This window comes from Methylobacterium sp. WCS2018Hpa-22 (genome assembly GCF_031843785.1).
GTDB lineage: Bacteria > Pseudomonadota > Alphaproteobacteria > Rhizobiales > Beijerinckiaceae > Methylobacterium.
The window spans coordinates 114738-211803 of record NZ_JAVTJA010000012.1; the positions used below are offsets into that span (position 1 = coordinate 114738).

Here is a 97066-nt window from a genome sequence, read left to right on the forward strand (position 1 = left end):
CGACGAGGACCGCTGTGCCACCCGCCTCGCCTACGAGCATCGGGAGCTCTACGCCTCGCGTGAGGTGGAGGCCGGGACGACCGAGGAACTCGAGACGCTTGTCGCCGCCGTCGACGCCCTCGATCTATGGAAGAAGGAGCGCCCGACCTTCCGGGGCGGCCTCGCCCTGGATGAGATCTTCTGGGACAACGTCGCGACCCTGATCCCGGTGGGCCATCCCTGGCATGACCGCTTCATCAGCGCGCTGCTGCGGGCGGTCTCAGCCCTGTTGCGCGAGGGGGCATCGCCGGCCCGCGTCGAGGCCGAGATCGCCGCGACCCGGCGTCGCCTCGTGGATACGCTCCTGGCCGACGAGCCTCAGGACGACCCGACCCTCACCACCCGCATGCGGATGGCCAGGGCGCTCGCCCGGTCGGATGCCCTGTTCCAGCGACTCTCGGATGGGACGATGCTGTCCTTCGGCCTCGATTCGGGCATGTTCCAGCGCGTGTCCGACCTCGTGATGGAGAGCGGCAGGGCGACCCGCGTCGTCAATGTCCAGCGCACGGGCTCGCTGTCGTTCCGCTCGAACAACGAAACGGCGCTGGACGGTGCGCGCAAGTTCCGTGGCGGTGGCCACAAGGATGCGGCCGGCGGCAAGCTGAATGCCGGATCGGCCTTCTCCCTGGCCGATGCCGTCTCCCAGGTGGAGCCGGTGCTCAACCCGCCCCAGCCCGATCCGGCCTCTAGCCCCTTCGCGGCGCTCAAGGCCTGGAAGGGCTGAACCTCGCTCCTCAGCCGACCTTGCCCGTGGTCAGGACGCCGCGGGCCGCCGCCAGCACCTCCTCGCTGAGCTCATCGTCGTCGATGGCGCGGGCCAGGGCGACGGCTCCGATCATGAGCGACAGGCTCGCCAAGGCCCGCTGGCGCCGCCGCTTCGCCAGGGCCGCGGGAAGCAGGCCGGTCATGCGCTCGATCAGGTCTCGGGCCCCGTGAAGGAACCGCGCCCGCAGCGGAGAACCCGGCGCTTCACGCGACACGTCATTGGCCAGACACGCCAGTGGACAGCCGAGGCCCGGGTTCCGAACGTGGCCGAGAGTCAGGTAACCCGCCATCCATCCGTCGAGATCGTCAGGGCGCCAGTTCTGGTTGGCGGCCAAGTCGAAAGCCTCGACCGCCAGCGCCTCCTTGCTGGCGAACTGGCCATAGAAACCGCCATGCGTCAGGCCCGCCGAGGCCATGATGTCGGCGACGCCGACGCCATGCAGTCCGCGCTCGCGGAACATGGCCGCGGCGACCTCGACCACCCGTTGCCGGTTCAGCTTGGCCTGCGCCTGTGAAACCTTTGGCACGGTGAGATCCTCCTGCTTGACCTCCTAATATATAGATGATCGGCCTCATGCAAAAGGGGGCATCGCGACGGCGATCCGGGGCAGTCGATGCCACCGGGCTTGATCCTTCGTGTCGCGGGCTCACCGCACGCGCGGCAGGATCTCCTTCGCAAAGCGCCGCATCTCGGCCTCGAACGGCTGGAATTGCAGCATGAACAGGTCGATGCCGGCGTCATGAAAGGCGCGGATGCGCGCGGCGACGGTCTCGTAGCTGCCGACGAGCCCGGCCGCCGTGCCGCCATTGGTGCCGACATGATGGGTCGCCGCCGCATCGGTCTTGGCGAACATCACGCTGGCGGCGTCGGTACGGGCCCTCGTGGCATTCCGTAGCCCCTCGTCGCGCCGCGCCAGGACGAGGAGCCGGGCATGCTCGGCCTCAGCCTCGGCATCCGTCTCACGGGCGATCACGAAGGCGGAGAGGCCGTAGCGCAGCGGCCCGTTGGCGGCGGGCCGGCGCGCGACATCCGCGATCAGGGCCCTGACATCGTCGAGCGGCTGTCCGTTGATGAACCAGACATCCGCCCGCTCCGCTGCCAGGGCGCGGGCCGGCTCGGATTCGCCGCCGAGATAGACCGTCGGCCGTGGCCGAAAGGTCCCGACCGGGCGCAACTGGTAATCCTCGACATGGAAATGCCGGCCCGCATGGGTCACGCGTTCGCCCCGCATGAGCCGGTCCACGAGGCCGATCCATTCCCGGCCATAGGCGTAGCGGTCGTCATGGGCCGGGAAGGGCATGCCCGCCCGCTCGAACTCGGCCTTGTTCCAGGCATTCACGAGGTTGAGGGCGAAGCGACCCTCGCTCACATGCTCGATCTGCAGGGCCATCTTGGCGAGCACGACCGGGTGGTAGAGCCCCGGCTTGATCGCCGCGATGATCTCGATGCGGCGGGTCAGGGCGGCCAGCGCAGCGGAGGCGGTCCAGGCCTCCAGCTGGTCGCGCTCGTCGTCATAGGGATTCGCCGTGTGCTGGGCCACCAGGACCGAGTCGAAGCCCAACGCCTCGGCCTCCAGCACCAGGGCCCGGTTACGGGTCCAGCTGGCATCGTCCGGCTCGTCCGGATCGTGGTGGGACGCGCGCGAGCCGTGGACGGCCGCCCAGATCCCGAAGCGGGGCGCATCGCTCATGCGCGTCACCCCGCCCGCGCGGCGGGCGGCTGCCAGATCGCCACCCCGGTGGCGTCGAGCTTGCGGGGGATCAGCTTGGCCTCATAGAACGTATTGGCGATCTCCTGCTGCTCGCCGAGTTCGGCACGGGTCACGGGAGTGACTTCGTAGGTCCGGCGGCGGTTCACCGTCGCGACGATGTCGGGGGACAGGTCGCCCCAGATCGGGGCCAGCAGTGCCACCGCGGCGTCCGGCTCGGCCTTCGCCCACCGGCCGGCTTCCTTCAGGGCCTCGTAGACCGTGGCGACGACCTGCGGGTTCTCGGCCACGAAACGGTCGTTGGCGAGGAAATAGCGGTGATAGCTCGACAGGCCGGTGGCGTCGGCCAGCACGCGCACCGGCCGCTTGGACTGCGCGATGGCAAGAAAGGGGTCCCAGATGACCCAGGCATCGAGACTGCCCTGGTTGAACGCGACGAGCCCCTCGGGCGCCTGGAGATAGGCCGGCTTGATATCGGGGAAGCCGAGACCGGCCTTCTTCAGCGCCGCCGCCAGGATGAAATGGCAGCCCGACCCACGCGATACGCCGACCGTCCGGCCCTTCAGGTCGGCGATGGAGCGGATGGGCGATTCGGCCGGTACGATGATCGCCTCGGCGGAAGGAACACCGATCTCGCGCGCGTAGAAGGTGAGCTGAGCGTTGGCGGCCTGAGTGAAGATCGGGATGGCATCCGCCACGTCCGCGTGCAGATCGACGGCCCCCGCATTCATCGGCTCGATCACGCTGGTGAACAGATGCCAGGACGGCGCGAAGCCAAGGGGCTTCAGACGCTCGTCCAGGGTGCCCTTCGCCTTCAGGATGGTGAGCAGGGTCGAGGAGCGCTGGTAGCTCAGGCGGACGGTGCGCTCGGCGGCGTGCACCGCCGGCGATCCGAGCGACAGGCTCGCTGCCACTCCTAAGCCGGCACGCAGAATCGTCCGGCGCGAGGGGGATGCTCCGCCCGGAGTGTCGTGATTCATCTTCGTCTCCAGGGTGAGGAAAGCACGTCCGGTGCGAGCTTATTACAAGATGAAGCCCACACAGATCCAGGCAGCTCCTGCGGATCTGCGGCTTGACCAAGCATAGGCACCGACCGACCCCGGTGTCTTACCGAGATGCTTTACTTCTCCGCAAGAAAACAGTTTTTTGAATTTCCCCGCCTTTGCGGACGAATATTTCCCATCCCCTCGTCGTTGAGATGCTTATCCTTCAAGATGGCGACAGCGATGCCATTCGTTCTCGAAACGGCACGTTCCATGGCTCAAAGCAGTCGCTTGAGACGCTGCAACGGGTCGAGCGCCGGAGATGCACCAGCAAGGACCGCAGATCGTGGTTCGGTGTGAGGATGCAGAGGCGGCCAGTCCAGGACCAGTCGCCACAGGCACAAGCACGGCGGCAGGATCGAAGCCTGCGAGGCATTCGCGTCTCGAAGGCCTGCGACGCCCATGAGTCGCGACGCTAAGCCAACCGACCTTCCATCCCCGATCCTGCTCGCGGGAAACCAAGCATCTTAAGTACATCATTCTAAAATTGAAGATGACGCGCGATTAAATCTTTAATAATTCCAACAATCCAAATAGAATAATTCCGATTACGATTGTTTCCATGGCCACGCGACAGATCACGACGGCCTGGATGGCCAAATGGTCGGCATAATGAGGACCGGGCTCGGGCAGGTGTCCCTTGTCGAAATGCTGCATCGGAAAAGCGGCCCCCATGATGCGCAAAAATTTAAGATCTTGGATAATTTATAGAAAAATTCGCAACCTTTCAAAAGAGCAGAAGGAGTATCCGTCAGGGTTGTCAAACGCGAATGTGGCAATCGATGAGACATCGATCGCCACCCGGTCGCAAGAAGGCGCCGCCGCCATGGATGCATGATCTCGGCCTGCCTCCCGGGATTGGACACCACTGTCAGCAGGCGCCCAGGCATGGCGTGAAGATTGTCATCGAAGCACGGCCGGCGAACCGGATCCGCCTTCTCCGCGTCGGCGAGCGACCGCTTCCGTCGCGCCCTCGCGCATCCCCACACCGGGAGGCGCCAGGAACACGTCGCCGAAGATGGGCGAAGAGTTCGCAAACAGATGTGGCGTCGGCGCTACGGCGGCGGGCGATAGGCCCGGATCGGCAGATCGGGGGACAGGCGGTCCTCCGTCTCCACGCTCGTGGGGGCAGCGGGTTTCGGCGCGGCAACGGGAGCCGTTGGCGCGAAGGCGGGGGCCGGATCGGTGATGTAGCGCGGGGCGCCCGTGGCGGGACCGGCCGGCAGCGGAACGGCGGTGCCCGCGGCGGGCGGTAACGGGATCGTGGGGGAAGTGCGCTCCACGACCGGAACCGGGGCGCGCCGGCCGTCATCGACTTTCTGGTTTCGTGCGCTCGGCCGTTCCATGGCACCGGGCGGCTGCGCGGCCGCCTTCGCGGGCTCCTTCGAAGCGCGGGCGGACGGTGCCTCGCGCCGGGGCTTGGGCGCCGCGCGGGTGGATACGTGCGGTCGTCCGCCCTCGCGCCCGGCACCGAGGGAGAGGTTCATGCGTTCGACGCCGGAGACGAGATCCGCGAGGGTCGCGGTAGCCGTCCGGCACAGGCTCACCCGGAGGGACGCCGCGCGCTCGGTGCTTCCGCCGAAGAGACTGTCAGGGGCCGATCGCCCGCCGGATCGCGGAGCGAGATCGATCCATTGCCAGGCGTAGAGGCAGTTGCTGCCCACCGCGAGGCCCACGGGGCCATAGGCGTTCCGCTTGGGAACGGTGGAGACGCGCATGCCCTCCCCGGGAAAGCGCGCCAGGAGTTCCGCGGCGATGCCGAGGCGGGTCGGCTTAGCCATGGTCAGGGCGGAGCCGAAGCGCCCCCCCGCATCGGTGCCGTTGCGAACGCTGATCTCGGCGTAGTTGCGCGGGCCACCGGCAAAGGTCACGCGCTGGGCGAAGCCATCGCGAAAGGCGGTCTGCGCCACATCCGAGACGCGGCCCGCGCCGGGGATCTCGACCACGGATTGCGCGAGAGCGGCCCGTGTCGTGAAGGCCCACGGCAGGAGGACCAGGGCAGCGAAAACGCCGGATCGCAGGGAGGAGACCAACCGATGGGAGCGGATCATGGACGTTGCATCGAGCTCGGCGCGGTATCGGGCTGATCGTAGCCGCGATTGACGGCCTGCGAATTGGGCAAGGTGAAGCGGTCGGCCTCCGACGCAGCACGCTCCTGCGGGCCACGGTTCCGCGAGGCCTGCTGCGCCCGCCATAGGGTGCCCTCGCCCGGCTCCGACAGGGTGGAGGGCCGCTCGGAGCCGTCATAGCCCGGCAACAGGTTGAAGCCATAGCTCTCGTAGGGCATCGGCCCCGCTCCCGATACCCGGCGCGCGACGAGCGGCATGGTCTTCGAGGCGGGCGGCTCGGCCAGGAAGGCGCCATCCTGCCGATCCGCGACCACCCGCGCCAGGGAGGGCGGAGCGTAGCGCAGAGGGTTCTCCGCCGACACCGCGAGGGGGAATTCGCTGCGCTGGACCGGCAGGGGCTTGGCTTGGCCGTCCCCCGACGCATCGGGTTTGGGCACACGGCCATAGGCTGCCGTGTTCCGGGCCGGGGCGGGAGCGGCGGAGGCGGCCGGTGCCGGGCGCCCCCCCTGGGACGGGGCTGCGTCCGCTGTCGCGGCGCAGGCCAGGGGTGGTCCGGCCGGCCCCTCGCGGAACAGGAGATCCACTACTTTGGGGAACAGGCCGTCGTAGCGGTTCACGATGGTGAGGTAATCCTGCTTGCGCTTCAGGCGCTGCAGCGACAGGGCATAGCCGGTCACCGCGGACTCGCTCGGAAGCCAAGCGACCGCGTGCTGGAACCATTCCAGCGCGGCCTCGAACTGGCACGAATTGTAGGCGTACCATCCGAGGGCCTCGGCCCCCTCCCCCGACGCCGTGGCCAGGGTCACCTTCGCATAGCGGTTGATCCGCTCCAGATCGATGAAGCTGGGATTGGCCTGCGTCAGCCTGCGGCCCATGAGGTCGATGAACAGGATGCTGTTGCCGACATACTTGTCGCGCCAGGCATAGGCGACCTCCTCGGCCTCCCGCAGCATCCCGAGCTCGCGCAGGGTATGGGCGAGGCCATGGGCGATCATGGCATCGCCGCCACGGCTGATGGCGAGCTTGAACCAGTCGAGGGCCGCGCGGAACTGGCGGTGGTTGTAGGTGTACCAGCCGAGCAATCCGGTCTGGCTCGCATCGCCGGAGGCGCGGGCATAGGCCTGGAACGCGGCCATGTCCGCCGCGCTCGGCTCCTGGGCCGGAGCGCCGTGGAGATCCGCGACGATGCGGGCGCGGGTGATGTCGTTGGCGATCGCCTTGAACTCGGAGCCTCCCTCGGCATCCGTGCGCCCGATGGCGATGAGCTTCTCCGCCAGGGCCATCGGCAGCGTCGACATCGCCTTCTGGATCGTAGCCAACCGCACGCTGGTGTCGTTGCTCGTGTCGAGCACGGTCTTGTAGAGGGCCAGGGCCTCGTCCGATCCGGCCGCTCCCCCTTCGGAGGCCAGGGCTTCCGCCGTGGTCCAGTAGCTTTCCACGTCGCTCGGATCGAGGGCGCTCGGGTCGGCCCGGTAGAGGGTAACGATATCCGCCGTCTTGCGCGCGGTGGTCAGGGCTTTCAGGCGGCTGCGGAAACTGGCCCGCAGGAGCTTGCGCGACAATTCGTCGGAGGGGCGCCAGTTCGGGTCGGCGGCGCGGCGGGCCGCGATCGCCGCATCGAGGTCGTCGAAACGCCCGGCAGTGAACAGGTCCCAGAGCGGCGCCTCCTCAGGCGGGCTCGGCTGCAGGGTGTCGAGGTCGGTGGGTTCGACCCAGCCGGGATAGAGCTGCTTCAGCCGCGCCGCCTCGGCCTTCATCCGCGCCGTCTGCTTCTGCGACGCGTAGTAGCGCAGGGCGCTCTCATCGACCATGCCGGCGGCGGCGGAACTGCCGGGCACCGCAATGATCGCGGGCGCACGCGCCGCGTCGTCCGGGCTCTCGGTCTGCGCCGCCAACGGAGCGACGAGGCAGAACCCGGCGAGGGAGACGCCGCAGAGCAAGGCGAAACCCCGCGCCGCTCCCGTGGCGCGAGCGGTCGCCGGCCTCCCCCATCCGCGGATCACCGTGCCGGACATGACAGGTTCCTCATCTGCAGCGCCACCATCGACAGGAGGTGCAGCGTGGTCGGATAGTAGTTCTCGTTCCCCTGCGGCCGTCCGAACCCGTCGGGCAGCGGCATGCCCTTCCGGTCGCACAGGAGCAGCCCCGAGAGGGCGGTATAGCCGCTCTCGCTCAGGGACTCGACCGTCCGGCCGTCGGAGGTGTCGACGATGGGCAGGCGCTCCCGGTCGGGGCCGGACCAGAGCGCGACGAAGGGGTCGTAATCGCTCGGGCGCCCGACACCCGCCCAGACCATGTAGAGGGGAATGCGAATGGCGTTGTAGGAGAAGAGCGGCGGGAATCCATCCGCCGGACGCGGCTCCTCGCCCTTCAGGGAGATCCATTCGGTCGGCAGCTTCGCCGTCCCGAAGCGGGAGCGGCGGATCAGGTTGAGCCCGCTGGCGGTCAGGGCCGCCCAGTCGAATTCGGGGGCCACGATGGGGAGCCGGGCGAAGGCCGGGAACACCCAGTAGGAGAGGTTGATCAGCGGACCGTCCGCGCGTTCGGCTGCGGAGAAGCCGGAGACCGCCGGCAGCAGCAGCGCCCCGTTCTTGTCCTTGAACAGGATGGTCTTGCGCGCGACCTCCACGGCGATGCGCCGCGCGGCCACCCGGTACGAGGCCTCGTCCCAGGCCTCGGCCGCTTCGGTGAGGGCCCAGGCCACGAGGATGTCGCCGTCGGACGCGTCGTTGAGGTCGGCCACCGCCGGTCGTTTGCCGGGCTCCCAGCGCCAGGCCAGCAGCTCGTCCGAGCGGACCATCAGGTTGGCGCGGGTCCATCCCCATAGCCGTTCGAAGGTGGTCCGGTCATTGGCGGCGACCGCGAGGAGCATGCCGTAGCCCTGCCCTTCGCTGTGGCTGATCATACCGTTGGCGGTGTCCACCACGCGGCCCGCCTCGGTGATGAAGCGGGACCGGTAGGAGCGCCAGGCATCGGGATTCTTCAGGGAATCGGCGAGAACCGCCGGCTTCGAGGCTCCCGGCATGGCTTCGCCTTTCGCGGTGGGGGCGCCGGGGATCGCGGTGGCGGGTGGAACCGGCGAGGCGCCGTCCTGCGCCCTCGCGGGAACGATCCAGGGGCTCGCGACGGCCAGTGCCGCGCCGAAAACCAGGCCGAGAATGGGATGCACGGTGCGGGTCATCCGTTTTTCCGGCCGATATTGCGGACAAGGGACGTCGTCGTCAGGCCGAGGAGCAAGGCGAGCCCAAGGGTCAGCGCCACATAGATCGCCGGGTTCATCGAGAGCCAGCCGGCGGTGACGAGGCGAATGTTGGAGAGTGAGCGCGTCTTCGTCTCGACGAGCTCCACGTTCCGGGGAGCCACTGTCTCGAGGGATCCGTCCGAGGCATCGAGGAAGGCGAAGCGCCCATCGATCCGCGACCAGACCTCGGGATCGATGAGGCAGGCCGCCGAAGCCTTGAGCAGCAAGGCATTGGGGGCGGTGATCACGGTCACCGACCCGTCGAAGCCGTTCTGCGCCGCCGCCGCCGTCGGAAAGCCCTGGGCCATGATCAGGCTGGCGCCGGGGGGAACGGCGACCGTGGCGGGCGTCGATGGCGCCGCGCTGAACAAGGCGCGGGGGTCACCCACGACGGAGTTGAGCAAGGCCCTCCCCCGCTCGACGACGCCGTCCGCAGCTTCGAGGACGGGATGGCGCGCACGAAGGGTCTCGTCCCATTTCGTGACGAGATCACCGTCCGACAGCCTGGCCTGGGGCGAACGTCGCGCCTCGGCGGGCGCGGCGGAGGCAATGGTCGGGCTGGGGGCCGGCGCGCGCAAGGTCAGTTCGGGCAGGCTGCAGCGCGGCGGCAGATTGCGGCGAAGCCGGTCCAGGGTCGGGGCCGGCACCGAGCCGGACTGGCCGGGCGCCCGCGCCGTTTCCGCGCGCGCCTGCCAGATCGTCCTGATCTGGTCCGGGTCGAGGCCCAGCCCCGACAGCGTCGAGGGAGACAGGGACCGCACCGGGGCGACGACGAGGGTCGGCCCGGGAGAGCCGCTCTGCATGTCGCCGGCGAGCTCGAAATCGATCATCCGCCCGGCGGCGCCCGCCAGTCTGGCGGCGAGGGTCGCGGCGGCCGCCACCGTGTCCTTGTCGAGGGTGGGCAGGACCAGACGCGGACGGCGTTCGGACTTGACGAAGGCCAGGGCCCCGCTCGTCGTCGCGGCGAGATCGGGAATCCTGGCCGCGTGCGCCAGGGTGGGAATCGACAGGCTCGCGCGGTCGAGGATGAGGAAGCGCTCCCGCTTCGAATCCGTGGCGTTGAGGCCGCAGGTCTCGTCCGCCGGGGCGGGAACTTGGGCCATGATCGCGACGCGGTTGAGGCCCGGACGCCACTTCGCCAGGGGCAGCGGGATCGTGTTATTCTCGAACACTTCGCCGCGGGTCTGGGCCAGCGGCACGCTGGCAGCGTTGCTGCCGTTGAGATCCACGAGGATGCGGGCGTCCGAGGTCAGGCCGGACGCGTAGGCGCCCGCCAGGTTCAGCATGACCTTACCGTAGTCCGCAGGCAGGAAATCCGCCGGCAGGTAGACGTCGAAGGCGGTGCGCAGCAGCCGCCCCGAGAATTCGCGGGTCGAGACGCCGAGGCTCTGCAGCGAGACCGTCTCGTCACCGTCCAGGATGGTGCCGCGTGCGAGGGACGCCGCCTTCAGGCCGGCGGGAGTGCCGTAGACCTCTCCTCCCCGCGCCAGGGCGGCGATGGCCTCCTCGATCTCGGCATAGCTGGTGCCCGTGACGACCAGGGTCGGCACCCGGTCCGGGCGCGGCGGGAGGACAACCAGCCTCGGCCCGCCGGTGGCGCCGATCGATTCGAGATCGGGCATCTCCCGCAATTCCGCCGCCGTCCCGACGATGAGGTTGAGACCCGACCGGCCCGACATGGGCGGGCCGAACTCCACCACCGGCCGGGCGATGCGACCGATCAGGCCCACCGCCTCCACCGCGTGGATCATGCGCTCGAGCCGGGGCAGGTTCGGCTTGTCGTTGGCGACCACCCGCACCGGCAGGGCGCCGCTATGGTCGGGCTCGAGGGCGGGAAGATCCTTGAGTTCGAGGCTGGCGGCAGCGACCGGCGCGACCACGAGCCCGGAGCGCGACGGATCGATCTGCGTCCAGAGTTCGTAGGTGGCGTTGAGCGAGCAATCGACCCGGTGGCGCTGGCTGGCCTGCAGGGAGACGGCGTTGTAGCCGAGCTTGAGGCTTCCCTCCGGAATCTCGAATTCCACCACCTTCACCGCGCCCGGCGCCTGGATGTTGGTGCGTCCGACCACCGCGCCATTGACGCTCACGGTCAGTTCCGAGGCTTCAGGCGCGACAGAGATGGCCGAGAGGTAGGAAATGCGCAGGCGCGGGCGGCCCCGCGTCTGTGCTTCCGTCAGATAGACCGGGAAGCGCAGCGTCGCCTCCTCCCCCTCCATCCGGAACCCGTCGGTGGTGGCCGCGAGGCGACGCGCCGGGGCGATCCTGCCGACAGGCTCGCGCTGGGCCTCCTCGGGGGGCGCGGCGGGGCGGGTTGCGGGCGGCGGGGCGTCCGGGCGGCGCATGGCATCGCCCACGGGCGGCACCGAGAAGCGCTCGGTCGGCCCCGATCCGAGGAAGCTCTGGGCTTGGCCGGCCGGCGTCTGCAGGATCAGGCCGAGGGCGCCAAGACAGGCGAGGACGCGAAAGGTCGACATGGTGATCTCCCTCACGTCCGCACGAGCGGGTCGTGCGACCCACGGCTCGCTTGCTTGCCCGAGCTTTCGAGAAGGCGGTCGTTCTCGAATTCGAGCATCAGCCGGACCCAGTCCGTCGCGGCCTCGCTGCCGGGAATGCGGCTCGATCCCTGGCGGACGACGAGGGGATTGTCGGACGGGCCGGGCGGTGTGAGCTGCGTGTCGGCGGGTGCGGTGAAAGGGGCCGGCTGCTGCACCAGGAGGGGGGCTTGCGCGCTTTGTTTCGGCAGGACCGGGCCTGCCTTGGCCACGGTCTCCGCCGTGGAGGCATGTCCGCTCTTGAAGGCGTAGCTCGCCGCGCGGAACGGCTCGACCAGGCCCCACCAGATGAGCTGCAGCGTGCCGGAAAGGATGTTCTTGTGCCGGCGGCGGCTCTGCTGGAAGCGCAGGAGCGCACCGGCATCGCCGTACATCAGGCCCGCCAGCGCCCCGTATCCCTTGGGGTCGAGGGGCTGGAATTGGAGGTTGAGCACCATCTCGTCGCCCGATTGGGTCATTTCGCCGATCTCCACCGGCAGCGGCACCTGCACCGGAGCACCGTCGATGGGGACGACGGAGAGCTGGCCGGTGCGGTGCGTACTCCCAGCTCCCGGCGGCAGCGCCTCGGCGCCGAAACGGATCGTGCAGCCCAAAGCAGAGGCGCGTTCGATGGCGACATCGAGAGCGCGCCCCCCGAAGACGAGGCGGCCATGCCGGTTGATCGCCAGCGAGGGGCTCGCTTCGGTGGTCCTGCGCTCCGCCGCCACGCCGAGGGCCACGCCGGCGGTGAGGAGGTTGAAGAAGTTCCAGAGGCCCACGACCAGCATCAGGTTGGTGACGCCGGGCTCGAACAGGTAGCGGTAGAGGGCCGTGCCGCAGCCGATGAGCAGGATGAAGTAGACCGCGAAATAGGGCCACGCCATGGGCGAGAGGTGGTCCTGATCGAGGGCGGCTCCCTTGGCGGTGACGTTGAAGGTCGGCTTGCGCGGCGAAACGATCACCGAAATGATGGCCCGGAAGAGATACAGGCCCTGGACGTATTCGTAGAGCTCCGAGACGAACGGCCAGCGAAACTTACCGTAGACGTAGTTCTGCATCATCAGGTTGATGACGATATAGGTCGCCGTATAGGCGATCGACTCATCGACGCTGGCGACGAAGATCTTCAGGTCGAAGAAGATGTGCAGCATGGGCGCGAACATGAAGATCATGCGCGGCACCGGAAAGAACCAGAACGTCATGCTCGACAGGTAGGCGAGCTTCTGGATCGGGTGGAGCCCGCGCTTGAACAGCGGGTTCTTGAGCATCAGGATCTGGAACATGCCCTGGCACCAGCGCGAGCGCTGGCCGATGAAGGCCACCAGCGTGTCGGGCTGCAGGCCGGCGATGAGCGGCGTGTCCACGTAGATGCTGTTCCAGCCGCGCGAATGCAGCTCGAAGGCGGTCTCGCAATCCTCGGTGATCGTGACGCCGGAGAAACCGCCGGCCTCGTCCAGCGCGCGCCGGCGCAGGAGAGCGGCCGACCCGCAGAAGAACGACCCGTTCCACTTGTCGAGGCCGCGCTGCGTCACCGAGTAGAACATCTCGTTCTCGGAGGGCATGCGGTCGAAGGTGCGCAGGTTCCGCTCGATCGGGTCCGGATTGAGGAAGGCGTGCGGGGTCTGAACCAGAAACAGGCGCGGGTCGGCCGCGAAATGGCCGATCGTCTCCCGCAGGAAGGAGCGGAACGGCACGTGGTCGGCATCGAGGACGACGATGATCTCGCCCTGCGAATGCTTGAGACCGTTATTGAGGTTGCCGGCCTTGGCGTGCTGGTTGCGCGGCCGGGTCAGATAGGTGACGCCGAGCGCCTTGCACAGGGATTGAAGCTCGCTGCGCCGCTGTATCGCCTCCTGCGCTTTCGCGGGGTCGGGATCGGCGCATTTCTGGTCGGTGCCGCCGTCATCGAGCAACCAGACATGGAGCTTGTGGGCCGGGTAGTCGATGAGCTTGGCGGCGGACAGGGTCGTGGAGAGAATCCCCGCATCCTCGTTGTAGCTCGGAACGAAGATGTCGACGGTGGGCAGGTCCTCGGGCGGGCCCAGGGGCGGCGTGGCGCGGCGCAGCGGATCGGCGTTGATGATGAGGCTGATGAAGAGGATGAAGACGCAGTAGAGTTCGCCCAGCAGCAGGACGAGGCCGAACCCGAAGCTCACCGGATCGGACGGGGACGGCAACGTGTTCGTGACGCGCCAGAACATGTAACGAAGGACCACGAGGCTCCCGAGAGCCAGGAAGACGAACCGCGCCGGCGGATTGTCGAAGAAAATCCATAGGATGCTCATCGCCACCATGGCGCACAGGCTCATCGCGAGCTGATCCTGCGTGCTGATCGGCTGACTCAGCAGAGCGAGAACGGCGACCGCGGACACCATCCACACGATCCAGCGCAATGCAGATCTCAAAACGAGTATCCCTCTGGGGGCGGGCAATCGGTCGGCACAAGCAATTATCGCGCGGGTGCATGAAGCTGTCGTGAGGAAGAATGCTTAACTTCCAGCATCCGACATCCACGGCAGCGTCAGGCATCGGACTCGGCCATTTTGCGGCCAACCGGTTGCGATTGTCTTGCTACGCTGAAAATCGAGAAATCTCGGTCTTAATATGTCGTTTAGGATGCAATTGGGCGGTTGCTACGCCGAAAAGGCGCGGAATGGTGTGACGCGTCGAAACGAAGCACGGCAGGCACGGCCTCAGAACGCGGCCCGGGCCTCCACACTGGAATAGTAGCCGCTGCCCTGGATCCGGTCCTTCACGTAGCCGACGCCAACGGCCATCTTGATCGGGCCGATGGAGAAGCCGGTGACATGGGCGCCGATGCGGTACTGGCTGAAGAAATTGTCGCCCAGGACCATGGCCTCGGGCCCGATATAGATTCCGTCGGCGACCATGTAGCCGGCGCGGAAGCGCGTGTAATAGGCGCTGAACTGCGTCGAGTAGGAGCCATAGGCCGAGACCATGGTGTTCTCGGTGGGCCGAGCGTAGAAATTCGCGGCGAGCTTGGCCCCGACTCCGGTTCCGATCACGGGGTTGTCCGGGTCGAGAATCGAGAGCTGGTTGCTTCTCACGTTGAAGCCGACGAAGCCGGCCAAGGCCGCGTCGCGCCAGATCCACTCGTAGCCGGCGCTGAGCGCGCCTTCCTGCTGGTAGCCGTTGACCCGCTGGGCGACGCCCTGGCCGGGATAGCTGTAGGTTCCGGCGACCGCCTCGACGCGAATACGCGGGCCGCTCTGAAGCAGAGTGCCTTCCGTAGCAAAGGTCCCCGTCACCGAACCGAAGGCCGAACTGTTCGAGGTGACAGCCGCCGAGGCATCCACGGCCGTGGTCCAGGCGTCGTCCCGCGCCACGGGCTCGGCGCCCGTGTACCAATCCGCCGCCTGAGCCGACATCCCGACGAGCAAAGCGGGGACGAGGACAGTAGCGAGAGTTGCAAAGCACTTCATGGGGGCACGACCCTGTTGTCCCGGCGCGCCCGGATGCATCCCTCAACGGGTACCGTTATCATCGACGCGTTTTCTTTTATGTTCCGTCAACGTTAACTGAGAGCTAACGGCGGGCGGGAAGCCACCATTCTTCGTAAGCTTGCTGGAAACTTACTCGGAGACGCGCGATCTTGTGTCGCAACGGGACGAGAACGCTCAAGCCAATACGTCCGTGACAGGCCGGCTCATCCGGCGACGGGGGCGCGGCGACAGCCGAGGCGGATGCCGCGATCATCGATCGCGATCCAGGATCGTCGGCCGGCGGGACGTGCGTCCCACGCCAGTCCAGCCACGAAGCCGCGATTGTCGGTCCGAGCTCGCGGGACGAGGCGTCCCGCGCCTTCTCAGGCCGCGACCGCCGCGTTCTTGCGGGCGGCCTCGCGCATGACCGCCGCCAGGGCCGGATAGCGGAATGGCTTCTCGATATGCAGGAACGCGCGGGCGCTCGCTGGCAACTGCCCCCCCGGGCTCGCGAGAATGACGCGGATCTGGGGATGGCGGTTGGTCATGGTCACGGCCAATTGGAGACCGCTCACTACGGGCATGGCCCAATCGGCGATCATGACATCGAAGGTCGCCGCTTCGTCGACGAGGGCCAGGGCATGCTCGGCCGAGCCCGCCTGGACGACGTCGTGACCGAGATCGGTGAGCGCATCGGCGAAGCTCTGGCGCACGAGGCTGTCGCTGTCGACGAGGAGCACCCGGAGGGCGGGCATCTGCGCGCCGGCTTCCTGCGCCTCGGTTTCGGAGGGCGCATCCCCGGCGCGGAGCCAGACTTCCGCGAGGAAGCCGGTGGCACTGCTGCCATCCGCCAGAAGCCTGAAACCACCTCCGACCTGGGTGAGGAGAGCCGCCACCGCCTTGGTCGCCTCGCTGTCGCTGGAGGGTATGGTCGTGGCATGGCGACCAGGCGTGCCGCTGGCCAGGATGATCCGCACGTAACGGCCGGAGGCGAGTGCGATCCCCTCGTCGTCGGAGAGCACCTTCTCGTCGGCACCGATGGCGAACCCTTCCGAGCCGATGTCGCGGACATGGAAGGCGAGGTTGAGAAGGACGGCCTCCAGAACCTTCTCGCTGCACAGGACCTTGGCGAGGCCCGGACGGATCCGGGTCTCCACCGAGGTCTGGTGCAGCACGTTGGCGCCCAGGAACGGGACGAAGGCGGTCAGCGTCACGGCCACGTCGGTTTCCTGCAGGCCGGAATCGTCGCGGCGCACGAAGTTGACGAGGCGCCGGGTCAGGCTCGATCCGCGTTGGGCGCCCGCCAGGGCGGCATCGATCAGGCGTGCCTGGTTCGAGGGAAGATCATGACGCCGTTGAAGGGTCGCCAGATTGGCGATGACCACGGTGAGCACGTTGTTGAAGTCGTGGATCACCCCATCCACCACCTTGCGCAGGACGGTACCGGTCCGGGATTCCACGGGACCATCGGTCTCCCGGCGACGCCGCTCGACCGGAGACGCGCTGCCCTCCGCCTCCGCGCCACCGACGAAATTCGGGTCTTTGACGGTCTCGCCGACGAATTCGCGGCTCAGCGCATGCAGGATCGTGGGCTTGGCCGACTGCGTCTCGTCCTCGGCACGGATGAAACGGACGAAGAGGCGCCGCTGGCCATTTTCCGCCAGACTTCCGGTGGTGCGCAGGACGACGTCATGCGGGCCGGGCTGGTCCAGCGCCGACCGCATCGTGAAATCCATCAGATCGCGATCGTCCGGGGCGATTCCGCTCTTGAGATCGGTGAGGGCGACGGCGCGGTCCGGAACCGCATGGTTCGCGTGCGTGGCGGGGTCGCTCCAGGTGACGCTGCCGGTCTCGGTGTCGATCTCCCAATAGGTCCAGCCCGACATGGATTCGAAGGTGCGGAAGCGCTCCCGGATGCGCGAGAGGGCCGAGCGCGTCTCCTGGAGTGCGCGGACACCGCTGCGCTCCCGTGCCACGAGGCGCTCTTCGTGTTCCGACAATTCCGCGATGCGCGAGGGCGACGAGACGCCTTGCTCGCTCTCGCCGATCAGCTTGAGCCGCCGCACGATGCGATCGCCGACGATCCAGCCGCCGCAGGCCGTCAGAAGACAGACGGCCAGCCATAGCACCACGCTCCCGTTATCGGGAAGGGAGGCCTCGATGCTCCGCGGCGCTCCGGCATTCGTCACGCGTGCGACAGCGAGCCAGCCCGACGGGGCGAGATCACGAAATCCTGCGCTCGGCGTCGCCTGTTCCACGACCTCCCGGGCACCAGAAGCCTGTTGGGCCATGAGGCCCGAACTCGGCCGCGCATCGGGAGCGAGAATGGACAGGCCCATGACGCCGTTCGTCACGGGGCCGCTCGCCGTGGCAGAGGCGGCCAGCACCCTGTCCTGAATCTCGCCGATCCACGCCTCGTTTAGGCGGGCGACGAGAATGCCCTCTCCGCTGGCCGCAGGGCCCGGAACCGGGAGCGCGATGTCGAACACCGTCCGTCCGTTCGCCCCCGGAGACGGCACGGCGACGATGGCCTGGGAGGCCCTGGCACGCAGGAACCAGGACCGGCCGGATACGTCCCGGCCGAAACCGAGATCGTTGCCGGCGACCTTCACGCGGCCATTCGGGCCCACCAGGTTGAGCTCGGCATAATCGGGACGCAACCTGAGCCATGCGCTCAGCACCGGCTGAAGCTCATCCGCATCGAGGCGCTGGGACGTCTGCTTCAGGGTGACGGCGAGCGTCTTGAGATCCTGGACGACGTCGTAGACCCCGCGATCGAGGGCGGCGGCGAAGCGCTGGGAGGCTTGGGCGGCCTCCAGCGGCTTGCGCGCCTCATCACGGCTCAGGTTGGAGACCGCGAGACTGCCCGAAACGACGAGGATGCCCACGAGCGCCGATGCTCCGGCCACCACGGCATAGAGCGATTTCAGCGACATCAGGCTCAGGCTGAGCTTCTTCATCTCATCTCACGCTGATCGTTCTCGGCGTCACGCCGGGACCGCGTTCCTGACCGTCGGGGAGACATCAGACAGACAGATCAGCATTAAAAACTCTTTAAGCGCGGCAGTTAGCGGGTTGCAATCGTTCAGTGTTCCCAAGCGGAACCGGGCCGTTCCCCGCCCGCACGCGCCACGTCCCCCATCCGGCCCGGCCGTCGGCCGCGGTCCGACGGTCCGCCGCTTATCTAACGCCCCTTGGGGTGTCACCGTCAGGTGGCGACAGGGCGCACCTCATGAGCGGACGGCGTTCCGCAGGCCCGGCAGAAGCGCTCGAAGGTGCTCTTGCGGTGGTCGCAGGTCGGGCAGCGTTCGAAGGCGCCGAGGCCGCAATGAGGGCAGAAGTTCAGGTTCGGGTCGTCGAGGGCGATCGGTCGTTCGCAGCCCGGGCAGGACTTCTTGGCGAGCCGCTCCAACGCCTGATCCGTGGCGATTTCGCCCCGGCGCTCCTCGGTCGGTCGCGTTTCCGCCAGCTTCTGCCGCTCGTTATAGGATTGCAGGGCACCGATCGCCGCACGGCCGGCGACGAGGGTCACGAGGACACCGACGCCGTATTGCACGTAGCCGCCATAGCTCGGCAGATACGGAACGAGCTCGACGAAGAACGCGAAGGTCGCCGCAAAGGCGAAGCCCCAGACGAAGGGCCAGTTGCGGCCCCGCCGCCGCTTCAGCAACAGCCACCCGGCCAGCCCCAGGAGCGGCAGGGTCAAGGCGAGGCGATATCCGAAGACGCGCAGCTCCTGCTCCCGCTCGACGGCGTCGAGCTTGACCTGAGCCGCCGCGCGCAGGTCGCTCTCCGCTTGCGTCAGCGGTTCTTCCTGCTCGGAAAGGGCGAGCCGCGCCTTCGCCAGCCCTTCCAGCCGCTCCTCGATGGTCCGTTCCGCCCCCTTCAGCGCATCGAGCGCCTGCGTGCGCGCGATGAGGTCCGGATCCTGGTCGACGCGCTGCGTGGCGTCGCGGGTCTTCAGCCAATTGGCGAAGGTCTCGCGCGCAGCCTCCGAGGCCGAACGCGCGGCATTGAGGGCGAGCTGCTCCTGCTCCGTCCGGCGCCGGATGTCGTCCTGCTCCCGCCGGATCCGCTTGAGGGACTCGGCCGCCGCGCCATCGGCCGGTCCGTCGAGGAACTGTTCGAGGGTATAGCGGTGCTCGACCTGGGGCAGGTCACCGACGATGAGGGCGCCAAGGCCGATCAGGAACCAGCCGAAGAGGAGGGCGATGAGCCAAAGCCCGAGCGTCAACCAGCGTTCGGACAATCTTCGGCTGGACCGCATATCGTGACCCCTGTCGATGGCCCCGCCCCCGCCTCTGATTCACGAGGTCGAGGCCGTCTCGCGCAACCCCCGAAGGGGCCGATATCGCGAGCTGGGCCATAAAGCTGACGGGTGTACCCGCCTTCGCTCCGCGCGAACAGGTGCGTGCCGGCCATCTGCGGATGAGAGAACAGGGCGAGGCGTAAAACTAGAAACCGCGAGGATGGGCAAAGCCATTACCTCTCCAGACGGCGAGTGAAGGCAGCTTCAATGACCCTAAGCTGTTCTTCGTGTTATGATCCGCTTTCTCAACTGGGTTTTTATGAAGGCTTCAGCTCGATCAGTTTCCGGCCAATATTGTACAGCCTCTTGTCGTCCTCCTGGGCACACCGCGCTAGGTTTGCAAGCTTATGGCTGTCGCGCTGGCCCATTTTAAACGCTTCGATCACGTGACCTATTTCTTTTGCATCGCCCTTGCTGAAGGCCTCCCTCAACTCAGCGCGACCTTTTACATCCTGTCCTTGGTTCAGGCTCCAGTTCAGGTCGTCTTTAACTGATTTCCAGTTTGCAGACATTATTTCCTCCCTTGCCCCGTGCGGGACGAGAAAGAGGATACGCTTCTTTTTATCATCGTCGAGCAAATCCGCATGGGCGGCCTTGCTCGCGGGATCGCGGTCAAGCTGCCTCCTGCTAGGGAGGCTGGATGACGTATCGCCGGTTATCGCTAGTCCTCCATACTGCATTCACACGCTCGTCCGCGCATGGAAGGCAAACGGATGGGCTACGACAGCCCGCGACACGGCGAGTGGTCGTAACCCATCCGTGACGGCGGCCACGCGGTGGTATGGCCGACGCCACGGATCTGGTTGCGGGAAATCTTTCTCAGGAGAACGAGCCGAAACTCTCAAAAACCGACGGAGACACAGCTCTGACATATGGAGCCGGAGGTGCCGACGTAGGCTGGATCGTCCCGCTATTAGTGGTTGGCTCTCTACGCCCAATGTCGGTCAAGGAGTTAGAGCCGCGCACCACTGGTTCCAAGGTTGCAGGCGTAGCAAGACGATCACGTTCAATGTGATTGTACATTTGTCAGGCCCATCTGGACGCGTTGAATTGGGAGAAGTGAGCTTAGAATGCGCTGCGAGCGGGCGTGTTCCGGCTGGTATGCCTGGGTCTGGTGTCGCACCGTCACATGGTCAAGCTTCAATCTACTGCCCGCTAAGAGATGGTCCGCCCGAAGTCCCACCGGTGCCGGGCGGGCTGCTGGTGAGCGTGCCGCCGATATTCACGTCCGGCGTGCTGCCAGGAACGGAAGCCGGGCTCGGATTGCCCGGAATAGCATCGGCAGGACGGCCCCTCGCACCGCTTGCCCGCGGCACCGGACCCGGCTCCATGGATGGCGTCATGACGCCAGTGTTCCCAGCCCCGCCGGTGGGAGCCAGCTGCTCGGCGAAAGCCGGCGCGGTCAACAGGACAGCCAGCGTAGTCGTGAGAGCGAGTTTCGTGAGGGTCATGTGTCCGTCCGTGCGGCTGAAGTCGATCAGCAACGGCCGGCGGTTCGGAAGGTTCGGCGCCGCTTCGACGAGAGAGCCGTAGGCTGCCCTCGCCGCGGACACCGACAATTCAATGTCGAGCGCCGTGTGCTTCTCATCGCCGGCACCGACGCGGCCGGCAGCGCCGGTGCGGAGCGCCGCTGCCGCGAAGCCGAGGGCGCCGCCTTTGGCGGCTTTGGCGGAACACGACGTTGTCGTTGCGCGCGAGCGGCCCGGCGTGATGGGCATCCTTCTCAACGACGGCAAGGAATGCACGGAACAGGTCGGCATCCGTCCCGCCATCCGGGCGAGCGACGTCGCGACGACGCTTCGACTGCCCCTGGCCAGCGCGGGCACCGGGCACCGGGCACCTCCCGAGCCTCATCGCCGCCCGTGACGTCGAAGGGGGCCTGCTCGTCCGGGTTCGCGGACCGTGGGCCACCACGGGCGGGACATCGAGGACGGTGAGCCTGGCGGGACGGGAGTTGCCGGCACGCGTACACCTGTTCCGCGAACATGTGCGCACCGAAATCTCGAAGCGGTTTTTCGTGGAATCCACGCAGCGATAGACGATCCGGGCAGCGAGTTTCTCACGGAAGCCTCTCGTCGCCCTCGCGTGCGGACGAGCCCCCGACTCCTATGCGGGGAATGAGACGCGCCCATACGTGGAAACCCGACGCTCGGTACCAGCTTCGAAGCTTCTTATTGGTCGGAAGAGGGACCGTCCGTTCAGAGGAGAAGTATCGAGGAGAACCGTTCATCCAGAAGCGATGAGTTCGAGGTCTCATCGCTCATGTCACATCTGCCGACCCAGTCTCGTCCCTGTGGCATGACGCGCGTTTCTTGATCCTAACGAGCCAGATGCAAGCGCGTCCCACGAAAGGGATGACGATGACGACTGTAGTAACAACCAATACCGGACGAACCGATCCGGGATATACTGGCGCTCCACCTGTGGGGGCTGAGGAGTTGGTGCCCTCGCGCTACGCAGTGCGGATCGGTGAGATCGACGTGCTGGTCGTCAGCGACGGAGTGCTGCCGCTCCCGACCAAGATGTTGGGACACAACGTCGAGGCGGCCGAGAGGGCGACTTGGCTGAACGACATGTTCCTGCCGCCGGACGCGTTCGACTGGTCGCTGAACGTGGTGGTTGTCCGCAGTGGCGGCCAGACCATTCTCATCGACGCCGGATTGGGGCTGGACCCGAACCTCAACCTGCCGCGGGCCGGGCAACTGGTCAGGCGATTGGAGGCCGCCGGTATTGATCTCGCGTCCGTGACCGACGTGGTGCTGACCCACATGCACATGGACCATGTCGGCGGGCTCCTCGTCGAGGGAGTGAAGGAGCGGCTGCGCCCGGACCTGCGGATCCATGTGGCGGCCGCCGAGGTCAAATTCTGGGAAGCGCCCGACTTTACTCATGTCGACATGCCACAGGGGTTCCCGGACGCGCTTCGGGCGGCCGCCAAGCGGTTCGCGCAGGAGTACCGCAGCCAGTTGCGGCTGTTCGATGAAGAGCACGAGGTCGCGCCGGGGGTGGTCGTCCATCGCACCGGTGGCCACACTCCCGGGCACAGCGTGGTCCGCCTGGCATCCGGCGGCGACCGGCTGACATTCGCCGGCGACGCCGTGTTCACGGTCGGGTTCGAGCACCCAGACTGGCACAATGGCTTCGAACACGATCCCGAGGAGGCGGCTCGCGTTCGCGTCAGGCTTCTGCGGGAACTGGCGGCGACCGGTGAGCAGTTGATCGCCACGCACCTGCCGTTCCCGTCCGTCGGTCGAGTCGCGGTCGATGGCAACGCCTTTCGGTGGGTTCCCGTGTTCTGGGACTACTGAGGGTTTGTGGTCAGTGCCGACCCGGTCGTCCGTTCGAACCGGGGTTCGCGCACGCATGATTCATCGGCAATCGCTGTTCCTCGGGATTCGTCCCGGGGAACCGTCTCCATAGGATAGCGCCCCGGCCCGGCAGGTCCGAACCGGGACGCTTTTTCTCCGAGGCCGCGCCCGTCGCGAGCATCCCACATGGCGAGCCCTCGCCGGTCCCGAGTCGGACGCATCGATCGTCCGCGCCGATGTCACACCGCGAGGGGCATTCCTCGTCATGACGGCGACCGGTCCCGATGGGACTGGAGACAAGATGGAGCGTCACATGAAGATCGTCGTCATCGGCGGCACGGGGCTGATCGGCTCGCAGGTCGTCACCATTCTCAGAACCGCCGGCCATCAGGTCCTTGCGGCCTCGCCGAATACGGGTGTCAACGCCGTCACGGGCGAAGGCCTCGCGGATGCGTTGCGGGGCGCCGGCGTGGTGGTCGATGTCGCCAACTCACCGTCCTTCGCCGACGACGCGGCGATGGACTTCTTCGTTCGTGCCGGACGGAACCTCGCGGAGGCCGAGAAGAATGCCGGCGTCTCCCACCATGTCGCGCTCTCGGTCGTCGGGACCGAACTCCTGCTCGACAGCGGCTACTTCCGAGCCAAGCTCGCCCAGGAAGAGCTGATCGCCTCGGCGGGCGTGCCGTGGACGCTTGTCCGTGCCACGCAGTTCTTCGAATTCGTCGCGGCGATTGCGGAGGCGGCCATCGTCGACGGCGTTGCGCGCGTCACCTCCGCGTCGATCCAGCCGATCGCATCTGCCGACGTGGCCGCGAAGGTCGCCGAGTTTGCCCTGGCGCCACCCCGGAACGGCATGATCGAGATCGCCGGCCCTGACCGGCTGCCGATGGCCGAGTTGGTGAAGCACCACTTCGACGGCATCGGCGAGACACGCGACGTCATCACGGACGACACGGCCGCGTATTTCGGGGTGGTCCTTGGAGGGCCTTGGCTGACGCCCACCGGGGACGCGTGGCTCTCGCAGCGGCGCTACGGCGACTGGCTGGCGGCGCAGCCGAAACGCGTGGCCTGAGGGGCTCCCCGCCGGTGGATGCGGCCTATGTCTCGGCGTTGTCCGCGCTTGCGGGGTCGGCCATCGGCGCGATGGCCTCCTTCGCGACCACATGGTTGACGCAGCACAGCCAGGAGCGCGCGACGCTCCTGGTGCAGGACCGCGCGCGACGGGAGGCACTCTACGGCGAGTTCATCCGCGAGGCGTCGACCCTGTTCGGCGACGCCTTCGAGCATGACCTCGACGACCCGGCCAAGCTGGTCAACCTCTATACCATCGTGAACAAGATCCGGCTCTTCGGAGAGCCGGAGACACTCGAAGAGGCCGAGCGTGTCATGCAGCGCATCGGCGAGACCTATTTCGCTCCCAACAAGGATCTCGCCGCCTTCTCGGATATCCGCCATGCCCGGGACCTCGACCCGCTCTGCGCGTTCTCGATCGCCTGCCGCAAGGAACTGGCAATCGCCCGCCGTTGAGGCTCAGTGAGACACCGGCGCTCCCGGCATCCCTCCGAACCGCATGGCCATCCGCTGGAGCTTGTCCGGATTGCGGGTGAAGTAGATGCCGACGATCAGTCCGGCCTGAATATCCAAGGCGACGGTCTGGAGCATTCCGCCCGGCTCCAGGCTGACATAGCCCGGCAGGCCATCGATCCAGAGGTCCTGCAGCTTTTGGGCATGCTGGATCCACGATTTTCGCGCAGCGCCCTCGAACATGCGCGTGACCTTGTCGATGCCGACGATGGGCCGCGGGAATGCATGCACCTTTCCGCCGCCGTCCGAGTGCACGACGACGGCATCGGCGAGCATGCTGCGCAGGGCCGCGACGTCGCCTGTCGCCGATGCCTCGAAGAAAGCTTTCGCGATCCGCGTACCCTCCTCCCTCTCGACCGGAAAGCGCGGGCGGGCGGACTGCACGTGCTTCCTGGCCCTCGCGGCGAGTTGACGAACCGCCGGCGGCTCACGCCGGAGCGTGACCGCGACGTCCGCGAGCGGGACTGCGAAGACATCGTGCAGGAGAAACGCGGCCCGCTCCAGCGGCGAGAGCCGCTCCAGGGCCAACATCAGCGTGAGTGTCAGGTCGTCGCCCGGGTCTTCGTCCGGGGCCATGGCGACGGGCTCGGGCAACCAGGTCCCGAAATAGGTCTCGCGCCGTACCCGCGCGGACTTCATGACGTCCAGGCAGAGCCGCGTGACCGTGCGTGACAGGAAGGCACCGGCCGAGCCGACCTCGGCATGGTCGACGCGCCGCCAGCGGAGCCAGGCGTCCTGTACGACATCCTCGGCCTCGCCGATGGACCCGAGCATGCGGTAGGCGAGCCGGACGAGCCGCACCCGCTCCTGCTCGAAGACGAGGGTCGGATCGTCAATGGTCGGCATGGCGGAACGACCAGATGCTGAGGGCGACCGCAATAAGCGCAGGAAGTGTCACCGCGGGGAAGTCGCGAGGCAGAACCTCCGGTCCGCAAATGCCGACGGCCACCTCCCAAACATGGAACAGCGCATGGCCCGAGAGCCAGGTCGCACCCATGGTCCAGAGCAGGACACGCGAGCCGGGTCTCACGACACCGTACACAAATCCCGACCCGATCAGCACGAAGATCAGGCCGATATCTCGCAGGAAGTGCTGATTGAACGGGCCTGTCGAGGTCACGCCCGGCACCGCGAAATACCAAGCCTCGGGTGCGGCGAGCATGGAGAGGCCGTTGCCGATCAATCCTGCGCCAAGAAGGCCAGCCAGCAGCCGAATAGCTTTGGTCATCGCACTCTCCCCACGTGATTGGTCCGTGTGGGTGACGACGCGCCAAGGCCGGATGTGACATGGGATGGGTCTTATCTCGACGCTTTCATCGGCGCCTTCGGTCTTGCACGGCCGCCTCAATGAATTCGAGTCGGCTGCGCTGATGTTCGAGTGTCAGGAAGCTTGAGCGTGCCGCGAAGAGATTCGGCCGCTGTAGCGCGGGCATGATCGCGTTGGCTTCGACCAGTGATTTCGATCGTTCCTGCGATGTCGGCAGGGGCAATGCGGCATCGAAGCAGTGTCAGGCATCCGGTTGCAAGGACGCCTCACCGCAGCCTGTTTCGACGTACAACGAAAGGACAATGGTGTTGGGCGGGACGGAGGATCTGCCTCCGAGAAGTGAGCGCAGGAGGTAAGGCGATGCGTCACTGTATGACATCACTCGGGGGCACACGGAGTAATTACCGCAAATCCATTTGCGCTCCGTACAATGAGCCTCATCGGTGAGACGATCGAGGAGCGCATCGATGTCGTAGCTGCGTACGCTACCCGTATGGCGGCGGATTGATTATTTAATTGTATCAATTCTAATATTGATCACATCACTGCTCTGTGTGAATTGCCTCTTGTGTGTGTATCGGAATTTTGCAATCCGATCCTTTACGCGCATCTGTTCCAGGATGCTTTAACTCGGCACTCGAAATGCTCCGCGTTTCCCGAACGCAGTCCGAACAGGAGTCCCGACTAGGCATACTTTATCGCACCCATCGCGAGGCACTTTTGCGGTTTCTCGGTCGGAAGGTGGGTGTTCACGAAGCCTCCGATCTCGCGCACGAGACGTTTCTTCGGGTGGCCCATGTCGCCTTGGACGATCCCCCGCTGCAGAACGAACGCGCATTCCTGTTCAAGGTCGCGGCGAACTTGGCGATCGATCACCGGCGAGCCGAGGCACGTCGGGCACGCCTGCTCACCGCAGAGGACATTGCCGCCCATCTTTCGGTGCCGGATGACGCACCGGGACCGGACCGGGATGCCAAGGCACGTGCCGATCTCCGCCGTCTGACACAGGCGCTGTCCGAGTTGCCGCCTCGCCGGGCGACCGCCTTCCGTCTCAGCCGGATCGAGGGCATGAGCCATGCGGCCATCGCCACGCATCTCGGTGTTTCGCTCCGCACGGTTGAATCGGAGGTTCGGATGGCACTGGACCATTGCGCCGAGCGCCTACGGATCGATCACCATGGACGCTGATTGCGGGGCGGCACGGGCGGAGGCGTCTTCCATCGTAACGGCCCGCAACCGAGGGGCTGTGTTGCAGAGTCATACCAATAACCGGCGAAGGCTCCGAGCATGCGGCGGGATAGGCTGTCTAAGCCGTCGCTCCGGGAGAGTAGCCCTTGCACGCCGCAGTCTGGGAATGCTCTTGCGGCGTGTCCACGAGGAGAAGGCACGAAGGCTATGATGGCCGGGGATCACGACCGGGAACTCGTATCCGGCGACGCGGCGGCTGCCGAACGGGAGGCTCGTGCCTGGATCGTGCGGTTGACGTCCGGGACGGCAACGCATGCCGATGCGGAGGCCCTTACCGCGTGGCGCACGCGGCCCGAGCACGATGCCGCTTTCATCGCGGCCTCAAAGCTGTGGCGCCAAGCCGGTATCGCGCTCCCGAAGCAGGTCGCCCCTGCCCTTGTCCGCGAGGCACCACGTGACATCGCCCGTCGCCGGATACTCCGGGGTGCGGGGCTGGGCATCGCCTCGGCCTCCATCGCCGCGAGTGGGGCTGCCTTCCTGGCGAACTGGCCCGAACTGAGCGCGGATTTCCGAACCGGCACCGGAGAGGTGCGGACGATCGATCTGCCAGGAGGGGTCCGGATCGAGCTTGATGCCGAAACCGCCCTCGATTCCGGGACGGCCGAACCCGGCACCCTCGTCCTGCATGCGGGGGCCGTCGCCGTCACGGTCCCCGCCAATGCGCGTCCGATCTCCCTGACGGTCGGTCCGGCGCATGTGGCCACGCGTCCCGGGATGGCGACGGAGTTCGTCGTTCGCTGCCGTCCGGCCGAGGGGCTTACCGGCTGGACCGGCGGGACGGACGCCGAACTCTCCTGCCTCTCGGGCTCTGTCGAAGTGGTGGCGGAACCGGGCGCGCCGCCGACGGTTCTGGCCGCCGGCCAGGGGGTCGGCACGAAGCGTGGGGCGCGGGACATTCATTCCATCGACACGGCGACGACAGCGGCGTGGCGGCGCGGCCTTCTCGTCTTCCGCGACACGCCGTTGTCTCAGGTCGTCAATGATCTCAACCGCTATCGCCCCGGTCGGATCGTGCTGGGCAGTTCGGCGGCCTCCGCCCGGCGGGTGACGGGCATCTTCCACCTGTCCCGTCCGGAGGAGGCACTCACGAACATCCGCACCGCCCTCGCTCTCTCCGAATTCAGGCTCGGCGACCGGCTCGTCATCCTGCGCTGACCCGTCACGGACTTTTCTTGCGGGGTGACGGGCTCCGCAGCGTCTCAGGAATCAGACGGGCGATCACGACCCGTCGCACAGCGGTGGCAAGCCGCCTTGAGACGATGGGGCTGATGACGGTGCGGCGTAGCAGACAAGACCGGGGACGGGACCAGTACCGGATGGCCATTGGATTGAGCGGTCTCGCGACATTGGTCGCCGTCATGCCGGCTCCGGCTTCGGCGGCGATCGAGCATGCCGGCCCGTCTGCAACGATGGGTCGGTTACATCTCGTCCAGGCATCGGCACTCATGCCGGCCCAGGACGCGGCGATCGACTTCGCCCTTCCCGCCATGCCCCTCGACGAAGCGCTCGCGGCCTATGGCGCGGCCAGTGGCGTTCAGTTGATCTATGACAGCAGCGCCACCCGACATCTGCGCTCGATCGCAGTCGTCGGACGCTACGACCGTGCCGAAGGGTTGCGGCGGCTCCTGGCCGGCACGGGACTGACGCCCCAGTTCACCGCCGAGCGATCCGCCACCCTCCTGCGCGTGGTGGCACAGGCCGGTATCGTCGCCCCGGATCAGGCCGGGGCCGTTGCCCTCGACATGCTGGAGGTGTCGGGCGAGAACGCCATCGGTCCCGTCCACGGCTATGTCGCCCGCCGCAGCGCCACCGCGACCAAAACCGGAACGCCGATCCTGGAGACCCCTCAGGCCATCAACGTGGTTGGGCGGAAGGAGATCGAGGACCGTCAGGCCCAGAGCGTCAGTCAGGCCCTGCTCTACACGCCCGGCGTGATGAACCAGTACGGCACGGATGTGCGCTATGATTGGCTCTACGTCCGCGGCTTCGTGCCGGGCCGCTACCTCGATGGATTGCGGTTGCCCTTCGGAGCCCGGGGCTACTCGCAACCGCGTGTCGAATCCTATGGTCTCGAGCGTGTCGAGTTGCTGAAGGGGCCATCGTCGGGACTGTATGGTCAGAATTCCCCAGGGGGCCTGCTCAACCTCGTGAGCAAGCGTCCGACGGCGACACCTCTTCGTGAAATCCAACTCCAGACCGGTAGTTTCGGGCGTGCGCAAGCCGCCTTCGACCTGTCCGGGCCGATCGATCCTGAAGGCAGGATCCTCTATCGGCTGACCGGTCTGGCCCGCACCACGGGAACGCAGCTCGACTATCTCGAGGAAGACCGCGTCTTCATCGCGCCGAGCCTCACTCTGCGGCCGGATGCCGATACGTCCCTGACGATCCTGTCACAATATCTCAACATCGATTCGCCCGGCGGGGGAGCGCCTCAGGGCTTGCCCGCCCTGGGCACACTCTACGCGAACCCGAAGGGCCGCATCCCTACGAAACGCTTCATCGGAGAGCCGAATTACGACCGGTTCAAGCTGCAGCAAGGCTTCATCGGATACGCGTTCGAACATCGCTTCAACGACGTCTGGACCGTCCGGCAGAACCTGCGTTACTCGCATGTCGACGCCAATACCCAGCGTGTGCAGGCAATCGGCCTCGGCGCCGATAACAGCACGCTCTCCCGCTACGCCTGGGCCTTCCCGGAGAGGTCCGACCTGTTCAACATCGACAACCAGGCCGAAGCCCGCTTCTCCACCGGCCCCTTCGCGCATACGCTTCTCCTCGGCGCGGACTACCTGCGCGAGGATGCCCGGTACGATGAGTCCCAGCTCCGGATCGTGCCATCCGTCGACGTGTTCGCCCCGGTCTATGCAGGCACGGTCACACGTCCCCCGCTCGGGACGCGGATCACCCAGGGACGAAACCAGACCGGACTCTACGCGCAGGACGAGATCCGCTTCGGCGGCTTCCGCCTGACCGTCAGCGGGCGTCAGGATTGGGCCGACGCGGTGACCCGCACGACGAATGCCGCGACCGGCGCGCTCACGCGAGTGAAACAGGATGACGCTGCCTTCACGGGCCGCGTCGGGCTGAGCTATCTGCTGGATGGCGGATTGGCGCCTTACATCAGCTACGCCACCTCGTTCCAGCCGACGGCCGGGACGAACCGCGCCGGTCAGCCCTTCGCACCGACGGAGGGTGAGCAGATCGAAGGCGGCATCAAGTTTCAGCCGCCCGGTACGAACCTCCTCATGACGGGAACGGTATTCGATCTGACGCAGAAGAACGTTCTGACACCGGACCCGACGGATTTCCGGTTCAATGCACAGACCGGCGAGGCCCGCGTCCGCGGCGTGGAACTGGAGGTCAAGGCAAGCCTGACCGAGAGTCTCGACCTGATCGCCTCCTACGCCGCCATGAACAGCGAGATCACCAAGGCGAATGCGAACGCGGCCGGGGCAAGCATCATCGGGAACGAACTCCCCTTCGTGCCCCAGCACCAGGCATCGGCTTGGCTCGACTACACGTTCCGAACGGGCGATTGGGCCGGGCTCGGTCTCGGGGCAGGCGTGCGCTACATAGGCGCCTCGGTGGGGGACAACGCCAACCTCTATCATATCCCGGTCGTCACCCTGGTCGACGCGGCCGTTCGGTATGATTTCGGCTACCGCTATCCAGCGCTGAAAGGCGTGGATCTCGCCGTCAACGCGACGAACCTGTTCGATAAGACCTACGTATCGACCTGCATCGCCGCGACCGGCTGCTTCTACGGCAATCGTCAAACCGTGCTGGCGACGCTGCGCTACCGTTGGTGAATGGCTGAAGAGGACCCAGTCCCAAGCAAAACGGCATTGCCGCTTTGCTTGGGACTTATCAAATTTTGCCTGCTGGCTGAATTTGAACATTTTGACGAAAGCGCAAAGATTATCTACTTTGCGCTATTCGTTTGGCAAATCGCGGCAATCTGCGTTGCTGCACGCGATCATATCGGCATCCACGCGGCCGAATATCCCTCGCCATTGTTCAATGATGCCTGAACGTTGCAGTCGTTGGCCTGTATAGGAAACGAAGCGGCGAGGAACCATTTCGCACACGATGCGATCGTCGGCGCAGGCCCCGTTTGCGTAGGCCGGCGGGACGTAGGCGACGCCAGCCTTCCCAGACATCGTAATGCGCTGCCACCAAGACAGCGCGACTTAGAAGTCGGTCCGCTCGGTAGTGAAGTACTGGCCATTTTCGACGGTGCTAGGATGCGCCGCCCAACTTGAATATGGGGGTATCCTCCGTAATCGGCACCATTACGCCACGGCCTGCCCCATCTGGTGGCCCAAGTACAAAGTTAGCGCATCATCGGTCGTGTGACGGTGGCGGGGCGAGTGAACGGCGCTGAGCTGCTTGGCTCTTCTGACCAGATGACGACCTCTGGCGCTGGCGGGTGGCAGCCGACCGACGAGTGTGGACGGATGCTGTTGTAGCGCCTCCGCCATAGCTCGATCACGAGGCTGGCCTCCTTGAGTAATCGGCAGATGAATAAGCTGGCAGAACGAGCCCGGGCCGAATTGGGCTGCTGGATGGTTAGCCCAGTCGTCGCAATCATCCTGGACGTCCGCAAGCGGACGCGTCCCCCATCGGCGGCCCTACCGAGCCCTCGCGCCGCGGCTAGAGCTGCGCCCGACCACGTTGGGTCGGGACACATCTCTAAGCCTCTGTTTGCCGCGCTCTTTTTCGCCGAACCGGCATCCACTTCGGCGGAGAGCGCTCTAGACCGTAACGACGATCTTTCCGATCTGCTCGTTGCTTTCCATGAACCGATGCGCCTCGGCGATGCCATCGAGTTTGAAGGTTTTCGCGATGACTGGCTTGAGTGCCCCTGACGCGAGGCCCTCGACGATATACACTTTGGCCTTCCGAAGACGCTCTGGGTCCTGGGTGATCTCGAAGAGTTGGTAGCCACGCACGGTGAGGTTCTTGCCGAGCAGCGACAGGACCGGGATCGTGATGGGCGTGGTGTCGAGCGCGCCGTACTGAAAGAAGATCCCGAGGGAGCTCAACGCCTCAAGGATCTTACCGACCTCCGGTCCGCCGACCGGGTCGAAGGCGACGCGAGCGCCCTTGCCGTCCGTGATCCGCCTCACCTCGGCGACGAGGTCCTGCTCCTCCGTGGCGATGACATGGGCGGCACCATGGGCCAGGAGTTCGTCGCGCTTGTTGCTGCGCCGGGTCAACGCAACGGGGATGGCGCCAAGCGCCTTTGTGATCTGAATGGCGGCGAGCCCGACGCTGCTGGACGCAGCGCGGATCAGCACCGTCTCGCCGGCCTTCACGTCCGCGATGTCGATCAGCGCGCCGTAGGCGGTCGTGAACATCATCCAGGCGGCGGCCGCCTCCTCCCAGGACAGCGTCTCCGGGTGCTTCACTACACCGGTGGCCGGTGCGTTCACGAGTTCGCCGTGCAGGCCGTACTCCCCCAGCATGAAGCAGGGAATTACACTGACGGCATCGCCCAGCGCGAGGCCATCGACGTCCGGTCCGAGAGCTTCGACGGTGCCGGCGGCCTCGTACCCGAGGATGGCTGGGAAGGTCGGCTCGGTGACGTACTGGCCGGTCCGGAACATCACCTCGGCGCGGTTCAGACCCATCGCCTTGACCCGGATCTGGACCTCGCCGGCCTTCGGCGCCGGTACCGCCACGTCCTCGACCTTGAGGACCTCGGGGCCCCCGATTTCATGGAAGCGTACGATGCGCGTCATGGGTTGTTTCCTGTCGTGGGCGCCATTCCCGCGGATCGCGGATGGGCTGGTGTCTCGAACCTAAGGACGGGCGACTGCTGCGATAACCTGCTAGTTTCTGCGCGCGGTGATGAATGGAAGTGAACAATGCGCGCGAGCGAGCTCGGTGAGATGTCGACCTTCCTGGCCGTTGCCAAGCATCGCAGCTTCCGGAAAGCCGCAACTGAGCGTGGCGTCGCTTCCTCCGCTGTCAGCCATGCAATCCGCAGCCTTGAGGAACGCATCGGCGTTCGGTTGCTACAGCGCACGACCCGATCCGTTGCTTTGACCGACGCAGGCGAACGCTTTCTCGCCGAACTCGCACCCGCCTTCGACCAGATCGCGAGGGCTCAGGAGAGCCTGAACACCTTCCGGGAGACGCCGTTCGGCATGGTCAGGATCAACCTGCCCACCTCGATTGCCCCCTTCCTGCTGCGCGACGTCCTGGTTCCGCTGACCGAGGGAAATCCGGGTCTGCACCTGGACGTCGTGTCCACAGACCGCTTGGTCGACATCGTCGAGGAAGGTTTTGACGCCGGCATCCGGTTCGGCGAAGTGCTATCCCGCGACATGGTTGCCATCCGGATTGGCCCGGTGCAGCGTCTCGTCGTGGTGGCTTCGCCGGATTACCTGAGCAAGAACTCTCGTCCAGAGCATCCACGGGACCTCGCACGGCATACCGGCATCCGATACCGCTTCCCCAGTGGCAAAATCTTCAACTGGCGGTTCGAGCGCGACGGCGAGGCCATCGAGGTCGAGGTCGATGGTCCTATCACCCTCGACGACCAGCAACTGATGATCGAGGTGGCCGCCAAGGGAGGCGGCCTCGCCTACGTCTGGGAGGATCGCGCCAGGCCGTACCTCGACGCCGGGACACTGGTCCTGTGCCTGGAGGAATGGTGCCCCATAAAGGGAGACCTGTTCCTTTACTATCCCAGCCGGCGGCACGTCTCCGGAGGTCTCAAGGTCCTGATCGACCGCATGCGGATCTGATCGAACGATAGCCGACTGACGGCAAACCACCCGACCTTACCATTGAGCGAACCGGCGGTTGGTGATTGAAAACAACAACACCCCGCCCAAGCTGGTGACGTTGACCACCTGAGCTACCGTAACCTTTGCCTTACGGCCAAACGCATCAGCCCTGCCCCTTGAAGACGAGGCTTTTCTCATACCGGCGATCTGTCCTGCTGACGCCGGAGACAGTCGTGCGATGCACCGGAGAGGTGACGCGAAGCTCTTTCTTTCTCGTGCTTCTTTCAAGTCCCGAGCATGTCCGCCTCTGCCCTGCCCACGGCCGCTGCCTGTTGCTGCGCGACGGCCCTGTCGGATCTGCGCTTGAGACGGAGGCCGATGGCAATGACGAGGGTAGCGCCGAGCACACCTATCGCGTGCGGGACCAAGCCCTGCAGGGTTGGGGGCATGAGCGCGACCATGTGCTCTTGAACGAGCCGATCCGTCGCGATCATCTCGCCGGCCACCCAACCCAACAGCCCGCCGCCGAACCAAATCAGGATCGGGAACCGGTCGATCAGCCGGGTGATCAGGCTGGCGCCGACCACAAGCAGCGGTACCGAGAGAGCCAGGCCGATGATGAAGAGTTCGTCGTGTCCCTTGGCGGCGCCCGCCACAGCGACGACGTTGTCGAAGCTCATCACGGCGTCGGCCACCACGATGGTCCAGATCGCCTTGGGCAGGCTGGAATGCTCCTTGATGGCGCTCTCATCCTCCTCCTCGCCGCGCACGAGCTTGACCGCGATATGCAGCAGGATGAGGCCACCGGCCACCTTCAGCAGGGGCACCGCCAGCAACTGCGAGATGATGACGGCGAAGACGATCCGCAGCAGAGCCGCCGCGAAAGCGCCCGCAAACACGCCGATCCGCCGCTGCCGCTCGGGCAGGCCGCGGCAGGCCATGGCAATGACCACCGCATTGTCGCCCGACAGGATGATGTCGATCCAGACGATCTGCAGGAGCGACAACAGGAAGGAGGAGGTGAGGTAGGATTCCACGTCGAAAACGCCTCTGCTGCTCCGGCTCGGCGAAGCGATCGAGCACTCGGCAGGTGCCCATTGTCCCGCCTGCACATGCGCAGACGGGCACCTCGGATTGTCGGCAGAGCCGGCAATCCCCCCAAGGAGATACCGGCTCTGATCGCGGGTTCAGGGATTGGCTTCGACGGCGGAGCGGAGCACGGGGGTCCACCGCGCCACCTCGCGTTCGACGAGCGCCTGCAGAGCGTCCGGGCCGGCCTCGGCATCCTTCGGCACCGTGCCGCCGAGATCGAGGATGCGCTTCGTCGTGCCCGGGTCCTTGAGCGCCGTCGCGAGAGCCGCCACGAGTTTGGCCCGGACATCCGCCGGCAGGCCTTTCGGCGCGAACACGGCGTTCCAGGCGCTGACCTCGTAGCCGGGCAGGCCGGCCTCCTTCGTCGTCGGCACGTCGGGCAGGCTCGGGGAGCGCTCGGGCGTCGCGATGGCATAGGCCTTGATCGTGCCGCCGGCGATCTGCGGGGCGACGTTGACGATCTGATCCGTCATGAAGTCGACCTGGTTCGCCATCAGGTCGTTCAGCGCAGGTCCCGTGCCGCGATAGACGACGAGCGTGGGTTTGGCGCCGGTGAGCGAGTCGAAGAGCACGCCCGTCGAATGCGAGACCGAGCCGACGCCCGCATGGGCCTGGTTTATCGAGGGGCCGCCCGCCTTGATCGCCTCGATGAAGCTTTTGAGATCCTGCGCCGGGAAGCCCTTCTTGGCGACGATGACGATCGGCGTGCCGGCGGCGAGGCCGATGGGATCGAAGCTCTTGGCCGGATCGTATTTCAGGCCTTTGAACAGGGCCGGTGCCGCGCCATGCGTGCCCATGTGGCCCATCATGATGGTGTAGCCGTCGGGCGAGGCCTGTGATGCACGGGTGATGCCCGTGGTGCCGCCGGCTCCGGTGACGTTCTCGACAACGACCTGCTGGCCCAGCGCGCGGGACATAGGTTCGGCGACGATCCGCGCCACCACGTCGGTCGGTCCACCGGCCGCGAAAGGCACCACCATGGTGATCGGACGCTGGGGATAGGTATCGGCTGCAGCGCTGACGGCGGCGAGCGCCGACAGGAGGCCGATGGCGAGAGCCCTTCTCATGTTCCTCATCCTTTTCGTTTCTGGTTATCGTGTCCGCCGTCGAAGGACGCCGGGGCGTCCGCACTGTCAGGCCTCCGTGAACACCTCGTCCCGGCTTCGCCGCAGCGACGGCAGCAGCGCCGCCGCCAGGATGGTGAAGGCGACGAGGAACAGCACCGCGCTGACCGGGCGCTCGAGGAACACCAGGGCGTCGCCGCGCGACAGGGTGAGGGCACGGCGCAGGTATTCCTCCATCAGCTTGCCGAGGACGAAGCCGAGCAGGAGCGGCGCGGGCTCGAAGCCGAACTTGATCAGCCCGTATCCGAACACTCCGAAGGCTGCGATCAGCATCACGTCGGTGGGCAGCGAGTTGATCGAGTAGATGCCGATCGAGCAGAACATCAGGATCGCGGGGAACATGAGCCGGTAGGGCACCTTCAGCAGGCGCACCCAGATGCCGACGAGGGGCAGGTTGATGACGAGGAGCATGAGGTTGCCGATCCACATCGACGCGATCATGCCCCAGAACAGGTTGGGGTTCTTGGTCATCACGCCGGGGCCCGGAACGATGCCGTGGATCGTCATCGCGCCGACCATCAGCGCCATCACGGCGTTCGGCGGAATGCCGAGGGTAAGGAGCGGGATGAAGGCCGTCTGCGCCCCGGCATTGTTGGCGCTCTCCGGACCAGCCACCCCTTCGATGGCGCCGCGCCCGAAGCGGCTCGGATCGCGAGCGAGCCGCTTCTCGATCGTGTAGGAGGCGAAGGGGCCGAGGACGGCGCCATTGCCGGGCAGAATGCCCAGGATCGACCCGATCGCCGTCCCGCGCAGAGCCGAGGGTGCGGCCTGCCGAAGGTCCGCGAGACTGGGCAGCAGGCGGCCGATCCGCGCCCGGGCGATCTCACGGGTCTCGGTCTGGTCGAGGTTACGCAGGATCTCGGCGACCCCGAACAGGCCCATCGCCAGGACCGAGAAATCGACGCCGTCGGTGAGGAAGACGAGGCCGAAGGTCATGCGCTCCTGGCCGGTCTCAAGGTCGGTGCCCACGGCGGCGAGCAGGATTCCGACCAGGATCATGGCCACGGCCTTGAGCACGGAGCCGTGTGCGAGGACGACGGCGAAGGCGAGCCCCATCACCATCAGGGCGAAGTACTCCGCGGGCCCGAAGATCAGCGCGAGGCGCGTCAGCGGTGCGCCGAGCGCCGCGATCAGCAGCGTGGCGACGGTGCCGGCAAAGAACGAGCCGATGGCGGCGATGCCGAGGGCTACTCCGGCCCGCCCCTGACGGGCCATCTGGTGCCCGTCGAGGGTGGTGACGACCGACGTCGCCTCACCGGGGATGTTGACCAGGATCGCGGTGGTGGAGCCGCCGTATTGCGCCCCGTAATAGATCCCCGCGAGCATGATCAGGGCGCCGACGGGATCGAGCCCAAAGGTGATCGGCAGGAGCATCGCGATGGTGGCGATCGGGCCGACGCCGGGCAGCACGCCGATCAGGGTGCCGACGAGACAGCCCAAGAAGCACAGCGTCACGTTCTGCAGGCTCAGCGCGACGGCAAAGCCGAGGCCGAGATTGGCGAGGAGATCCGTCACGTGCCGCGCTCCCGATCAGATCGACATCGTGTGCGGCGCGACGTCGATCCGACCTCGGTGGGTGGAGCGGCGCTGCATGGCGAGCAGGCCGAGTCCCGCAAGGGCGAGGGCGCCGGCCCCGAGCCTCAGCATCACGCGCGACGGGATCGTGCCGCTCGCCGCCTCGATGAGGACGGTGGGAAAGATGGGGATGGGCAGGTTGAGCAGGTCCCCGAACAGCATCATGCAACCGGCGGTGAGAAGCAGGGCCAGGATCAGAAGTTCGCGAAATCGCGCTTCGGGTGTGGCGTAGCCCCCGATGATCACCGCGAGCGGTCCCGCGATGATCAGGCCGAGGCCGGGACCGGCGACGGGGCCGAGGGAAAAGGGACGGATCGTGACCGCGAAGGCGAGGATCGCCAGCACGACGGTGACTGGGCCGCGCAAGCCGAAGGTCTGGAGGCCAGCGCCTTCACGGACGAGCCCCGTCAAGGCCAGCACGCCGCCGCAGATGGCGACACCGACCGCGACCCAGTGCGGCAGCATGCCCGGCCCCATGGACCCGAGGGTGCCCCGTGGCAGATCGCTTGCGGCCCAGATGCCAAACATCCCGAGCAGAACCAGCGCGATGCCGGCCACGAAGCTCTGCGGCGCACGCACGATGGACCTTGTCCGCCGCACGCCGTCGGATGCGTCACTCATCGTTTCTCCCCTACGCGCGCCGCCTTCGTTGTTCGGGCGGTCGTCACAGCGATGTTCAGATCAGATGTGTTCCGACGAAGCGTATCCTCGAGGACGACCTCTGCGCGGCCTGGGCAGCTAACGCTTTAGCGCACACAGAAAAGATAGACCTAAAATCATAGGATCGCCCCTATTGATCGTTGTCAAGAGGCTATGCCCTGAACCGAAACCTTTAAAAGTGGCCATGCGTTAACAATCAACTTGTTTTGCAATCCGATCTCGCGGAGTGAAGCTACGCGGCAGGGCGCGCTTTAATCCATGCTCACCGAAAGATTTTGAGTGAGCGGGCTTCGTTCAACTGTGACCGCTTCCCGACCCGATGGTTCGGCGAAGTCCGCAAAGCAGTCGGATTGTGAAACACCATCGTCGGGTCGATCGGAAACTGCTGCTACAGGTTTCCTTCCGCAGCCGATCCATCCGGACACTCACTCCAGCCTTCGGGCCATCGTTTTTCCATGAACGGTCCCTCTCGTGCGAGCCGAGCCATGCGCCGTCTAGCGTGGCTCATCCCCGCATAGGATCGGCATTGCCTGGTTCGCACCGATCACGGTCGTTAGCGAGCCGGCATATTCGTCTGTCCCGAGGACCAGCCTCCGGGAACGTTCTCCTGGTTCCCGCGATCGGGGGTACGACCCCTCATCAGGGGAAGGATGGGATCGCCGGAGCCAGCCTCAGGCTGACACTGGGGTGCGAAGCGGGGAGTACGTGGCGCGGTAGCTGCGCGGGCCGATCACGGGAAGCAGGAGGTTTCTGGCCCAGCCCGGCATCCGCGCGGTGCGGGACAGGCGATCGGTCATGGCCTGGACATGGGCCACGCGAGGCCGGCGCAGCGCTTCGTAGTGTGCACCCACCGTGCCCCAGTCCGTTCTCTCCGCCAGCAGAGCGCTCAGCACGAGCGCGTCTTCCAGGGCGAGGGCGGCGCCCTGGGCCCAGACCGGCGCGGTCGCGTGCGCGGCATCTCCGACCAGCACCACCCGGTCCTGGTTCCAGCTCGGAATCCGAACCTCTTCGAGGGGGGAGTGATAGAGCCCGCCCGGCTCGGCCAGAACCACATCGAGGGTGTCGCGGACGAGACGCGGGAACGACGCGAAGGCAGCGCGCGAGGCGGCCAAGTCCCGCCCCTGTCCGGCAGCCTTGACGACGGAGACCCAGCCATAGACCTCGCCCCGGCCGACGGGGATGAGCAGGAACAATCCGCCCGATCCCGCCCAGAGTGTCCAGGCGTCGAGGCCTGGATTCGTTGCCATGAAGCGCCAGCTCGCCGGGGCCAGCATCGCCGCGTCGAGCGCACGATCGCCGAATGTGCTGCGCCGGACCCGCGAATGTACCCCGTCCGCGCCGACGAGCAGCCCCCCGGTTTCGACACTTCCGTCCAGGCATTCGGCGGTGACACCGTGCGGCCCCTGCCTGACGGCGGCGACCTCGCATCCGCTTCGGATGTCGTCCGGCTCGAGGTCGAGCGTCAGAAGGCGCAGCAGGTCGGCGCGACGGAGACAATGAGGCCGTGCCGCCTCGCCCCAGAACGCCGTCTCGTCGACGGCGAAGAGGAGGCGCCCGCTCTCGGTACGGTATTCGCGCCGCTGAATGGGTGCGCCGACCCTGCGCAAGGCGTCGCCCAGGCCGAGTTGGCCGAGAGCCTGGACCGCATTGCCCGGCAGGTTGATGGCGAGGCCCGCATCCGCCGGCTCTCCACGCCGCTCCAGGGTGAGCGAAGGCAGCCCGCGCCGCCGCAGCGCCCGCCGCATGGCGAGGCCCGCGATGCCGCCACCGGCGATGAGAACTCGATCCTCTTCGTCTCTGGCCATACGACTTCGCAATCCTCTTCGCTTCTGCTCAATGCCAACGGGAAGGCTCGGCCAACGGGAAGGCTCGCGATCCTCCTTCTCGAGAATGAGCACCCAGAACGGATGATGCGAAGCGCTCTCGGAAAAGACCAGATCAAGTCAAGATCAGGACCAGTGGCGGCGTTCGGGTCGCGACGCGTTTATCAAGGGCATCGCGGCAAACTCCGCATGACGGGCATAGGCGAGCCCGGCAAGCGCAATCAGCAGCACGAGCGGAGGAAGCATCGTCGCGGCAGGATCACCCGCATACCAGTGGCTGCCGACGGCGCCGGTCATCAGGATGGCGAGCAGTGTCGCTCCGGCTGCGGTGAAGCCGCGAACCCAGAGCGATACCGCGCCGAGCAGTTGCAGAGCCCCGATCACGTACATGAACCAGAGCGGGTAGCCGAAGCGCTCGAAGCCGGCGACCTCGAAGGGCAGTGCGGCAAACTTCATGCCGGCCGCAGCTGTGAAGATGATCGTCAGTATCGCGCGCGCAATGAAGCCGCTGAATGTCTTTCGATCCCATGTCTGTGCCATTGCGGTTCCCCTGTCCAAGTAGAGCTGTCCCCGCCGATACGGTGCCGGACCATGACTCGATTTGTTTTCAACGCGATGGCGTTGTCTTTCACGAGGCTCGCGAGATCTCCGCAACGGCCGAGGCCAGCGTGCCGATACGCGCCCCGTCGTCCCCGCAAGGCGTGATGTGGCGAAGAGAGTGTCCGGGCCGCCGCCGTGCGTACGGCGGCGGCCGTTCTACGGTTCCAAACCTGAAGAGCTTGGCGCCCGATCAGCCGCAGACGCGCTCGTAACCGTCGAACAAGGGCGTGTAGACGGTGCGGCAATCGCCGAAATCGGAGCTGAGAAAGTCGCCGCGTGCGGGAGCGACCCAGGGGAGCCCGCCGAAGCGCTGGCGGAACCCGCGGTGGTAGAAACGTCGATCATGCCCGAACCGCCCGTACCCGAACCGCCCGTGCCCGAACCCGCGGTGACCGAAGCCTCCATGATGGCCAAAGCCGCCGTGAAAGCCGCCGTGTCTGAACCCGCGGGCATCCGCACTGAGACTACCGGCAGCCAAAGTCGCGAGCGCGAGACCGGCTGCAATCATCATCTTCGTCGAATTTGTCTTCATCGTGCTTCTCCCTGTTGGGGTGGAAGCACTCTGCCCTCGATGATGATTGATCTCTGTGATCTGGGTCACGAATACCTGAGCGTTCGCCTCGACTCGAAGAATATCACGGCGGAGGTGGATCGTGCCGCAGCCAAACCTCTATCGGCTGAGCGCGTCCACGGATGGCCGCAATCTGTTGCTCGTCGAAAATGTCATCCGGTGTATCGATGCCGGCGGCTTTCAGCAGATCGGCGCTCACGGCGAGGCGTGACGTTCTCTCGGAGGCCACTGCGAGCAGGCGGCTCGCGACGTTGACCGTATCGCCTGTCGCCGTGATGTGCTGATTGGTGTCGCTTCCGAGGCGCGAGAGAATGACCGGCCCGTAATGAGCGCCGATGCGCACATCGAGCGCGCGTCCTGCGCCTGCCAGTTCAAGGTCGCGTGCAATCCAATCCCGGGTGCGTCGGATGAGGTCTTCGGTTGCCCGCACGGCGTTTTCCGCTCGCGCCGGATCGGGGTCCAATGCGCCGAACACGACCATCGCGCCGTCGCCCATGAAATTGACGACGAGACCTCCGTGTGACGAGGCCGTCTCGTCCACGAGATCGTGAAACGTCTTGAGGATGTTGCGGGTGCGCACCGGGCCAAGGCGCTCGCTCTGGCGAGTGAATCCGGTGAGATCGATGAAGAGCACCGGGATCTCGCGCGCGAGGGGCTCAGCGAGATAAGTCGGGTCCCAGGCGAGACGATCCGCGAGGGCTGCGGGTTGAAGCTGGCGCAGGGCCTGTTCCGATTGCGCCAGCCGCACGCCTCGGTGGCGATCCAGTATCTGCCGCGCCACCGCACACAGAAGCATCGGCAGTCCGGCCGCTGCGACTGGCAGGGCGGCGCTCAACCAGATGCCATGGCTAAAGGCGACGGTGCCCACGGCAAACCACGCAGCCAGCAAGATCAGCGCGAGAATGGTCGCCGGGCCAGGCGGCGCCAGCGCGATCAGAAGCACGGCGGCGCCCGCGAGAGTCACGGCCGCCAGGGCGTCGAGCCGCCGCACGCGGGCATCGCGCACCAAGCTGTCCCCCGTGGTCAGGTGGGCGATGCCGGTCGCCAGCAGTTCGACGCCGGGCATCACCGGATCGAACGCCGTGGCAAAGGTGTCGCTGCCTCCGAGTGCCGTCGCGCCGATCACGACGATGCGGTCGCTCAGAGACGCCACCGCTGCCGTACCATCCAGGAGCGCGGCGGCGCTGAGGGTCCGGATCGTGCGCCGCGGCCCATAGGGACGAAGAGGAAGATGATAGCCGAGATCGAGCGGGATGACGGCAGAGCCGATCCGGACCTGTCCCTCGCCCAGGACCGGATCGGTCCGGGCGGCCAGGGCCGCCGCGCGCAGGACGAAAGCCGTGGCCACGCCCTCATCCGTCATCGCAACCAGGGGAAGGTGCCGCGGCACGCCCGCAGCGTCCTCGGACACATTGACGATCCCCGACAGCGCGGTCGCGCCGATCCCCGGTATCGGCCGGTGCACGGCGGTGGCGACCGGGATACCGTCCTCGTTCGTCACGTCGTTGAAAACGGCCGCCGCCGCCAACACGGCGGGCACCTTGGCAAGGGCAGCGGCGAGGGCACGATCCGCCTCCGGCTGGCGCCCGTCTTCCAGGAACAGAACATCCACGGCGAGCGCGCGCGGGCGGGCGGCGGCGATCGTCTCGATCAGCCGCGCCATCGTCGCGCGCGAGATGGGGAAGCCTCCGTCCCGGCGGACGATCTCGTCGTCGATGGCGACGATCGCGATCTCTTCGGGGGGCGCGCGCCGACCGGCCAGCCGCATGCGCAGGTCCGTCATGGCCGCCTCGAGATGGTCGAGAGGCGTCGCCCGCCCGGCGATGTGCAGATGGGCGAGCCAGCCGCTCCAGCCAAAAGCGGTCACCAACGCAAGGAGGACGAAGCGCCGGGTCACCCGACGGCGGTTCGAGATCGGCTCACGCCCCTGCATCAGGCCCGCTGCTTTCACTGCCCGAAGCGTTCCAGCAAACCTCTGACGCGTTCCTGCGGCCACCGCCGCACGTCCAGGGGCCCCTGGTCCCCGTCGACATCGACGCCCTCACCCGGGGCCAGCGTGACGGAAACGCCCGGCGCGTTACGACGCGCGACGACGACATGGCCGCGAGCCACGAACACCGCCGTTTTGGCGTCGGTCACATCGACGGCGTAGACCGTGCCGCGCACGGAGGCAATCGCGTGGGGCGTGAGGATCTGGAAGCCGCCCTTCCGGGGACGCGAGCGGGGCGGCAGGGTCACCAGAACGGCGCGGCCGCCGATCTCGGCGCCTTCCAGTTGCCCGTCGCCGTCCCGATCGATCGGCCGCAGCGTGGCCGACCGCTCGGTTTCGAGTGAAAGACCATCCGCGCAATGCAGGACCCGCAGGGGCGGATCGAAGCGTGTCGTTTCCGTGCAGCGCGTTTGGGCAAGGGCGATACCGGGGACGATGCTGGCCGCGAGTGCCGCCGCGACTCGTGCCGGGTTTTTCATGGGTTGGATCCCTTCTGCCGCTTCAGATCCGGGACGGACCGCCGAGGGCCGCCAGACGCTGTGCGAACTTCACATTCACGCGTGAACGCCCAAGATCGATGATGCCGGACCGGCGCCAATCCTGAAGAACGCGGTTCACGCTTTCCCGCGCCGCGCCAACATAAGCAGCAAGCTCTTGCTGCGTCACCTGAATCTCGGCACCGTAATCCTCGGACAACATGATCAGTCGGCGTGCCAATCGAGCGTCGAGGGGAAGCAGCGTGGCTTCCTCCATCCGCTCGCTCATCCAGCGCAGTCTTTGGCACAGGAATTCGATGATCCGTACCGCCAGCGTTGCGTCATGCGTGAGAAGGCCGAGGAAGTCCCGCCGCTCGATGACGAAGAGATCCGTCGCCTCGAGTGCGACGGCCTCTGCGGTGCGGGCATGGCCGTCCAGAAGGGCAATCTCGCCGAAGACATCGCCGGCCCCGAGGAGATTCAGCGTCACGGACCGCCCCTCCTCGCTGCAAGCGGCGATGCGGATCTGCCCGCGACGGATCGCGTAGAGAGCATCGCCCGGATCGCCCTTCTGGAAAAGTACCTCGTTTCGCGCGACGCTCACTGTCCTGCACAGGCCGGCGATGCTTTGGATGGCTTCCTGGCCCAGTTCGGCGAAGAAAGGATTGGCCGCCAGGATGCGGGTGAGCCTGTGTGGCGTGCTCACGGCCGCGTCCCCTGAAGTCGCGAGGCCGGGCGCACGTTCGGGACCTGACTTCGCAGACAAGCGATACGTCGACGTTCGAACCTCGGACCGGATCTGCGAGGACGGCGCTCCGCGCGCAGCGTCGCCCCCAGGGTCTTCTTCGCACCGGAACGGGTACTCCCGCCGAAGGCACTGCTCTGTTTCACCGTCATCGTCCGATCCGTCCTGCAGCCTCGTGTCGGCGCGACGCCTCGCCCTATGGCTCTTCATGGACCGGATCGTCCGTGATGAAGGTCACAGAGCGGCGCAGCCAAGTCGTCGCGCGAGGTTAGGCTCGCATGACGGCCCAATGCACAACGGCGTCTCAGTATCTCTCACAGAACTGCCTTTGCGCCGTCGTGCTCCGAGCGAGGGCCGACCGTGGCCGGGAGTTTCGTAAGCACTCTTGGAGCCGGGAGATCTGGCAAGACCGGTCCTTCGGCAAGACTTGCGCGTCTTCTTCGGTCGGGGCGTCGCGCCTTCCTCACACGGTCGGTATCGTGCCTCCATCGATGACGTATTCGGTCCCGCTGATCGAGGACGCATGGGGCGACACGAGGAACAGGATCAGACTCGCGACTTCCTGGGGCTTTGCGGGGCGTCCGAGTGGGATGCCGCCAATGCTGTTCATGATGATCTGCTTGCCCCCTTCATAATCCGTCCCCGCTTCGGCCGCGAGGCGTTCCGCCAGCTGGATCGATGCTTCGGTCTCGACCCATCCCGGAGATACGCGAACGACCCTGACGCCCTTGGGCGTGACCTCCCTGGACAAGGCCTTGCTGTAGGTGGAGAGCGCGCCTTTCGCAGCGGCGTAGGCGGTGGTGGATTCCGGCAGGGGGAGCTGGCGCTGGATCGACGTGACATGCACGACGATTCCGTGCCCACGCTCGACCATGGCAGGGACAAGGGCTCGGTCGAGGCGGACCGCCGCCATCAGGTTCTGTTGTATCTCCCTGTCCCAGGTCTCGTCGTCGAGCGCCGAAAAGCCGCCGCCCGGGGCGCTCGAGCCGCCGAGTACGTTGACGATGATGTCGACACCCCCGAACGCTGCAATCGCTGCCCGGGCCAAGTCGGAGCATCCGGCGGATGACAGCAGGTCCGCCGCGACGAATTCCACACCGTCCGGCAGGTTGGCCGGTCTTGCGCAAGCGCTCGTCATTCAGCGTCTCCGGTTCCCCGATCTCGAGCGCGCGATCCCGGCGATTTCACAAAAGATGCTGGTTCAGCAGTTACGAGGGTTGGAAGCAGACGGAATCGTGACACGCCTCGTCCACCATCAGGTTCCGCCGAAAGTCGAGTATAGCCTCACGGAGTGGGGGCAATCGTTGTGCCCGATGCTGGACGCGATTCTGAAATGGTCCGCTGCGCGAGACACGCCGGAATAAAATCGCGCCGCGGAATCGTCATGCTCAGCAACGGCGGAATTGCTTCGATCACCCAGCCGGATTGAGCCGCAGACCGCCTAAGGTTCGCTCGACGAAGACGCGGGACGCTGCACCAAAGGGGAGATTTGAAGAAAGGCGGGCAACCTCACCCATGACTCGCCCTGCGCCCTCAAGTCAGAGATCGAGCGTGAGGTTTCACCGCATGCTGCGCAATAGGATCGCGGCCTCGGGCCGAGTCATGCCGTCCCTCCCTTCGGAGGGCCTCGCGCAATTGCCGTTCGGTCGCCCGCAGGCGGACCTCGGAGGAGGCCAGAGCGGCAAGCGCCGACAGAGCCTGCGCCTCACGCTCGTCGAGCACGCGCTGCTTGTAGTCGATCACGCAGAGCGAGCCGACGGGGAAACCTTCGTTGTCGAGGACGGGAACGCCTGCGTAGAAGCGAAACCCAGGATCGCCCGCAACGGCCGGATTACTGCTGAACCGAGGGTCCTTTGCGAGATCCTCCACCGAGAAGACCCCTTTTTGCAGAATCGTATAGTTGCAGAACGCCCAACTCCGCGGCGTCTCCGGAAGGTCGAGCCCAAGGCGTGACTTGAACCATTGCTGCGTCGGCGTGAGCAGGGTCAGCAGCGAGATCGGTGCTTTCAGTGTCTGGCTGGCAAGCCATGTCAGGCGATCGAAGGTCTCCTCGGGCGCCGTGCCCAGGAGCCCGGATCGTTCCAACGCCACAAGCCTCTGGCCCTCGTTGAGGGCGACTGGGAAGGGCAAGGCCCCGGGCGGCAGTGCCGTCTGCCCCGTATCAGCCAACGACCGGCGGATGGCCGCTACCGCCTGTTCGGGGGTATCGATGGCGATCACCCGATCGAGCCCATCTGTCTTCCTCGCCTGCACGGAGGCACCCACGGCCAGAATGCGGCTGTGACCTAAGGATGGGTTGGCCACGAGACTGTGCAGGAGGCCGGACCGCTCGACATCCCCATCCACAAGATCGACCACGATGGCATGGGGACGGGCCGAGCCGAGCGCGAACAGCGCGGCATGAAGATCTTCGAAGATCTCAGCCTCGCATTCGGGGACGGCGGCGAACACTTCCTCGTAGGATCGAATCCGATCTCCCGGTGTGATGACGATCACAGTGGCGGAGGCCGAGGGCGTGCCACATCCACCACCCTCGATGAGCGCTTCGATATCCGTCCGATACACACGGCGATGCCCACCCGGCGTCTTCCAGGACGGAACCGAGCCCCCCTCGATGAGCAGCTGAGCTGTGCGGACTGAAACGCCGAGCAGCTTGGCCGTCTGGGCCGTGGTGAGGATGTCCTTCTCCATCGCCTTCACTGTGTCCACCTGCCGATTCCGCCGACGCGAACGGCGCCGTCGGCAACAAACAGCGAGCCCTAGCAGGGAAGCCTTTCCCATGCAAAATTGGTATATTTGCTAAATCTGATAGATTTGATATAGCGACGCTTCCCTGTAGGGGTTCAGCCACGAGCCGCAGACGGGTGCGCCGTCTCCCGAAGCCGGATCTCGGCAACTCCAGCATTTCGCAGCGGAAGCCACCGAAGACCGGGGGAGACTGTCTTTGTCCCTAGTGACCACAGTTTTACGGAAGAAGGAGGCATGAAATGGTGAGCCACCCCTTTGATGAAGACCGGGATTTGTCTCGTCGTGCGCGGGAGAACCAAGGGCGCCTGATCGCCGAGTTGAAGCCGCACTACGATTTCATCGTGTGCGGCGCTGGCGCGTCGGGCTCCGTCGTCGCACGGCGGCTCGCGGAGAACTCCGAAGCGCAGGTGCTGTTGATCGAAGCCGGCGGCAGCGATGACGCGGAGGCTGTGCTCGACCCCGCTCAATGGCCCGCCAATCTGGGCAGCGAGCGGGATTGGGGTTTCCAGGCGCAACCGAACCCGCATCTGAACGGTCGTGCCCTGTCGATGTCGATGGGCAAAGGTCTCGGGGGTGGCTCCAGCATCAACGTCATGGTGTGGGCGCGCGGGCATCGCAGCGACTGGGATTTCTTCGCCGAAGAGGCAGGCGATCCTGGCTGGGGTTACGACAACGTCCTCGAGATCTACCGTCGGATCGAGAATTGGCAGGGGACGCCCGATCCCACCTATCGCGGCCAATCGGGTCCGGTCTGGGTCCAGCCCGCCTCTGATCCCAGTCCCATTGCATACGCGATGCTCGATGCCGCCCGCGAGATCGGTATCCCGACCTTCGAGCACCCGAACGGCCTGATGATGGAGGGGCCGGGCGGCGCCTCTATCTCGGACATGCTGGTCCGCGACGGCCGGCGCCAGTCGCTTTACCGGGCCTATATCCGCCCCTGGCTCGACCGCCCCAACCTGACGGTCTTGACCGACACGACCGTTCGGCGAGTGCTGATCGAGAATCGGCGCGCCGTTGGTGTCGAGGTGGTTCGCGCCGGGCAGGTCCTCACGATCCACGCCCGGTCCGAGGTCGTGCTGTCACTGGGCGCGATCCAGACGCCCAAGGTCCTGATGCATTCGGGCATCGGAGATCAGGCGGAACTGACCCGTATGGGAATACCGGTGCTGCAGCATCTGCCGGGCGTCGGGCAAAACCTTCAAGACCACGTGTCCTTCGGATGCATCTGGAATTACGAAGAGCCGATCGCCCCGCGTAACAGCGGCAGCGAGGCCACCCTGTACTGGAAGAGTCGTCCGGAACTCGATGCGCCGGACGTGTTGTTCTGCCAAGTCGAATTTCCCGTCCCAAGCGAGCGGACCGCGGCGCGCGGTGTGCCGGCGCATGGCTGGACGATGTTCGCCGGTCTCGCGCATCCGGCGAGCCGCGGCCGGCTGCGTCTGACGAGCGCCGACCCCTCGGTGCCGATGGCGATCGAGGCCAACATGATGTCCGAGCCCGCGGATATGGCAACGGCCCTCAGATGCGTCGATCTCTGCCGCCAATTGGGAAATGCTCACGCGTTCCGGCCTTTTGTCCGCGACGAGGCCATGCCCGGCGACCTCAAGGGTGACGCGCGCGAAGACTTCGTCCGTGATGCCGCGGTCACCTACTGGCACCAGAGCTGCACGGCCAAGATGGGCCGTGACGCGATGTCGGTCGTCGATGCATCGCTGAAGGTTTACGGGATCGAATCCCTGCGTATCGCAGATGCCTCGGTCATGCCGCGTGTGACCACGGGGAATACTCAAGCGCCCTGCGCCATTATCGGGGAGCGGGCTGCACAGATGATCCACCAGGCTCACGGCCTATCATCGTAGCGCAGCCATGCGCCGCGCCGACGGACGGCGTTCGCGGTGAGGATATCGGCAGGATGGCGGTTCCTGGATGCTCGGTCATCGACACGATTGTCCCAGGTCTTGGCGCCATCCTGCGTGATGCCGTGAGCCGAGAACGGATGATTTCATGCATCGTCGAGCAGATGCATAGCATCATATCGGCATCATCAGAATTTTTGTCAGTGCTCCAGGCTCAAGCGCGCTTGTCGTCTACGAAATTTCGAATGATCGCCGGCCGGTCATCTCCGCGCGCATGAATCGATCTTGATCCAGGCACATCGGATCGGTCGCAATCATGCGAGATCCTTCTCATTCACAGGTCACGACCAAGTGTCGCGATCGTCGCACTGGTGGTCCCCGATGAACGTCCATGCTGTCGAACGCAAGCTGCGGCAAATGGGAGATGAGGCAAGGGGGCTCGCCGTGATCGGTGCGGTCTTACGCGTGCGGCAAGGAGCGGCAAAGGTTCATCCGGAGGTAGAGCGCCGTCTGCTCGATGCGGTCGCCGCCTTGGTGCCGGGAGGCCTGGATGAGCTCGATCAGGAGCGGATGTCCGCTCTGCTGACATCCGCCACCCACGCGCTGGAGGAAGCACGGGATCTGCTCGAGCATCCGGACAGGCCTCCGCTCTGGCAGGTCAGCGATCCTGCGATGCTGCAGGCCCAAGGCCAAGCCTCGCGCGGCGTCGTACGGCGCTTGGCAGCCTTGGCGGCGGAGCGTCCAGCGCTCGCGGCCGCGCTTGGCGGGCATTTCCTGGACGTCGGCACCGGTGTCGCCGGCATCGCCCTGGAGGCGGCTGCGCAATGGCCTTCGCTGCATGTCGTTGGTTTGGACATCTGGAAGCCCGCCCTCGATTTGGCCCGCGAGAACGTGGCGGCGAGCCCTTTTGGCAGCCGCATCGAACTTCGCCTGCAGGATGTGACCCGTTTCGATGAAGTAGCGGGCTACTCGCTGACATGGCTCCCGGCGCCCTTCCTTTCGCAGGACGCGGCCCGGACAGCGCTCGATCGACTGACGGCTGCTCTCCGACCGAAGGGATATCTGGTCGTGGGGCTCTATGCCCCGCCGGCAGAGCCCATCGGAGCCGCACTGGCGGCCCTGCGGCTGGCCCGGAGTGGCGGGCATTTGTGGGATTGTCACGACATGGAGGTTGAACTGCGCTCCCGCGGGTTCACTGCTGTCGAGACCTGTCGCGGACAGCCGGTGTCGCTCGTCATGGGACAGGGCGCATAAAGCGCTCGTCCCTCAGCCTGACCCGGTACGCCCACGCCGTCATCGGCGACTGGTCCGGCATCGGCGACGCGTGCGGCGACCCCGCCCCGGGCACCCCGGAGAACATCGACGCCCTGATGGCCCGTCGGGAAGCTTACGAACGGAATTACCAACTCGTGTTCACCCCGGCCGTCGACGCGAACACCGACCAGGCCGTCGACGCCGCGGCCTGAGATCCACCGCATATCGTCCTGAGCGGGCGCCGATCTCGACCACATCGGGTCGGCTGCGGCGCACGCACGGACATCGACGACGCAGCGCTACTCGCGCGGCGCGGACGGAAAATCACGGGTGGTAGCGAATCTTCGGGTCGCGCATCGGGCCGTGAAGAACGGGGCCTGAACAGGCCTTGGGGAACGCGATGGCGAACATGGGGAACGCGAGATCAGCGGAAGGGGGCCAGAAAATCTGACGCTTCAACGAGTTAGTTGGAGCGGGCGATCGGGATCGAACCGACGACATTCAGCTTGGGAAGCTGACGTTCTACCACTGAACTACGCCCGCATGCCGGTTGCGGGAGGGCCTCGACAGCTTCCCCTCGCCCAGCGGAGCGGACCATATCAGAGCGGCCCGCTTTGTCCACGGCCTAGCCAGGGCGCGGCGCGACGGTTTGCGTTTCCAAGGAGCGGGCTTTCCGATAGCGTACCGGCCGGTCCGGCATGTCGATCCGGCACGCCGAGCGGGCCTCTCGCGACCGGGTCGGCCCGCCCTCTCCCCCAGCCTGCGGATTGTCAAAAAGCACCAATGGATATCTCTTCCGCGCAGGGCGGCACGCACGCCACGATGAATGACGCCTCCGGCGAGACGCCGCGCCGGGGCCCTCGCCTCGTTCTCGCCTCCGCCTCCCCGCGCCGGCTGGCGCTGCTGCAGCAAGCGGGCATCGAGCCCGACGCCCTGCTTCCCGCCGATGTCGACGAGACCCCCCACAAATCGGAAGCGCCGCGCGAGCTCGCACGACGCCTCGCCAGGGCCAAACTCGACGTGGCGGGGGACGCCGCCCGCCGCCGCGACGACATGCGCGACAGCTACATCGTCGCGGCCGATACGGTGGTGGCCGTGGGACGGCGCGTCCTGCCGAAGGCGGAACTGGCCGACGAGGCCACCGATTGCCTGCGCCTGCTCTCCGGGCGCCAGCATCGTGTCTACACGGCGGTCTGCGTGCTCTCGCCCAAGGGAAGCCGCCGCGAGCGTGTGGTGGAGACGCGGGTGCGGTTCAAGCGTCTCTCCGGCCGCGACATCGAGCGCTACATCGCCTCGGACGAGTGGCGGGGTAAGGCGGGCGGCTACGCCATCCAGGGTCTCGCCGGTACCTTCGTGGTCAAGCTCGTCGGCTCGCACAGCGCCGTCGTCGGCCTGCCACTCTACGAGACGATCAGCCTTCTCGAAGGCGAGGGCTTTCCCGTGCGGCAAGGCTGGGGGGCGATGGCATGAGCCGGGCCGTTCCCATCAAGCCGAAGCCGGAGCCGTGCCCGATCTGCCGCAAGCCCGCACAGCCGGAATTCCAGCCCTTCTGCTCGGCCCGCTGCGCCGATATCGACCTCGGCCGCTGGCTCACCGACCGCTACGCGATCCCCACCGAGGAGGACGAAACCGAGGACGAGGACCCGCCGCGTTCGTCCTGAGCCGATTCCATCGCACGAAGCGCGCAAAGGAGGCTGGACAGGGCCCCGCCACCTCACTATACCCCCGCTCCAGTCGACGGCGCCAAGCGCTTCGGCGGGGGCCCAGGTAGCTCAGTTGGTAGAGCATGCGACTGAAAATCGCAGTGTCGGCGGTTCGACTCCGTCCCTGGGCACCATCTATTTTTTTAAGCCCGTAGTTTCGCTGGATTATCCCGATCGGCTTCCGCACCAGGGTAGCAGGTGAGGGATAAATGAGCGCCGAGCGGGCTAGCCGGACTTTTTCGGCGGTGCGTGTGTAGACCGCGCTTTCCCGGCTTCCGGGCGTCCACCCATAGAGAGCATTGCGCTGGGCCACCGTAGCTCCAGCTTTGGCAGCACGGCGCGCCGGAGTTCCGTAGACCGCGCGTTGACCCCGCTCGCCGGCATCACGAAAGATCTTGTTGAATCAGTTCCCGTACGATTCTTTCGTGAAGGCCCGGCCCTGCTCGCTGATGATGCAGGTGAGATCTCCGGTCGGCGTCGCTGCGATCGACTCGGCCAGCATCCGGAGGATTGGCCGCGGGACGACGTCTCCCGTCTTCGATGGCTCCCTGCTCCGGACGTGTTGGCGACCGATCTTCACCGCATCGCTGCGCCTGAAGCCCGTATGGAGCGACAGGTCGAAGGCGAGGCGCTGGCGGGTGCCGACCGGCCACTTCGCTTCGAACCGGGCTAGTTCGTCGTCTGTCCAGCCAAAGAAGCCCACCTCATCATTCGCGCCCGTCAGCAGCTTGGCGTTGAGGGTCGGGGCGACCGGGACAAGGCCCCGAACCGTGGCCCAACCGAAGAGGCCACGCATGGCCTTCAGGAATGTGTTGGCGGCGTGCGGCTTGTCGCGGCGCTTATCCCGGCCAGCGAGAATCCCCCCATCGATCTATGGTTGTCAGAGGCTTCGAACCGGCGGTTTCCTGCATCGCGCGGTACACCGTATGCCGCCGCCTGCGAGTGGAGGCGCTGAGGTCTGACCATTCGGCGCTCTCGAGGCATTTCTCGATGAGCCATGAGAGTACCCCTGTGGCTGGCCCTTTGTACCTCGGCGGGCGCTCCCTCGGGCGCGAGGCCGTAGGGTGGCTGCTGCCATTCGCTTCCTGCGCAAAACAGAGCTCGGCCATTTCGGGGAGAACGTCCGCTTCCTTCGTTCGTCGTTGGAAAGCGGACGGGTCACCATTTCACGACGAAATGGTGGGTTCAGGCACGAGCGCCCTTCGTCCGACTCCCTCCGTCAGCTCCAGGCGTGGAACGGCGGGTTCACGCCGTTGAGGGCGTGGTTGCCGATGATCGCGTATTTCCAGCGCACCGGGTCGTGGAGGGTGTGGGTGCGGGCGTTGCGCCAGTGCCGGTCGAGGTTGCTCTCGGCCAGGGTCGAGCGGGTGCCGGCGAGCTCGAATAGCTTGCTGCTCGCCTGCACGGCGATCTCGGTGGTGAGCACCTTCGATTCGGCGACGGCGAGCTGGGCCGCAGCCACCGTCTCCGCGCTCGGGTTGGCCACTGCTTCGTCGAGGGCGAGGCCGGCTTTGTCGAGGATGGCTTCGGCCGCATGGAGCCGGATCGTCAGCTCGCCGATCGCCTGGATCGTGTAGGGATCGTCGGAGGCGCGGTCCTGGCCGCTATCGACCCAGGGGCGGGTCTTGGTGCGGACAAAGGCGATGGTGTCGTCGATGGCCTCGCGGGCGATGCCGGCATCCACCGCCGCCTGGATGATCTGGAAGATCGCCCCGTCGGAGCGCGGCTGCTCGTAGCCCTTCCAGGCCGGGACGAGATGGGTCTTGGGCACACGGACGTCGTCGATGAGGACGGTGCCGCTCGCCGTGGTCCGCTGGCCGAAGGCCGACCAGTCGTCGATGACGGTGAGGCCGGGGGCGCCCCTGTCGGCGATGGCGTACCAGGCGCGCCCCTCGCCATCGAGGGCGACGATGGGGACGAGATGGGCGAGCAATGCCCCCGTCGAATAGAACTTCTTGCCGCGCACGATGACGTGGTCGCCGTCATCGACGAAATGGGTCTTGAAATCGGTGGCGCGCGGGGTGCCGATCTCCGAGAAGGCGTTGCCGAAGCGGGTGCCCTTCAGGACCTCGCCGAACAGCAGCGCCTGCTGCTCCGGGTCGGATACCGTACGGATCGCCGCCACGATGCCGAGGTGGTTCTGCGAGATCTGGCCGATCGAGGGGTCGGCGGCCGAGATGATGGCGACGACCTGCGCTAGGGTCTTGTAGGACACCTCCGGCCCGCCGAAGGCCTTGGGAACGTTGATCGACCAGAGCCCGCTCTGGGAGAACGCGTCGAGCTCGGCATAGGGCCGCCGGTTGGTCTGGTCGCGTTCGGACGCGCCCTCGCGGAACTCCTTGGCGAGGGCATGGGCGACGCGGATCGCCTCGGCATCGTCGCGGATGACATGGGCGGGGGATGCCGGACGGGGAACCGGCGGCGCGCCCCGGGCGGTTTCGAGCGACTGGGCGCTGACGGCGATGTTCATGGATGGCTCCAGGGTACCGGGCAGGCGATGGGCTGGTTTGAACGGGCGTTTGAAGACCTCAGCCGGATCCCCCTCTCGTCGGGGGCGAGGCAAGCGGAGGCGAGGCCGAAGCGAGGGTGAGGGGGCGATTCCGAAAGAGGCTCCTCCGGACGAGCCCCCTCACCGGCGGATGCCGCCTCGCCGCGCCGACGACGAGGTCGTCGCGGCCCTCTCCCCGCCTGCGGGGAGAGGGGATGCGCGGCTGTCGTCAGCTGGCGCTGGAAAGGCCGCTCAGGCGGCCTCGGCCCGACGCTCGCGCGCGGCTTCGAGCGCCCTCACCTTCGGGATGATGTGCGCGCCGAAATAGGCGACCTCCTCCTGGAAGTGCAGGAAGGCGAGGAGTGCGAGGTCGACGCCGGCATCCTTCAAGGCCACGATACGCTCGGCAATCTGGTCGGGCGTGCCGATCAAGTTGGTCTTGAAGCCGTCATTGTACTGGACGAGATCCTCGAAGCTCGATTTCGCCCAGTTGCCCTCCCCTTCCGGAGAGGCCTTGCCGGCGTTCTTCACCTCGTGGCCGAAGGCCTTCACCGCATCGGGATCGGCGTTGTCGATGATCTCCTGGAGGACGGCGCGGGCCTCTTCCTCGGTGTCGCGGGCGATGACGAAGGCGTTGACGCCGACCTTTACCGAATGGCCGTTGGCCGAGGCCTTGGCTTGGATGTCGTCCACCTGCGCCCGGATCCCCTCCGGCGTGTTGCCGTTGGTGAAGTACCAATCGGAGACGCGGGCCGCCATGTCGCGCGCCGCGCGGGAGGAGCCACCCTGGAAGATCTCGGGCTGCGGGTCGGCCGGCTTCGGCTTCAGGGTGTAGTTGGTGTAGCGGTAGAAATCGCCGCGGAAGGTGAAGTCGTCCTGCGTCCAGATCCCGCGCAAGGAGCGGATAAACTCCTCCGAGCGGCGATAACGCTCGTCATGGTCGAGCCAGGGCTCGCCGATGGCGCGGAACTCACCGGAGAACCAGCCCGACACGACGTTGATGGCGATGCGCCCGTTGGTGAGCTGGCTGATCGTCGCGATCTGCTTGGCGGCGATGGTCGGGTTCCAGGGGCCGGGCAGGAGCGCGGCGATGACCTTGAGCTTCGTGGTCACCGCCAGCAGGGCGTGGCTGAACGCCACCGATTCATGCTGGTACTCGGCACCGTAACCGGCGGTGAAGCGAATTTGCGTCAGGGCGTAGTCGAACCCCGCCTCCTCGGCGATCTGTGCGAGGCGGCGATTGTAATCCGCTTCCCAACTCGTGCGTTGTTCGATCTTGCTGATGACAAGGCCACCGGACACGTTCGGCACCCAATAGGCAAAACGGATCGGCTCCGGAGGGCGATGGCTCGGGCGGGTCATAGTTCTATCCGCGAATGTGAGAAACCAGGCATTCATCTGAAGCAAAAGCCTCAGTTGAATACGTTATTGCAGCAAGCGCATTATCATTCACTGCTTGTGCTTCATCTTTGATAGATGAAATCTCTTACAAACCGGCCCTATAGTCAAAGGAATGGAAATACATTTTCTTGCCGCAGACAAGGACAATCTTTCGATACGCAGCCGTTCAGCGAGAACATTCTATTTCCTCCCCGTCGGCCCCGCCTCGGTGAGACGATCACCCGGGGTGCATCGGACGCGTCGCGGAGCCAACCTTCGCCACAGGGTGCCGACCGCCGGCTCCTCCGTGAACGGCGGGGTATCGGGGGTTTTCCCTCGCCGAATGTTTCATCGCCGCCTGGGCCTCCCGCGCTGCGGTCAACGGCCCTAGCTATCGATGCGCGAGCGATGGTAATCCCGCATTCAGTGGTGACGGACAGAGACTCGCCCCCGGCCCGGACAGGGCGTGGCAGGGCATCTCGGATGACAGGTGGGAACCAGGCGATGACCGGCTTCGACGCTTCGACCTCTCCTTTCGCCGGACCGTCATTGCCGCGTCCGTCATCGCAGCTGGTCACCGTCTTCGGCGGTTCGGGCTTCCTCGGACGCCATGTGGTGCGGGCGCTGGCCAAGCGCGGCTACCGTATCCGGGTCGCGGTCCGGCGGCCGGACCTCGCCCTGTTCCTGCAGCCTCTCGGCAAGGTCGGGCAGATCGTCGCCGTGCAGGCGAACCTGCGCTACCCGGATTCCATCGCCAGGGCGGTGGAGGGAGCCGACGCGGTGGTGAACCTCGTCGGCATCCTCCAGGAGACCGGCAGGCAGGGATTCCTCACGCTTCAGGCCGAAGGGGCGGGCGAGATCGCCCGTGCCGCCGCCGCAATCGGCGCGCCCCTGGTCCACGTCTCGGCCATCGGGGCGGACCCGCATTCCGACTCTCTCTACGCGCGCTCGAAGGCGCTGGGCGAGGCGAAGGTGCTGGCGGCCCAGCCCCGGGCTGTGGTCCTGCGTCCCTCCCTGGTCTTCGGCCCCGGAGACAGCTTCTTCAACCGTTTCGCGTCGCTCGCCCGCGTGCTCCCGGTCCTGCCCCTCGCCGGAGCCGAGACGCGCTTCCAGCCGGTCTTCGTCGGCGATGTGGCCGAGGCCGTGGCCCGCGCGGTGGACGGGCAGGCCGAGGCCGGCCGCGTCTACGAGCTCGGCGGCCCGGAGGTCGAGACCCTCGACGGCCTCGTCCGCTACATGCTGAAGACCACCCGCCGCCGCCGCCTCGTCGTCGACCTGCCCAAGCCCATCGCCATGCTGCAGGCCCGCGTGATCGAGACCGTGGACACGCTGAGCCTCGGCCTGCTGCCGGACAGCCTCAAGCTCACCCGCGACCAGGTCACGCTGCTCCAGACCGACAACGTGGTCTCGGAAGCCGCCAAGGCGGAAGGCCGCACGCTGGACGGGCTCGGCATCCTGCCCACCGCGATGGCCGCCATCGTGCCCGGCTACCTCTGGACCTTCCGCAAGGCGGGCCAGTTCTCGAAGGAGGCCTTCACCGCCTCAGAGGAGGAGGCCGCAGAGCCGTCCTCCCCGCCGGTCGCCCGACCGAGCGGTCCCCCGATCGGCCCCGATGCGGCGGCCCCGAGCCGGATGGGCGTACGCTGGGGCACGCGGGGATAGTACGCCGTCTGGAGTGGCGGCGCAGAACGGATGAAATCCGAAACCGGGCGAATGTTTGAAACAGACAGGTTGAGTGTAGCCGCGAAGTTTCGTCTTAGCCCGGAGAAAAGCGTCACCTGCATTGGCGTGCAGGGCTGCGCGGCTACGACGGCACCCAGAAGCTGGCCGGGCACAAACGCGTGGCGTTGATCGATGCCGAAGGGCATGTCCTGGCTTCAGCGAACGTGCAGGATCGCGTTGCGCTGGTTGCCCTTGATGACGGCAAAAAGAGATGGTCCAGCCTGCACTCAGCCAAATTCGACGGTGCCTCACGGTCGAGCGCCGCCAGGATTGGTGCCTGATCCAGGGCATGCGCCACCCCGCCATCGAGAAGCCGCCGGGTCAGAGCGGCCCTCATTCTGAGCTTGTCGAAGGATGCCGTGCTGGAACAGCGCCGCGACGTTGCATGAATTTTCGGTGTGTTTAGCTATTGAGGCGGCCCGCACCGCCAACGTGCCGAACGCCCTGGATGTCGCAACCAGACGGCTCGCTTGCGTCGCCGTCCTCCCGGCCAAAAATGCCCTCGACAATCCCGCATGAGAAGGCAGGCCAATACAGGCTTTAGGGAGCTCGTTGCCGTCGCCGAGGAGGTCTCCTTACTGTCATGCAGTTGTGATCCAAGGGCCTGGATCATTCCCATTCATCAGGAAGGCAATGTTATGGACGGCACGCGCGCCGGGACTCGTCCTTTCGATATCGAGGCTATTCGTCGAGAGATGGCCGACGACTTCGATGAAGAATTGGAGATGGAACTAGAAGACGAGCGCCTTGAGCGACTGGTTAGCGAAATCGATGCAAGCCCGCGTCCGCCCAGCATGGACCGGCGAGTCTATTTCCGTGAGCTGTTTCGGCTCCAACACGAGCTGGTTCGTCTGCAGGATTGGGTCCAGGCCCAGAAGCTCCGCGTGGTCGTGATCTTCGAAGGGCGGGATTCGGCTGGTAAGGGCGGCGCCATCAAGCGCATCACCCAGCGTCTCAATCCGCGCGTCTGTCGCGTTGCCGCGCTTCCGGCTCCCAGCGAGCGCGAGCGCACGCAATGGTATTTCCAGCGCTACGTCGCGCATCTGCCGGCGGGCGGCGAGATCGTGCTGTTCGACCGCTCCTGGTACAATCGCGCCGGCGTCGAGCGCGTGATGGGGTTCTGCACGCCGGACCAGTACGAAGAGTTCTTCCAGTCCGCGCCGGAATTCGAGCGCATGCTGGTGCGGTCCGGCATCATCGTGCTGAAATACTGGTTCTCGATCACCGATCAGGAGCAGGAACTGCGCTTCAACATGCGCATCCACGATCCACTGAAGCAGTGGAAGCTCTCACCGATGGACGTCGAATCCCGTCGCCGTTGGGAGGATTATACCAAGGCGAAGGAAGTGATGCTCGCCCGCACGCACATTCCCGAGGCGCCGTGGTGGGTGGTCGAGGCCGTAGACAAGAAGAAGGCCCGCCTCAACTGCATCAGCCATCTCCTCACGCAGATCCCCTATGGCGACGTGGAGCACCCGCCGGTGCATCTGCCCGAGCGCATGCGCCACGAGGATTACGCCCGCCAGCCAGTTCCGCAGGATATGTTCGTCCCGGCGCTGTTCTGATCGGAGCCGAGGGCATCGAAGGCCGCCTGTCCGGTCTCCCTGCGGTTGCCGAAAGCGGCACGGATGGGCAAGACCTGTGTCGAAGAGGCCGATGAACGGCCGGTCCGGCATGGGAACCCCGCATGAGCGCCACCGACGAGATCCTGTTCGAAACCGACGATGCCGGCATCGCCCGCATCGTCCTCAACCGGCCACAGGCACGAAACGCCCTGACCTTCGCGATGTATCAGGGCCTAATCGACCTGTGCGGACGGATCGAGGCGGACGAACGGATCAAGGTTCTCGTCATTACCGGCGCCGGTGAGAAGGCCTTCGCCGCCGGCACCGATATCGCCCAGTTCCGGGACTTCTCCAGCCCGGAGGACGCCCTTGGATACGAGCGCTTCATGGACAAGGTCCTCGGCACGCTCGAGCGTCTGCGCGTGCCGGTCATCGCCGCTGTCGCCGGCGCTTGTACCGGCGGCGGTGCCGCCATCGCGGCTTCCTGCGACCTACGCATCGCCACACGCGATGCCCGGTTCGGCTTTCCCATTGCGCGGACGCTCGGCAATTGCCTGTCGATGTCGAACCTTCAGCGCCTGTCCGGCCTCATCGGTCCCGCACGGGTGAAGGACATGATCTTCACCGCTCGGTTGTTCGGCGCGGAGGAAGCGCTCTCGACCGGTCTCGTCGGCGAAGTCGTGGAAGATGCCGCCGCTCTTGCCGCCAGGGCGACGGAACTCGCGACGCAGCTTGCCGGCCATGCACCGCTGACCCTACGCGCCACGAAGGAAGGTCTGCGCCGCCTCGCCGCCGAGGAGGAGGCATCGGAACGGCCCGACGACGATCTCATCCTCATGTGCTACACGAGCGCCGATTTCCGCGAGGGCATGGAGGCGTTCCTGGCCAAGCGCCCGCCGAACTGGACCGGCAAGTAAGGCGCTCCTCACAGAGCACTGCTCTGAAGCGGATGTGGGAAGCGCGACACACCGGGATAGGGAATTCCTGCGGCCACATCGCTCCCTCGTATCGGTTACAGCTCTGTCACGCTCTGCATGATAGAGCGCGAGCGGGGGTCGGTCGCCCTGGGACACGCTTTTCCGAGGAATGATGCTCCGCTCGTTTCCTCTTGCGACCGTCGCAGCCCTGATGTCCGGCCTTGCCGTGTCTGGCGCCCACGCCCAGACCGCTGCCGAGATTGCGGCCCGGCAGGCGCGTCTGGCGCTGGAAGGGCTCGATATCGGCTCACCGCGCGGCGCCGGCGGCGATCCGCAGACGTCGGTGGCGCAGTCGGTGACCTCGGCCAAGCCTTCGGCCAACCTCAACACCTCGATACAGGACCAGCTCGGCCCGTATGGCGACCCCTATGGCCTGCGTTCCTTTCTGAAGACCAAAGGCATCGAGTACAGCCTCACCTATATCGGCGAGAGCTTCGGCAACGCGACGGGCGGTGTACGGCGCGGTGCGATCGTCGAAGGGCGCCTGGATATCCAGTTCGATGCCGACCTCGAGAAGCTGGCAGGTTGGCAAGGGGCGACCTTCCACACCAATCTCTACCTCATCCACGGCACCGGCCTGTCGCGCTACTACGTCAACAATTTCATCACCGTGAGCGCCATCGAGGCACTGCCCTCTTCGCGGCTCTACGAAATCTGGCTGGAACAGAAGCTGTTCGACGGACAGTTCGGATTGAAGGTCGGTCAGATCGCGGCCGATACCGAATTCGCCGTGACTCAGACCGGCACGCTGTTCATCAATTCCACCTTCGGCTGGCCCAACATCATGGCGGAGGTGCTGCCGAGCGGCGGTCCGATCTACCCGCTGGCGGTGCCGGCGATCCGGGCGAAATACGTCCCGAACCAGAATTTCTCGCTGCAGGTCGGCGTCTTCGACGGCGATCCGGCAGGGCCTTACCCCAGCGATCTCGATCCTCAGCGCCGCAACCGCACCGGCACGAATTTCCGCACCAGCGACCCCGCCCTCGTCATCGCGGAGGCCGCCTATGCGTACAACATCGCGCAAGGTGATGAGGGCGATCCCGGCACGGTGACGCTGGGGGGCTGGCATCATTTTGGCCGGTTCGACAGCCAGCGTTTCGACGAGGCCGGGCGCTCGCTGGCCGATCCGTCCACCACCGGCATCGCCCGGCGCTTTCGCGGCGATAGCGGCCTCTACGGCATCATCGACCAGACCATCTACCGCGAGCCCGATGACCCGAATGACGGTGCCAGTGTGTTCCTGCGCCTGTCCGGTTCGCCCTCCGACCGCAACATCGTGGATTTCTACGCCGATATGGGCATTGCCTATAAGGGCCTCTTCAAGGGACGGTCAGACGACACGATCGGCGTCGCCTTCGCCCTGGCCCGCATCTCGGACAGTGCCCGCGGGTTCGACACCGATGTGATCCGCTTCGGCGGCGCGAGTGGACCCCGTCGGAGCAGCGAGGCCGTGATCGAGGCGACCTATCAGGCCGTCCTCGGACCCGGCGTCACGGTTCAGCCGGACATCCAGTATATCTTTCGCCCGGGCGGCGGCGTGCCCAATCCGCGCGATCCCGATGGCGCCCGGATCAAGAATGCCGCGGTGTTCGGCGTGCGGGCGACGGTGCGTTACTGAGGAGCACCGGCTTCTCGCACCTCGCGAATGTTTCGAGCAAAGTGGGAAGATCTCCGGGCGCGATAGGCCCCGAGTGCCCTGCCGGGCCGGGTCACATCGTCAGCGCGGCCACGGCGGCACGGTAAATGGTCTGATCGATCGCGCCGAGATGTTCGGCGCAAGCGGCTTGCGCCTTCTCCCAGAGCGGGTACGCCTGTGCCAGGACTGTGCGACCTTTGTCGGTAAGCAGGATGCGTCTGACGCGCCTGTCGTCCGCATCGGCCTCGATTCTTAGCAGCCCGCGTCGTTCGAGGGGCTTCACGTTGGCGGTGATGGTCGTGCGATCCATCGCTAGGGCCTGTGCCAGCGCGCCGATGGCCGGAGCCTCGTCTCGGACGAGCATCATCAGCAGCGTAAACTGCCAGTTCGAGAGGCCGGTCGGGCGGAGCGCCGCGTCATAGCGCCGGCCAATGGCGCGCGCCGCCTTCTGAGCCGCGAAGCTGAAGCAGGCTTGTTCGACCCCGGCCGCGATCTTTGGAGTGAGGACCGGATGTCCGGCCATACGAAATTCCCCCGGAGTGTTGATACCAACGAGATAATGGCCCTGCGGGTTTTGTACAGCCCCTGCCAAACGAGACCTTCTCCGAATATGATTGGTATCAACCTATGTGCGGACGCGCACCGCAGGCCGCGACGCTACGTTTATATCAACGTTATTGCAACGGGCCGAAGCGTCGGGTCATCGGAAACCTCCCCCGACGAACGCTCACCGAACAGGACGTCGTATCATGACCACTCGCTCCACCTTCATCACCGGCGCCATCCTCACACTAGTCGTCGCCGCCATCGTTCCTGCCAAGGCCGAGCCGGCGAGGTCGTTCGACGCCTGGGGGCATCGCTTCACCGTCCCCGGTACCCAAGCGACCTTGACCGCACCAGCCACCAACTCGCCGAACACCGCTTCCATCGCGCCGAAGCGGTCCTACGCATCCGCCAAGGCGAGCGCAGAGGCCGTGGACGCTCCGTCTAAGCCGTCGATCCGCACGCTCAATATCTGGGGTGCACGCGTCGATGCCCCCCGCTACTGACGACAGGGCTGAGAACGACGTCGAAGCTCCACCTCATCGCTGGCGGTCGGCGTCCATCGGCTGCCGATCAGAGGCGCCTCGGCTTCGGGACTTAGGTCTGAAACCCTTGGTGAAGTGACAAGCCCAGCCGATGACGAGACAGGGTGAGACATCCCATCCTGTCTCATGCTTTCCAGCGACGTTTGCGGATCGAAACGGCTGAAGACATAAACGGCCGCACGGTCCAATTGGAAGCATCGCATTGATACGGTCGATATCGAATATCGATGCTATCTGTTTGATGAATGTTGCGCCGCAAAATATATCGGTCTCACGAAACGGGGCATCGGCCCCGAAACATCAGAGGGATCAATATTATGACCGTTCGTAGCCTTGTCCTCGCCGCTCTCGCCTCCGCCACCCTGGTCGGTACCGCGACCGCTGACGAGCGCATCACCGTCACCCCCACGCTCTATCGGGAGCAGGCCCGCGTCACGGCCGCCGTGCGTCCGGCCTCCGAGCTGACCACCACGCCGTCCCTGACCTCGCGTGCTCCCGCGACCCGGCGCATCGTCGCCGAGATCGTCGACCCCGCGACCCGCTAAGGCCGCTCCCGTGAGCGGGGCCGGAGCAAAGGCGTGCATCAGCGCTCCATGGGGTCTGCCCCATGGAGCGTTTTGCTTGTCGAGCCCACCGAATGCGGGCGCTCAGGCGCTCGCCTGGCTCACGAACTTCGTCGTCAGATAGGCCTCGATCGCCTCCGAGCCGCCCTCGCTGCCGTAGCCGGAATCCTTGATGCCGCCGAAGGGGGTTTCGGGGAAGGCGAGGCCGTGATGGTTGATGCCGAGCATGCCGCTCTCGACCCGGGCGGCGATCTCCGTCGCGCGGGTGGCCGAGCGGGTGTAGGCGTAGGCGGCGAGACCATAGGGCAGCCGGTTGGCCTCGGCGAAGGCCGCCTCGTCGTCGGAAAAGCGCTGGACCAGGGCCACGGGGCCGAACGGCTCCTCGTTCATGATCCGCGCGGTGAGCGGGGTCTCGGTGAGTACGGTCGGTTCGAAGAAATGGCCGCGGTTGCCGATGCGCTTGCCGCCGGTGCGGAGCTCCGCGCCCTGCGCTACGGCATCGGCCACCAGGGATTCCATCGCCTCGCGCCGGCGGGCATGGATCAACGGCCCCATCTGGGTCTCGGGATCGAGCCCGTCGCCGACCCTGATGCCCTGTGCATGCGCCACGAACCCCTCGACGAAGCGGTCGTAGACGGAATCGTGGATGAGGAAGCGGGTCGGCGCGACGCAGACCTGCCCGGCATTGCGGAATTTGTTGGCGCCGAGCACCGAGACGGCCTTCTCCACATCCGCGTCGGCGAAGACCAGGGCGGGGGCGTGGCCCCCGAGTTCCATGGTGATGCGCTTCATGTGGCGCCCGGCCAAAGCCGCGAGCTCCTTGCCCACCGGAGTGGAGCCGGTGAACGAGATCTTGGCGATGACCGGATGCGGGATCAGGTAGGACGAGATCTCGGCTGGATCGCCGAAGACCAGGGACAGCACGTCACCCGGCACCCCGGCATCGAGGAAGGCGCGGACGAGTTCGGCGCAGCTCGCCGGCGTATCTTCCGGCCCCTTCAGGATCACCGAGCAGCCGGCGCAGAGCGCCGCCGACAGCTTGCGGACGGCCTGGTTGATCGGGAAGTTCCAGGGCGTGAAGGCGGCCACGGGACCCACCGGCTCGCGCAGAACCATCTGGGTCACGCCCGGCACGCGGGCGGGGATGATGCGGCCGTAGGCGCGTTTCCCTTCCTCGGCGAACCAATCGATGACGTCGGCGGCGGCAAGCGTCTCCACCCGCGCTTCGGCCAGCGGCTTGCCCTGTTCCAGCGTCATCGTCCGGGCGATGTCGTCGACGCGCGAACGGAGCAGATCGGCGGCCCGCCGCATCACCTTGGCGCGATCGAAGGCCGCGACCCTGCGCCATTCGGCGAATCCGCGACGGGCGGCTTCCAGGGCACGGTCGAGATCGTTGCGCGTCGCCACCGCCACGGTGCCGATGGCGTCGCCGGTGGCGGGGTTGAGGACGGGGATCGTCCGCGCGTCGGAACCGGGCGTCCAGGCCCCGGCGATGTGAAGGGTCACGTCCGTGTCGGTCATCGGCGGCTCACGCTCTCGAAGGAGCATGGGTTGTCCGCCCTTCGCGCCGACGCCGCAACCCTCCGTGCCGCAACCCTCGGGAGCGGTCTCAGGCGGCGATGCGGACCCGCGCTTCGTCGGCGCCCTTCACCGTCACCGTGCCACCGCGCGTCGCCTGCAGCGTGCCGCCGCGCGGGATCACGATCCAGCCCTCCTTGCAATCGTCGATGGGCTCGGAGACCACTACGAGGCCGGTTTCGGTCTGGCGGTAATAGAGGCTCGGCGGGCGGCCGTCGCAGGCCCAGCGATAGGCAGTAAGGGTCTCGCCGTCGGTGACGACGGAGGTGAAGCGCAGGGCCTCGGTGATCCCGGCCGCCTGCATCAGGTCGCGGACCGTCGAGAGGGTTTCGGCCATGGCGCCGATCGGGTCTTCGGCGAGGCCGTTGGCCAGGGCCAGGAGGAAGATCGCCTCGGAATCGGTGGTGCCGCGCCGCGCTTCGTAGAGCGCGTCCGGGATCAGGGCCTCGATCCGCCGCTTGATGCGGTGATAGCCGCCGATCTGGCCGTTATGCATGAACAGGTGCCGGCCATGGGCGAAGGGATGGCAGTTCGCCCGCGTGGTGGCCGTGCCGGTCGAGGCGCGGACATGGGCGAAGAACATCCGCGCGCGGACTTGCTGGCAGAGGTTGACGAGGTTCTCGTCCGACCAGGCCGGGCAGACGTCGCGATACTGGCCCGGATCGGTCCGTTCGCCGTACCAGCCGATGCCGAAACCGTCGCCGTTGGTCTCCGTCTTCGCCTCGGTGGCGTGCAGCGACTGATGCACCAGCGAGTGCGTCGGCGCGCAGACGAGATCGGTCAGGAAGACCGGATCACCGCTATAGGCGAGAAAGCGGCACATGACTGAGCAACAACCCCCTGTTTCGGCACCCCTCCCCGGATCGGGAAACAGAAACCGTTCCATGATCCAGCTTGACGGTCGTTGAACTGTAACATTCGATCTTTTGCGGTGAACAGATCGTTAATGCGTTGCGGTATGCCCGAACCTTGTGCGTCTGCGTAGACGATGTGCAGAGACGCTCGATTTCGTGCATTCTCGGATCTTAGGCTGCCACCAAGCCCGCTTTGAGGCGGTTCCGCTTTTTATGGAGCGAGAGGCGCATGGCCGTGGCGGCGGCTGGCACTCTTGCCGATCCCGGCCAGGCGGCGCAGCCTTCGAACAATCGAATCATCGACCGGGCGCATGACGCCCTGCGGGGCCGCGATCGCGCCCGCCCCCATTCCAAGAAGGAGACCTCATGAATCATACCATCCACTCGACCGCCGACACCGTATCGCCAGCCCAGATCGACGGCCCCGTTGCCCTCGTGGTTGAGGACGATGCAGCGGTTCGCGACCTCGCTGCAGCCATTCTCGAGGAAACCGATCTCGACGTGATCGCCTGTGACAGCGCCGAGGCGGCCATCGGCTTTCTCGAGCGCAAGGGACTGAACGTCGCCCTGCTGTTCGCCGATGTGCGCCTCGGCGGGGCCATGGACGGCATCACCCTGGCGCGGACCGTGGAGCAGCGCTGGCCCGATGTTCGGATGGTCCTGACCTCGGGCTACGACGAGCGCAGCACCGGTCGCCTGCCCGAACAGGCCATTTACATGCAGAAGCCCTGGCGCGCCCTCGATGTCCTGGTGGAAGCCGAGCACGCCTCCGCCGCCGTGGGGATCGCCTGAAACGACAGAATGCCCGGACGCATCGGCGCCCGGGCATTCTGAGAGATGGGACGGTAGCGCCAGTAACCGCGTTCGGGGCCGATACGGGATCGGCCGCCGGTCGGTCTTACGAGGCGACGTTGGCCGAGGGAGCGGCGCTCGGAGCGAAAGGCGAACCGCCCGGACGACGCGGCGCACCGGCGCCGAAACGGGGCTTCGGCTTCGGAGCGGCGATCAGGCCCTCACGGATCGCGGTCTTGCGGGCCTGCTTGCGGGCGCGGCGCACGGCCTCGGCCTTCTCGCGAGCCTTGCGCACGGAGGGCTTCTCGTAGGCCTTGCGCTGCTTCATCTCGCGGAAGATGCCCTCGCGCTGCATCTTCTTCTTGAGAACGCGGAGTGCCTGGTCGACGTTGTTATCGCGAACGAGTACCTGCAACGGACTTGATCCTTTAGAGACGTATGTTTGTCGGACGGCGCCCTCTCCGAACGCCCCCGCCTGTCCGACGAGGGCAAACCGCCAATAGCCCCATACCCTGGATCGCTCCAGGGAGGGACCTGTGTGTGACGGTCTCGAATCGACGCTGAAAACTCACTTGGGGCAGGCTCATACACCAAGCGGACACGAGTTCCAACCGCTCTCGGTTAAATCCTGAGCCGGACCCGCATCCTCATGCGTGCGATTGGATGAAGTTGCGCACGAGCGGGTAAGTCTGGCCCTCCCACTTGCGGCCGGTGAAGACGCCGTAATGGCCGACGCCCGCCTGCAGGTGGTGGCTCTTCATGTGCGGGGGGAGGCTGCCGCACAGGTCGTGCGCCGCCATGGTCTGCCCGACGGCGCAGATATCGTCGCGCTCGCCCTCTACGGTCATCAGCGCGGTCTTGCGGATGGACCGCATGTCGATGGGATTTCCGCGATAGGTCAGTTCGTTCTTGGCGAGGGTGTAATCCTGGAACACCGTCTGGACGGTTTCGATGTAGAACTCGGCCGCGAGGTCGAGGACGGCAAAATACTCGTCGTAGAACGTCTCGATCTGGTTGGCCTTGTCGGCCTCGCCGTTGGCGAAATGCCAGAACAGGTCTGCATGGCTCTGCTGGTGGCGCTTGGCATTCATCGAGACGAAGGCCGAGACCTGCATGAAGCCGGGATAGACCCGACGGCCGGCCCCCGCATGACGCTGGGGAACCGTGGCGATGAGGTTCTTTTCGAACCACGCGATCGGCTTCGAGGTGGCGAGCTTGTTCACCGAGGTCGGGCTGATGCGGCAATCCACCGGCCCGGCCATGAGCGTCATGCTGCGCGGATGCGCGATGTCTTTCGACTGGGCCATGACGGCGGCGGCGGCGAGCGCCTGGACCGCCGGCTGACAGACCGCCACGACATGCGAGCCCTCGCCCATCACGCCGAGGAACTGCACCAGGTGATCCACGTAATCATCGAACCCGAACGGACCGTCGGCGAGCGGCACGTCGCGGGCATTGTGCCAATCGGTGATGTAGACGTCGTGGTCGGCCAGCAGGGTCCGCACCGTGCCGCGCAGCAACGTGGCGAAATGGCCCGAGAGCGGCGCGACGACGAGCACCTTGGGCTGCTCGGAATCGATGTCCTTCCTGAAACGCAGAAGCGTCCCGAACGGGGTCGAGAACGTCGCCTCCTCGCTCACCGACACTTCGCGGTTGCCGACCCGGACGCTGTCGATGCCGAAGGCGGGGCGGGCGAAGGTCAGGCCCGCGCGCATCATCATCCTGGCGCCGGCCGACCACCAGTTCATCGGCGCCGCGTTTCGGGCCCCGACCCAGGGAGATACGGCGTCGTGGACGAGCTTCCCCCAGGAGCGCGTGCGCTGGGCAAGGTCGGACTGCACTTCGAAGGCATCGTAGAGCATGACGCTCGAACTCCTGCGCGAACGATCGGATAGCGGGTCATTCGCTTCGTTGTGCTCAACCGCCGGGATCGCCTCCGACGGTCGTCACAGCCCGCTAGGCTGAGCCACGGTTGCGCGCAACGCAATCGGCTGCAGGTACGATCTGTAATAAATGTTGTGAGAATGCATCACTGTCCCATCGACGAGACAGGAAAGGTTTTTCTCCTTCGGAGAAGGCCGGTTCGATGCGGCACGAGACTTGGATGCCCCCTGCACAGCTCGGGCCGAAAACCTTATGGACGGTCGGGGATGAGAAGACAGGGGATGGACATGCCAGTCGCCACGCTCACGATTTCGAGCCGGAACTACTCATCCTGGTCGCTCCGGGGATGGCTGGTCTGCCGCATGGCCGGGCTCGATTTCGAGGTCGAGGTCCTGTCCGGTGACGACGAATCCTCACGGGCCGAGCTTCTACACCTGTCGCCCTCCTTCCTCGTGCCCCGCCTCGTCCATGGCGAGATCGAGGTCTGGGATACCCTGGCCCTCTCCCAGTATCTCAACGAGACCTACCCCGATGCGGGCTTCCTGCCGAAGGATCCGGTGGCGCGGGCGCGCTGCCGTTCGATCTCGGGCGAGATGCATGGTGGGTTCATCAACCTGCGCTCGGCCCTGCCGATGAACCTCAAGGCCCGCCACACCAATTTCAAGATCTTCAACGGAGCCAGGGGCGATATCGAGCGCGTCATCACCATCGTCGAGGATTGCCTGGCGCGCTACGGCGGTCCGTTCCTGTTCGGCACGCGCCCGAGCCTCGCCGATGCCATGTTCGCGCCGGTCTGCACGCGGTTCCAGACCTACGACGTCTCGCTGCCCCGCAACGTCGCGGCCTATCGCGACACCATCCTGGCCTGGCCCCTGATGGTGGAATGGAGCGAGGCGGCCGCCGCCGAGCCCAACGAGATCGAAGAACTCGACATGGAGTTCTAAGGGAGACCCCCGGCGTGTAGCCCCCCGGTGCCTGGGCGTGGATGCCGGGCACCGGGAGGGACCGCCCTTACGTGTTGAAGTCGAACAACAGGGCGCTGGCGCTCGCGCCGGACGCCTTGGCACCGGAGGCGGCGTAACCGGACGCACTCGTCTGCGATTCCTGGAGCGTCGTCATGAAGCTGTCGAGAAGCTCGCTGACGCCGGCCGACATGTCTGTCGAGGATGACGCGCCTTGTGCCTCAACCTCGGATGGCGGCGGGCCGGCTGGTCGAGCGCCCGCGCCACCTGCGTCCCCAACGCCTCCCCTGCCCGACGCGTTGGCTTCGAACAGCGTCTTCAGGGTCTCGGCCTGATCGGTGGTGAGGTCGCCGCTGGAGACCTGATCCTCGATGAGGCTGCCGATCGTGTCCTCGATCTGCGACGGGTCGAGGCGTGTGCTCGTTCTGCCGGTCGCGTTGGAGCTCTCGCTCTTGAGGCTCGAATCGATGGAATCGAGGGCGTCGGTGAGAGCGGTGCCGTCGGTGGCGCTGATGCCGCCGGTGGAGACCTCGCTGGCGATGGCCTGCGCGACCGGATTGCCTCTGGACGGCGGCGGACGCTGGGCCTGGAACGTGGCGGAGGTCTGAGTGGAACTGACAGATGTCATGGCGCGGTCGCCTCGGTCGAATGCCGTCGCGGGGAGCTCGCGACGGGTGTCGAGAGAGCGACACCCAGGGTTAAGCGGACCTTTCCCGCGCCCGGCACAAGAGTTTCGCGATGTTTCGAACCCACGTTCCGAAACAGTCGAATGCCAAAATCAGGAAATGACCGGGGCGACGGTCCCAGGGTTCGTCGATGGAGACGCGCGCAGCTGCCCTCCCTGAGCGACGGCGAGGGGCAGGTCGATACGGGCCACGAGGCCGCGGGGGGGCTTGTTCGACAGGGTCAGCCGGCCGCCATGCCCCTCCACGATGGCGAGAACGATCGACAGACCGAGGCCGAAGCCGCTGGCCTCGTTGAGATTCCGGGCCCGGTCTCCGCGTACGAAGGGCTGCACCATGGCGTCGCGCTCGGCCTCCGGAATGCCGGGACCGTCATCGGACACTTCGAGAGCCACGCCCTGATCCGACGGGTGCATCGTCAGCCGCGCCGCGCCGCCATACTTCACCGCATTATCGACGAGGTTGACGATGGCCCGCTGGAGCTCGTCCGCCCGGCCGCGCACGAGGACGTGCCGCGTCTGTTCCACACGCACGTCCGCGCCGACATCGGCGAAGCCGTCGCACACGGTCTGGACCAGGGAAGCGAGGTCGACGAGAGTCTGGGTGCCCCCGGCCTGACCGTCCCGGACGAAGGACAGGGCGGCGTCCACCAGCCCGTTCATCTGGTCGAGATCGCGCAGGGTCATGGTGCGTGCGTGATCGTCCTCGATGAATTCGGCCCGCAGCCGCAAACGGGTGATCGGGGTGCGCAGATCGTGGCTGATCGCCGCCAGCATCTGGGTTCGATCGTCGATGAGGCGGCGGACGCGGCCGCGCATCGTGTCGAGGGCGCGGGACACGGCCATCACCTCCTTCGGCCCGTTCCGGGGCAGCGCCACGAGGTTCATGCCCGTGCCGAAGGCATCGGCGGCCTCGGCGAGTTTCGCCAGCGGAGCGGTCAAGGCCCGCGTCGCCCAGATCGACATGAGCGACAGGGTGATGCCGAGGAGGACGAAGGTGAAGATGATCGGGCCGGGGCCGAACGGAGACCGGACGTCATCCGGCAGGGTCGCGCGCAGGCTCGCACCGGACGGCGTGGTGATGCCGATCCGGATGCCACTGGCCGTCTCCGGCACTTTCCCCGGAGACGAGAGATCGGTGATCGTGAGGGGCCGTCCGAACCCGTCGCGCATGCGCTGGACTATGGGATGGTCGGCCTGCCCGTCCCGAGTGCCGGGGGCGGGAGTTTCCGGCGGGGCCGCTTCGAGCTGCAGGCCGGGCAGGCTGCGTGCCGCATCCTGCAGCAGGCGCGGCCGATCCCCCGGCGGAGCGGCATCGAGCAGGCGAACGATGGTGGCCAGCCGTGTCGCGGCTACGCCCGGATGATTGTCCGGATTCCAGGGTTCGCGCAGCATCAGGAAGGCCAGGGTCGCCACCGCATGGCTGACGACGATGGCGGCCACGCTGAGCATCGCGATCTGGCCGGCGATACTGCGGGGCGGAAAGCCGAGAAGGCGCCCCCACCGGCCCTTCGTGGTTGCGCTCATGATCGCGTCACCGCCGGGGTGAACAGGTAGCCGCCCGAGCGGATGGTACGGATGATCTCCGGGTTGCGAGGGTCGGCCTCGATCTTCTGGCGGATGCGGCTGATGAGAACGTCGATGCTCCGCTCGTATGGGCCGGCGGCCCGTCCCTGGGTCAGGTCGAGGAGCTGGTCGCGCGAGAGCACCCGGCCGGGTCTCAGGCAGAGCACGTGCAGCAGGTCGAATTCCGCCCCCGTGATGGTGATGCGGGCATCGTCCGGGCTGAGGAGCTGACGCAGGGACACGTCGAGGGTCCAGTCGAGGAAGCGCAGCCGGCGGGCGCCATCGTCGCCGGCAGCCTCGGCGCTCGCGCCCCGCCGCAGGATCGCGCGGATGCGGGCGAGAAGCTCGCGCGGGTTGAACGGTTTGGCGAGGTAATCGTCCGCGCCGATCTCGAGCCCGACGATCCGGTCGATCTCCTCGGCCTTGGCGGTGAGCATCAGGATCGGGATCGAGGACCCCGCGCGCAGGCGCCGGCACAGGCTCAGCCCGTCCTCCCCCGGCAGCATCAGGTCGAGCACGATGAGGTCGACGCGCGCATCCGCCAGCGCCTTGTCCATCTCGCGCCCGTCCCCTGCGAGGCTCACCCGGCATTCGTTGGCGCGGAGGTAGCGCGCCACCAGGGCGCTGATCTCGCGGTCGTCCTCGACCACGAGGATATGGGGTGTGGCGGAATTCGTCTGCGTCATGTCTCGTCCATCCGGTGGCCGTTTATGACGCCTCGGCGGAGGGATTCGAAGGGGATAGCGAGATCAGAATTGTAAACGTCTGTTTCGGTCCGGTATCCGGGACACATTCGGCAAATGTCATCGCAAAGACGCTTGCGTCGACTATGCTCTACCGCTTGCGAAACCCGAAATAGCCGCCATCGGCGTCGTAAAGCACGTCGAAGCCATTGAGGAAGCGCAGGCCGGTATTGACGAAGGGCTCCGGGCGACGGGTGTTGAGGGTCACTTTGCCCGGCGAGAGTCGGGACTCGTCGCCGATGACGATGTCGTAGGCCGCCGCCGGTTCGGAGCCTCGTCCGGGAAAGGTGAAGCCGAGGCGGGTGCCGGGCAGGAACTGGCTTCGGCCGTCGTCATCGGAAGTGACGGCACCGTCCACGGCCCCTGTCGGCAAGGTCAGGTACATCGCCGACACGCCCGTATCGACGAGCGCCCGGCCGCAGGCGCCGGGTGCCTGGCCGTTCACCGTGATGCAGACCGGGACGCCCTGCCATTCGCCGGGAATGTCGGGGTGGGGATCGAGCTTCACGAAGCGGATGCCGCCGCGCGTATTGGCTCCGGTGAGACCCGCATGGATGCCGTCCCGCGTCACCACGTAGCCGCGCCGTGCGGGGCTCCTGCCGTCAGGGGCGAGGTTGAGGAGCGGGTTGGTGTCGGGCGTGCTCTGGCTCTGCGAGTCGCCCTCCCGTCCGAAGCCGATACCCAACATGGCCACGTGGCCCGGCATCGTCTCCGGCGTGCAGGCGCGGGCGTTGTTCGTGCACGCGATCTCGGTGACCGCCAGGACGGGGAGCGGTGAGGTGGTCACGCTGGCCCCGTTGCCGCCGACGAGCGTGACGGGCAGCGTCACCCAGCGTCCGATCATGATCCGCCCGGAACTGCTGTAGGTGAGCCGTCCGGGCCGCGACGGCATCGTCTCGAAGCCGGGGATCCGGCTCGCCGAGACGACGATGCCGGTGGAGCCGGTATCCATCAGGACCGGGCGCACCTCATCCCCGAAGGACAGGCCGAGGCGCGGCGAGCGCGTGATCTCGGCGCCATCCTCCCCCGCGTTGAGGTAGGAGAGATACGTGCCCTGACGGAAGCCGTCGTAATGCGGTCGCTCGTCGGCGGAGGCCGGGTTGGCGGATGTGCTCAAGGCGGCGATCCCAAAAGCAAGTGCGGCAAGCGTTGCCTCATTGGGCGATCGGGGCCGGCGTCCCGCGGCGCGGATGCGGTGCTTGAGGCCCTCGATCATCATTCACCCCTCCGACACGCTGGTAAAGCGGCGCCGGAGCCCTCGTCTCGGTGCCACCGCTTGTCGGTTAAGCCTTGGCAGACAACCACTTAAGGGACGCTTACACGGATCGGTGCGCGTCAACCGCCATCTCGTTCCGCAGCGGCGGCGGCGACGGCCCTGGCCACCGAGGCGATGGTGGCGCTGCGCGCCTCCGGCGACGTCTTCGCCCCGGTCAGGTAGACCGTCAGGACGAGGGGAGCCCGGCGCGGCGGCCAGATCACGGCAATATCGTTGGCCGTGTCGTTCTCGCCGGATCCGGTCTTGTCGCCGATGCGCCACTCCTTCGGCAGGCCGGCGCGCAGCCGCGCATCGCCGGTGCGGCAACCCACGAGCCAGGCGGTGAGAAGAGCTCTCGATGAGGGCGAGAGCGCGTCCGCGAGGACGAGGCGCCGGAGCGTCTGGGCCATGGCCAGCGGCGTAGTGGTGTCACGCGGGTCGCCGGGCACGGCCTCGTTCAGATCCGGCTCGATACGGTCGAGGCGGGTCGTCGCGTCGCTGAACGCGCGGATCTGGGCGGTGAGTCCGGCCGGGCCACCCATCGTCCCGAGGAGCAGGTTGGCAGCAGTGTTGTCGCTGAGCGTAACGGCGGCCTCGCAGAGTTCGGCGAGGGTCATGCCCTCACCATCCGCCCTCGGTCCGCTCATGGGCGAGTAGGGCACGACCTCGCTCGCCGCGTAACGCAGCCGCCGGTCGAGCCTGTCCTCGCCCCGGTCGATCCGCGCCAGCACAGCACCGGCCGCGAGAACCTTGAACGTACTGCACATCGGGAAGCGCTCCGCCCCGCGATGCGCCGCCTGGGTGCCACTGCCGGTATCGAGAAGACCGATCCCGAGCCGTCCGCCGCTCGTCGCCTCGATCTGCGCGAACCTGTCGGCAAGATTCTCCGGAAACGAAGCCGCGGCAAGCGCCGGTCTCCCCCCGGCGAGAAGATGTCCCGCTGCCCAGGCGGCTGTGCCGAAGGTATAATCGCGTCGGGTGACCATGCGCATCCTTGCCGGTCCGTCGAATCGGCGGTGACCATGGCGACCGGTTTGCGGTCCCATCGTGGCGGATCGAACGTGGTTTTGGCGGGCCCGAACGCGAATTCCTCGGCCGTGCACCTTGCCTTCGGATTGCCTCGCACGCCTTCGATTCTTATTTGCTTACCTCAGGTGCCGGCGCGATGTCCGACGCGGGCCTCGATCTCGGGAGACGACGATGCAAGGCTCTAAGGACGGCGCGGGCCGCGGCTCCAACCGCTTGTTCGACGATTTCGCCCGACTCATGACCGATGCCGCCGGTGCGGCGCAGGGCGTGAAGCGTGAGGCGGAGACCGTGTTCAAGGCGCAGATCGAGCGGCTGATCCGCGACATGGACATCGCCACCCGCGAAGAGGTGGACGTGCTGCGCGATCTGGTCTCGGCTCTCCGCACCCAGAACGATGCTCTCGCAGCCCGCGTCGCCGTGCTGGAGGGCCGGCTCGGCACGCAGGAGCCGCCGCCTCCGCCAGCGACATCGGTCTGATTCGCGGGCCCCGAGTCCGGTCTAAGCTTGTGCACAGGAAGGAACGGTGGAAATCCGCTTTCCTGTTCACCGGTCATCGGGAGCGCTTTGAAACGCGAGTCCGCCACGGTCTATAGTGAGTGAGGCACTGATTCGCTTCGCCCCCGGACCCGACCTTCGACCCTTAAGCTTCCCCTCGATCACGCTGTGTCTTGCCTGTGCGCGGATTCAGCTTGGGGATGGGAAATCCGGAAGGGGATTGATTGTCGTTCACCATTATCGGCGCCCCTTTCGGGACGCCTAGCTGGACCGCTATGACCCAACTTCACATCGAAGGCCTCGACCGGAACGAGCACCCCCTCGACATCGTCGAGCGGCTCGCTTCCCTTCGCGATTGGATCTTCGACCGGGCCGAAACCGACGAGATGTCGGTGGCCGTGGCCGGCCGCTGGTCCGACTATCACGTCGCCTTCACCTGGATCGAGGATGTGGAGGCCCTCCATGTGGCCAGCGCCTTCGACCTGAAGGTGCCGGCTCACCGCCGCACCGAGATCCTCACCCTCATCTCCCTCGTCAACGAGCAGCTCTGGGTCGGTCATTTCGACCTGTGGTCCACCGACAGCGTGGTGATGTTCCGGCATTCTCTGCTGCTCACCGACGGTGCCGCGCCGACCCAGAGCCAGTGCGCGATGATGCTGAAATCCGCCGTGGATGCCTGCGAGCGCTACTATCAGGCGTTCCAGTTCGTGCTCTGGGCGGGTAAGTCCGCCCGCGAATCCCTGGATGCGGTCCTGTTCGAGACCGAAGGCGAGGCGTGAGCATTCCGTCTTCCTCCGCCCTGCCCGCCTCCCTCACCCTGGTTGGGGCGGGCAAGATGGGCGGCGCGATGCTGGCCGGCTGGCTCGCCGGCGGGCTCGATGCCGCCAGGACCTGCGTCGTCGATCCGCAGGCTTCGCCTGAGATGGTGAGGCTCTGCGAGAGCCATGGCATCGCCCTGAACCCGAGTGACGTCCCGGCGAACGATGCGCTGATCCTCGCGATCAAGCCGCAGGGGCTGGAGGGCGCGGCCGGCCTCATCAATGGGGTGATCGCACCCCATACGCTCGTCGTCTCTATCCTGGCGGGCAAGACCATCGGCGACCTGCAGGGCCGCCTGCCCTCCGCGCGCGCCATCGTCCGGGCGATGCCGAACCTTCCGGCGAGCATCGGCCGCGGCGTCACCGGCGCGGTGGCGAATGCCAACGTCTCCCCGGATCAGCGTGACCAGGCCGATGCCTTGCTCAAGGCTGTCGGGGGCGTGGAATGGCTCGACGACGAAGCGTTGATCGACACTCTGACGGCTTTATCCGGTTCCGGCCCGGCCTATGTCTTCCTCCTGGCAGAGGCGATGGCCGAGGCGGGTGTGGCGGCTGGGCTGCCGGCCGACATGTCGGCACGGCTTGCCCGCGCCACGGTGTCAGGGGCCGGGGCGCTCCTGTCCACCAGCCCTCACGATGCGGGACAGCTGAGGCGCGACGTGACGTCACCGGGCGGCACCACCGCGGCGGCCCTCTCCGTGCTGATGCGCGAGGGCGGCGTGCCGGACCTGATGCGCGAGGCGGTCGCCGCCGCGAAGCTGCGGGCAGGCGAGCTCTCCGGCTGAGCCGCCCCCTAACCGATCCGCCTGCACAACCTACATGATAGGGAACAGACACGAGGATCGAACGACCATGGCAAACACCACAGGTGCGAAGCCCGAGGGCGGTAATGAGACCGGCGGCAACGAGACCGCTGGGACCGACATCGCCGTCGCCGCCCCGCAGCACTCCCCGCGTGAGGCTGCCGTCGAGGCGCTGATGCGGCTCGCCGCCGTCCAGCCCTGGAACGACATCGAAATCGGCGACATCGCCCGCGAGGCCGGCCTGTCCCTCGCCGAATTCCGCGACCTGTTCCCCTCCAAGGGCGCGGTGCTCGGTGGCCTTTCGCGGATCATCGACCGCAAGGTGCTGGAAGGCGATTCCTCCGACCTCGCCGAGGAGCCCACCCGCGAGCGTCTGTTCGACGTGCTGATGCGCCGCCTCGATGCGATGACCCCCTACAAGGATGCCCTGCGCCGGATCTCCTACGCCCTGCGCGGCGACCCGCTCTCCCTCGTCGCGCTGAACGGCGTGGCGCTGAACTCGCACCGCTTCATGCTGGCTGCGGCCGGCATCAACACCGAGGGGCCTCTGGGCCGGCTGAAGCTGCAGGGCGTGGTCATCGCCTTTGCCCGCACCGTCGAGGTGTGGCTCGACGATGACGACCCGGCCCTCGCCCGCACCATGGCCCGCCTCGACAAGGAGATCCGCAACGGCGAGCGTTTCATGGAACGCGCCGACGATGCCCGCCGCCTCACCGCGCCGTTCCGTGCCATCGGCCGGTCGCTTTTAGAGCGCGGCGCTCGCCGACGCCGGGGCACGCGTCCCGAGGACGAGGTCGGCCAGCAGACGATCTGACGGAACGCTTTCCCTCCCCCCTCTGCGGGGGAGGGTGGGCCGCGAAGCGGATCGGGAGAGGGGAGCGCCATCTCCGGAGAGGTCGTCCCCTCTCCCGCCTGCTCCGCAGGCACCCTCTCCCGCAGAGGGGAGAGGGTGGATTGAGCCCGAACGAAAAGGGCCGCCCCACCGGGCGGCCCTTTTCTGTTTCACGGGGCGATGGCTCAGCCGCCGATACGGTCGGCGAGGACGGCCGAGTGGCCGTGCTGGTTGGCGATGTAGGGCAGCGCCTGGTTCGCGAACTCGCGGCCCTGGGCGTTGTCGCCGTTGCGCGAGTAGGACTCGTAGAGGCCGAGGGTGCGGGCATCCGAACGGGCCTGCTGCTGCACGAAGGTACGGTCGAATTCACGGCCGGTGCGGGCGTTCTTCAGGCGGTCGATCCGGGCCTGACCGTCCGGGCCGATGGCGACGCGACGGCCGGGCTCACCGAGGGTGTTGTCGACGAGGCCGACGCCGCCGAGCACGCCGCCGACGATCCGTGACGCGATGGTGGCCGAGATCGTCACCGGGGCGAGGACGACGCCGACCGGGTTGTCGAAGCGGGTCTCGAAGGGCTGGCTGTCGGAGACGACGGTGCCGCCGGCGGTCAGCGAAGTGCCCTCGGGCAGCAGTGCCTTGGTGGTGGCCTCACGCTCGACCAGCACGTTCTTGGCGTAGTTGCGGACGTTCGGGTTGCGCGAGCGCTCGAGGGCGATGCGGCTCGACTCGATGCTGACGGCATCCGAGCGCAGGGCGGCGGCGCGGAACGAGGAAGTGTCGCGGGCCTCAGGGGCGTTGGCGTCGAACTGGGGCGCGACGCGGATATCGAGGGGCTCCTGCGCGAGCGCCGGGGTCGTGATCGCCGCGACGGTGAAGCCGAGGGCGGCGAGAAGCTTGGTGTTGATCATGGCGGAGGTTGTCCTCACACGCCTTTACGGCGTTTGGTTGAAAGACCGTTTCGTCCGGCATGAACGTTTCGTTAACGTGACGGTTCCTGCTTGAAGGGCATGGCTGTGGTGCGGTGCGGCATGCTTCACCTATTTGTGACATGGCTATCGTTCGCCCTCCTACCCGATCACCTCGTCCTGAGGCACCGCGAAGCGGCCTAGAAGGAGAGTCCCAGAATCCACCGCACGAACTGGAGGGCTCCGCCTTGGAATAAGGTGAGAGAGCAGCACAACGTTCAATGCGCCTCCTCCCAGTTCCCCGCCGCCTGCGCCTCCACTACCAGCGGCACGCGCAGGGTCAGCGCGGGTGCGGGCGCCTCGACCATCACCCGGCGGATCACCGGCAGCGCCTTCTCCACCTCGTCCTCGGGTGCTTCGAATACCAGTTCGTCGTGCACCTGCAGCAGCATGGTCACGTTGAGTTTTTCCGCCCGCAGCGCCTGCTCCATCCGGACCATGGCCCGGCGGATGATGTCGGCGGCCGAGCCCTGGATCGGAGCGTTGATCGCCTGGCGCTCCACGCTCGCCCGCTCGTTCGGGTTGTTCGAGCGGATCTGCGGATAGTGGCAGACGCGGCCGAACAGGGTGGTGACGTAGCCGAGGTCGCGGCAGAGCTTCTTGGTGTCGTCGATATAGGCGCGGATCCCGGGGAAGCGCTCGAAATACTGCTTGATGAAGGCCGAGGCCTCCTCGCGGCCGATGCCGAGGCGGTCGGCGAGCCCGAAGGCCGAGATGCCGTAGATGATGCCGAAATTGATCGTCTTAGCGCGCCGGCGCAGGTCCGAGGTCATGTCCTTCAACGGCACGCCGAACATGGCGCTGGCGGTGGCCGCGTGAATGTCGACGCCGTCTTCGAAAGCTTGGCGCAGCTGCGGGATATCGGCGATGTGGGCGAGGATGCGCAGCTCGATCTGGCTGTAATCGGCCGAGATGAGCTTCCTGCCCTCCGGCGCCACGAAGGCACGGCGGATGCGCCGGCCCTCCTCGGTGCGGATCGGGATGTTCTGCAGGTTCGGCTCCGAGGAGGAGAGCCGGCCGGTGGTGGTGGCTGCCAGCGAGAACGAGGTGTGGACCCGGTCGGTCTCCCGGTCGGCATGCTGCTGCAGCGAATCCGTATAGGTGGATTTCAGCTTGGCGAGCTGGCGCCATTCCAAGATCTTTTTGGGCAGTTCGTGCCCGGCCTGAGCCAGTTCCTCCAGCAGGGTGGCGGGCGTCGCCCACTGGCCGGACGGCGTCTTCTTGGCGCCGGGCAGGCCCATCTTGCCGAACAGGATGTCGCCGATCTGCTTCGGCGACGAGACCTGGAAGCGCTCGCCGGCATCCTCCTGGATCTCTTCCTCCAATCGCACGAGGATCTGCGAGAAATCACCCGAGAGCCGGCTCAGCATGTTGCGGTCGACGCGGATTCCCGCCGCTTCCATCCGGGCGATGACCGGGATGAGGGGGCGTTCCAGGGTCTCGTAGACCGTCACCCGGCGCTCGGCGACGAGGCGCGGCTTCATCATCCGCCACAGGCGCAGGGTCACGTCCGCATCCTCGGCGGCGTAGGCGGTGGCCTTGTCCAGAGGCACCCTGTCGAAGGTGACCTTCGCCTTGCCGGTGCCGGCCACGTCCGAGAAGGTGATCGGCTGATGGCCGAGATGGCGACGGGCGAGTTCGTCCATACCGTGCCCGCCCTTGCCGGCATCGAGCACGTAGGAGATCAGCATCGTGTCATCGAACGGCGCGATCTCGATGGCGACGCTTTGGCGCCGGAACACCAGCCAGTCGTACTTGATGTTCTGGCCGACCTTCAGGACGCCCGGATCTTCGAGGAGCGGCTTCAGCGCCGTCAGGGCGGCATTGATCGGGATCTGTCCGTCGACCGGGCTGAACTGCCCCGTGGCCGCCTTGGCATCGCCGAACAGGTCGCTCGCCTCGGATGCAGCCACCGGTTCCAGATGGGCGAGGGGGATGTAGGCCGCCCGCCCCGGCGCCACCGCCAGGGAGACGCCGACGAGGTTGGCGTTGTTGGCGTCGAGGGAGTCGGTCTCGGTATCCACCGCCACCACTCCGGCCTCGCGTGCCTCGGCGATCCAGGCCGCCAATTGGTCGAGGCTGGTGATCGTCTCGTAACCCGTCGTGTCGATGGGGTTCGTCGCCTCGGCCGCGCGCAGGGCAACGAGGCCGGAAGGCGTCGGTTCTGAGGGGCCGCGCGGCTTCGCTTCGCCTTCCGGCAGGTTCAGGTCGGCAAAGGGATCGACCTCGCCGCCTTGTGCCGCGGCCTCGAACGGGGGCGCGTCGGCTCCGTCCGACCCAGGCAGCAGGGCCGGATCGGGCTTCACCTTCTCGGGGTCCACATGCAGCATCGAGGCGATGCGGCGGGTCAGGGTGTTGAACTCCATCGCCTTGAGGAAGCCGACGAGCTTCTCGGGGTCGGGCGCTGGCAGGCGCAGGTCGTCGAGGGCGATGGGGAGCGGCACGTTCTCCTCCAGAGCCACCAGCCTCCGCGAAAGCTTCGCCTGGTCGATGCTGGCGAGAAGGGTCTCGCGGCGCTTGGGCTGCTTGATCTCGCCCGCCCGTTCCAGCAGCGCGTCGAGGCTGCCGTATTCCTTGATCAGGGCGGCGGCCGTCTTGAGGCCGATGCCGGGCACGCCGGGTACGTTGTCGGACGTGTCGCCGATGAGCGCCAGGGCGTCACCGATCTGGTTCGGCTGCAGGCCTTCCCATTTGGCGATGATGGCGTCGAGGTCGAGGTTGCGCTCGGGCCTATGCCCGGGCTTACCCTTCACGCCGGATTCGAAATCGTAGAACCTCACCAGCGGCCCCACCAGCTGCATCAGGTCCTTGTCTGAGGAGACGATGATGACGCCGGCCCCGCGCGCCTCGGCTTGGCGCGAATAGGTGGCGATGAGGTCGTCGGCCTCGTAGCGCTCCAGCTCGATGGGTTGGAGGCCGAAGGCGCGTACGGCCTCGCGCATCAGCGGCATCTGACGCTTGAGGTCGTCCGGCGCGTCGGGGCGGTGGCCCTTGTAGTCGGGGAAGAGCTCCTTGCGGAACGAGCCCTCCGACTTGTCGAACACGATGGCCAGATGCGTCGGCTTGATCCCCGCTGCCCCGTCCTGAACGAACTGGGCGATCTTGGTGCAGAACAGCCGGACCGCCCCCGTGGGCAGCCCGTCCGAGGGCCGGGTGTTGTACTTCTGGTCCTGGTTGATCGACTGGAAGTAGGCCCGGAAAATGAACGACGATCCGTCCACCAGGATGATCTGATCGCCGGGGCCGACGGGGGCGGATGGAGAGACAGCGTTCATCGTGAGAAAAAGGCCAAGTTCAGGAGACGAGAGCGAGCGCGCTCAGGAGGCAGAAAAAGCGTCGCGTTCGGCGATGCAGGCATGACGTACTTCGCCGAGCCGTTCTTGGACGGCAGCCCAGACCAGATCCAGCTCTACCTTGTGATAGGGATGTCGATAGACGTTGCCGACATTGGCGATCGATTGCCAGGGAATGTGCGGGTTGCGCAGCTTCGTTTCCGGATCGAGGCGGCGACTGGCCTCGGAGATGATCTCGAGACAGCGGATGACAGCGTAGACCGTACGTTGGTCAGCGATGAACGTCTCGAACGTCATTCCAGCCGTGAAGTGCTGAGCGGCGTTGATATTGTCGATGATGTCGATGATCGCATCGCGGACGCGTTCAGAACGCATGAACGGCATCTCGTTCGGCCCGCAGACGGATATGCGGTTTCAGAGCATCACGGCTGGCCACGTCCACGCTGACCGGAAAGAGCGCCTCGATGAAGTACACCAGGCCCACATAATCGAAGACGTCACGAATGGCCTCTCGGTCGAGAACGACCATGACGTCGACGTCGCTTGAACCGATCGCCTCTCCCCGCGCCGTCGACCCGAACAGCGCAGCATGACGGACGCCGCGTAGGCGTAGCTCCGCCTCGTTCTCTCGAAGAATACCGATGGCGATGCCGCGATCCATTCGGCGACACTACTTCAAATCGCGGGCGCGCTGAAGGGCCGGGTGGAAGTGTCGCGTGCCGGAACGGCGGATTCCAAGACCGCGTTTTAGCCTCATCCTCCACAGTTTCGGATTCCCACCGCATGATCCCGGTCCGCCGCTCGACCTGCCTCGCCCTGGCCCTCGCCCTCTCCGCCGCCCCGCTCCCGGCCTTTGCCCAGGCGCTGCAGAACCCCGGCACGGCGACGATCGAGGCCCATGTGGTGAAGGCCGCGCCGCTGGAGGCGACACCGGAGCGGATCGCCGCTCTGAAACTCCCCGCAGGGTTCAAGCTCGAGGCCTTCGCCCGCGATCTCGGCGCGCCGCGCGTCATCGTCGTGGCGCCGGACGGGGCGCTGTATGTCAGCGACCGCGACGCCGGCACAGTCACCCGCATTGATGCGACCGACGCGGCCAAGCGCCAAGTCGTCCTGAAGAAGCCGGATGTGCACGGGCTCGCCATCCATGACGGCACCCTGTTCTACGTGACGGTGAAAGAGATCTTCTCCGCGCCGATGAAGGCCGATGGCAGTCTCGGCCCCGAGACGAGGCTCGTCGCCGACCTTCCCGATGCCGGCCAGCATCCGAACCGCACCATAGGCTTCGGGCCGGACGGCTGGCTCTATGCCAGCCTCGGTTCCACCTGCAACGAATGCGAGGAGCGCAACCCCGAGAACGCCACGATGGTGCGGATGAAGCCGGACGGGTCGGGCCGGGAGATCGTCGCTTCGGGACTTCGCAACACCATCGGTTTCGCCTGGGAGCCTGGGACGAAGGCCCTCTATGGCTGGGACGACGGCGTCGACTGGCTCGGAAACGACGCAACGCCGGAGGAGCTGAACCGGATCGAGCCGGGCAAGAAGTATGGCTGGCCCTACATCTTCGGTGCCGGGATCAAGAACCTCTACCGTGAGGTCCCGAAAAGCTCGCTGGAGCAGTGGGACAAGGACAGCGAGCGGCCGCTTCTCACTTGGACGGCGCACGCCTCCTCGATGCAATTCGCCTTCTACGACGGCGCGCAATTCCCGGCCGAGTACAAAGGCGATGCCTTCGTCACCATGCACGGATCATGGAATCGCAAGCCGCCGAGTGGCTACGAAGTCCTGCGCGTGCATTTCGAAAAGGGCCTGCCGACGACGATCACCCCGTTCGTGTCGGGCTTCCTCACCGAAGGCGGCCCGAGCGGCTGGTCGCGTTTCGCCCGGCCCTTCGGTCTGGCGGTCGCCAAGGATGGAAGCCTTTTCCTCGGCGACGACCAGCACGGCATCATCTACCGGATCAGCTACAAGGGCTGAGCGGAACTCAACTCGCGGCGCCCACCGTATCCGCCATGCGGGCGTCGCGAGCTCCCAAGGGCTCCTCGTGTCCGATAGTGGTGTCGGCCTCGGTCTGGTGCTCCATCTCCGCATTGATCTCGGCGCCGACGAGGACGATGGTCGTCGAGATCCAGATCCAGGTCATGAAGCCCACGACCGCGCCGAGGGAGCCGTAAGTCTCGTTGTACTTGCCGAAATTCGAGACGTACCAGGAAAAGCCCAGCGACCCCGCGAGCCAGAGCACGCCCGCGATGGCGCTGCCCCAGGTCACCCAGCGCCAGCGCGGCGCGTCGCGGCTCGGACCATAGCGATAGAGCACAGCGAGGCCGGCCAGCACCGCGAGCAGCAGCACCGGCCAGCGCAGGAGCGAGATGTACCAGGCCTCCGCGCTGAGACCGACGATGTTGATCACCGCCGGCACCACGACGATGCCCACCAGGGCCAGCACGATGAAGAGCAGCGCCCCCGCCGTGAAGGTGAGCGAGCGCAGGTTGAGCCAGAAGAAGTTCCGGGTCTCGCGCTCCTCGTAGACGATGTTGAGGGCCTGGAAGACCGCTTTCATCCCGCCATTGGCGCTCCAGATCGACAGGGCGAGACCGGTGAAGAAAGTGAGACCCAGGGTGGTGTCACCCTTCTCAGCGATGCGCTTCACCTGTTCGCCGATGATGTCGAGAGCACCGGACGGGATCACGCCCTGGAGGTTCTGCAGGTGATCGTTGATCGTCGATACCTCCGCCACCAGACCGTAGCAGGCGACCAGGGCGGCAATGGCGGGGAAGATCGCCAGCAGAACGTAGAAGGTCACGCCAGCGGCCACCGAGACGAGGTTGTTCTCGCCGATATCGTGGAAAACCCGAAGACCGATATCCTTCCAGCCCTTGGCGGGGATTTCGGAAGGTGTCGACGCCTGCCGCCCGCGTTCGGCCTCCGTCCTGGCGACGTGCTTGGCGTCCCTTCCCTCGTGGGAGGGGGAGGGCTCGCTCGTGCGCGGGGCGGAGGGAGACCTGTCCGACGATGATCCGGACGGGGATGGCCGCATGCCCTTCCGCGGCAGGACGACGAGACCGACGAGCGCGGTCACGAGTCCCAGCGTCCACAGGGTGGAGCCGGATTGCCCAGCCCCCCCCGCTCCCGCCGGGTCATGATGTGGTTCGGCCATCGGCGGTTCGTCCTGTAGAGCGGAAAGTGAATTCAATTCCCTGCGACAACCTTCCGCCGCCCAGAGAGTTTCATGCACGGTCCCCGACCGTCTTTCAGCGGACGAAGTCGGTGAGAGAGAGCCGCAGACGCGCTGTCCGGCATGATGCGTGCTCTCAGGCACGGACTGTCAACCCGTCTGCGGTTATCTAGCGCCATTCGGCGCTTGCCCTCGGCAGCCGTTGCCCTCACCGTTTTCGCGAAATCTTCCAAACGAGGACACGACAGCCCCGTGCCGCACGCGACAGAGCTGATTGCCATCATCGCCCTCGGTCTCGTCCTGGCCTTCGCCTGTGGGATGCTGGCCCAACGGCTGCGGCTTCCTCCCCTGGTCGGCTATCTCCTGGCCGGGGTTCTGGTTGGGCCGTACACACCCGGCTTCGTCGGCAACAGCCAACTCGCGAGCCAGCTCGCCGAAATCGGCGTGATCCTGCTGATGTTCGGGGTCGGCCTGCATTTCTCGATCAAAGACCTGATGGCGGTGCGCACCATCGCCCTGCCGGGCGCGATCGTGCAGATCGTGGCCGCTACCGCCATGGGTGGGCTGCTGGCGCATCTCTGGGGCTGGGGCATCGGCGCGGGCCTCGTCTTCGGCCTGGCCCTCTCGGTGGCGAGCACCGTGGTGCTGCTGCGTGCCCTGGAGGAGCGTCGGCTCCTCGACAGCGACAAGGGCCGCATCGCGGTGGGGTGGCTCATCGTCGAGGATCTGGCGATGGTCCTCGCCCTGGTCCTGCTCCCCGCCCTCGCACCATCCCTCGGGGGAACCGGCGACGGCGCGGCCCACCATGTCGCCGACGGCAACATCTGGCTCACCCTGGCCCTGACGCTGGCCAAGGTCGCGGTATTCGCCCTGGTGATGCTGGTGGGCGGACGCCGCGTCGTGCCCTGGCTCCTCGATCAGGCGGCCCGCACCGGCTCGCGCGAACTCTTCACCCTCGCGGTCCTCGCTTTGGCGCTGGGCATCGCCTTCGGATCGGCGGAGCTCTTCGGGGTCTCCTTCGCGCTCGGTGCATTCTTCGCCGGCATGGTGCTGGCCGAATCCGACCTCAGCCATCAGGCGGCGGCCGATTCCCTGCCCCTGCAGGATGCGTTCGCGGTGCTGTTCTTCGTCTCCGTGGGCATGTTGTTCGATCCGGGCATCCTCCTGCGCGAGCCGCTCTCGGTGCTGGCCGTCCTCGGCATCATCCTCCTCGGCAAATCGCTCGCCGCCGTGGCCATCGTGCTGGCCTTCAAGCATCCCATCGGCACCGCGCTCACCATCGCGGCCAGTCTCGCGCAGATCGGCGAGTTCTCCTTCATCCTCGTCAGCCTCGGATTGTCGCTGAAGCTCCTGCCTACGGAAGGACGCGACCTCATCCTCGGCGGCGCGATCCTGTCGATCACGCTCAACCCGCTCTTCTTCGTCCTGGCGGAGCGGGCGACGCGCTTCTTCGCCGAGCGGCCGGAACTCGCGGCCCGGTTCGAGCGTCGCGGCGCTGCGGCGATGGCGGTGACGGAGGAGGCGAAGCCTCATCGCGGGCATGCCATCGTCGTCGGCTATGGCCGTGTCGGAAGCACCATCGCCAAGGCCTTCGCCACCTGGGACCTTCCCTATCTGGTGATCGACCGCGACCGCCGCCGCGTCCTCGACCTGCGCAAGGACGGTGTCGAAGCGGTGTTCGGGGACGCCACGGCGCCGGGTATCCTCGAAGCCGCCGATATCGGCCAGGCGAAGCTCATCGTGATCGCATCGCCCGAGCCGCATACGGCGCGCCGCCTCGTCGAACTCGCCCGCGAGGCCAATCCCGGCATCGACACGCTGGTGCGCACCCATAACGATGGCGAGCGGCACTATTTCGAGGAACAGGGCGTCGGCCTCGTCCTCATGGCCGAGCGCGAACTGGCCTTCGGCATGACGCTCTACGCCCTGCGCAGCCTGGGGCTGAAGGAGGGCGAAGCCCGCATCTTCGTCGACAGCACCCGTGTGGAGAGCCGCACGGCCCCGGTCGAGGCCGAGATTGATCAGGGCGCTCCGGAACTCCGCCCGCACAAGGCGGATGTGGTCGAAGGGTAGGGCTTGGTCTGCGGTCCTGCGAAGGACGGGATGGGTTCCGTCTTTTCAAACACATCCTGCGGGCAGGCATCGCCCTAAACTCGTTCGAGCGAGCGCCCGGATATATGCGACCCACCCCATGTCCGGAGCATTTCGTATCGAGGGACCGGCTGATCGGTCCGATAAGCTCCGGGGGCGTCCCGGCTCAGGCAGGTCCTGCCAGGGCGCTCTTGGGCAGTAGCATGTGCACCCCCTTGTTGCCGTCGACCGTTTGCGTGATCCGGAGGTTCCCGGCGAGCGAGCACAGCATGTAGGCCTGATTGCGGGTCAGGCCGCTGCGTGCGCAGACATGGCGGACCATCTCGCGTACCGCCTGGCGCATGGCCTCGTCGAGGCTTTCATGCAGGCCGATCGTCATGAGATCGGTCGGGGTCTCGGCAAACGGCCACGCGTAGCCGAGATCCTTGCGCACGGTCAGCCGAAAGGTCCCCGATAGGCCGGTCTCGAGAGCGGTGATGCAGACCTCGCCGTCACCCTGCACGCCGTGGCCGTCGCCGGCATAGAAGCCCGCGCCCGGGTTGAAGACTGGCAGATACAGCGACGTGCCGACCTTGAGTTCCTTGTTGTCCATGTTCCCGCCGAAGGCGCGGGGAACCGGAGAACCGACCCTTCCCCAGGCTGCGGGAGGCGCCGTGCCCATGATTCCGAAGAACGGATCGAGGGGCAACTCGGCGCCCCAGGGCAGGATCGCGACGCCGCGGGCGACGTCGATGTCGGGATGGATCGTCTCGTAGTCGGTGAACTCGTCCGGCAGGGTGCCGAGCAGCGGAAGGATCGCCACGAAGCCCCAATCCATGCGGAACTTCAGATCGAGGATGTCGACTTGGAGCACGTCGCCGGGTTCCGCCCCGCGGACATGGACCGGACCGGTGACGAAATGCGGCCCGGGGCCGGAGGCGAGGGTATCGAGGGCGGCGAGGTAATCGGCCGGCACCCGGGCCGGATCGGGATGGAGCGATTCCTTGCCGCCGGCCGGAAACGAATGGAGCGTGACTGTGTCGCCGGATTCGACCTCCAGGACCGGCGGCAGAGCGGCGTCGAAATAGCCGAGCACCATCGTGTCGGGGGTCGCGGGAATCTCGTGATGCGTCGACATGAGGGATCCTTCCGAAGGTCCGATGGCGGCTGGTCAGACAGCGATGTGCCGGGACAGGGTGGCGTGGTCCAAGGTCTCGCGCGTGCCCCGTTCGACCACGTTGCCGCGCGAGAGCACGACGAAGGAATCGGCGAGGCGAACCGCGAATTCGAGATATTGCTCCACGAGGAGCACGGTGATCCGGCCTTTGAGCTCTTCGATCACGGTCTCGATCGCCGAGACGATGGAGGGTTGAATGCCTTCCGTGGGCTCGTCGAGGAGGATGAGGCGGGGGCGTGTGCTCAGCGCGCGGGCGATGGCGAGTTGCTGCTGCTGACCGCCCGAAAGATTGCCGCCGGGCCGGTTCCACAGGTCGCGCAGGGCCGGGAACAAGGCGACCGCTTCATCCACGGCGTCGGTGCGGTCCAGCCCATGTGCCCGGGCGGCGACACGCAGGTTCTCGGCCACGGTGAGGTCGGCGAAGATCTCGCGCCCTTGCGGCACGATGGCGAGGCCCGCCCGCGCTCGCCGGTCGGGAGACATGTCGGTGATGTCGGTCTCGCCGAGGATTATGCAGCCACGGCTCACCGGAATCAGGCCGGCAAGACAGCGCAACAGCGTCGTCTTGCCGGCGCCGTTGCGGCCCAGCACCGCCATGCAGGAACCCGGCTCGATGGACAGGTCGACGTTCCGCAGGACTTGCGCGCTGCCGTAATGCTGGTCGAGGCCGGTGACGGACAAGCCGAGCGGAACCGGCGACAGGGAGGGGGACACGTCGCTCATCGGCCGAGGAACACCTCGATGACCCGTGAATCGGCGCGCGCACCCTCCATCCCGCCCTCGAACAGGGTGCGGCCCTCGTGAAGCACGGTCACCCGGTCGGCGATCGCCTCCACGAAAGCCATGTCGTGCTCGATCACCAGGATGGCTCGGTCGGGCCGGCGCAGGGATCGGATGAGATCGGCGGTGCGTGCAGTCTCGGCATCGGACAATCCTGCTACCGGCTCGTCGAGGAGGACCAGCTTCGGCTGCGAAGCCAGGACCATGCCGATCTCCAACCATTGCTTCTCCCCGTGCGCCAGGGAACCGGCGAGGGTGTCCGCACGCGTCTCCAACCCGGTCTCGGCGAGGGATACCGCGATGCGGTCGGATCGCTCGGAGATCGGGCAATCGAGGCCACAGCCGATCTCGAGGTTTTCGCGCACGGTCAGGGCAGGAAAGACGCTGGGCTTCTGGAACTTGCGACGCACGCCCGCACGGGCGATCTCGGCCTCCGAGCGGCGGGTCAGGTCGAGGTCGTCGCCGAGCATGATGCGGCCCGAGGTCGGTTTGGCGATGCCCGTGATGGCGTCGAGAAGGGTGGTCTTGCCGGCGCCGTTCGGACCGATCACCGCCCGGACCTCACCGGGATCGATGGCCAGCGACAGCTCGTCCAGGGCGCGGAACCGCCCGAACACGACGCTCAGATTGTCGATGGTCAGGGCGCTCATCCGAGCCTCCCGCCGCGCTGCAACCAGGTCGGCTTCAGGCGCAGGGCCGCGAGGTCGAGGAGGCCGTTCGGCAGCCCCAGCACCACGACAAGGACGAGCCCCGACAGGATGAAGGGCCACGCCTCCGGCATCGCGGCGCTCAGCCAGAACTTGAGGGCGTTGACCGCCACGGCGCCGATCACCGCGCCGCCGAGCCGCCCCATCCCGCCGATGGCGACCCAGACTGCGATCTCGATGGAGAGATCGGGGCTCAGCACGCGCGGGTTGATGATGCCGACCTGAGGCACGTAGAGGATCCCGGCGATGGCGGCGATCGTCGCGGAGAGGCACCAGATCCCGAGCTTTAGGCGCGTCGTACTGTAGCCGAGGGTGCGCAGGCGGGCCTCGTCGTCGCGGCTGGCCAGCATGCGCCGGCCGATACGGCCGACCACAAGGGCACGCGTGCCCACGAGGATCAGGGCCAGGGCCAGCAGCGTCGCCACGGTCAGGCCCATGACCATGCCGGGCGCGCCGATGGGATAGCCGAACAGGAGCGGGAATCCGGTCATGCCGTTATTCCCGCCGAGACCGGTATCGTTCCGGAACATCAGCAGCATGGCGACATAGACCAGGGCCTGGCTGATGATCGAGAAGTAGACGCCGTTCACCCGTGAGCGGAACGAGGCATAGCCGAACAGGAAAGCGATGGCGGCCGACAGGACCAGGGCCACGACCAAGGCATACGGCGCGCTCGCGAGACCGGACCAATAGAGCGGCAGGGTCTTCCAACCCATGAACTGCATCAGGTCCGGCGCCACGCCGGTGACGGCATAGGCGTGGGAGAGCAGGTGCATCGCGCAGACATAGCCGCCGATGGCGAAAAACAGGCCATGCCCCAGGCTGAGAATGCCGAGATAGCCCCAGACCAGATCGAGGGAGACGGCGAGGATCGCGAAGGCCGCGAGTTGGCCGACCATGTTGACGAGGTAGGGGGCGGGGTGCAGCACAAGGATCGCGAGCGCGCCGGCGAGGACGAGACCGATCACCGCCGCCAGCAAGGGATCTCCCCTCAAAGCGGGATGAAGCCAGCTGAACGCCGGCATGGGCTGAGATGGTGTCATCCGCGAGGGTTCCACGGCCTCGCTCATCGCCGACGCCTGACGGCGAACAGCCCTTCGGGCCGGCGCTGGAGGAAGAGGATGATGCCCACGAGCACGATGACCTTGGCGGCGACCGCGCCGTAGAACGGCTCGATCAGGACGTTGGCCCCGCCGATGCCGAGGGCCGCCACGAGGGTGCCGATGACGGTACCGACGCCACCAAGCACCACCACCATGAAACTGTCGACGATGAAGGTCGCGCCCATGCCCGGATTGACGCTGTAGATCGGGCAGAGGGCCACACCGGCGAGCCCCGCCAGTCCCGAGCCGAAGCCGAAGGCGAGGCGGTCGACCCGGCGGGTGCGGATGCCGAGACAGGCCGCCATGTCGCGATTCTGCGTCACCGCACGGATGTCGAGGCCGAGCGGCGAGCGCTTCAGGATCAGGAGCGTCAGCACCAGGGTGATCGCCGCGAAGGCGATGGCGAAGAGCCGGTTCCAGGTCACGATGAAATCGGCATAGAGCGGCACGCCGCCGCTCACGTAGGACGGCATGGCGAATTGCAGGTTCTGCGATCCGAAGACCACGCGCACGAAATTGATGAGGAACAGGCTCACGGCCCAGGTGGCGAGCAGGCTCATCAACGGTCGACGATAGAGGTGACGCAGGATCAGCGCTTCGATGACGATCCCCACCATGGCGGCGGCGAGGAAGGCGACGGGGATCGCCGCGAGGAGGTAGAGGTCGAGGAAGCCCGGAGCGAAGCGGCGGAGCGCCTCCTGCACGGCATAGGCCGCATAGGCGCCGACCATGATGAACTCGCCCTGTGCGAGGTTGATCACGCCCATCAGTCCGAAAATGATCGCCAGCCCCGCGGCGGCCATGAACAGGATGCTGGCGAAGCTCAAGCCGTTGTAGAGGAGCGCGAGGCCGTTGCCGATCCACACAGCGCGTTCGACCTTGGCGATCGCGGCCTCCAAAGCCGCACGGAAGGCGGGGTCGGCGCGATAGGCCGGATCACTCTTCAGGGCGGAGAGCCGTGAGAAGGCAGCACCCGAGGGAGCCTCGGCCACCGCCTGGATCGCCGCCAAGCGACGCGCCGGATCGGGCGAGGACAAGGCCGCTCCCTGTGCCGCCACGCCGATTGCCGTCTTTAATCCGGCATCGCTCTCGTTGTCCTGCGCCCGCACCAGCACGGCATCGGGGACGCCCGCCATGCGCCGCTCGACGGCTGCCAACCCCTTCCGTCGAAGCTCCACCGTCTCGCCCGCAATCAGGGTCGAGATGCCGAGGGCGGTCTCCACGAGGCCGCGCTGGCGGAGGCCGAGCACCGGCGAGCGTCCGCCATTCGTGGAACGAACGCCGCCGCTCACAACCTCGCGCCCGTCCGGTGCCCCGGCCTTCTCGAGCAGAACAGCCGTATCGCCGAGGCAGACGAGGCGTCTCTCAAGCAAGCCGCCCAGCAGGATGCCGGCGAAAGCGAGATCCTCGGCCGTTACCTCACCGCTCGACCGGATCAGCGCATCGAGCACCCGGCTCTGCGCGGCCCCGTCACCGCACAGACCGACGGCGAAGCCCGCGCGCTCGAAGCTAGGCGACGCTCCGAAGGCCGGCTGCATCAGACCGGCGACGAGCAGGATCGCGCCGCAGAGCCAGGATTTCAGGCTCTCAACCATACGGGCTGAACGGCACGGGTTTGGGGGCGTCGGGCGATTGCCAGAGGATGTCGAAGCCCTGCTTCTCGTTGACCGAGCCGATGAAGACGCCGCGGGCGACGTAGTTGTTCTCTCCCGTCATCGTCAGGGTGTAGCCGGAGGGATCGGCGAAGCTCAGGCCGGCGAAGGCCTTGCGCACTTCGGGCACGTCGAAGCTCCCGGCCTTCGCCGCCGCCAGGGCCCAGAGCTGAACGCTGTCATAGGCCGAGACCATCGGATCGATGACGGTGTCGGCGCTGAAGGGCACGGATTTGGCCTTCACGTAAGCAGCCCAATCCGCAAGGAACCGGGTATTGGCCTCCGCCTTCGCCGCCTGGAGATAGGCCCAGCAATTGAGGTGGCCGACGAGAGGCGCCGTATCCAGTCCTTCGAGATCGGCCTCCACCATATCGAGGCCGAGGATCGGCACATCGGTGGCCCGGATGCCCTGGTTGGCGAATTCGCGCAGGAAATCCGGAATCGACGAGCCCACCACCGTGAGCACGACAATGGGCTGCCCACCCGGCTCGGCGGCGAAGCTGCGGATCTGGTTCACCAGGGTCTGGAAGTTGGAGAAACCCAGGGGCACGTATTCCTCGCGCCAGGCCGTCGCCGCCACGCCCTTCGATGCCCAATAGGCCTTGAGTTGCTTGTTGATCGTGCGCGGCCAGACGTAATCGGAGCCGATCATGAAGAAGCGTTTGGCCCCGACGCCCTCGGCACCCATCAGGTAATCGACCGCAGGCAGCACCGAGCTCGCCGGCGGTGAATTCACGTAGACGACGTTCTTCGAATTCTCGTCGCCTTCGAAATGAAGAGGATAGAACAACAGCCCGTCATTCTGCTCCACCACCGGTAGGACCGACTTGCGCGAGACCGAGGTCCAGCAGCCGAACAGGGCGGCGACCTTCTCCTGCTGCAGCATCTGCCGGCCGATCTGGGCGTAGAGCGGCCAATCCGAGGCCGGGTCCGAGGTCACCACCTCGATCCGGCGTCCGTTGACGCCGCCCTTGGCGTTGATTCCATCGGCCGCCATGCGCACCACATGATTCAGGCGGCCTTCGATATTGGCCATCGTGCCCGAGGAGGAGAACAGGCATCCGAGCTTGACCGTGTCGGCTGCCCAGGCCGGACGGATGATTGCGGGGGCGGCGAGCGCCGCCGCGGTCCCGATGAAATGACGCCTCGTGACATCGACCATGGGCTTCGAACCTCCCCCGATACGACCCGAAGTTTCCAATTCCTCAGGACTGAACGGAAGGTCAAATAGGCTGCATGGCCCCCCCTGGGATGCGCAAAAGGTCATCGGACCGCCTGCAACATGGGCTGGATCTGATGCAAAACGTCAAAATTCGCATTTGCGCCGCCAGCTATTCGCCGGCCTGACCTCCCATTCCACGGTGCGCTTCTTGCTGGTGAATCTTGCTCGAAGCCAAACCCCATCTTCGATCGCGAAGGTCTACACATGCGTCGATGCCGACACACCGATCAGGAGGTCGCCTTTCTCCTTAGGGAAGCCGAGAATGGCACTCCCATTTCGGCCATCTGCGAGACGGCTCATATCTCCGTCGGCACGTTCTACCGCTGGCGTCGCCGCCTCGGCGGTCTACCGCCGGCAGGCGTCGCCCATCTCGGGCAGATCGAACGCGAGAACGCCGCATTGCGGGCCGAACTGGCTCGCCTGAGGCATTCCTTGCTCGCCCTGACCCCACGTTATCCCGATCACCGGGTGGATCTCACGACCAAAGCCCTCGACCGCGCTGAGACGCCCCCAGCCCATGGCGAAGGCGTGCGCTATCGCGGAGAAGCCGCCACGGTCGGTCGCTACGCCTTCGTGCGCAGCGCCAACTGAAGCCCGGTTCCGTTACGGGAGAGGTTCGTCGAGGATCGGACCATGCCGGCGTATCGGGGGCTGGTGAGATGCATGGACGTGCGTACCTAACGCCGCTCCGGATGGCGATCCGAGTCTCGCATGGCGAAACGCCGCTTTGACCGCCGACACCGTTGCGCGGGGCCACGGCTTGGGTTAGGTGTCATCCACGGTCAGCACCCGTAGCTCAGCTGGATAGAGCGTTGCCCTCCGAAGGCAAAGGTCACACGTTCGAATCGTGTCGGGTGCGCCAATTTTTCGACGAATTAGGATTTGAACTCATAACCAATAGCTGATGGTTGCAGCGATGCAGGCAGCTTTGAGTGAGTGGGCTGCAGACCCGTCGTATCGCGTGGCGCTGCGACGGAAGTCCTTGATGCGGCCGAACATGCGCTCGACGGCGTTGCAGCCCTGGTAGAGGACCGGCGAGAAGCAGGGCTTCCAGCGCCGGTTGGACTTTGGCGGGATGTTGGGGGCGGCTCCTGTCACTTCGATCTGCCGGCGAATGGCATCGCTGTCGTAGCCTTTATCGCCGAGCAGGATCCGGCACCGGGCGAACGTTCGATGAGCAAGGCTCCTGCCTTGCGGTCCGCGACTTGTCCGCCCGTCAGTAGGAAAGCGAGCGAGCGGCGCTGAGCCGCTCGGTTCAGGTGGCCAAGTCACGACCTGCTTTGCAGGCGGGCGGTGGAACGCTCCTGCGCCGGAGGCACGCGTTTCCGCCGACTCGTCAAGGATGACGAATGGTATTCCAGCTCGCTCGCAGATCTCCACATCTGGGCCTTCGTCTGTCTTCTACTCGAACAGGCTGTTCAACTCGCAGACAGTCGATAACAGACGAGATTCGATAGCCATCAGATCTGTCCGGGCTGGCAGCCATAGGGTGGCACCGAGCGCGGGAAGCGTTCTTTGATGCGCTCGCAGCCCCACGACCGCAGCGACTCTGGCAGGCGGCGATTCACTTCGATGCCAACCTCGTCATAGGGCGTTTGTCCGGCCGTGACGTAGCTGTACCAGCGCCAGCCCAGGGTGCCGACGCCTGCGAGCAGGATTGCGAAGGCCACCGTCGCGGCCAGCCCCAAGCGTGACTGCGCAGGTCTCGTTTTATCTACCATGCAGACCATGTCCTCGATGTTCGTGCGATCCTGACAACGCTCTGCTCCCTCGCGGGGAAGAGCCCGTTGCGACCGACAGGATGATGGGGGCTCCCTTACAACACCCATTCAACGGATGGCCATGCTGCCGCTCTGTGAAAGACGGACGATCGGCTTGGCAACAACGTCAACGCCTCTCAGCATCCGCCCGGATGCCTAGCCTTTTTGATGTAAAAGGTATGTATTAACCCAAAGAATTTTCTCCGCCTCATGGGCCAAACCAGCCGCTCTTTTCTACGTTGTCTGTCCGCACGGCACGAGGGGAGCTCGTTTGATCGTGCCATGCTAAACGTGATGGACAAAAATCCGCAATGATACATCAGCTTGTTTACTATAGCCGAAACGTTGTTGCCGGCAACGATCGCTCCATGCTTATGAATTTGCGTGACATCGTCTCGGCCTCACAACGCAACAACAGCCGTGATGGGATTACCGGTTTTCTCATATTCGATAAAACCTGGTTCATTCAGGTTCTTGAGGGCGACCAAGCGCAGGTGAGTAGCACCTATACGCGCATCGCCCGCGATCCGCGCCATACAAGTGCTACCATTCTGGATGCACGGAACGTTCAGGGCCGTTCCTTTCCCAACTGGACCATGGGTGGCGCCATGCGAACCCCAGAAGTTGAAGAAATTTACTTGCAGCATGGCATCGGAAGCTTCATCGACCCGACGCGCCTGACAAGCGGCAAGGTCGTCGCCCTCGCCCTCGATCTTCAGGCTTTCGATGCCGCGAAACGTCAGACTCAGCGGCTCGCGAGTTGAAGCCTGCGCGACCAGTCCGGGTACGGCGTTTGACGCGGTCCGACCGCAGACATGGTGGCGCGTCCACAAGGCTGCGTGCCCGCACTCGACTGGTCTCAAGTCCCGGTGCATGACCCAAAGCCCGGCCCTCTGAAACGATCTCGCGAGCGCTCGCGTCTCGCGGGGCCGGTTCTCTTCGGCGTCGAGTTCGAGGGCGGATGCGGCAGAAACGGGAATATGGGCGTGTCCCTGCGGTGGATCGGTGCAACGGCTGGCGGCATCCTGGCCCGCTTGGCCATGGTCGCCGCCCTACCGTGGCGGCGTGCCGGCAAGGCTCGCCACGCAGGTTTGGGACGGCTTGCGGCGAGGCGAACCCGTGTCGACGGCCGGATCATCCATGCCAGGGTCTCCGTCGATTCCGTGCCGGATGATCGACTACCCGTGATCCTGGTCCATGGGCTGGGAATGTCCGGCCGATACATGGTTCCGCTCGCGAGGCATCTTGGCCCTCACCTGAAGGTCTACGCCCCCGACCTGCCCGGCTTCGGCTTGAGCGAAAAGCCCCGGCACGTGCTCACCGTTCGCGAACTCGCCGATGCGCTGGCCGCCTGGATGCAGGCCTTCGACCTGAAGCGCGCGGCTTTTATCGGCAACTCGCTCGGCTGCGAGATACTGGTCGAACTGGCGATCGTTCACCCCCACCTCGTCGACCGCCTGGTTCTGCAGGGGCCCACGCCAGACCCGGAGGCGAGGAGCCTCTTCCGGCAGGTTGCGGGGTTCCTGGCCATCGCGCCGTTCGAGCGCTGGTCGCTGGCCTGGGTGGCGCTGAGCGATTATGCGCGGGGCGGGATCAACCGATACATCCTGACCTTGCACAGCATGGTCGGCAACCGCATCGGAGAGAAGGCGCTCCGCGTCATGCAGCCCACGCTCGTGGTCTGGGGTGCCCGTGACTACATCGTCCCCTACGCGTTCGTTACGATCCTCGCCGAAAGCCTGCCGCGCGGACGCCTTGCCGTCATTCCCGGTGCGGCCCACGGGATCAACTACTCCCACCCCGAGGCATTCACTGCCGTGCTGCTCCCTTTCCTCCTTGCCGAAGGCGACAGGTCTGCCGCGCAGAACCAGTCCTAGAGCGCTCACCGCCGAAGTGGATGCCGGTTCGGCGAAAAAGAGCGCGGCAAAACAAAGGCCTAG

General features: G+C 66.2%; 87 protein-coding genes, 3 tRNA genes and 1 pseudogene (1 of these 91 running past the window's edge). 35 read left to right on the plus strand and 56 right to left on the minus strand.

Going from position 1 to position 97066, the window contains the following annotated elements:
- Positions 1–763 carry the 3' portion of a dimethylmenaquinone methyltransferase gene (locus RQI43_RS16865; protein WP_311275897.1) on the plus strand. 401 nt of this gene lie to the left of the window's left edge, so only the last 763 of its 1164 coding nucleotides appear in the window; its start codon lies off the left edge, out of view; it ends in the stop codon at positions 761–763.
- A 10-nt stretch (positions 764–773) separates the two neighbouring features.
- Here the strand turns inward: RQI43_RS16865 and RQI43_RS16870 are convergent, their stop codons facing one another.
- The 3 genes from RQI43_RS16870 to RQI43_RS16880 form a co-directional block, all read right to left on the minus strand.
- Entirely contained in the window at positions 774–1331 is a 558-nt protein-coding gene (locus RQI43_RS16870) for a TetR/AcrR family transcriptional regulator (protein ID WP_311275898.1), read from the minus strand.
- Positions 1332–1451: 120 nt separating this feature from the next.
- Positions 1452–2495 carry an LLM class flavin-dependent oxidoreductase gene (locus tag RQI43_RS16875; RefSeq protein ID WP_311275899.1) on the minus strand — a complete coding sequence of 348 codons (1044 nt, stop codon included), beginning with the start codon at positions 2493–2495 and terminating at the stop codon, positions 1452–1454.
- A 5-nt stretch (positions 2496–2500) separates the two neighbouring features.
- A complete protein-coding gene (locus tag RQI43_RS16880) occupies positions 2501–3493 on the minus strand; it encodes an ABC transporter substrate-binding protein (protein WP_311275900.1) in 993 nt (330 codons plus the stop codon).
- Between the two features lie 736 nt (positions 3494–4229).
- Between RQI43_RS16880 and RQI43_RS16885 the strand changes: the two genes are divergently transcribed.
- Positions 4230–4394 (plus strand): hypothetical protein, encoded by a 165-nt coding sequence (locus tag RQI43_RS16885; protein WP_311275901.1) that lies wholly within the window; start codon positions 4230–4232, stop codon positions 4392–4394.
- Positions 4395–4611: 217 nt separating this feature from the next.
- On the opposite strand, the gene bcsN is transcribed toward RQI43_RS16885, so the two are convergent.
- From bcsN to RQI43_RS16935, 10 genes are all read right to left on the minus strand, one after another.
- A complete protein-coding gene (bcsN, locus tag RQI43_RS16890; RefSeq protein ID WP_311275902.1) occupies positions 4612–5607 on the minus strand; it encodes a cellulose biosynthesis protein BcsN in 996 nt (331 codons plus the stop codon).
- A complete protein-coding gene (locus RQI43_RS16895; protein WP_311275903.1) occupies positions 5604–7640 on the minus strand; it encodes a hypothetical protein in 2037 nt (678 codons plus the stop codon). The genes bcsN and RQI43_RS16895 overlap by 4 nt, the downstream gene beginning before the upstream one ends.
- A complete protein-coding gene (locus RQI43_RS16900; protein WP_311275904.1) occupies positions 7625–8806 on the minus strand; it encodes a glycosyl hydrolase family 8 in 1182 nt (393 codons plus the stop codon). The genes RQI43_RS16895 and RQI43_RS16900 overlap by 16 nt, the downstream gene beginning before the upstream one ends.
- On the minus strand, positions 8803–11340 hold the full coding sequence (locus tag RQI43_RS16905) for a cellulose biosynthesis cyclic di-GMP-binding regulatory protein BcsB (protein ID WP_311275905.1): 2538 nt from the start codon (positions 11338–11340) through the stop codon (positions 8803–8805). Before RQI43_RS16905 ends, RQI43_RS16900 begins: the two co-directional genes overlap by 4 nt.
- Positions 11341–11351: 11 nt before the next feature.
- Positions 11352–13772: a UDP-forming cellulose synthase catalytic subunit gene (bcsA, locus tag RQI43_RS16910; protein ID WP_405030645.1), complete on the minus strand. Its 2421-nt coding sequence runs from the start codon at positions 13770–13772 to the stop codon at positions 11352–11354.
- 318 nt (positions 13773–14090) lie between these two features.
- Entirely contained in the window at positions 14091–14840 is a 750-nt protein-coding gene (gene bcsS, locus RQI43_RS16915; RefSeq protein WP_056428626.1) for a cellulose biosynthesis protein BcsS, read from the minus strand.
- A 383-nt stretch (positions 14841–15223) separates the two neighbouring features.
- Entirely contained in the window at positions 15224–17800 is a 2577-nt protein-coding gene (locus RQI43_RS16920) for a response regulator (protein ID WP_311275906.1), read from the minus strand.
- Positions 17801–18048: 248 nt separating this feature from the next.
- Positions 18049–19107 carry a zinc ribbon domain-containing protein gene (locus tag RQI43_RS16925; protein WP_311275907.1) on the minus strand — a complete coding sequence of 353 codons (1059 nt, stop codon included), beginning with the start codon at positions 19105–19107 and terminating at the stop codon, positions 18049–18051.
- Between the two features lie 299 nt (positions 19108–19406).
- The gene (locus tag RQI43_RS16930) at positions 19407–19829 is read right to left on the minus strand and encodes a hypothetical protein (RefSeq protein WP_311275908.1); all 423 of its coding nucleotides are present in this window, start codon (positions 19827–19829) and stop codon (positions 19407–19409) included.
- A 465-nt stretch (positions 19830–20294) separates the two neighbouring features.
- A complete protein-coding gene (locus RQI43_RS16935; protein ID WP_311275909.1) occupies positions 20295–20867 on the minus strand; it encodes a hypothetical protein in 573 nt (190 codons plus the stop codon).
- Between RQI43_RS16935 and RQI43_RS16940 the strand changes: the two genes are divergently transcribed.
- The 4 genes from RQI43_RS16940 to RQI43_RS16955 all read left to right on the plus strand — a co-directional run bounded on the left by RQI43_RS16940 (position 20857) and on the right by RQI43_RS16955 (position 23984).
- The gene (locus tag RQI43_RS16940; protein WP_311275910.1) at positions 20857–21015 is read left to right on the plus strand and encodes a hypothetical protein; all 159 of its coding nucleotides are present in this window, start codon (positions 20857–20859) and stop codon (positions 21013–21015) included. The genes RQI43_RS16935 and RQI43_RS16940 overlap by 11 nt on opposite strands.
- A 488-nt stretch (positions 21016–21503) precedes the next feature.
- Positions 21504–22457 carry an MBL fold metallo-hydrolase gene (locus RQI43_RS16945; protein WP_405030646.1) on the plus strand — a complete coding sequence of 318 codons (954 nt, stop codon included), beginning with the start codon at positions 21504–21506 and terminating at the stop codon, positions 22455–22457.
- A gap of 313 nt (positions 22458–22770) precedes the next feature.
- Positions 22771–23529 carry an SDR family oxidoreductase gene (locus tag RQI43_RS16950; protein ID WP_311275911.1) on the plus strand — a complete coding sequence of 253 codons (759 nt, stop codon included), beginning with the start codon at positions 22771–22773 and terminating at the stop codon, positions 23527–23529.
- A 14-nt stretch (positions 23530–23543) separates the two neighbouring features.
- Positions 23544–23984 (plus strand): hypothetical protein, encoded by a 441-nt coding sequence (locus RQI43_RS16955; protein ID WP_311275912.1) that lies wholly within the window; start codon positions 23544–23546, stop codon positions 23982–23984.
- 3 nt (positions 23985–23987) lie between these two features.
- On the opposite strand, the gene RQI43_RS16960 is transcribed toward RQI43_RS16955, so the two are convergent.
- Both RQI43_RS16960 and RQI43_RS16965 read right to left on the minus strand, forming a co-directional pair.
- Entirely contained in the window at positions 23988–24887 is a 900-nt protein-coding gene (locus RQI43_RS16960; RefSeq protein ID WP_311275913.1) for a sigma-70 family RNA polymerase sigma factor, read from the minus strand.
- Entirely contained in the window at positions 24874–25269 is a 396-nt protein-coding gene (locus tag RQI43_RS16965) for a hypothetical protein (RefSeq protein ID WP_207410996.1), read from the minus strand. The genes RQI43_RS16960 and RQI43_RS16965 overlap by 14 nt, the downstream gene beginning before the upstream one ends.
- Positions 25270–25950: 681 nt before the next feature.
- Between RQI43_RS16965 and RQI43_RS16970 the strand changes: the two genes are divergently transcribed.
- The 4 genes from RQI43_RS16970 (at position 25951) to RQI43_RS16985 (ending at position 30587) form a co-directional block, all read left to right on the plus strand.
- Entirely contained in the window at positions 25951–26496 is a 546-nt protein-coding gene (locus RQI43_RS16970; protein WP_311275914.1) for an RNA polymerase sigma factor, read from the plus strand.
- A 207-nt stretch (positions 26497–26703) separates the two neighbouring features.
- Positions 26704–27711, plus strand: a complete 1008-nt coding sequence (locus RQI43_RS16975) for a DUF4880 domain-containing protein (protein ID WP_311275915.1) — start codon at positions 26704–26706, stop codon at positions 27709–27711.
- A 161-nt stretch (positions 27712–27872) separates the two neighbouring features.
- Entirely contained in the window at positions 27873–30365 is a 2493-nt protein-coding gene (locus RQI43_RS16980; protein ID WP_056428064.1) for a TonB-dependent siderophore receptor, read from the plus strand.
- Positions 30366–30587 (plus strand): hypothetical protein, encoded by a 222-nt coding sequence (locus RQI43_RS16985; protein ID WP_156467767.1) that lies wholly within the window; start codon positions 30366–30368, stop codon positions 30585–30587.
- Positions 30588–30889: 302 nt separating this feature from the next.
- On the opposite strand, the gene RQI43_RS24570 is transcribed toward RQI43_RS16985, so the two are convergent.
- On the minus strand, positions 30890–31381 hold the full coding sequence (locus RQI43_RS24570; RefSeq protein ID WP_405030647.1) for an integrase core domain-containing protein: 492 nt from the start codon (positions 31379–31381) through the stop codon (positions 30890–30892).
- Entirely contained in the window at positions 31311–32300 is a 990-nt protein-coding gene (locus tag RQI43_RS16995) for a zinc-dependent alcohol dehydrogenase family protein (protein WP_056453995.1), read from the minus strand. The genes RQI43_RS24570 and RQI43_RS16995 overlap by 71 nt, the downstream gene beginning before the upstream one ends.
- Before the next feature lie 126 nt (positions 32301–32426).
- Between RQI43_RS16995 and RQI43_RS17000 the strand changes: the two genes are divergently transcribed.
- The gene (locus tag RQI43_RS17000; RefSeq protein WP_056428071.1) at positions 32427–33311 is read left to right on the plus strand and encodes a LysR family transcriptional regulator; all 885 of its coding nucleotides are present in this window, start codon (positions 32427–32429) and stop codon (positions 33309–33311) included.
- A gap of 266 nt (positions 33312–33577) precedes the next feature.
- Here RQI43_RS17000 and RQI43_RS17005 read toward each other — a convergent pair whose 3' ends face one another.
- The 11 genes and pseudogenes from RQI43_RS17005 to RQI43_RS17055 all read right to left on the minus strand — a co-directional run.
- Positions 33578–34330, minus strand: a complete 753-nt coding sequence (locus RQI43_RS17005) for a TerC family protein (protein ID WP_311275916.1) — start codon at positions 34328–34330, stop codon at positions 33578–33580.
- Positions 34331–34480: 150 nt separating this feature from the next.
- A complete protein-coding gene (locus tag RQI43_RS17010; RefSeq protein WP_311275917.1) occupies positions 34481–35452 on the minus strand; it encodes a tripartite tricarboxylate transporter substrate-binding protein in 972 nt (323 codons plus the stop codon).
- Positions 35453–35518: 66 nt separating this feature from the next.
- Entirely contained in the window at positions 35519–37024 is a 1506-nt protein-coding gene (locus tag RQI43_RS17015; RefSeq protein ID WP_056428081.1) for a tripartite tricarboxylate transporter permease, read from the minus strand.
- A gap of 15 nt (positions 37025–37039) precedes the next feature.
- Positions 37040–37705: a tripartite tricarboxylate transporter TctB family protein gene (locus tag RQI43_RS17020; RefSeq protein WP_311275918.1), complete on the minus strand. Its 666-nt coding sequence runs from the start codon at positions 37703–37705 to the stop codon at positions 37040–37042.
- A gap of 710 nt (positions 37706–38415) precedes the next feature.
- Positions 38416–39549: an FAD-dependent monooxygenase gene (locus RQI43_RS17025; protein ID WP_311275919.1), complete on the minus strand. Its 1134-nt coding sequence runs from the start codon at positions 39547–39549 to the stop codon at positions 38416–38418.
- Positions 39550–39693: 144 nt separating this feature from the next.
- The gene (locus tag RQI43_RS17030; RefSeq protein WP_311275920.1) at positions 39694–40107 is read right to left on the minus strand and encodes a DoxX family protein; all 414 of its coding nucleotides are present in this window, start codon (positions 40105–40107) and stop codon (positions 39694–39696) included.
- Positions 40108–40357: 250 nt separating this feature from the next.
- Positions 40358–40699: a hypothetical protein gene (locus tag RQI43_RS17035; protein ID WP_311275921.1), complete on the minus strand. Its 342-nt coding sequence runs from the start codon at positions 40697–40699 to the stop codon at positions 40358–40360.
- Positions 40700–40802: 103 nt separating this feature from the next.
- The gene (locus RQI43_RS17040; protein WP_311275922.1) at positions 40803–42689 is read right to left on the minus strand and encodes an adenylate/guanylate cyclase domain-containing protein; all 1887 of its coding nucleotides are present in this window, start codon (positions 42687–42689) and stop codon (positions 40803–40805) included.
- Complete coding sequence (locus RQI43_RS17045; RefSeq protein ID WP_311275923.1) at positions 42686–43207, minus strand: FecR domain-containing protein; 522 nt, start codon at positions 43205–43207, stop codon at positions 42686–42688. The genes RQI43_RS17040 and RQI43_RS17045 overlap by 4 nt, the downstream gene beginning before the upstream one ends.
- Before the next feature lie 22 nt (positions 43208–43229).
- Positions 43230–43910: a Crp/Fnr family transcriptional regulator gene (locus RQI43_RS17050; RefSeq protein ID WP_207410983.1), complete on the minus strand. Its 681-nt coding sequence runs from the start codon at positions 43908–43910 to the stop codon at positions 43230–43232.
- Between the two features lie 502 nt (positions 43911–44412).
- A pseudogene (locus tag RQI43_RS17055) lies at positions 44413–45087 on the minus strand (SDR family oxidoreductase); the annotation flags it as partial.
- Here RQI43_RS17055 and RQI43_RS17060 point away from each other — a divergent pair.
- Entirely contained in the window at positions 45059–45313 is a 255-nt protein-coding gene (locus RQI43_RS17060; protein WP_311275925.1) for a winged helix-turn-helix transcriptional regulator, read from the plus strand. The pseudogene RQI43_RS17055 and the gene RQI43_RS17060 sit on opposite strands and share 29 nt — an antisense overlap.
- Before the next feature lie 169 nt (positions 45314–45482).
- Here RQI43_RS17060 and RQI43_RS17065 read toward each other — a convergent pair whose 3' ends face one another.
- Complete coding sequence (locus tag RQI43_RS17065) at positions 45483–46658, minus strand: GAF domain-containing protein (protein ID WP_311275926.1); 1176 nt, start codon at positions 46656–46658, stop codon at positions 45483–45485.
- Between the two features lie 278 nt (positions 46659–46936).
- On the opposite strand from RQI43_RS17065, the gene RQI43_RS17070 reads away from it, so the two are divergent.
- Together RQI43_RS17070 and RQI43_RS17075 are read left to right on the plus strand one after the other, a co-directional pair.
- Positions 46937–48559, plus strand: coding sequence for a GMC family oxidoreductase N-terminal domain-containing protein (locus tag RQI43_RS17070; protein WP_311275927.1), 1623 nt, complete (start codon positions 46937–46939; stop codon positions 48557–48559).
- Between the two features lie 378 nt (positions 48560–48937).
- Complete coding sequence (locus tag RQI43_RS17075) at positions 48938–49810, plus strand: class I SAM-dependent methyltransferase (RefSeq protein WP_311275928.1); 873 nt, start codon at positions 48938–48940, stop codon at positions 49808–49810.
- Between the two features lie 468 nt (positions 49811–50278).
- On the opposite strand, the gene RQI43_RS17080 is transcribed toward RQI43_RS17075, so the two are convergent.
- Positions 50279–50353 (minus strand) — tRNA-Gly (locus tag RQI43_RS17080).
- A gap of 240 nt (positions 50354–50593) precedes the next feature.
- On the opposite strand from RQI43_RS17080, the gene RQI43_RS17085 reads away from it, so the two are divergent.
- The 3 genes from RQI43_RS17085 to RQI43_RS17095 all read left to right on the plus strand — a co-directional run bounded on the left by RQI43_RS17085 (position 50594) and on the right by RQI43_RS17095 (position 51647).
- Positions 50594–51280, plus strand: a complete 687-nt coding sequence (locus tag RQI43_RS17085; protein ID WP_311275929.1) for a Maf-like protein — start codon at positions 50594–50596, stop codon at positions 51278–51280.
- Complete coding sequence (locus tag RQI43_RS17090) at positions 51277–51471, plus strand: DNA gyrase inhibitor YacG (protein WP_311275930.1); 195 nt, start codon at positions 51277–51279, stop codon at positions 51469–51471. The genes RQI43_RS17085 and RQI43_RS17090 overlap by 4 nt, the downstream gene beginning before the upstream one ends.
- Positions 51472–51571: 100 nt before the next feature.
- Positions 51572–51647: transfer RNA gene (locus RQI43_RS17095), tRNA-Phe, on the plus strand.
- Positions 51648–51916: 269 nt separating this feature from the next.
- Here the strand turns inward: RQI43_RS17095 and RQI43_RS17100 are convergent.
- The 3 genes from RQI43_RS17100 to sfnG all read right to left on the minus strand — a co-directional run bounded on the left by RQI43_RS17100 (position 51917) and on the right by sfnG (position 55363).
- Entirely contained in the window at positions 51917–52309 is a 393-nt protein-coding gene (locus RQI43_RS17100; protein WP_056428124.1) for a hypothetical protein, read from the minus strand.
- Between the two features lie 423 nt (positions 52310–52732).
- Positions 52733–53983: an SfnB family sulfur acquisition oxidoreductase gene (locus RQI43_RS17105; RefSeq protein WP_311275931.1), complete on the minus strand. Its 1251-nt coding sequence runs from the start codon at positions 53981–53983 to the stop codon at positions 52733–52735.
- Positions 53984–54253: 270 nt separating this feature from the next.
- Positions 54254–55363, minus strand: a complete 1110-nt coding sequence (gene sfnG / locus RQI43_RS17110) for a dimethylsulfone monooxygenase SfnG (protein WP_056428126.1) — start codon at positions 55361–55363, stop codon at positions 54254–54256.
- Between the two features lie 522 nt (positions 55364–55885).
- Here sfnG and RQI43_RS17115 point away from each other — a divergent pair.
- The 4 genes from RQI43_RS17115 to RQI43_RS17130 all read left to right on the plus strand — a co-directional run bounded on the left by RQI43_RS17115 (position 55886) and on the right by RQI43_RS17130 (position 61263).
- Entirely contained in the window at positions 55886–57043 is a 1158-nt protein-coding gene (locus RQI43_RS17115; protein ID WP_056428129.1) for a complex I NDUFA9 subunit family protein, read from the plus strand.
- 698 nt (positions 57044–57741) lie between these two features.
- Positions 57742–58668: a polyphosphate kinase 2 gene (gene ppk2, locus RQI43_RS17120; RefSeq protein WP_056428132.1), complete on the plus strand. Its 927-nt coding sequence runs from the start codon at positions 57742–57744 to the stop codon at positions 58666–58668.
- A 122-nt stretch (positions 58669–58790) separates the two neighbouring features.
- On the plus strand, positions 58791–59585 hold the full coding sequence (locus RQI43_RS17125; protein ID WP_311275932.1) for an enoyl-CoA hydratase/isomerase family protein: 795 nt from the start codon (positions 58791–58793) through the stop codon (positions 59583–59585).
- Positions 59586–59754: 169 nt separating this feature from the next.
- The gene (locus RQI43_RS17130) at positions 59755–61263 is read left to right on the plus strand and encodes a carbohydrate porin (RefSeq protein WP_200919100.1); all 1509 of its coding nucleotides are present in this window, start codon (positions 59755–59757) and stop codon (positions 61261–61263) included.
- A gap of 91 nt (positions 61264–61354) precedes the next feature.
- On the opposite strand, the gene RQI43_RS17135 is transcribed toward RQI43_RS17130, so the two are convergent.
- A complete protein-coding gene (locus tag RQI43_RS17135; protein ID WP_311275933.1) occupies positions 61355–61804 on the minus strand; it encodes a MarR family winged helix-turn-helix transcriptional regulator in 450 nt (149 codons plus the stop codon).
- A 226-nt stretch (positions 61805–62030) separates the two neighbouring features.
- Here RQI43_RS17135 and RQI43_RS17140 point away from each other — a divergent pair, with 226 nt between their 5' ends.
- Both RQI43_RS17140 and RQI43_RS17145 read left to right on the plus strand, forming a co-directional pair.
- The gene (locus RQI43_RS17140; protein ID WP_311275934.1) at positions 62031–62330 is read left to right on the plus strand and encodes a hypothetical protein; all 300 of its coding nucleotides are present in this window, start codon (positions 62031–62033) and stop codon (positions 62328–62330) included.
- Between the two features lie 356 nt (positions 62331–62686).
- Complete coding sequence (locus RQI43_RS17145; protein ID WP_082470407.1) at positions 62687–62914, plus strand: hypothetical protein; 228 nt, start codon at positions 62687–62689, stop codon at positions 62912–62914.
- A gap of 102 nt (positions 62915–63016) precedes the next feature.
- Here the strand turns inward: RQI43_RS17145 and RQI43_RS17150 are convergent, their stop codons facing one another.
- Positions 63017–64453, minus strand: a complete 1437-nt coding sequence (locus RQI43_RS17150; RefSeq protein ID WP_311275935.1) for an NAD-dependent succinate-semialdehyde dehydrogenase — start codon at positions 64451–64453, stop codon at positions 63017–63019.
- Between the two features lie 88 nt (positions 64454–64541).
- Positions 64542–65333: a class II glutamine amidotransferase gene (locus tag RQI43_RS17155; RefSeq protein WP_018045521.1), complete on the minus strand. Its 792-nt coding sequence runs from the start codon at positions 65331–65333 to the stop codon at positions 64542–64544.
- 397 nt (positions 65334–65730) lie between these two features.
- Here RQI43_RS17155 and RQI43_RS17160 point away from each other — a divergent pair, with 397 nt between their 5' ends.
- The gene (locus RQI43_RS17160) at positions 65731–66156 is read left to right on the plus strand and encodes a response regulator (RefSeq protein ID WP_311275936.1); all 426 of its coding nucleotides are present in this window, start codon (positions 65731–65733) and stop codon (positions 66154–66156) included.
- A 106-nt stretch (positions 66157–66262) separates the two neighbouring features.
- On the opposite strand, the gene rpsU is transcribed toward RQI43_RS17160, so the two are convergent.
- A complete protein-coding gene (rpsU, locus tag RQI43_RS17165; RefSeq protein ID WP_056428151.1) occupies positions 66263–66571 on the minus strand; it encodes a 30S ribosomal protein S21 in 309 nt (102 codons plus the stop codon).
- A 232-nt stretch (positions 66572–66803) separates the two neighbouring features.
- Positions 66804–68018 carry a polyhydroxyalkanoate depolymerase gene (locus RQI43_RS17170; RefSeq protein WP_311275937.1) on the minus strand — a complete coding sequence of 405 codons (1215 nt, stop codon included), beginning with the start codon at positions 68016–68018 and terminating at the stop codon, positions 66804–66806.
- Positions 68019–68327: 309 nt separating this feature from the next.
- On the opposite strand from RQI43_RS17170, the gene RQI43_RS17175 reads away from it, so the two are divergent.
- Complete coding sequence (locus RQI43_RS17175; RefSeq protein WP_056428649.1) at positions 68328–68984, plus strand: glutathione S-transferase family protein; 657 nt, start codon at positions 68328–68330, stop codon at positions 68982–68984.
- Between the two features lie 67 nt (positions 68985–69051).
- Here the strand turns inward: RQI43_RS17175 and RQI43_RS17180 are convergent, their stop codons facing one another.
- From RQI43_RS17180 to bla, 5 genes are all read right to left on the minus strand, one after another.
- On the minus strand, positions 69052–69630 hold the full coding sequence (locus tag RQI43_RS17180; RefSeq protein WP_056428160.1) for a hypothetical protein: 579 nt from the start codon (positions 69628–69630) through the stop codon (positions 69052–69054).
- Positions 69631–69780: 150 nt separating this feature from the next.
- On the minus strand, positions 69781–71211 hold the full coding sequence (locus RQI43_RS17185; protein WP_311275938.1) for an ATP-binding protein: 1431 nt from the start codon (positions 71209–71211) through the stop codon (positions 69781–69783).
- Positions 71208–71936, minus strand: coding sequence for a response regulator (locus RQI43_RS17190; RefSeq protein ID WP_207410965.1), 729 nt, complete (start codon positions 71934–71936; stop codon positions 71208–71210). Before RQI43_RS17190 ends, RQI43_RS17185 begins: the two co-directional genes overlap by 4 nt.
- Before the next feature lie 148 nt (positions 71937–72084).
- Complete coding sequence (locus tag RQI43_RS17195) at positions 72085–73110, minus strand: hypothetical protein (protein WP_311275939.1); 1026 nt, start codon at positions 73108–73110, stop codon at positions 72085–72087.
- 218 nt (positions 73111–73328) lie between these two features.
- Positions 73329–74234, minus strand: coding sequence for a class A beta-lactamase (gene bla / locus RQI43_RS17200; protein ID WP_311275940.1), 906 nt, complete (start codon positions 74232–74234; stop codon positions 73329–73331).
- Between the two features lie 214 nt (positions 74235–74448).
- Here bla and RQI43_RS17205 point away from each other — a divergent pair, with 214 nt between their 5' ends.
- The 4 genes from RQI43_RS17205 to RQI43_RS17220 all read left to right on the plus strand — a co-directional run bounded on the left by RQI43_RS17205 (position 74449) and on the right by RQI43_RS17220 (position 77207).
- On the plus strand, positions 74449–74754 hold the full coding sequence (locus RQI43_RS17205) for an accessory factor UbiK family protein (RefSeq protein ID WP_311275941.1): 306 nt from the start codon (positions 74449–74451) through the stop codon (positions 74752–74754).
- A gap of 293 nt (positions 74755–75047) precedes the next feature.
- Entirely contained in the window at positions 75048–75551 is a 504-nt protein-coding gene (locus tag RQI43_RS17210) for a YbjN domain-containing protein (RefSeq protein ID WP_018045511.1), read from the plus strand.
- Entirely contained in the window at positions 75548–76375 is an 828-nt protein-coding gene (gene proC / locus RQI43_RS17215; protein WP_311275942.1) for a pyrroline-5-carboxylate reductase, read from the plus strand. The genes RQI43_RS17210 and proC overlap by 4 nt, the downstream gene beginning before the upstream one ends.
- 67 nt (positions 76376–76442) lie before the next feature.
- A complete protein-coding gene (locus tag RQI43_RS17220) occupies positions 76443–77207 on the plus strand; it encodes a hypothetical protein (RefSeq protein WP_056428185.1) in 765 nt (254 codons plus the stop codon).
- 203 nt (positions 77208–77410) lie between these two features.
- Here the strand turns inward: RQI43_RS17220 and RQI43_RS17225 are convergent, their stop codons facing one another.
- The 4 genes from RQI43_RS17225 to RQI43_RS17240 all read right to left on the minus strand — a co-directional run bounded on the left by RQI43_RS17225 (position 77411) and on the right by RQI43_RS17240 (position 82144).
- Positions 77411–78133, minus strand: a complete 723-nt coding sequence (locus RQI43_RS17225) for a DUF4142 domain-containing protein (protein WP_311275943.1) — start codon at positions 78131–78133, stop codon at positions 77411–77413.
- Positions 78134–78408: 275 nt separating this feature from the next.
- Positions 78409–81465, minus strand: a complete 3057-nt coding sequence (gene polA, locus RQI43_RS17230; RefSeq protein ID WP_311275944.1) for a DNA polymerase I — start codon at positions 81463–81465, stop codon at positions 78409–78411.
- Positions 81466–81507: 42 nt separating this feature from the next.
- Positions 81508–81858 carry a HepT-like ribonuclease domain-containing protein gene (locus tag RQI43_RS17235; RefSeq protein WP_311275945.1) on the minus strand — a complete coding sequence of 117 codons (351 nt, stop codon included), beginning with the start codon at positions 81856–81858 and terminating at the stop codon, positions 81508–81510.
- The gene (locus RQI43_RS17240; RefSeq protein ID WP_311275946.1) at positions 81848–82144 is read right to left on the minus strand and encodes a nucleotidyltransferase domain-containing protein; all 297 of its coding nucleotides are present in this window, start codon (positions 82142–82144) and stop codon (positions 81848–81850) included. The genes RQI43_RS17235 and RQI43_RS17240 overlap by 11 nt, the downstream gene beginning before the upstream one ends.
- 122 nt (positions 82145–82266) lie before the next feature.
- On the opposite strand from RQI43_RS17240, the gene RQI43_RS17245 reads away from it, so the two are divergent.
- Complete coding sequence (locus RQI43_RS17245; protein WP_311275947.1) at positions 82267–83457, plus strand: PQQ-dependent sugar dehydrogenase; 1191 nt, start codon at positions 82267–82269, stop codon at positions 83455–83457.
- Positions 83458–83464: 7 nt separating this feature from the next.
- On the opposite strand, the gene RQI43_RS17250 is transcribed toward RQI43_RS17245, so the two are convergent.
- The gene (locus RQI43_RS17250; protein ID WP_311275948.1) at positions 83465–84637 is read right to left on the minus strand and encodes a YihY/virulence factor BrkB family protein; all 1173 of its coding nucleotides are present in this window, start codon (positions 84635–84637) and stop codon (positions 83465–83467) included.
- Positions 84638–84907: 270 nt separating this feature from the next.
- On the opposite strand from RQI43_RS17250, the gene ybaL reads away from it, so the two are divergent.
- Positions 84908–86728 carry a YbaL family putative K(+) efflux transporter gene (ybaL, locus tag RQI43_RS17255; protein WP_311275949.1) on the plus strand — a complete coding sequence of 607 codons (1821 nt, stop codon included), beginning with the start codon at positions 84908–84910 and terminating at the stop codon, positions 86726–86728.
- Positions 86729–86912: 184 nt separating this feature from the next.
- Here ybaL and RQI43_RS17260 read toward each other — a convergent pair whose 3' ends face one another.
- Genes RQI43_RS17260 through RQI43_RS17285 form a run of 6 tightly spaced genes read right to left on the minus strand, consistent with a single transcriptional unit; the run spans position 86913 to position 93306 of the window.
- Positions 86913–87863, minus strand: coding sequence for an acetamidase/formamidase family protein (locus tag RQI43_RS17260; protein WP_056428208.1), 951 nt, complete (start codon positions 87861–87863; stop codon positions 86913–86915).
- A gap of 33 nt (positions 87864–87896) precedes the next feature.
- Entirely contained in the window at positions 87897–88625 is a 729-nt protein-coding gene (urtE, locus tag RQI43_RS17265) for an urea ABC transporter ATP-binding subunit UrtE (protein WP_311275950.1), read from the minus strand.
- Entirely contained in the window at positions 88622–89332 is a 711-nt protein-coding gene (locus RQI43_RS17270) for an ABC transporter ATP-binding protein (protein ID WP_056428213.1), read from the minus strand. Before RQI43_RS17270 ends, urtE begins: the two co-directional genes overlap by 4 nt.
- Entirely contained in the window at positions 89329–90432 is a 1104-nt protein-coding gene (urtC, locus tag RQI43_RS17275) for an urea ABC transporter permease subunit UrtC (protein WP_311275951.1), read from the minus strand. The genes RQI43_RS17270 and urtC overlap by 4 nt, the downstream gene beginning before the upstream one ends.
- A 23-nt stretch (positions 90433–90455) precedes the next feature.
- Positions 90456–92087, minus strand: coding sequence for an urea ABC transporter permease subunit UrtB (gene urtB, locus RQI43_RS17280; RefSeq protein WP_311275952.1), 1632 nt, complete (start codon positions 92085–92087; stop codon positions 90456–90458).
- Positions 92080–93306, minus strand: a complete 1227-nt coding sequence (locus RQI43_RS17285) for a transporter substrate-binding protein (protein ID WP_311275953.1) — start codon at positions 93304–93306, stop codon at positions 92080–92082. Before RQI43_RS17285 ends, urtB begins: the two co-directional genes overlap by 8 nt.
- 264 nt (positions 93307–93570) lie before the next feature.
- On the opposite strand from RQI43_RS17285, the gene RQI43_RS17290 reads away from it, so the two are divergent.
- Together RQI43_RS17290 and RQI43_RS17295 are read left to right on the plus strand one after the other, a co-directional pair.
- Positions 93571–93957 (plus strand): transposase, encoded by a 387-nt coding sequence (locus tag RQI43_RS17290; protein WP_311275954.1) that lies wholly within the window; start codon positions 93571–93573, stop codon positions 93955–93957.
- A gap of 194 nt (positions 93958–94151) precedes the next feature.
- Positions 94152–94228: transfer RNA gene (locus tag RQI43_RS17295), tRNA-Arg, on the plus strand.
- A 26-nt stretch (positions 94229–94254) separates the two neighbouring features.
- Here RQI43_RS17295 and RQI43_RS17300 read toward each other — a convergent pair.
- Both RQI43_RS17300 and RQI43_RS17310 read right to left on the minus strand, forming a co-directional pair.
- Entirely contained in the window at positions 94255–94746 is a 492-nt protein-coding gene (locus RQI43_RS17300; protein WP_405030649.1) for a transposase, read from the minus strand.
- 80 nt (positions 94747–94826) lie between these two features.
- Positions 94827–95087 carry a hypothetical protein gene (locus tag RQI43_RS17310; RefSeq protein WP_311275955.1) on the minus strand — a complete coding sequence of 87 codons (261 nt, stop codon included), beginning with the start codon at positions 95085–95087 and terminating at the stop codon, positions 94827–94829.
- A gap of 350 nt (positions 95088–95437) precedes the next feature.
- On the opposite strand from RQI43_RS17310, the gene RQI43_RS17315 reads away from it, so the two are divergent.
- Together RQI43_RS17315 and RQI43_RS17320 are read left to right on the plus strand one after the other, a co-directional pair.
- Complete coding sequence (locus tag RQI43_RS17315; RefSeq protein WP_311275956.1) at positions 95438–95890, plus strand: BLUF domain-containing protein; 453 nt, start codon at positions 95438–95440, stop codon at positions 95888–95890.
- Between the two features lie 222 nt (positions 95891–96112).
- Entirely contained in the window at positions 96113–97003 is an 891-nt protein-coding gene (locus tag RQI43_RS17320) for an alpha/beta fold hydrolase (protein ID WP_311275957.1), read from the plus strand.
- The last annotated feature ends 63 nt before the right edge of the window (positions 97004–97066 follow it).

What these genes read in the sequence shown, in the direction of transcription:
- RQI43_RS16875 (WP_311275899.1), bottom strand. Translation starts at nt 2,495, where the DNA reads ATGAGCGATGCGCCCCGCTTCGGGATCTGGGCGGCCGTCCACGGCTCG.
- RQI43_RS16880 (WP_311275900.1), bottom strand. Translation starts at nt 3,493, where the DNA reads ATGAATCACGACACTCCGGGCGGAGCATCCCCCTCGCGCCGGACGATT.
- RQI43_RS16885 (WP_311275901.1), top strand. Translation starts at nt 4,230, where the DNA reads ATGATGCGCAAAAATTTAAGATCTTGGATAATTTATAGAAAAATTCGC.
- bcsN (WP_311275902.1), bottom strand. Translation starts at nt 5,607, where the DNA reads ATGATCCGCTCCCATCGGTTGGTCTCCTCCCTGCGATCCGGCGTTTTC.
- RQI43_RS16895 (WP_311275903.1), bottom strand. Translation starts at nt 7,640, where the DNA reads ATGTCCGGCACGGTGATCCGCGGATGGGGGAGGCCGGCGACCGCTCGC.
- RQI43_RS16900 (WP_311275904.1), bottom strand. Translation starts at nt 8,806, where the DNA reads ATGACCCGCACCGTGCATCCCATTCTCGGCCTGGTTTTCGGCGCGGCA.
- RQI43_RS16905 (WP_311275905.1), bottom strand. Translation starts at nt 11,340, where the DNA reads ATGTCGACCTTTCGCGTCCTCGCCTGTCTTGGCGCCCTCGGCCTGATC.
- bcsA (WP_405030645.1), bottom strand. Translation starts at nt 13,772, where the DNA reads ATGGTGTCCGCGGTCGCCGTTCTCGCTCTGCTGAGTCAGCCGATCAGC.
- bcsS (WP_056428626.1), bottom strand. Translation starts at nt 14,840, where the DNA reads ATGAAGTGCTTTGCAACTCTCGCTACTGTCCTCGTCCCCGCTTTGCTC.
- RQI43_RS16920 (WP_311275906.1), bottom strand. Translation starts at nt 17,800, where the DNA reads ATGAAGAAGCTCAGCCTGAGCCTGATGTCGCTGAAATCGCTCTATGCC.
- RQI43_RS16925 (WP_311275907.1), bottom strand. Translation starts at nt 19,107, where the DNA reads ATGCGGTCCAGCCGAAGATTGTCCGAACGCTGGTTGACGCTCGGGCTT.
- RQI43_RS16930 (WP_311275908.1), bottom strand. Translation starts at nt 19,829, where the DNA reads ATGCAGTATGGAGGACTAGCGATAACCGGCGATACGTCATCCAGCCTC.
- RQI43_RS16935 (WP_311275909.1), bottom strand. Translation starts at nt 20,867, where the DNA reads ATGCCCATCACGCCGGGCCGCTCGCGCGCAACGACAACGTCGTGTTCC.
- RQI43_RS16945 (WP_405030646.1), top strand. Translation starts at nt 21,504, where the DNA reads ATGACGATGACGACTGTAGTAACAACCAATACCGGACGAACCGATCCG.
- RQI43_RS16950 (WP_311275911.1), top strand. Translation starts at nt 22,771, where the DNA reads ATGAAGATCGTCGTCATCGGCGGCACGGGGCTGATCGGCTCGCAGGTC.
- RQI43_RS16960 (WP_311275913.1), bottom strand. Translation starts at nt 24,887, where the DNA reads ATGCCGACCATTGACGATCCGACCCTCGTCTTCGAGCAGGAGCGGGTG.
- RQI43_RS16965 (WP_207410996.1), bottom strand. Translation starts at nt 25,269, where the DNA reads ATGACCAAAGCTATTCGGCTGCTGGCTGGCCTTCTTGGCGCAGGATTG.
- RQI43_RS16970 (WP_311275914.1), top strand. Translation starts at nt 25,951, where the DNA reads ATGCTCCGCGTTTCCCGAACGCAGTCCGAACAGGAGTCCCGACTAGGC.
- RQI43_RS16975 (WP_311275915.1), top strand. Translation starts at nt 26,704, where the DNA reads ATGATGGCCGGGGATCACGACCGGGAACTCGTATCCGGCGACGCGGCG.
- RQI43_RS16980 (WP_056428064.1), top strand. Translation starts at nt 27,873, where the DNA reads ATGGCCATTGGATTGAGCGGTCTCGCGACATTGGTCGCCGTCATGCCG.
- RQI43_RS16985 (WP_156467767.1), top strand. Translation starts at nt 30,366, where the DNA reads ATGGCTGAAGAGGACCCAGTCCCAAGCAAAACGGCATTGCCGCTTTGC.
- RQI43_RS24570 (WP_405030647.1), bottom strand. Translation starts at nt 31,381, where the DNA reads ATGGCATCGCCGAGGCGCATCGGTTCATGGAAAGCAACGAGCAGATCG.
- RQI43_RS16995 (WP_056453995.1), bottom strand. Translation starts at nt 32,300, where the DNA reads ATGACGCGCATCGTACGCTTCCATGAAATCGGGGGCCCCGAGGTCCTC.
- RQI43_RS17000 (WP_056428071.1), top strand. Translation starts at nt 32,427, where the DNA reads ATGCGCGCGAGCGAGCTCGGTGAGATGTCGACCTTCCTGGCCGTTGCC.
- RQI43_RS17010 (WP_311275917.1), bottom strand. Translation starts at nt 35,452, where the DNA reads ATGAGAAGGGCTCTCGCCATCGGCCTCCTGTCGGCGCTCGCCGCCGTC.
- RQI43_RS17020 (WP_311275918.1), bottom strand. Translation starts at nt 37,705, where the DNA reads ATGAGTGACGCATCCGACGGCGTGCGGCGGACAAGGTCCATCGTGCGT.
- RQI43_RS17025 (WP_311275919.1), bottom strand. Translation starts at nt 39,549, where the DNA reads ATGGCCAGAGACGAAGAGGATCGAGTTCTCATCGCCGGTGGCGGCATC.
- RQI43_RS17030 (WP_311275920.1), bottom strand. Translation starts at nt 40,107, where the DNA reads ATGGCACAGACATGGGATCGAAAGACATTCAGCGGCTTCATTGCGCGC.
- RQI43_RS17035 (WP_311275921.1), bottom strand. Translation starts at nt 40,699, where the DNA reads ATGAAGACAAATTCGACGAAGATGATGATTGCAGCCGGTCTCGCGCTC.
- RQI43_RS17045 (WP_311275923.1), bottom strand. Translation starts at nt 43,207, where the DNA reads ATGAAAAACCCGGCACGAGTCGCGGCGGCACTCGCGGCCAGCATCGTC.
- RQI43_RS17070 (WP_311275927.1), top strand. Translation starts at nt 46,937, where the DNA reads ATGGTGAGCCACCCCTTTGATGAAGACCGGGATTTGTCTCGTCGTGCG.
- RQI43_RS17075 (WP_311275928.1), top strand. Translation starts at nt 48,938, where the DNA reads ATGAACGTCCATGCTGTCGAACGCAAGCTGCGGCAAATGGGAGATGAG.
- RQI43_RS17085 (WP_311275929.1), top strand. Translation starts at nt 50,594, where the DNA reads ATGGATATCTCTTCCGCGCAGGGCGGCACGCACGCCACGATGAATGAC.
- RQI43_RS17090 (WP_311275930.1), top strand. Translation starts at nt 51,277, where the DNA reads ATGAGCCGGGCCGTTCCCATCAAGCCGAAGCCGGAGCCGTGCCCGATC.
- RQI43_RS17100 (WP_056428124.1), bottom strand. Translation starts at nt 52,309, where the DNA reads ATGCGTGGCCTCTTCGGTTGGGCCACGGTTCGGGGCCTTGTCCCGGTC.
- RQI43_RS17105 (WP_311275931.1), bottom strand. Translation starts at nt 53,983, where the DNA reads ATGAACATCGCCGTCAGCGCCCAGTCGCTCGAAACCGCCCGGGGCGCG.
- sfnG (WP_056428126.1), bottom strand. Translation starts at nt 55,363, where the DNA reads ATGACCCGCCCGAGCCATCGCCCTCCGGAGCCGATCCGTTTTGCCTAT.
- RQI43_RS17115 (WP_056428129.1), top strand. Translation starts at nt 55,886, where the DNA reads ATGACCGGCTTCGACGCTTCGACCTCTCCTTTCGCCGGACCGTCATTG.
- ppk2 (WP_056428132.1), top strand. Translation starts at nt 57,742, where the DNA reads ATGGACGGCACGCGCGCCGGGACTCGTCCTTTCGATATCGAGGCTATT.
- RQI43_RS17125 (WP_311275932.1), top strand. Translation starts at nt 58,791, where the DNA reads ATGAGCGCCACCGACGAGATCCTGTTCGAAACCGACGATGCCGGCATC.
- RQI43_RS17130 (WP_200919100.1), top strand. Translation starts at nt 59,755, where the DNA reads ATGATGCTCCGCTCGTTTCCTCTTGCGACCGTCGCAGCCCTGATGTCC.
- RQI43_RS17135 (WP_311275933.1), bottom strand. Translation starts at nt 61,804, where the DNA reads ATGGCCGGACATCCGGTCCTCACTCCAAAGATCGCGGCCGGGGTCGAA.
- RQI43_RS17140 (WP_311275934.1), top strand. Translation starts at nt 62,031, where the DNA reads ATGACCACTCGCTCCACCTTCATCACCGGCGCCATCCTCACACTAGTC.
- RQI43_RS17145 (WP_082470407.1), top strand. Translation starts at nt 62,687, where the DNA reads ATGACCGTTCGTAGCCTTGTCCTCGCCGCTCTCGCCTCCGCCACCCTG.
- RQI43_RS17150 (WP_311275935.1), bottom strand. Translation starts at nt 64,453, where the DNA reads ATGACCGACACGGACGTGACCCTTCACATCGCCGGGGCCTGGACGCCC.
- RQI43_RS17155 (WP_018045521.1), bottom strand. Translation starts at nt 65,333, where the DNA reads ATGTGCCGCTTTCTCGCCTATAGCGGTGATCCGGTCTTCCTGACCGAT.
- RQI43_RS17160 (WP_311275936.1), top strand. Translation starts at nt 65,731, where the DNA reads ATGAATCATACCATCCACTCGACCGCCGACACCGTATCGCCAGCCCAG.
- RQI43_RS17170 (WP_311275937.1), bottom strand. Translation starts at nt 68,018, where the DNA reads ATGCTCTACGATGCCTTCGAAGTGCAGTCCGACCTTGCCCAGCGCACG.
- RQI43_RS17175 (WP_056428649.1), top strand. Translation starts at nt 68,328, where the DNA reads ATGCCAGTCGCCACGCTCACGATTTCGAGCCGGAACTACTCATCCTGG.
- RQI43_RS17180 (WP_056428160.1), bottom strand. Translation starts at nt 69,630, where the DNA reads ATGACATCTGTCAGTTCCACTCAGACCTCCGCCACGTTCCAGGCCCAG.
- RQI43_RS17185 (WP_311275938.1), bottom strand. Translation starts at nt 71,211, where the DNA reads ATGAGCGCAACCACGAAGGGCCGGTGGGGGCGCCTTCTCGGCTTTCCG.
- RQI43_RS17190 (WP_207410965.1), bottom strand. Translation starts at nt 71,936, where the DNA reads ATGACGCAGACGAATTCCGCCACACCCCATATCCTCGTGGTCGAGGAC.
- bla (WP_311275940.1), bottom strand. Translation starts at nt 74,234, where the DNA reads ATGGTCACCCGACGCGATTATACCTTCGGCACAGCCGCCTGGGCAGCG.
- RQI43_RS17205 (WP_311275941.1), top strand. Translation starts at nt 74,449, where the DNA reads ATGCAAGGCTCTAAGGACGGCGCGGGCCGCGGCTCCAACCGCTTGTTC.
- RQI43_RS17210 (WP_018045511.1), top strand. Translation starts at nt 75,048, where the DNA reads ATGACCCAACTTCACATCGAAGGCCTCGACCGGAACGAGCACCCCCTC.
- RQI43_RS17220 (WP_056428185.1), top strand. Translation starts at nt 76,443, where the DNA reads ATGGCAAACACCACAGGTGCGAAGCCCGAGGGCGGTAATGAGACCGGC.
- RQI43_RS17225 (WP_311275943.1), bottom strand. Translation starts at nt 78,133, where the DNA reads ATGATCAACACCAAGCTTCTCGCCGCCCTCGGCTTCACCGTCGCGGCG.
- polA (WP_311275944.1), bottom strand. Translation starts at nt 81,465, where the DNA reads ATGAACGCTGTCTCTCCATCCGCCCCCGTCGGCCCCGGCGATCAGATC.
- RQI43_RS17235 (WP_311275945.1), bottom strand. Translation starts at nt 81,858, where the DNA reads ATGCGTTCTGAACGCGTCCGCGATGCGATCATCGACATCATCGACAAT.
- RQI43_RS17240 (WP_311275946.1), bottom strand. Translation starts at nt 82,144, where the DNA reads ATGGATCGCGGCATCGCCATCGGTATTCTTCGAGAGAACGAGGCGGAG.
- RQI43_RS17245 (WP_311275947.1), top strand. Translation starts at nt 82,267, where the DNA reads ATGATCCCGGTCCGCCGCTCGACCTGCCTCGCCCTGGCCCTCGCCCTC.
- RQI43_RS17250 (WP_311275948.1), bottom strand. Translation starts at nt 84,637, where the DNA reads ATGGCCGAACCACATCATGACCCGGCGGGAGCGGGGGGGGCTGGGCAA.
- RQI43_RS17260 (WP_056428208.1), bottom strand. Translation starts at nt 87,863, where the DNA reads ATGTCGACGCATCACGAGATTCCCGCGACCCCCGACACGATGGTGCTC.
- urtE (WP_311275950.1), bottom strand. Translation starts at nt 88,625, where the DNA reads ATGAGCGACGTGTCCCCCTCCCTGTCGCCGGTTCCGCTCGGCTTGTCC.
- RQI43_RS17270 (WP_056428213.1), bottom strand. Translation starts at nt 89,332, where the DNA reads ATGAGCGCCCTGACCATCGACAATCTGAGCGTCGTGTTCGGGCGGTTC.
- urtC (WP_311275951.1), bottom strand. Translation starts at nt 90,432, where the DNA reads ATGACACCATCTCAGCCCATGCCGGCGTTCAGCTGGCTTCATCCCGCT.
- urtB (WP_311275952.1), bottom strand. Translation starts at nt 92,087, where the DNA reads ATGGTTGAGAGCCTGAAATCCTGGCTCTGCGGCGCGATCCTGCTCGTC.
- RQI43_RS17285 (WP_311275953.1), bottom strand. Translation starts at nt 93,306, where the DNA reads ATGGTCGATGTCACGAGGCGTCATTTCATCGGGACCGCGGCGGCGCTC.
- RQI43_RS17290 (WP_311275954.1), top strand. Translation starts at nt 93,571, where the DNA reads ATGCGTCGATGCCGACACACCGATCAGGAGGTCGCCTTTCTCCTTAGG.
- RQI43_RS17310 (WP_311275955.1), bottom strand. Translation starts at nt 95,087, where the DNA reads ATGGTAGATAAAACGAGACCTGCGCAGTCACGCTTGGGGCTGGCCGCG.
- RQI43_RS17315 (WP_311275956.1), top strand. Translation starts at nt 95,438, where the DNA reads ATGATACATCAGCTTGTTTACTATAGCCGAAACGTTGTTGCCGGCAAC.